Source organism: Micromonospora parva (assembly GCF_040649675.1).
In the GTDB taxonomy this organism is placed as follows: domain Bacteria; phylum Actinomycetota; class Actinomycetes; order Mycobacteriales; family Micromonosporaceae; genus Micromonospora; species Micromonospora parva.
This window is the reverse complement of sequence record NZ_JBEZFX010000018.1, coordinates 1-96,728: the sequence shown is the minus strand read 5'-3', so window position 1 is coordinate 96,728 and position 96,728 is coordinate 1. Positions and strand designations below refer to the sequence as shown.

Below are 96,728 nucleotides of genomic sequence, written 5' to 3'. Positions count from 1 at the left end.
TGTGTTTTCTCGCCCTGGTCGTGGGGGGGGGGGGCCGCCCCGGGGGGGCGGGGGGGGGGGGGGGGGCCCCCCCCCCCCCCGGGGGGGGGGGGGGGGGGGCGCCCCCCCCCCCCGCCCGCGGTGTCAGTGCCGGTCAGACGGGCAGGCCGCCGACCTGAGTGGAGATCCACGAGCGGATGGACGGCAGGTCCACATAGATGGACGGGCCGGTGGCGCAGGTGGAGTTGTTGTTGCCGGCCCGACTCGTCGCGCCGATCAGGTTCCACACCCCGTTGACCTTGCGCACCTGCGGACCACCCGAGTCGCCGTAGCAGGCGCCGGAATTGCCGTTGGTGTTGTTGGTGCAGATCTCGTACGGGCCGTTGATGCCGGAGCACCGGCTGTCGGCCACGATGGAGGTGTCCAGTTCGTTGGCCACCGTCGGCGCGGACCCGCAGCCCCGGGGGGCGCAGGTCTGACCCCAGCCGATGATCCGGGTGGCGGTGCCGACCGCGCCGGAGGTGCTCGGGATCGGTGCCGGGGCGTACGTCACCGAGCTGGCCAGTTGCAGCAGCTTGACGTCGACGCTCGGGTGGTTGACCGCCCGGGTCACCCGCACGACGGTCCCGCCGCTGGTGCGGTTGATGCTGCCCACCCGCACCGAGGACGGCGTCGAACAGTGCTTGGCGGTGACCGCCCAGTTGCCCTTGATCAGGGTGCCGGTGCAGCCGGAGACGTACACCATGAACGGGTAGTTCTCCGACGCCGGCCGGCCGCCGACCACCAACGGCGCGATGTCCGAGTCGCCGCTCCAGGTGTACGTCGTGCTGGCGGGCGCGGCCAGGCTGCCGGCGAACAGCGAGTTCACCCGGCTCGCCTCGGTGGAGCTGGGGTTCGCGTTGCGGCAGGACACCGGGGCGCTGCTGCCGGACATCAGGTCGGTGCACAGCCCGGTCCGCCGGTCCGGCAGGCCCAGGATGTGGCCGATCTCGTGGGCGGCGATGCGGTTGCGGTCGTAGCCCTGGTTGACGGCCGTGCGGCCCATCCAGATCCGGCCCGAGCCGAGGCCGGTCGGTTGCGCCCGGGGCCAGCCGTCGTCGACGTAGATGGTGATGCTGGCCGGGGTGCCGGCCAGCAGCCGGACGTTGCTGACCCGGCTGTTCCAGATCTGCGCCGCCTGGTCGAAGTTGGTCCGGAACTCACCGGTCCGGCTCGCGTCGTAGTAGACGGTCCGGACGGCGACGGCCGGAGCGCCGGTGGCGAGCTGCATCCCGGCCGCCGCCAGGATCGCCACCAGCATGGCCAGCGCCGCACGTCTCAGTTGTCGTCGAAGCATCACGCACTCCCCTGCGGTCGTCCGGCGACCACCAGCCACCGGGTCATCGATGCACGTAGATGTTACTGTGACGGCGATCGATGTCAGGCATAGCGGAAGCGTCATACCGTGGCCGCGTCCAGCACCCCGGCCGGCGGCGGTCGCCCGTCGCGCGGACCGGCGTCAGGTGGCACCCGCACCGCTGGCGGCGATCAACACCTCAGCCGCGGTGGTGCGGGCGTAGAGCACGAAGCGCCCGACGCGGTGCGCGCCCACCAGGCCGGCTTCGCGCAGCGCACCGAGGTGCTGCGACACGGTGCCCGTCGCGAGGCCACACCGACCGGCCAGTTCCAGCGTCGAGGTCGGGACCGCCAGCTCGTGCAGCAGCGCCGCCCGGGTTCGACCCAGCACCCGCGCCAACCCTCGCCCGTGCGGGGTCGGATCCCGTTCCCAGAGCGTGCCCACCGCCCGCGCCGGGAACCGCAGCACCGGCTGCCCCGGAGAGTCGAAGTTCGACCACACCCGAGCGCCGATGAACACCGACGGTACGAGCAGTAGACCCCGCCCGTCGAGTTGCACCGAGCCGGCCAGGGTGACGTGCTCCACGGTCAGCGTCTCGGCCTCCAGCCGGACGAACTGGTTGAGGTGATTGAGCAGGCCGTGCACCCCGTCGGTGGCCATCCGCTGCGCGCCGAGCAGCACCTCCCGCTCCAGCAGGGCTCGCATCCGGGGCCAGTAGGGCGCGATGACCGCGTCGGCGTACCCCCGGATCGCCGTGGCCAGCCGGGGCAGCTCGGTCGCCGGGTCGGCATGCAGCGCCGCCAGGCGCGACGAGCGTGGCCCGGGCAACGCTTCGACACCGGCCCGAACCGCCTCCGCAGAGGTGGCGACGAGGGTCGCCAACTCGACGTCGAGGGTGGGCTGTGACATGGCCGGGGGCGGGCAGAGGAAGGCGGGGATGACCGGCGTCGGCATCCGCACCAGGTCGGCGAAGAGCCGCCAGTCCACCCCGGCCAGCCGGGGCCGGACCCGCTCGTACCAGGCCAGGTGCTCCGGGAACTGCTGCGGCCGCTTGACGACCCGCACGCTGGCCACCGCCTCCCACAGCGGTGACACCGCGAAGCGGGTCATCGCCAGGTCCCGCGCGGCCAGGCCGACCAGCATCATTGGCGCTCCCGGTGGATTCGGCGAGAGTCGAATCTATCGGTTCGACGCGCCACTGCCGGCACCGTGGACGGTGTGACCACCGCCCCGACGACAACCACACCGACGCACCGGACCAGTGCCTGGCCGCCCTCCTTCCGACTGCTCTACGCCGCGTCCCTCATCGACGGCATCGGCTTCCACATCGGCCAGATGGCCGTACCGGTGATGGCGGTGTCCCTGCTCGCGGCAACCCCCGCCGAGGTGGGCCTGCTCGGTGCGCTGAGCACCGCCGCGTTCCTGCTGATCGGTCTGCCGGCCGGAGTCTGGGTGGACCGGCTGCCACGACGCGCCGTCCTGGTCACCGCCGACCTCACCCGGGCCGCGCTGGTGGCGTCCGTGCCGCTGGCGTGGTGGGCCGGCGTGCTGAGCATCCCCCAGCTGTACCTGGTGGTGCTGCTGACCGGGGTCGGCACCGTCTTCGCCGACGTCGCCGCGCAGAGCTGTCTGCCGCAGGTGGTCGGCCGGGACCGACTGGTCGCGGCGAACGCACTGATGATGAGCACGAACGCCACCATGCAGATCGCCGGACGAGGGCTCGGCGGGATCGTCGTGCAGGCGCTGACCGCGCCGGTCGCGATCGTGCTGGACGCGGCGGCCTACGTGGTCTCCGGGGTGATCCTGACCCGGATCCGCCCCGAGGCGCCCCGCCCGCGCCAGCCCCGGGCACCAGGCGGCTTCGCCCACCAGCTCGGCGCCGGTGTCCGGCACGTGACCGGCAGCCCCCTGCTGCGTCCGCTCGCCCTGTCGACCGCGAGCATCAACCTGACCATGCAGCTGACCACCGCCATGCTGCCGGTGGTGTTCCTGCGCGAGCTCGGCCTGGGCGCCGCCGCGCTCGGCCTCTTCCTCGGTACGGGCGGAATCGGCGCTCTCCTCGGCGCGGTGACCGCCCGCCCGCTCGCCGAGCGAATCGGTCACGGTCGCGCGCTGTGGCTACCCGGCCTGCTCGTCGCGCCCCTCGGTGGACTGGTCACGCTGATCGACACCGGGCCGATGCTCTGGGTGGCGGCGAGCGGCTGGCTGGCACTGGCCTGGCGGACGGGGGTGGGCAACGTGATCGGGATCAGCCTGCGCCAAGGCGCCACCCCGGACGAGTTGCTCGGCCGGATGAACGCCACCTTCCGGTTCCTGCTCACCGGGGCGCTCGCCATCGGCGCGGTGCTCGCCGGGGTGCTCGGCCAGTACGCGAACGTCCATACCGCACTGGTGGTGGGCGCGGCCGCGAACGCGTTGACCTGGCTTCCGGTGTTCTTCTCACCGTTGCGCACCCTGGACCGGCCGCCCTCGGTCGACTGACCCCGTCCGCTGTTACCCAGCGGTTACGCCACGGCGAAGCCCCTGTGGCAGGGCGGGACGACGGTGGCGGCAGAGGGTCACCGGCAGCGCCGCCGCGACGTGGCCCCGACACCGAACGGAGAAACCACAATGAGGATCAGGAGCGCACTGACCGCGCTGGCGGTCGTCCTCGCCGGCCTGGTCGCCAGCGCCGGCAGCAGCACCGCGGCGGGCGGCACGACGGCCGCGTACTGCGGGATCACCTGGGGCAGCGCGGAGAAGTCGGCCGGCGCGTTGAGTGACGCGCCGCTGGTCGAGGTCCGGACCGGCCGGCACGACTGCTACGACCGGGTGGTGTTCGAGTTCGCCGGCCCGGTCGACGGTTACGCGATCGGCTACGGCGAGACGTGGACCGAGGGCGAAGGGTTGGCCCTGTCGCCGTACACCGCCGGGGGCGCGCTGCTGCGGGTCTCGCTGCGGGCCCCCGCGTACGACGACGACCACCTGGGCACCGTGCCGTACGCGGTCGGCGAGCACGTGAGCAACCTGTTGCGCTATCCGACGCTGCGCGACGTGGTCTTCGGCGGCAGCTTCGAGGGCTACAGCACCTTCGCCGTCGGCGTACGGGCGCGGTTGCCGTTCCGCGTGCTCGTACTGGCCGGACCGGGCACCCACAGCCGGGTGGTGCTCGACGTCGCCCACCAGTGGTGATCGGATCCGGCCGAGCCGCGTGGCCGTCCGCCCGTACCCGGCGGGCGGCCACGCGCAGAACACCTAGCCCACCTGGCTGCGGCGCGCCGAACTGAACCGCCGTTGGTAGGCGGCGGGGCTGATCGACAACTTCCGGGCGAAGACCCGTCGCAGGCTCTCGTAGCTGGGGAACCCCGCCAGGGTCGCGGCCCGCGTCGCGGTGTGACCCTGGTCGAGCAGCGCCCGCGCCAGGTCGAATCGGATGTTCTCCACGTAGCGGGCCGGTGTCGTGGACAGCTCGTCGTGAAAGAGCCGGGTGAGTTGCCGGGTGCTCACGTTCAGGTGCCTGGCGAGTTCGGCGAGCGAGAAGTCGCCGCGAGGGTTCGCCGTCACCACGTCGGTGACGGTCCGCAGCGCCGCCGAGCGCGGGGGCGGCCCCTGCAACGGCGCGGAGAACTGGGACTGGCCGCCCGCGCGCTGCATGTACACCACCAGGGCGCGGGCGACGTCGCGCGCCAGGTCGGGTCCGTGGTCCTCTTCGACGAGAGCGAGCGCCAGGTCGATCCCGGCGGTCACCCCCGCCGAGGTGTACGTGCTGCCGTCGCGGACGTAGATCGCGTCCGGCTCGACGCGGCACGCGGGATACCGGGCGGCGAGCTGGTGCGCGACCTGCCAGTGCGTTGTCGCACGCTTGCCGTCGAGGACACCGGCGGCGGCGAGAACGAACGCCCCGGTGCAGATCGACGCGACCCTTCCCGCCGCAGCCGCCGGCACCCGCACGGCGTCCACCAGGCCGGCGGGCACCGTGGCGCTCGGATAGTGGTCGGACCCGGCCACCAGCAGGGTGTCGAACGCCGGCTCGGCGGCGATCGCACCGTCCACCGCCATCCGGACCCCGAGACTGGAGGTGACCTCCGCACCGGTCGGCGACAGCAGCACGATCCGGTAGTCGGCACCGAAGCGGTTCGCCTCCTTGAACACCTCCGCCGGACCGGCGACGTCCAACAATGTCACCCCGTCGTAGACGAGGATCGCGACCCGATGCGGACCGGTGTTCGGCACCGCTCATTGGTAGCACGCCCTCCACCAGCCGCGGACCGCGTCCGGATATGAGGGATTCCTGGCCGGACGAGGGCGGCGCCGTACGACGATCGGTGGGCAGCATGGGGGGCGTCAACACGGCTGCGCACAGTGCCGGGAAGGTCGGAGGACATGTCAGAGGTCATCGCGGGGTTGGAGATTCCGGATACAGCGGCGGTCGCCGAAGCGACCCGGCACATCCAGGAAACCACCAGGCCGGTCATTTACCACCACTCCCGCCGGGTCTTCTTCTTCGGCCTGATCCACGCCCACCGGCTCGGCGTGAAACCGGACCCGGAGCTGCTCTATCTGGCGGCCATGTTCCACGACACCGGCCTGCTGACCCCGTTCTCCGACGTCGAGCAGCGCTTCGAGATCGACAGCGCCGACCACGCGCGCGCGTTCCTGATGGGCCGGGGTTTCTCGACCGCCGCCGCCGAGACCGTGTGGACGGCGGTCGCGCTGCACACCTCGCCCGGCATTCCCGACCGGATGGGCCCGGAGATCGCGACCACGTACCTCGGTGTGCTGACCGATGTCCTCGGCCTCGGTCTGGACGGGCTGGAACACGATCAGCTCGGCGACATCCTCGCCGCCCATCCACGCGGGGACTTCAAGAACGAGTTCCTGCGCGCCCACGTCGACGGGCTGAAGAACCGCCCCGAGACCACGAACGGCACCGTGAACTCGGACATCCTCGAACACTTCATCCCCGGCTTCCAGCGCGTGACGACTGTCGAGCGCATCGTCGGGTCGCCCTGGCCGAGTTGATTGGACACCGATGCGAGCGATCACCGTACGCGACCGTGACGCGGGGATCAGCGGGCTCACGCTGACCGACATGCCGCACCCTCATGCCGCGGAGAACGACGTCATCGTGCGCGTTCACGCCGCGGGCTTCACCCCCGGAGAGCTCGACTGGCCGGCGACGTGGTCCGATCGTGCCGGCCGCGACCGGACACCCAGCATCCCCGGGCACGAGTTGTCCGGAGTCGTGGTCGAACTCGGCTACGGCACCACCGGCCTCACAGTGGGTCAGCGGGTGTTCGGACTGACCGACTGGGCGCGCAACGGGTCGCTGGCCGAATTCACGGCGGTGGAGGCTCGCAACCTCGCCCCGCTCGCGGCCGACATCGACCACACCGTGGCCGCGGCGCTGCCCATTTCCGGACTGACCGCATGGCAGGGGCTGTTCGACCACGCTCACCTCGCGACCGGTCAGACCGTCCTCATTCACGGCGCCGCGGGAGGCGTCGGCTCGATCGCCGTTCAACTCGCGCGGGAGGTGGGCGCGCACGTGATCGGCACCGGCCGGGCCGACGACCGGGACCTCGCGCTCAGCCTCGGCGCGCAGACGTTCCTCGACCTGGACGCCGACGATCTGCGCCGGGTCGGCGAGGTGGACGTGGTGCTCGACGTCATCGGCGGCGACATCCTCCGGCGGTCGACCGAACTCGTACGCCCCGGCGGCACCGTCGTCACCATCGCCACGCCGCCCACCGTCCAGCCGAAGGACGGGCGAGCCGTCTTCTTCGTCGTCGAGCCTGATCGCGCCCGGTTGATCGACCTCGCCCAGCGCCTGCGGGCCGGACGGCTCAAACCCATCGTCGGCGCCGTGCGACCGCTGCACGAGACGGCCTCGGCGTTCGCTCGTCACCGCCGCGCACCGGGCAAGACGATCATCCGGGTCGCGGACGATGAGGCACCGCGGCACCAGAGCGCGGACAGCTGACCGGCGCGTAGGCGGCTCAGGCGTGCAGGGTGGGCCGGTAGCTGAGTTCCAGGGAGCGGCCGTCGAGGGTCCGGCTCCCGATCAGCTCCAGGTCGAAAATCGGCCGCGCCCTGGAAGATCGGCTCAGTTCCGGTCTGGCCCGGTGATCACCGGGCCAGTCGAGGGAGCCTGCCAGCGTGTTCGACACCACCGTCGCCGGGGGGCTCCTCATCCGGGTCACCCCGGCGTCGCGGACCTCGGGCTCTCCATTCACGTGCCAGTTGGCGGCGACGGGCCCGCAGGTAGGCCCGCTCGGTCTCGTTGGTGGCCAGCGCCACGGCCTGGTCGTAGGCGGCTCGGGCCTCGTCGTCCCGTCCGAGCCGGGCCAGCAACTCGGCACGGGTGGCGGGCAGCCGGTGAAAGCCCGGAAGGTCGACACCCTCCAACGCGGCGAGGGCCACCGTCGGTCCGTGCACCTCGGCCACGGCGACCGCACGGTTCAGCGCGACGACAGGGGTTGGCGCGAGCGCGAGGAGCTGGTCGTAGAGCGCCAGGACCTGCTGCCAGTCGGTGGCGGCGCCGTCGGTGTGCACCGCGCTGATCGCGGCCTGGATCTGGTACGGGCCGGGCTGGTTGCGGCGCAGGCATCGACGGACCAGGTCGTGGCCCTCGGCGATGAGGGCCACGTTCCACAGCGACCGGTCCTGGTCGGCCAGCAGCACCACTTCGCCGGCCGGGTCGAGCCGGGCCGGGCGGCGCGCCTCGGTCAGCAGCAGCAGCGCGAGCAGACCCAGGACCTCGGGCTCGTCGGGCATCAACGCGGCGAGTTCGCGGGCGAGCCGGATCGCCTCGGTGCACAGGTCCGTTCTGATCAACGGTCCGGCGGTGGACGCGTAGCCCTCGTTGAACATCAGATAAAGCACGGTGAGTACGGGCGGCAACCGGTCCGGCAGCTCATGTGCGGCGGGCACCCGGTACGGGATGGCGGCGTCGCGGATCTTCTTCTTGGCGCGCACGATCCGCTGAGCGACCGTCGCCTCCTGAATCAGGTAGGCCCGGGCGATCTCCGGCACGTCGAGGCCACCGAGCAGACGCAGTGTGAGGGCCGTCCGCGCCTCCGGAGCGAGTGCCGGGTGGCAGCAGGTGAACATGAGTCGAAGCTGGTCGTCCTGCACCGGTCCCACCTCCCTGGGCTCGTCCTGTTGGTGCAGCAGCAGGGCCTGGGCGTGCCGGGCCTCCCGGGTCGACTCCCGGCGAAGCCGGTCGACGGCCCGGTTGCGTGCGGTGGTCACGATCCAGGCGCCGGGGTTCGGCGGCGGGGTCTGCCACTTCTGCAGCGCTGTGGTGAACGCGTCCTGCACCGCCTCCTCGGCGAGGTTGATGTCGCCGAGGAGGCGGGCAAGGGTGGCGACGCAGCGGCCGTACTCCGCGCGGTAGATGCTCGCCAGGTCAGTGTCGAAAGACAGATCCATGTCGGGAGACCGGTCCACGTCGGGAGGCCGGCTACCGGTCAGGCCTGGGACAGGTCGTCGAAGGGACGTACCTCGATCGGGCCGCAGGCCGCCGCGCACCTCTGCGCCCAGGCCAGCGCCTGGTCCAGGTCGGCGCATTTGATGACCCAGAACCCGGCGATGTGCTCCTTGGTCTCGGCGAACGGCCCGTCGCTCATGATGGTGGCGCCGTTGTCGACCCGGACGACGGTGGCGCTCTCGGGCGACGTGAGTCCTCCGCCGAAGACCCAGGCTCCCGCGGCCTGCATGTCGTCGTTGATCCGGCCGGTCTCCCGGAACATGGTCTGCACCTCCTCGTCGGACGGCGTCGGCGCGCCCTCGACGAAGTGCACGGACAGCAGGTACTGCTTCATGACGATCCTCCAGTAGGTCGAACGGGCAGGTCAGGCGGCCAGGCGGCGGGCGATCGCGGGGATCACGATCGCGGCCGCGACCAGGTGGGTGAGCATCAGCAGCGCCTTGGTGGCCGCCCCGGCGTCGGCGACCACGTCCGGCACCAGCGACAGGACCGTCAGCGCCACCGTCGTGCGGACGAACGTGTGTCGCGGGCGCCGGGCGAAACGCGCGAGCAGCGCCGCGATGGCGACCCCGATCAGCGAGAAGACGGCGGTCAACACACCGAACCCCGACACCGGGATCGGGGTGCCGCTCAGATCGAGGCTGACGCCGGCCAGGTCGCCGGCGGCGGCGACGGCCATGGTGGCGGTGCTCGCGACGACGGCGGCGATGACACCGGTCCGGATCAGCGCGCCGACGGTCGACGTGGTGGTGCGGGTCGGGTTCACAGTGGCGGTCATCGTGCCCTCCGGTGGCTGGGTGCCCGGCTCGTTGCCGGGCTCTCACCAGGGCTACGAACGGAACCGGTCCCAATCGACAGCACGCCCAGAAATTTTTGGCGACGGCGCGAGGCGAGGCAGCCCCTTTGTCGCCGGACGCCTCGCCCCGCAACCGCCCGAGGGAGCTAGGCCTCGTCGGCGAGGTGCCAGACCTCGCGCATCGGAGCCCACCAGTCCCCCGACCCCGGCTCGGCGATCGACTCCTGGCACGGGTCGGTCAGTTTCCACCACTCCTGCGTGTGCGGGTCCGCGGCGATCAGCCGCTGATCGGCCTCGTAGTCGTCGCCGACGTACTCGTAGTAGCCGAACAACAGGTCGTCGTGGAGGAAGATGGTGTAGTTGCGGAAGTTCGCCTCGCGCAGCGTCTTCTCGACGCTCGGCCACACCTCGGCGTGTAGCCGCAGATAGTTTTCCCGCTGCTCGGGGCGGAGTCGGATCACGCAGCCATGACGTTGCACGTCGTGCCCTTTCGAGTGAGCTGATTCACTGGTGCCGAAGGCACCTGACCGTAGCGGTTGGACGGTGCCGGTGAGGGGCCAGCCGGGCACCGATGCCGACCGTTCCGCCAGGACTACGGACGGTCGCAGCGGGTCTACCCTCGGGTGATGGAGGGCCGCGTGCTGGTCGTCGAGGACGACTTCTCGATCCGGGAGGTCACCGCCCTCGGTCTGCGCCGCGCCGGCTTCCGGGTCGACACCGCTGTCGACGGGCGGCAGGCCCTGGCCGCGTTCCGCGCGCACCCGGTCGACCTCATCGTCCTCGACATCATGCTGCCGGGGCTGGACGGTCTGGAGGTCTGCCGGGAGATCCGGCGCGGCAGTCAGGTGCCGATCCTGATGTTGACCGCGCGCACCGACACGATCGACGTGGTGGTCGGGCTGGAGTGCGGCGCGGACGACTACCTGCGCAAGCCCTTCGACCTGCCCGAGTTGGTGGCCCGGGTCCGTTCGGTACTGCGTCGGGTGAACGTGCCGGCGGCGTCGACAGTCATCGAGGTCGGCGGCCTGGAGATCGACCCGGGCGGCTTCGTGGTCCGCCAGCACGGTCGGGAGGTGACGCTGACCGCCACCGAGTTCCGCCTGCTGCTGGAGCTGGCCCGGCGACCCGGCCAGGTCTTCACCCGGGAGCTGCTGCTGGACCTGGTGTGGAACCACGACTTCCTCGGCGACTCCCGACTGGTCGACGTGGCCGTGCAGCGACTACGCGCCAAGATCGAGGACGACCCGGCGCAGCCCCGGCTGATCCGGACCGTGCGCGGCGCCGGCTACAAACTGTCGACGGGCTGACGGGGGGGGTGGGGCGATGGCCGGACGCGCGGTGCTCCCCGGCCGCCTGCGACGCCGGCTGACGATCGCGTTCGTCCTGGTCGCCGGCGTCTCGGCCGGGCTGCTCGCCGGCGGGACCGGGCTGCTGCTGCGGCAGTCCTGGTTGGACGCGTCGCTGCACGAGGCAGCCGCCGACGCCCGCTACCAACTCGTGCTCGCTGGGCAGTTCCTGCCGCTGACCGAGCAGCGCAGCACCGAACTGCTGACCAGCTTCGAGGCCAGCGGTCGGCACGTCGTGCTCGTCGACGGCCCGGCCCGCGCCTCGCACCCCGCGTACGCCCCGGTGCTGGGCACCCGGTTGCGGACCGTCGTCGCGGACGGGCGGCTCGGCTACCAACGCTCCGCGCCGGCGGAGCGTCCCCGGCTGCTGATCATCGGCGGGCGCATTCCCGGCTCGACCGCCGAGCTGTACGTCCTCACCGTCGAGGACGACGTCGCCACCGACCTGGGTCAGCTGCGCACCGCGCTGCTGGCCGGCTGGGCGCTCGTGGTGCTGCTCGCCGCGGCGGTGGGTCACGCGCTGGCCCGCCGCACGTTGGAGCCGGTGGGTCGGGCCAGCCGGGCCGCCCGAGCGCTCACCGAGGGCCTGCTCGCCACCCGCCTGCCGGTACGCGGGCGCGACGAGTTCAGCGTGTGGGCGGCGACGTTCAACGAGATGGCCGAGGCGCTGGAGGCGAAGATCGCGGCGTTGTCGGCCGCGCAGGCCCGCGAGCGACGGTTCACCGCCGACGTCGCGCACGAGCTGCGTACCCCGGTGACCGCGTTGGTGGCCGCGGCGTCGCTGCTGCGCGAGCACCTCGACCAGTTGCCCGAGGACGCCCAGCCGTCCGCCCGGCTGTTGATCGGCGACGTGGTCCGGTTGCGCCGGCTGGTCGACGATCTGATGGAGATCTCCCGGTTGGACGCCGGGCGGGAGCGGTTGACGGTGCGGCCGGTCGACGCGGTGGCGCTGCTGCACGGCATCGTCTCGGCACGCGGCTGGTCGGCGCGGGTGCGGGTCACCGGTGACCCGGTGGCGTTGCGCACCGACCCGCGCCGGCTGGAGCGCGTGCTGGCCAACCTGGTCGCCAACGCTGTCGAACACGGCGGTGGCGAGATCACGGCCAGCGTGGCGGGCGCGGGCCCGCTGGTCGTCTTCGAGGTCACCGACCAGGGGCCCGGCATCCCGGCCGAGCATCTGCCCCGGGTGTTCGACAGGTTCCACCAGGTCGACGCGTCCCGCTCGGCGCCGGGCAGTGGGCTCGGGCTGGCCATCGCGCGCGAGCACACCGATCTGCTCGGCGGCGCGCTGGGCGTGCACAGCGAACCGGGCGAGGGCACCCGGTTCCGGCTGGAGTTGCCCGCCGACGGCCCCGCCGGCCCGCAGGGTGACGTGCCGCGCCAGGACCAGCGCGCCGACCCGGGCCCGAGCGGGCGTGCCGCTGACCCGGTGGGCGGTGTGGGATGAGCCGCCGCGGCACGGTCCGGCTGGGCGTACCGGTGCTCGTCGCGGCGCTCCTGCTCGGCGGCTGCGGCACGTCCCGCTCCGGTGACCTGGGCCCGGCGCCCACCGCGCCGCCGACGAGCGCCGCACCCGGCAGCCGCCCGGCACCCGTCCCGACCGTGGCCGCGCAGCCGACGCCACCACGACCACCAACCGACCGCCCACCGAGTCCGTCGGCGGCGGCGTCCTCCGGCACGCGCCGGCCCGACCCGGTGACCATCGAGCTGTGGTACGTCCGCGCCGGGCTGTTGGTGCCGACCCGGCGCACCCGACCGGGCACTGTCGCGACGTCCCGGCTGGCGCTGACCGAACTGGCCGCCGGGCCGAGCCCGGCCGAGGCCGCCACCGGGATGACCACACTGCTTCCGGCCGGCGTCGAGGTCACCCGCATCACCGACGGCGTCGCGACACTGCGGGTGCCGTCCGTCGGCGACCCGGCCACGCGACGACTGCGTGAGGCCCAGGTGGTGTGGACGTTGACCCAGTTCCCCACCGTGCGGCAGGTCCGCCTCGACGGCGCGGCTGCGGTCGATCGGGCGGACTACGCGGATCTGCTGCCGCCGATAGTGGTCGCCGGCCCGGTCCCCGGCGAGCACGTCTCCGCGCCGCTCGTCGTCACCGGCACCGCCGTCGTCTTCGAGGCCACTGTGAGCGTCCGGGTGCTGGACGCCGCCGGCCGGGAGGTGGCCACCGGCTTCGGCACCGCCAGTTGCGGCAGCGGCTGCCGGGGTGGCTACCGGGTGGTGGTCGGCTGGCGCGCGGTCCGCGAACAGCAGGGCACTGTCGAGGTGTACGAGGTGTCCGCGGTGGACGGCGCACGGATCAACACGATGGCCGTGCCGGTGGTCCTCGCCGGTGGCGACTGACCACCCGAGAGCCGCGGCTCAGCGGCTTTCCGGGTCGGTCGATTGTGATCAGGTGGGCGATACTTGCCGGCGGGTCGTCCACCTGGCACAGACCTGTCACCGGCGCCGCGAAACGGGGATCCCGCATGCCGACCACGTCACCTGCCGCGTCGACGGGCGGGCCTCGCCGGCCGGTCCGCTGGCTGTCGACCACAGTGCTCGCCCTGCTCCTGCTGGCGGGCCTGGTCACACCGGCCGGCCTGGTCACACCGGCGGCGACCGTCGGTCGGCTGCCGGCCACCGTGCCGGCCGCCAGCACCTACGGCCCGTTCGACGTCGGCTTCGCCGAGGGCAGCGGTCTGCTCGACACCGATCTGACCCGCCGGCTGGACGACCTGGTCGCCTACGTTCCCGGCCGCTCCCCGATGATCCGCATCGACCTCGACTGGTGGTACGTGCAGCAGTGCCGCACCTGCGCGTTGCGCTGGGACCGACTCGACCCGGTGGTGGATGCCGCCCGCGCCCGGGGCATCCGGGTGCTGATGGTGCTCGCCTACGCGCCGCCCTGGGCCAACGGCGGCAACAGCACCGACAAGTGGTTCCCCACCGACGACGCCGACTGGACCGCTATCGTCAGCGCCACAGTGCGGCACTTCGCCGGCCGGGTGCACGCGTACGAGGTCTGGAACGAGCCGAACAACGGGCGGTCCGGCAGCTATGAAGGTTTCGGCAACTACGCCACCGACCGGAAGACCCGCTACTGGCAACTGGTCCGGCTCGCCCACCCCCTGATCCACGCCGAGTGCGCGGACTGCGTGGTCCTCGCCGGCGGCTCGGGGGGCGGCACTCCGGTCACCAGCACCGGCAACGTGAACGAGGCGGCGCTCTGGTTGGACTGGGCCTATCGCAACGGGTACGGCCCGTACTTCGACGCGGTGGCGCTGCACCCCTATCCGGCCTGGAACTCCGGTCTGGGCCCGGCCGCGCCGGAGTGCGTCAACCGCTGGTGGAACCTCTTCGGCCCGCCCGGGGAGAACCCGCCCTGCGGTGAACTGGCCTACCTGCGCTCGGTCATGGTCAACCACGGCGACGGGGCGAAGAAGATCTGGGGCACCGAGTTCGGCTACCCCACGTCCGGGGCGACCGGCCTGGGTCGGGAGACCCTGCGGGATCACCTGGTCCAGGGCGTGTCCATGTGGCGCTCACTCAGTTACACCGGGCCGCTGTTCCTCTACTCGTACCGGGACGCCTGCACCGATCCGACCAATCCGGAGTGCAACTTCGGAGTGGTGACGAGAGATTTCACCCCGAAAGAGCCGATCTTTACCGATTTGTCGGTTCAACTTTCGGACACCGCGCCGGCCAACCTGCGTACCGGGCAGACCCTGCGCCGGTGGGCCAAGCTGCGCTCCCTCGACGGCCGTTTCGAGTTCTGGTTGCAGGACGACGGCAACCTGGTGCTCTACCGGCGCAGCTCCGCCACCGCGCTCTGGGCCAGCAACACCCGCGACGGCGTGCGGCTGGTCAACGGCCCCGACGGGAACCTCGCCCTGTACCGCGCCAACGGCACGATCGCCTGGTCGACCCAGACCGGCGGTCACGGCCCCGCCAGTCTCTGGCTCCAGGAGGACGGCAACCTCGTCCTGTACCGCGACAGCGACGCGAAACCCGTCTGGGCGAGCAACACCATGGTGAGCTGACCAGACCCCCGATCCCCCGCTGAAACGCCATCGTTTCGCCGGCCAGATGCGAGGCAACTCACGAAAGCCTGCACGATCAGCGAACCGCGAACTAGGGTCAGTACGACATCGTTTCGCGGGGGGTCGAGATGCTGGGTGGTCAGCAGGTGGACGCGGGCGCCGGGGTGCCGGCTGCCCGGGCTCCGCGCTGCACCGACAGCGACCTGTTCACCGTCGTCATCGACACCCTGCGCGAGGTCGGCTACGACCGGATGACCATCGACGCCGTGGCCGCCCGCGCCCACGTCAGCAAGGCCACCATCTACCGGCGCTGGGACGGCAAGGCGGAGCTGGTCGTCGCCGCCCTGCGCGACCAGCGCGTGGGTGTGCACAACCCGCCCGACACCGGCTCCCTTCGCGGTGACCTGATCGAGTTGCTGCGGGCCACGGCCGCGATCTGCACTGCCGACTGCGACCTGATGCAGGCGTTGACCTTCGCCATGCGGACCAACCCCGAGCTGGAACGTCTGGTCCGTCACCAGGTGCTGCCGGCCGGGCGGGTGGCCAGCACCGCCATCCTGGTCCGGGCCGCCGCCCGCGGGGAGATCCCGCCGGAGGCCGGCGAGCGGGAGATGTTCCACGATCTGGCGCCCGCGCTCACCATGTCCCGCATCGTCGCGCACGGCCTACCCGCCGATGACGCGTTCCTCACCCAGGTCGTCGACCAGGTGCTGATCCCGGTGCTCCGCTATCAGCACGACGGTCCGTCGCCGGCCTGATTCACCGATATCCGTAACACGGAAGGCTTCACCATGCCCGGAACCACCTCGACCGCCCCCGGCGCGCCCAACGCCGGGGTGTCGACCGGCGCCCCGCATCCGCGGCGCTGGATCGCGCTGGCGGTCATCGCGGTCTCACAGCTGATGGTCGTCCTGGACGCCACCATCGTGAACATCGCACTGCCGCAGGCCCAGGCCGACCTGGGGATCACCGACGCGAACCGGCAGTGGGTGATCACCGCCTACACGCTGGCCTTCGGCGGTCTGCTGCTGCTCGGCGGTCGCATCGCCGACTACTGGGGGCGCAAGCGCACCTTCATCGTCGGCATGACCGGTTTCGCGCTCGCCTCGGCCCTGGGCGGTCTGGCCACCACCGGTGAGATGCTCTTCGCCGCCCGCGCGTTGCAGGGCGCCTTCGGCGCGCTGCTCGCCCCGGCCGCGCTGGCGCTGCTCACCGTTCTCTTCACCGAGACCACCGAGCGGGCCAAGGCCTTCGCGGTGTACGGCGCGATCGCCGGCGGTGGATCGGCTGTCGGTCTGCTGCTCGGCGGGGTGCTCACCGAGTACGCCGACTGGCGCTGGTGCCTGCTGGTCAACATCCCGGTCGCCGCGATCGCCATCGCCCTCGCCCTCCCGCTGGTGCCGGAGAGTCGGGCCCACGGCAACACCCGCTACGACGTACCCGGTGCGATCGTGGTGACCGCCGGCCTGGTCTCCCTGGTGTACGGCTTCACCAAGGCCGCCGAGGACGGCTGGGACGCCACCGCGACGCTCGGTTTCATCGCCGCGGGCGTGCTGCTGCTCGCCGCGTTCGTGGTGATCGAGCTGCGCTCCAGCCACCCGCTGCTGCCGCTGCGGATCCTGCTGGACCGCAACCGGGGCGGGGCGTTCCTCACGTCGACGCTGATCGGCGCGGGCCTGTTCGGGGCGTTCCTCTTCCTGACCTTCTACTTCCAGGTGGTGTTGCAGTACAAGCCCCTGGAGGCCGGTCTCGCGTCCCTGCCGGTCACCGCCGGTGTGCTGATCGCCGCGGGTGGCGCCAGCCAGCTGATGCCCCGGTTGGGGGCCAAGCCGCTGATGGTCGCCGGTTCGGCGCTCGCCGCCCTGGGCATGCTGGTGCTGACCCAGATCGACGTGGACACCCCGTTCCTCACCCACCTGCTGCCCGCGCAGGTCGTCCTGGGCCTCGGGTTGGGCTTCACCTTCGTCCCGCTGTCCAGCCTCGCCCTGGTCGGGGTGCCGGAGCACGACGCCGGCGCGGCCAGCGCGACGCTCAACGCCACCCAGCAGATCGGCGGCTCGCTCGGCACCGCGCTGCTGAACACCTTCTACACCAGCGCGGTCGCCGCCTACCTGGTCGGCCGGGCGCCGAACCCGGTCAACCAGGTCGAGGCGCTGGTGCACGGCTACCGGGTGGCCTTCGCCTGGGGCGCGGCGCTGATCGTGCTCGCCGGGCTGGCCACACTGGTCCTGGTGAAGGTCCGCAAGGAGGACGTCCCGACCGGCAACACCGTGCACATGGGTTGAGCTGACCGCCGTGGCCGCCGGCCGGAGCGCCCCGAGCCTGGGGCGGGCCGGCCGGTGGCCACGTCCGGTAACGTCCCGATCATCGTCGAAAATCCGTTGAGGAGACCCATGTCGACCCCTGCTGACCAGATCATCACCGCTCTGCGCGCGGGCCACGAGGAGCTCGCCGCGCTCGTCCGGGACCTCAAGGAAGACGACCTGCTCCGCCCGTCCGGGGCCAGTGAGTGGCAGGTGTCGCAGGTGCTGAGCCACCTGGGCAGCGGCGCCGAGATCAACCTGGCGACGCTGGAGGCGGCCCGCACCGGCACGCCCGGCCCGGACGGGGACTTCAACCGTGGCGTCTGGGCCCGCTGGGACGCGATGTCCCCGGCCGAGCACGCCGCCGGCTTCCTCGCCAGCAACGAACGACTGGTCGAGGCGTACGAGGCGTTGGACGCCGAGAGCCGGGCCTCGATGCGGGTCGACCTCGGCTTCCTGCCGGAGCCGGTCGACGTGGCCACCGCGGCCCGGTTCCGGCTCAGTGAGTTCGCCCTGCACCAGTGGGACGCCGAGGTGGCGTTCAACAGGTTCGCGGCGGTGACGCCGGGGGCGGTGGCGCTGCTGCTCGACCAGATCGGCGGCATGCTGGCCTGGACCAGCCGACCGCATGAGTTGGACGGTCGGGGGGCCACCCTGCTGGTCCGGCTGCACGCGCCCGAGCGGACGTTCGGGCTGCGGCTGGGTGAGCAGGTCGAGATCGTCGACGCGCCGGAGCATCCCGACGGCGAGCTGGTGGCGCCGGCCGAGGCGTGGCTGCGGCTGGCCACCGGACGGCTGGGTCCCCAGCACACCCCCGACGGGGTGCTGGTGACCGGTTCGGTGACCCTCGACGACCTGCGCCGGGTCTTCGTCGGCTTCTGAGACGGTGCCGCGCGGGCCGGTGATCCGGCCCGCGCGGCGTCTCAGCCCTTCACGCAGACCACCTGCTTGAGGTGCGCGACCACCTCGACCAGATCCTCCTGCTGGGCCATCACCTCGGTGATGTCCTTGTACGCGCCGGGGATCTCGTCGACCACCCCGGCGTCCTTGCGGCACTCCACCCCGGCGGTCTGCGCGGCCAGGTCCGCGGTGCTGAACGTCCGCTTGGCCTGCGCCCGGGACATCCGACGCCCCGCGCCGTGCGACGCCGAGCAGTACGCGTCCGGGTTCCCCCGCCCCCGCACGATGTACGACCCGGTGCCCATCGACCCGGGGATGATGCCCAGGTCACCCCGGCCGGCCCGGATCGCACCCTTGCGGGTCACCAGCACGTCCACCCCGTCGTAGCTCTCCTCCGAGACGTAGTTGTGGTGGCAGCTGATCGGCTCGTCGTAGCCGACCTGCGGGAAGTGCTCACGCACCACGCCGCAGAGCAGGGCCAGCATGACCGCCCGGTTGCGCCGCGCGTACTCCTGCGCCCAGAACAGGTCCCGCCGGTACGCGTCCATCTCGGGCGTCCCGGCGAGGAACACCGCCAGGTCCCGGTCCGGAAGGTCGGCGTTGTGCGGCAGCCCCCGGGCCACGGCGATGTGCCGCTCAGCCAGTTCCTTGCCGATGTTGCGGGACCCGGAGTGCAGCATCAGCCAGACCCGGCCCTCGTCGGCGCCGCCCTGCTCCAGGCAGACCTCGATGAAGTGGTTGCCCCCGCCGAGGGTGCCGATCTGCCGCTGCGCCCGCGTCTGCAGCTGCGCCACCCGCCGGTCCAGGCCGGCGAACCGGCCCCAGAAGTCGGCCCAGCCGGCCTGCTCCAGGCCCCGGATCCGGCGCGGGTCGACCGGGTCCGTGCGCTGGGCGAAGCCGACCGGGATGGTGGCCTCGATCGCGGAGCGCAGCCCGGCCAGGTCGTCCGGCAGGTCGGCGGCGGTCAGCGAGGTCCGCACCGCCGACATCCCGCAGCCGATGTCGACGCCCACCGCGGCCGGCGAGACGGCCTGCCGCATCGCGATCACCGAGCCGACCGTGGCGCCCTTGCCGAAGTGCACGTCGGGCATGACGGCGACGCCCTGCACCCACGGCAGCGCGCCGATGTTGCGCAGCTGCTTGGCGGCCTGCGGCTCGATGGCGTACGGGTCGGTCCAGACCCGGACCGGTGCCCGGGTACCAGCGAGCGGGGTGAATCCCATCGTGGTCTCCTTGTGTCGTGCCGGCACCAACGTCGCATGGTGACCGGAAATGATCGCGTACCGGAAGGCCGGGCGCGGAAGTTCGTCGGATACGAAAAGGCCGCCCGACCCGCAGGGGTGGGCGGCGACACCGGACGCGTTGGCGTCAGCGGTGGCGTCGCCCTGGTCGCCGGCCCTCAGCGAGCTGACCGAGACAAGTGGGCTGACCGAGATACCGGCACCGTGCGCCCGAGGGCAACCCGGCACCCGCACCTGGCGTGCGCCAGATGATCGTGGTGCGGTCGCGCTGCGACACGGCGTACTCCCCGGGGTCTGATCGGTTGACCTTGCTTCGATGACGGTAGGCGGGCCGCGGCCTGTCCGCAAAGGATATTGCGCGCCGGTCGCCCTGGGCTCGGACGTCGGCCCGAGCGGCTCAAGATCGTGCTCGATCCAGGAAAGAGGGCCCTCAGGATGCGACGAGGCCACCACATCATTGTTCGAGCGCGATCAGACGAGTTTCGCCGACGCGGACACCCGTAGCCCGGAGCACGGCCTCGTGGCGGTGGCCGTCGGGTGGCGGGCCGCTTCGGCTCCGGCACCGTCGGTGAGGGTGGCGGTGACGGAGCCGAAGAACTGGCCCTTGTCGTAGTGGCCGATGGTGCTGGCGCGGTAGTCGGGCTCGTGCGCGATGGGCACCAGGTCGGGAATCGCCATGGCCGCGAAGCTACCGCCGGGCTACGACACGGGCACCACCCGGAAGGACTGCGCGGCGGTGCCGTTGCAGGCGTACTGGATGAGCTGGACGCTGTCCGCCGTCGACGCTCCCGGCACGTCGAGGCACTTGCCGCTGCCGCGGTTGACCAGGCGGTAGTAGCCGCCGCCCTCGGGCTCGGCCCGCCACTGCTGGTTGTTGCCGCCGCTGTAGGACCAGAGCTGGATGGGCGCCGAGTCGGCTGTCGACCTGTTGGTCACGTCGAGCACCTGGGCGCCGTTGTTGCGGTTGTTGACCCGCAGGTACCCGTCGCTGGTCGGCACGAACTGGTACTGCTGGGCGGCGCTGCCGTTGCACGCGTACTGCTGGATGGCGGTGCCGTTCGCGCTGGCCGCGGCCCGCGCGTCCACGCACTTGCCGTTGCCCCGGTTGACCACCGTGTGCCAGGCGGTCGGCGAGATCGTGCCGTCGGACGGCGGGGGCGTCGTCGGCGGGACGGTGCCGGCACCGGCGAGCCAGTGCAGCCCGTCGATCAGCAGCTGGTTCTGCTGCGGGCTGTCGAAGGTGGAGGACAGCCCGGTGTTGGTGCTGTAGTTCATCGCGTTGTGCCCGAAATTGGCGTAGAGCATCTTGTACTGCCGGTTGCTCCAGACCAGCGGGTAGTAGCCGCCGTACCAGGACTGGTTGGGGTCGGTGCCGACCGGGAAGCTGGACGGGTCGACCGAGGCCAGGATGTCGATGTTGGGGTTCTGCCGCAGGTCGTTGCTCCAGGAGTACCACTCGCTGATCGAGGACGGGAAGGTCGCCGGGAGGTTCCGGGTGGCGGGGTGGGTGCGGTTGTCGGCGCGCATGGTGACCCGGGTGGGCCCCCAGGTGTTGGTCTGGAACGCCCCGGTTCCGAGGAAGGTGTTGTAGTACCAGCTCCAGCTCGACGGGTTGTCGGTCCACGCGCTGACGTGGAAGCCCAACCACGCTCCGCCGTTCTGCATGTACTGCTGGAACGCGGCGCGTTGCCCGGTGGGCGGCGCGTCGTCAAGGAACATGACGACCTTGTACTGGGCCAGGTTGGCGGTGTTCAGCAGGCTCCAGTTGTTGGTGGCCTCCCAGGAGAAGCCGTACTGGGCGGCGGCCTGCGGGAACCAGGCCCGGGCGTCCTTGACGAAGTCGATGTGCGCGGCGTCCCAGGTGCCGTTGTAGAAGGCCAGGACCTTGAACGTCGGCGCGGCCTGCGCACTGGGCGAGGCGCTGACAGCGACACCGGCGGTCAAGGCGACGACCAGGGCGACGAACAACGACAGGATCCTTCTGGTACGGGAGGAGAGTTCTGCGATCACCTGATCGTCCCTTCGGTGGGGACGCGCGCCGCCGCGTCGAGGTACATCTGTTCACAAGGTTTACAGATAGACGAAAGGTTATTCCTCTGACCTGATCGCGTCAATCGCCGATCGCCCGAACGGGTGGGATTCCTCCGGCAACGGGTACCACCGCCGGATGACCAGCCCGGACGCCGTCGACGTCGACACGCCGCTCGCCGTGGACGTGCCCCCCGCGCCGCACGACGCCAGCGGCGAACACGTGCCGATCCGCGACCTGGCCGGCCTCGCGCCGCCGACCCGGTCGGCGCGCCGCTGGACCCCGAGCCGGGTGGTGGCCACCCCCGCCGCGCTCGACCACCCGCACGGCCAACGGATCGTCGAACGGGTGCGGGCACTCGGCATCGAGGTGGAACACCTGCGCGCCAACCGGCTCACCGGGGTACGCGGCCAGACCGACCGGGAAACCTACGCGCGGGCCAAGTCGACAATGGCGATCGTGGTGAGCCCACCCTCGCGGCGTGTCCTGCAACCCATCGCGCCCAGCGCGGACTGGCGGGTCGACCTGGCCGAGGGCTGCCCGGCGCACTGTCAGTACTGCTACCTCGCCGGATCCCTGTCCGGCCCACCGGTGACCCGGGTGTACGCCGACCTCGACGACATCCTCGCCGGGTTGGCCGCGTACGCCGGGCGCGGTACGGTGACCAGCCGCAACGCGCGGCGCGCCGACGAGGGCACCACCTTCGAGGCGTCCTGCTACACCGACCCGCTCGCCCTTGAGCACCTGACCGGCAGTTGGCGGCGCGCGGTGCAGCACTTCGCCGACTGGGACGCCCCCGTGCAGTTGCGCTGGACCACCAAGTACGCCGACGTGGACACCTTCGTCGGCCTGCCGCACGCCGGCCGGACCCGGGTCCGCTTCAGCGTCAACTGCGCCCCGGTCAGCCAACGGTTCGAGGGCGGCACCGCCCGGGTGCCGGACCGGCTGGCCGCGCTGCGCCGGCTCGCCCTCGACGGCTACCCGGTCGGGCTGACCATCGCGCCGATCATCGCGCTGCCGGACTGGCGGGAGCACTACGGCGACCTGCTCGACCAGGTCCGCGCGGCGGTCGACGGGGTGCCCGATGTGGACCTGACCGCCGAGCTGATCACCCACCGGTTCACGCCCGGCAGCAAGGAGGTGCTGCTCGGCTGGTACCCGCGTACCCGACTGGAGATGGACGAGGAGTCCCGCAGCCGCAAGCACGGCAAGTTCGGCGCGGTGAAGTACGTCTACCCCCGCGAGCAGATGACCGAGCTGCGCGACTGGTTCACCACCGAGCTGACCGCCCGCGTCCCGGCCTGCCGGATCCTCTACTGGACCTGACCCCGGGCTAGACGCCGACGGCGCCGTCGATGCCCTCGCGGAGAAAATCGGCGTGGCCGTTGTGTCGGGCGTACTCGTGGATCAGGTGCAGCATCACCAGCCGCAGTGACACGATCTCGCCGGAGCGGGCGTTGCGGCCGGTCACGTCGAGCGACGCGGCGGACCGCTCGATCCGGCGGGCGTGCGCGACCTCACGCTCCCAGGCGTCGAACGCCTCGGCCCGGGTGGCCGAGCTGGCGTCGTACGCCTGCTGGAAGTCGCCGGTCTCCGACCACACCAGCGGGATGTCCTCGCCGTCGATGACCCGCCGGAACCAGGCGCGCTCCACCTCGGCCATGTGTCGCACCAGGCCGAGCAGGGACAGGGTGGAGGGCGGCATCGACTGCCGGCGCAGGTCCCCGTCGGAGAGACCCTCGCACTTGAGGGCCAGCGTGGCGCGGTGGAAGTCGAGGAACGCGCGCAGCGTCTCCCGCTCGTCGCCGGTAACCGGGGGGCCGATCCGTTCGGTGGTCATTGAAACGATCATGCCGGACGGCGGCTGCGGGGTCCGGCCTGGGTCAGCCGACCGAGGATCGGGCGACCGGGGCGGCGAAGAACGTGTCCGGGTACGGCTCGTCGCGCAGGCTGTAGTGCCACCACTCCCGGTCGTAGTTGACGAACCCGGCGTCGGTCATCAGCCGCCGCAACAACTGCCGGTTGTCCCGCGCCGTCGCGGTGACTGAGGGGTCGGCGGTGTGCGCCCGGGGGTCGAAACAGTCGAAGCCGGTGCCCATGTCGATGCTGTTGTCGGCGAAGCGCTGGGCGCGCGGCGCGGTGCAGGCGACCAGCGGTTGCCCGACCCGGTACGGGGGTTGGCTGGCGGCGGGATCGTCGACAAGGGTCAGGTCCAGGGTGCTGCCGCGGCTGTGCGCGGTGGGCGCCCCGATGTAGCCGTCGGCGAAGAGCCGGTTCTTGGCGAGGTCCGGGTAGAACTCGGCCTTGGTCTGCTGCTCATCGGGGCGCTTCGACCAGGCCACGAAGTCGTCCACCGCCGGTTGCGGGCGGTAGCAGTCGTACACCTTGATGCTGTGTCCGCTGGCCAGCGCGGCGTCCTGTACGCGGCGCAACGCCTGGGCCGCCTGCCGGGTGAGCAGGCACAGCGGCTCCCGGTAGCCGGTGATCGGCCGGCCGACGAAGTTGTGCGCCGTGGCGTAGCGGATGTCGGCGTGGATGCGCGGGTCGACGTCGGTCACCACCACGAACCCCGGCAGCGGGGGTGCCCCGGACGGGGTCGGCGCGGGGGTGGGGCTCGCCGACGTGGGCTGCGGCCCGGTCGGCGCGGGTCGGGGCTCCGCCCGCGAGCAGCCGGCGAGCAGCGCGACGAGCGCGACGACGACGGCCAGGCGGTGACGCACCAGTCCTGTCTATCAGCCCAGCCAGGGCCGCTGTCCCAGGATCCGCTCGCGGTGCGCGAAGTCGCCCTGCCCCCGGCCGCCGGACACTGCGAATCCACGAAAGTCGATTCCACCTGGAGCCATTTGTCGACGCAATCAACGAAAGTTGGCGAAAAAGCTCCGGAAGTTTTCCGCAACTCCAGCCAAGCTTCGGTCGACCTGGCATGTCGTCAAACCCCATCGGTGAGGCAAGATGACCCGTGGAACGGGCACGCCGTTTCGGGACACACGGTGGACGACGACTTCTGGTCGTTCCTCCGGCTCGGTGAAGGAGACGCGGGTGGGCGCGGACGACGGACGCAGGGTGACCATCACCGCGATCGCACGGGAGGCCGGGGTGTCGGTGCCGACCGTGTCACGGGTGCTCAACGGACGCTCCGATGTGGCCCCGGACACCCGCGAGCGGGTCGAGGAGTTGTTGCGCCACCACGGCTACCGGCGTCGGACCAGCCGCAGCGTCCGCCGCGCCGGCCTGGTCGACCTGGTCTTCAACGACCTGGACAGCCCCTGGGCCGTGGAGATCATCCGCGGTGTGGAGGACGTCGGGCACGGGGCGGGTGTCGGCACCGTGGTCTCCGCGATCCACCGGCAGCCCACCGCGGCCCGGCAGTGGTTGCAGAACCTGCGCACCCGGGCCACCGACGGCGTCATCTTCGTGACCTCGCACCTCAGCGCGCCGCTGCACGCGCAGCTGCGTCGCCTCAACGTGCCGGTGGTGGTCGTCGACCCGGCCGGCGTGCCGGCCATGGACGTGCCGACGATCGGCGCGACCAACTGGGCCGGCGGGCTCGCCGCCACCGAACACCTGCTCGCCGTCGGGCACCGGCGCATCGGTTTCGTGGCCGGGCCGACGCATCTGCTGTGCAGCCGGGCGCGACTCGACGGTTACCGGGCCGGGCTGGAGGCCGCCGGCGTGCCGGTCGACGACGCGCTGATCTACCCGGGCGACTTCTACCACGCCTCCGGGTTCGCGGGCGGGACCGCGCTGCTCGACCTCGCCGACCCGCCGACCGGCATCTTCGCCGCCAGCGACCAGATGGCCTTCGGCGTCTACGAGGCGATCCGCCGCCGCGGGCTGCGCGTCCCGGACGACGTGAGCGTGGTGGGTTTCGACGACCTGCCGGAGGCCCGCTGGGCGTCCCCGCCGCTGACCACCGTTCGCCAGCCGTTGGTCGAGATGGGACGGTTGGCAGCCCGGACGGTGCTCCGCCTCGCCCAGGGCGAGGGCATCGACTCGCCCCGGGTGGAACTGGCCACCGAACTTGTCGTGCGCGACAGCACCACCGCCCCGCCGACCGGGTCACCCGCCTCGGCGTGACGGCCGGACCTGCCGCAGAAACCGGTTGGACCGGTTCCGGTCCGTTCCGGAAAGTTCCGGCCAGGTCGTGGCCGGCCCGGGCGCGGTGAGCGACCGACGGTCACCCACCGCGCCGTACGGTCAGTGGTGGTGGTGCCAGCGGACCGCCTTGCGGATGGTCACCGGCAGTGCCGGCGCACCGTCGACCGGTGCCGGGTCCTCGGCGGTCGGCGCCACTCCCCCGGCGGCGATCCGGTCGAGGGTGGCCAGGCCGGCCGCGTCGACCTCGCCGAAGACCGTGTAGTTCGGGCGCAGCGCGGAGTTGGCGTAGACCAGGAAGAACTGGCTGCCGTTGGTGTCCGGCCCGGCGTTCGCCATCGCGAGGACGCCCCGGGCGTACACCCGGCGTTCCCCGGTCGGGTCGGTGGGCGCGGGAGGCAGGTCGGTCGGCAGTTCGTCGCGGTACCGGTAGCCCGGGCCGCCCTCGCCGGTTCCGGACGGGTCACCGCACTGCAACACGCTCAGCGTGGGGTACGCGGTGAGGCGGTGACACGGGGTGCGGTCGTAGAAACGCTTGCTGACCAGGTGCAGGAAGCTCTGCACCGTGCACGGCGCGGCGGCCCGGTCCAGTGTCAACCCGATCGGCCCGTGGTTGGTCGCCAGGGTCACCCGGACGCTGCCCCGGGCCGGGGTGCGGCGCGGGTCGGGCGGCAACGGCACCGGTCGGGCCGCGGGCTCGTCCGGGGTCTCGGTGTACGCGCACGGGCCGTGGGTGGTGCGCGGCGGTCTGGCGGCGGCGTCGGCGGCGGTGGGCGGCGCTGCGGACACGCGCACCGCGTCGGCCGCCGGGGCCGGCGCGGCGAGCGCGGTGGCGGACGCTCCGACGACCAGCGCCCCGGCGAGCACTGTCACCCCCGCGAGGCGGGTCAGGGCGCGCACCGACCGGCGGGGTGCCGCCACTGCGGGGCGCGGTTCGGGTTCACTCGGCACAGGGATCCTCCTGGACTGGTGGTGCCAGAAAGACCGGAGTCTATGGACGGCAACGCCCGATGTCGATCCGTCAGGGCAACCGGCGGCGACGCCGCCACAGCAGACCGCCCATCAACGCCACCACCGTCGCGCCGCTGAGCGCGGTCACCGACCAGAGCCACCCCGCGTCGCTACGCGCCGGTCCGCTGGCCGCCGCCGGCCGGGGCGCGCCGGGTGCCGCCAGCGCGGACGGCGCCGCCGACGGGGTGGCGGTCAGCTCGCCGGGCTCGACCAACCGGCCCACCGCGGCGTCGCGGGGCAGCGTGAAGCCCCAGTCCAGCAGGGCGGCACCCTGCTCCCAGCCGCGAGCCGGCGCCGACTCGGCGCCCAGCAGGGTCACCACCAGCCGCCGCCCGCCGCGTTCCGCCGCCCCCACATAGGTGTGCCGGGCCAGGTCGGTGAAGCCGGTCTTGCCGCCGAGCGCCCCCGGGTACCGGTAGATGAGCTGGTTCTCGTTCTGGATCTCGAAGCCCTTGGTACGTTGCGCCGGCTGGGCCGGAATCGACGTCTGCTCGGTCAACGCGTACCGGCGGAAGGTCGGCTGGGCGAAGCAGGCCCTTGCGATCAACGCCAGGTCGTACGCGCTGGTGAACTGCCCCCTGCCGTCCAGCCCGGACGGGGTGACCGCGTGCGTCTGCAACGCGCCGAGGTGGTGCGCCTGCTCGTTCATGGCGCGGACACCGGCGGCGCTGTCCGTCCCGCTGCCCAGTCGGGCCAGCGCGTTGGCGGCCTCGTTGCCGGAGTTCAGCAGCAACCCGAGCCAGATGGTCTCGACGGTGTACCGGCCGCCCGCGACCAGGCCCACGGCCGAGGAGCCGGGTTCGATGTCCATGTCCGCCTCGGTGACGGTGACCAGCTGCTTCGGGTCGAGCTTCGGCAGCATGGTGGCCGCCAGCAGCAGCTTCTGCACGCTCGCCGGCGTGCCGTACTCGTGCGGGCCGCAGCCGCCGAGCACCTGGCCGCTGTCCAGGTCGGCGACCAGCCACGACGTGGCGGTGATCTTCGGCGGTGCGGCGACGCCGGCCGGCACGACCAGGCCGGTCGTGTCGAGCGCCGCGCCGCCGACCATCCGCTGGCCGGGGACGGCAGGCGGCGGCGACGGCCGGGGTGGGCGCGACGCCGCCGGCGCCGGGACCCGGGGGCAGCGCACCGTCGGCGCGGCGGACGCTCCCGCCGTACCGACCGGCACGGGAGCGAGCAGGACGGCGGACGTCGTGGCCGCCAGCAGCGCAGCTCTCATGAGCCGACCCTAGTCACGACGATCGCTGCGCGGGACGGGATGCGGGTCAACCCGCGTCGCCGCGACCGCTCAGATAGTCGTGCAACGCGGCACTGCCGCGCAGCCTGCGCAGGCTGCGGGCGTGCAGCTCCTGCTCACGGCGCGCCAGCTCGGCACGGACCCGCTGCGGGCTTCCGGTGGTCCGCAGCTCACCCAGCACCGCCTCGATGATCTCGAACGGGTACGCGCCTCGGCGCAGCAACGCGATGACCTGCGCGGCGCGTAGCTCCGCCTCGTCGTACACCCGGTAGTTGGTGCCCGGGGTGCGGCCCGGCCGCAGCAGCCCGCGCTCCTCCCAGAGCCGCAGCTGCGCGGTGCGGACCCCGACCAGGGCGGCGACCTCGCCGATGCGCGCGCCGTGGCGAGGCGCGGGCCGGGCCGCCGGTGGGCTCGCCAGCACGGTCTCGAAGGCGCCGAGCACGCGGCGGATCTCGGCGCGTTCCCGGTCCAGCTCGGCGTGACCGCCGTCGAGCGCCGCCAGGACCGCCGGCAGGTCACCGGAGTGCACCGCCGCCATGATCTCCCGGGTACGGGACCAGCCGTGCCCCTCGGCCAACCGCCGCGCCACTGTCAACGCCCGGGCGTGCTCACCGGTGAAGATCCGGTAGCCGCTCGCGGTGCGGCGCACCGGCGGCAGCACCCCCGCCTCGACGTAGTTGCGCACCTGCTGCACCGAGATCCCGACGGTGGCCGCCAGGTCCACGGCGCGCAGCCGATCCTTCGGAGCGACGTCCACGCGAGCCACCGTACCGCTTACGACGTGATTTGAGACTTTCCCGGACGTCCTGCGGCAGCGCCCGCTCAATTGTCGGCGAAAGTCTCCACGTGCGGATGAATGAGACAATTGAACCTGCCAGTGCCCGGCGGGAGAAGTCCCGCCACGATTCCGTGAAGGGTTCGAATGTCGCAGCCAGCATGGTCCGCCGCCGACAGCCACGACATGATCGAAGTACGCGGGGCGCGGGAGAACAATCTCGCCGACGTCTCGGTGGACATCCCCAAGCGCCGGTTGACCGTCTTCACCGGCGTCTCCGGATCGGGCAAGTCGTCGCTGGTCTTCGGCACCATCGCCGCCGAGTCCCAGCGCATGATCAACGAGACGTACAGCGCGTTCCTCCAGTCGTTCATGCCGAACCTCAACCGGCCGGACGTCGACTCGCTACGCAACCTCAGCGCGGCCATCGTCGTCGACCAGGAACGGATGGGCGTCAACTCCCGCTCCACCGTCGGCACCGCCACCGACGCGTACGCCATGCTGCGGATCCTCTTCAGCCGGCTCGGCCAGCCGTCCATCGGCGGCGCCGGGGCGTTCAGCTTCAACCTCCCCGAGGGCATGTGCCCCACCTGCGAAGGGTTGGGCCGCGTCTCCGACCTCGACATCAACGAGTTGGTGGACGTCGAGCGCTCCCTCAACGACGGCGCCATCACCGTGCCGAACTTCGCTGTCGACTCCTGGTACTGGCAGACCATCGTCGGCTCCGGCCTGTTCGACCCGGACGTCAAACTGCAGGACTTCACCCCACAACAGTGGGAGGACTTCCTGCACAAGCCGGCCACGAAGATCAAGGTGGGCAGCAACAACTGGACGTACGAGGGCCTCGCGGTCAAGGTCAAACGGCTCCTGCTCGCCAAGGACCGCGAATCCATGCAACCGCACATCCGCGCCTTCGTCGACCGGGCGGTCACCTTCACCAGCTGCGCCGACTGCGGCGGCACCCGGCTCAACGCGGCGGCCCTGTCGTCGCTGATCGCCGGGCACACCATCGCCGACTGCTCCGCCATGCAGATCAGCGACCTGGTCGCGTTCGTCCGCACCATCGACGACCCGGGCGCCGCGCCGCTCGTCGCCAACCTCCGCGACCTGCTGGACTCCCTCGTCGAGATCGGCCTGGGCTACCTCAGCTTGGACCGTGAGTCGGCGACCCTCTCCGGCGGAGAGGCGCAACGGGTGAAGATGGTCCGCCATCTCGGCTCCAGCCTCTCCGACGTCACGTACGTCTTCGACGAACCGACAGTCGGCCTGCACCCGCACGACATCGCCCGGATGAACGACCTGCTGCTACGGCTGCGCGACAAGGGCAACACCGTGCTGGTGGTCGAACACAAACCGGAAACCATCGCCATCGCCGATCACGTCGTCGACCTCGGGCCGGGCGCCGGCACCGACGGTGGCCGAATCTGCTTCACCGGCGACGTCCCCGGCCTGCGCCGCTCCGGCACCCTCACCGGGCGGCACCTGGACCACCGGGTACGGGTGCGCGAGACGGTACGCCAACCGACCGGGCGCCTCGCCATCCGAAAGGCCGACCTGCACAACCTGCGCGACGTCGACGTGGACATCCCGCTCGGGGTGCTCACCGTGGTCACCGGCGTTGCCGGCTCCGGCAAGAGCTCACTGATCCACGGGTCGCTACGCGGCCGGTCCGAGGTCGTCATCGTCGACCAGTCCCCGATCCGTGGCTCACGACGCAGCAACCCGGCCACCTACAGCGGGCTGCTCGATCCGATCCGCACCGCCTTCGCCAAGGCCAACGGGGTCAAGGCCGCACTGTTCAGCGCCAACTCCGCGGGCGCCTGCCCGGCCTGCAAAGGCATCGGGCTCATCTACACCGACCTGGCGATGATGGCCGGCGTCGCCAGCATCTGCGAACGCTGCGAGGGGCGACGCTTCACCGACGAGGTGCTCACGTACACGCTGCGCGGCAAGAACATCAGCGAGGTGCTGGCCATGTCCGTCACCGAGGCGTACGCGTTCTTCCCGCACCCCATCCTCAGTCGACTGGTCGACGTCGGGCTGGGCTACCTCAGCCTCGGCCAACCACTGACCACCCTGTCGGGCGGGGAGCGGCAACGCCTCAAGCTCGCCATCCACCTCGCCGAGAAGACCACCACGTACGTCCTGGACGAGCCGACCACCGGTCTGCACCTGGCCGACGTGGACCAACTGCTGGCCCTGCTCGACCGCATGGTCGACGCCGGCAACACGGTGATCGTCATCGAGCATCACCAGGCGGTCATGGCCCACGCCGACTGGCTCATCGACCTCGGCCCCGGCGCCGGCCACGACGGTGGCCGCATCGTCTTCACCGGCACACCAGCCGAACTGGTCGCCACCGGCGACACCCTCACCGCCAGACACCTCCGCGAGTACGTCACCGACCCGGCGGTCAGCTGACGCGGCGCAGCCAGCGCCGCTGCCAGGGGGTCTCCACCGCCTTCGGGTGGTAGCCAGCCCGAACCCACGGCACGGCCCGCTCGACCGGCAAACCGTCGAGGATCGCCAGCGCGGCCAGGGCCGTTCCGGTGCGGCCCACCCCACCGCGGCAGGCCACCTCGACGCGTTCACCATCGTGCGCCCGCCGCAGCGCCTCCCGCAGGGCGTCGAGGGCATCGGCGCTGTCGAGCGGTACCCAGAAGTCGGGCCACCGGATCCGCCGGTGCGGCCAGGCCGGCTCCGGACCAGGGGCCAGCAGCACGGCGAAGTCGGCGGGCGAGGTCGCGGCAACGATGCGGCGTCCGCGCACCAACGCCCCACTGGGGAGTACGAGTACGCCCGACTGCTCAGACCACGGCAGCGTCTCAGTCACCCGGACATTGTGCCGCGACGCTCTGACGAATGAGCACAGACAGTGCCGCCCCCGGCCGGTGAGCCGGGGGCGGCACTGGTGTCGGTGTGCAGGTCGCCTCTCGGCGAGTGGCACGACGCGGCTCCAGCCGAACGGTATTCCGCGAAGGCGATATTAGGTGAGGCCCGGGGACACTGAGTCACACCGACACTGTCCTCAACCTGCCGGACCCTCACCTTGTTCCCGCACCCGCCGCGTCCATGCACGCACCACCCGACCGTCCCGCGGACCCCGTCCGACGCCCCCGCCGATCGCCCCGCCGCACGGGCGGCCAGCGGCCAGCGGCCAGCGGCCAGCGGCCAGCGGCCAGCGGCCAGCGGATCGTGCGGCCAGCGGATCGTGCGGCCAGCGGCCAGCGGCCAGCGGATCGTGCGGTCAGCGGATCGTGCGGTCAGCGGATCGTGCGGTCAGCGGAGCACGCCGCGAGATCTTGGACAGTTTCCGTTCCGCGCTAACGGAAACTGTCCAAGATCTGGAAACGAGCGCCGCTTGATGACGCCATCCGCCTCCGCCGAGGATCCCTTCAGCGCGGCATCTCCCGTTGCGGCCCGCTGCGGCGGTCGGTGGTCGGCGTCCCTGCGGGCCGGCGGGCCGGCGGGCCGGCGGTCGATGGCAACGCAAAGGCCGCTGACCGGCACCCCGGGTTGCGGGTGCCGGCCAGCGGTCGGTGTTCACACGGTCCTACCGTCCGGTGGTCTTGCTGTTCGGTCGTGCGAATCCGGGTCAGCTGTTCCAGTACTGGGCGACCAGGTCGGTGGCCTGCTGCTCCCACTGGGCGTAGGCGTCCGGGTAGGCCGACACCTGCACGGTCTGCGCGGCCACGGTCAGCGGCATGTCCTGCCACCCGTCAACCTGCTTCAGGCCCTTGAGGAACGCGGTCGTCGAGTACTCGGGGTCGGTGATCTGCTCCGGCGTACCCCAACCCGAGCTCGGGCGCTGCTGGAACAGGCCCAGCGAGTCGTGGTCGTTCTTGTCGCCGAGGTGGCCCAGGTTTTCCAGCTTGGACTCCTGCAGGCTCGTCGCGATGGAGATGACCGCGGCGCGCTCGGGCAGGCCGGCCTTCTTCGTCGCGGCGATGATCGCCTTGACGTTGGCCGTCTGCTCGTCGTTGAGGGTGATGTGCGACTGCTCGCCCTGCGGCTTCGCCGCCTGCACGGCCACCGCTGCGGCGGTGGGCTTGGCGTCCACTACCGGGTTGGCGTGGGCGGCGATCGGGCCGGCGAACACACCACCGGCGAACGCGAGACCAGCAACAGACAGCATGCTCTTACGGAAGATCGTGTTCATGGGGGTAGCTCCTTCGGGGGTAGGAACACCCGAACCGCCAAAGGGGGGAACGGCGGCGGGGTGTGAGCACCTCGTCCGGCGCTGCACATAACAAGGGGAAAGTTTGGGGGGTGACGCCTTTAGGGGCGTCGGTCGGCGACTTCACGGGCGCGGGGCTCGTGGCGCCGGGGTCCAGGTGTAACGACCGGGGGGCCGGGGTCATTCCGGGGGTGGCCCAACCCGTCGGCACCCACGGGGAGGCGATGCCTGCGGTCGATCGCGGGGGTCACAACGACCGGGTGGCGGCGGGCATTCCACCCTGCCGGACCTCGGATCCCGCGCCCGTGAAGACCGGGCGGCGGGAGGTGGTGCTGCGATCGTCAGGGTGTGTAACGACCCCGGCCCGGCCACGATTCCCGCCTGCGGGTGCGCCCGGCCACCACCCCCAACCCCCCATAACCCGACACACCGCCCACACGACAACGGCCCCACGGCGCCGAACCGGCCCGCATGCCCGTGATCCACTCGGGTTCACGGAAACCGGGGTATCCGGGACGCCGGGACACCCCGACTTCATGAAACCCGAGTCGATCATGGCGGCCCGGCCCACCCACGCCCGGCCTGGCTCCGTATGCCGGCACGGACCGGCGCACCGGCCCCGCCAGCCGGCCATGGCCCGGCGCAAAGAGCGCTGGCCACGGGGCTCGGTCCCGTGGCGGGCGGCGTTCGGTGCGGGGTGGGTCAGGTGTCCAGGTAGCGCAGGATGGCGAGGATCCGCCGGCTGTAGCCGGTTGTGTGGGCCAGGTCGAGTTTGTCGAAGATGGCGTTGACGTGCTTCTCGACCGCGCTCTGCGACACGTGCAGCCGTTGGGCGATGGCGAGGTTGGTGTGCCCCTGGGCCATCTCGTGCAGCACATCCCGTTCCCGCGGGGTGAGCCGACCGAGCGGTTCGGGCCGCTCCGAGCCGGCCACCACCTGGCGGACCACCTCCGGGTCGAGGGCGGTGCCGCCGGCGGCGACCCGGTCGAGTGCGTCGAGGAAGTCGTCCACCTGGGCGACCCGGTCCTTGAGCAGGTAGCCGACCCCCTCGGGGCGATCCGCGAGCAGCCGCCCGGCGTACCGCCGCTCCACGTACTGGGAGAGCACGAGGACGCCGGTGTCGGGCCACCGGTGACGGATCTCCAGTGCGGCCCGCAGCCCGTCATCGGTGTGGGTGGGTGGCATCCGGACATCGGTGACGACCACGTCGGGACGGGACCGTTCGACCGCCTCGACCAGGTGGGCGGCCGTCCCGACCGCCGCGAGCACCTCGTGGTCCTCGTCGGCGAGCAGCCGGGTCAGACCCTCCCGGAGCAGCGTCGAGTCTTCGGCGAGGACTAGTCGCACGGCAACTCCGTCAGCACCGTCGTCGGACCGCCGGCCGGGCTGGTGACCGTCAGCCGGCCGTCCAGCGCGGCGACCCGCCGCACCAGCCCAGACAGTCCGCGCCCGGTCGGGTCGGCGCCGCCGACGCCATCGTCGTGCACGCGCATCCGGATCCACCCATCCTGTACGCCGATCTCGACGGTGACCAGGTTAGCGGCGGCGTGTTTCGCGGCGTTGGTGAGCGCCTCGCAGGCCACGAAGTACAGCACCGTCTCAGTCTGCCGCTGGGGGCGGACGGGTAGCTCGTACCGGATCCGCACCGGCACCTCTGAGCCGCGGGTGACGATGGTCAGCACCTCGCCCAGATCGCCGCCGTCGAGCGCCGACGGGTAGACCCGCCACGCCACCTGGCGCAACTCCTCGATGGCGCGCTGCACGTCCTCGTGCGCTTGGAGGAGCAGTGCGTGTGTGCGGTCGGTGTCGCGGGTACGCCGGGCGCGGCCGAGCAGCATGCCGAGGGCGACCAGCCGCTGTTGGAGGCCGTCGTGCAGGTCGCGTTCGATGCGCTGCCGTTCGGCGTCGACGGCGGAGATGACCCCGGCCCGGCTGGTGGTCAGCTCGTGGACCCGCCGGGTCAGCTCCGCTCGGCTTCCCGGGCCGAGCAGTCGGTGGGCCAGCCGGACGTCCAGTGCGGCGATGCTGGCGACGGCCTGACCGTTGAGCAGTAGCAACACCGCCCCGACGGCGATCTGGGACACGGCGTCGAGGACTGTCAACTCTCCGCGCACCGCCGCGGTCAGCACGATCCCGGCGAGCACCACGCCGACGCCGAGCACTGCGTACGCCAGCAGGCCGAGCGTGCCGGGAAGCAGTCGGGCGGCCAGGTAGCCGACCTGGCGACGGGTCGCCACGGCGTTCGGCGCGGGCAGATCCGCCGCGGCGAGCAGTCCGACGAGGCGGCGATGTTCCATCCGCACCAGCCATCCCGCGTACCTGCTGGTCAGGCCGGTGATCCGACGGCCGGCGGCCGGCGCGAACGCGCACCCGGTGAACGCGACGGCCGCGACGACGAGGAAGACGAACTCGACGGCGGCCGTCGCGGTTCCGGCGGCGACGCCGACCGGCAGTCGAAGCCACCACCTGCCGGTTCGCTGTTGCGCCGCCATCTCATCCGCCTTTCGGGCCGAGCCGGTTCCGCACGGTCCGCGTCACCTGCCGCGCCCGCGAAGTGCCCCGGCTGGCGCATCAGGGCAGCCGAGCGAAGGCAAGGAGCAGAGCACACCAGTGGCGCTGACTAGCGCTCGTCGGAGGCCCACGATCCGCTGCGGTAGAGCGTGCCGCGACCACCCGGGTCGGGCACCCCGTTCAGTGCACTCTGCTCGGGTTCGGTCGACTCGGGATTGCGGGCGGCGCGGCGGGCGCGCAGCACGCGGGACCCGACGAACCAGGCCGCCGCCGCCACGCAGACCACGATCACCACTTTCTGGAGCGTGCCGACGTAGCCCTCGACGAGGTGCCAGTTGTCGCCGAGCAGGTAGCCGGCGAGCACGAAGGTGGTGTTCCAGATCAGGCTGCCCAGGGTGGTGTAGAGCAGGAATGTGCTCACCGGCATCCGCTCCACGCCGGCCGGAATGGAGATCAGGCTCCGGAAGATCGGGATCATCCGGCCGAAGAAGACGGCCTTCACGCCGTGCCGCAGGAACCACGCCTCGGTCCGGTCCACGTCGCTGAGCTTCACCAGGGGAAGCCGGGCCACGATGGCGCGCATGCGATCGCGTCCCAGCGCCGCGCCGATCAGGTAGAGCGCGAGCGCGCCCAGCACCGAGCCCAGCGTGGTCCAGAAAATCGCACCGAAGAGGCTCATCCGGCCCTGCGCGGCGACGAACCCGGCCAGCGGCAGGATCACCTCACTGGGGATCGGCGGGAAGAGGTTCTCCAACGCCACCGCCAGGCCGGCACCGGGCCCGCCGAGTCGTTCCACCAGGTCAGTGACGTAGCCGACGATCCCGTCCTGCGGTGGTTCCGCTGCGGCGGCGGGGGTTCCGGTGGCGAACACGGCGTGGGACGTTCGAATCATGCGCCCACGTTACGAAGTCATCCTGAGAACCGACCATGAGGCCGACCGCCCGGCTGCGCGGGGCGACCACACCGGTGGGGGTGTGGAAAGCCGCACCCCGTTACGGCTCGCGGTGGTGCAGCCGCTGTGCGTACCCCTGGATGTCGCGGCAAACGCGCGGGCGCACGCCGCCGCGGTCCGCGCGGCGGGTGCCCGGTTGGTGGTCTTTCCGGAGCTGTCGCTGACCGGGTACGAGTTGGACGCGCCGGTCGTGTCGGTCGACGACCCGCTGTTGACGCCACTGGTCGAGGCGTGCGCCGAGACGAACGCGCTGGCCCTGGTCGGTGCGCCGGTCGCGGGCGAGCACATCGCGATGCTGGCGGTGACCGGCGGCGGTGCGACGGTGGCGTACCGGAAGATGTGGCTGGGGGACGCGGAAGCCCGCCGGTTCCGGCCCGGCGGTGCGCCGGCCGTGCTCGATGTGGACGGTTGGCGGGTGGGGTTGGCGATCTGCAAGGACACCGGCGTGGTCGCGCACGCGGCGCGGACCGCGGCGCTCGGGATCGACGTGTACGCGGGGGGCGTCCTGGAGTCCGCCCGCGACGCCGCCGTGACGGACCAGCGGGCGCACCGGATCGCCACCGCGCACCGGGTCTGGGTGGCGGTGGCGAGCTTCGCCGGGTCGACCGGCGGCGGTTTCCGTGAGGCGGCCGGGCGCTCGGGCGTCTGGACGCCGGACGGCAGGGTCTTCGCCCGCGCGGGCACCGACCCGGGCGGGTCGGTCAGCGTCAGCATCGGCTGACCAATGTGTTTGCGCACCGGCGATGACCTTGTAATGCTTCGGGAATGACCGCCTTCCCGGGTACCTTCGCCGATGATGTCGTCGGCCAGTCAGCGCAGACGCAGTTCGAGGCGTTCATCGACGAGCACCGCAGGGCGCTCAACGGCTGTCTGGACGGGCTGACCGAGGAGCAGGCGCGCCGCTCGTTGGTGGCGTCCCGGACCACGTTGCTGGGTCTGGTGAAGCACGCCGCGTTCGTGGAGAAGGTCTGGTTCGACGAGGCCGTCACGTGTCGACCCCGCTCGGAGATCGGCATCCCCGCCACGCCGGACGAGTCGTTCATCCTCGATGACGGTGACACGATCGCCAGCATCCAGCGCGCGCACCGGGAAGCCTGTGAAGCCTCCCGCCGGGCCACGTCCGGCCTGGGCCTCGACGATGTGCTTCGCGGCAACCGCCGTGGCCCGTTGCCGCTGCGCTGGGTGTACCTGCACGTGCTGCGGGAGCTGGCGCAGCACTGCGGGCACGCGGAGATCCTGCGTGAGCAGATCGTGAACGCCGAATAGCCTCGACGCATGCCCGAGTTGGTCGCACCGACCGTCCGCCTGCACGCCCCCTGGTTGGCGGCCCACGACGAGTGGGGTCCTGGCCCGCACGAGGACGGGTTCGGGCTGCGGTCGACAGATGAGGTGCGCTCGCCGGAGGGTTTCGCGGCCTGGGTGACCCGGCTGGCCGACCAGTCCGACCCGGGGAAACGGCCGGACGCCGGCCCGGTGTGCACGTACCGGTGGATCGTCGAGGACGACCGGGTGCTCGGCGGGATCGCGCTTCGCCACCGGCCCGACGACCGCCTGTTGCGGGTCGCGGGCCACATCGGTTACGGCATCCGGCCGTCCGCGCGTCGGCGTGGGCTGGCGACGTGGGCACTGGGCCGGATGCTCGGTACGGCCCGGGCCCTCGGGCTGAGCCGGGTGCTGCTGGTCTGCGCGGCGGACAACGTCGCGTCGGCGGCGACGATCGAGCACCACGGCGGCGTCCCCGAGGAGATCCGGGACACCGAACCCGGTTCCGCACGGCGGTACTGGATCACGCTCTAGCCCACCGGCCGTTGTCGCCGAAACGACGCAGCGTCCAGCGGGCCGGTGGCCACCCGCCGGGGTCGTGGTCGGTGGTCCACTCGGTGATCGAGGCCGGGGGCACGTCCAGGTCGAACGCCCGGAAGACCGGCTGCGCGCCGAGCGCGTGGAACGCGCTCTCGACGGTCTCGCTGTGGCCGACCAGAACCACTGTGGAGCCCCGGTGCCGGTGGGCGATCTCCATGATCGCGCGGCTGACGCGGACCACCAGTTCGGCCCAGCTCTCGTTGCCCTCCTCGAACGGACGGAACACGCCGCCGCCCGCCACCGCGTGGTCGGTGCGGAAGAGGGCGGTCGGCAGGCCGTCGGCGTACGGGGGTGTGTGCCAGGTGCAGAGACCACAGTCGGCCACGGGGCGGACGCCGAACGCCGCACCGATCGGCTGCGCGGTCTCGACGGCCCTGCGCAGCACCGACGAGTAGACCGCCACCGGCCCGTCGGCGGCGACCTCACCGGTGAGCCGGTTGGCCAGGTGGTGTGCCTGCTCGTGGCCGAGGGCGGTGAGGCCCCGACAACCACGCGGCCCACCGACGATTCCTTCGAGCTGGTGGACCGACTCGCCGTGTCGCACGAAGATCAGACGTGTCCGCATCGGGACATCATGCCAGCGGTATCGACGGAGGTATCAGTCGTCCGTACGGCCGAAGGAGGAGCCGCCCGCCTGGGTGAGCAGAGCGTCCAGCTTCGCGCCCGTCTGCGCTGGTAGGCGGTCTCGTCGTACCAACTCGGCGATGCGGTCCCGCAGGTCGTCGACGCGCTTGGCGCGGTCCCTGCTATTGCGGCGGTTGAGGTCGGCCAGGTCGTCGCGCAGGTCTTCGGCGGTCTTCGGGTCGACGTCGCCGCGGGCGACGGCGGTGGCGAGGACGGCGGCGAACTCGCTTGTCACCTCCCGGAAGCTGACCGGTATCTGCTGCCCGCCCGTCGGCGGCGCGGTGCTGGCGGGGGGCACGGACGGCGTGGACGGTGCGGCCGGCGTCGGCGACTGCGTCGTGGGCGCGGGGGCCGGCGCGGAGGTCGAGGGCGCCTCGGCGATCTCTGCCGGGTCGGGTGTGCCCGGGTTGTCGAACGGATTCTGCGCGAACAGGGCGCCGACGCCGACCAGCACGGCCAGCACGGCCGCGACGAGCGCGGCGAGGGGCCGACGCTGTCGACGTCGGGCCGGCACGGCGGGAGCCGGGACGGGGCGCGCCAGAACCGACCGGTCGATCAGGGTGGGCGGGTGGGCGGCCGGCCGGACGCGCAGCAGCTCGGTGGGCGGCTCGACCGGCTGACCGGCGCCGAAGCGGCGGGCCAGCTGCGCGGCGCTCGGCCGGTCGGCCGGGTTGGCGGCCAGGCAGGCGACGGTCAGCTGGGCGATGTCGGCGGGGAGGCCGGGCACCCGCAGCGGCGGCACCGGGGTGCCCCGCCGGTGCACCTCCAGGGCGTCTTCCCAGCTCTGCACGGGCAGTGGCGCCTGCCCGGTGAGGGTGCGGTAGAGCAGCGCGCCGACGGCGTACACGTCGCTCGCCGGGTCGGGTGGGCCGGCGGTGAGCCGTTCCGGGGCGAAGTAGGCGGGGGTGCCCATCACCGGTTCGCCGGACTGGCTGTCGAGGCCGCCGAGCGCGGCGATGCCGAAGTCGAGCACCTTGGCGCCGGTGTCGGTGAGCATGACGTTGCCGGGCTTGACGTCGCGGTGCACGACGCCGATGCGGTGCGCGGCGGCCAGCGCGGCGGCGATCTGCCCGGCCATCCGGACGGCCTCCGGCCAGGGCATCGGCCCGGACCGTAGCCGGTCAGCCAGGTTGTGACCGTCGACCAGCTCCATCACCAGGTACGGCACGACGACGCCGTCGGCCAGGGTCGCCTCGGCGTAGTCGTACACCTGGGTGACGTGGGGGTGGGTCAGCCGGGCGGCCGCGCGGGCCTCGCGTTGGATGGTGGCCCGCAGCTGCGGGTCGGTGGCGAACTGCCCGGCGAGCACCTTGATCGCCACCGGCCGCCCGAGCACCTCGTCGTCGCCACGCCACACCTCGGACATGCCACCGAGACCGATCCGCTCGTGCAGCACGTAGCGGTCGTGGAGGCGGAGGGTGGGCCGGAGCGGAGACATGGCTTCCCCAGTCTGCCTGGCAACGCCGCTGTCGACCACTCTGCGTGCCCGAACCCGTACTGATCGTCCCGTGCGTACCGGAATGGGATTGGTTTGGGTCAGGAGCAGCGCGGGGTGCCGGGCAGTGGTCGCGGTTGGATGCGGTCGGCGAGCCGGCGCAGGGCGAGGGCGGTGGCCACCCGGGTCGGCGCGAGCAGGGCCCGGCGGGGGTGTTCGACCTGGACCGGGGCGTCCGGTCGGGCCGAGTTGACGTGCCGGTTCATGGCGTCGAGCGCGGTGACGTATCCGGTGGGCAGTTCCATGGTCAGCTCCTCGGGGCAGGTCCGGTGGACTCCCGGACGACGAGTGCGGTGGGCAGCAACACGTGACCGGCCGCGGCGTCCGCGGGCGGGTCGAGCAGGAGTTCGGCGGCGATCCGGCCCTTCTCCTCGGCCGGTTGCCGGACGGTGGTGAGACCGGCCGCAGCGGCCTCGGGGACGTCGTCGAAGCCAGTCACCGAGACGGTTGGACGATCATGGGCCGGCCGCGCGGCCAGGGCGTCCAGCACACCGAGCGCGAGGACGTCGGAGCCGGCCAGCACGGCGGTCGGCGGTGCGGGTTGGTCGAAGAGTTCGGCGATGGCCGCCGCCGCCGCTGGGCGGCTGTTGCCGGGCGCGTTGACGACTGTCAGCTCGGCCCAGCCGACACCGACCTCGGCGAAGGCGTCGGCGAACCCGGCGAGCCGGCCCCGGGTGGTCGGATGCGGCACCTGGTCGACCCCGGCCACGGTGAGCGGGCCGGCCGGCGCGTCGGGCAGCACGGAGTCGGCGAGCAACGCCACCCGACGGTGCCCGAGCCCGGCGACGTGCGCGGCGGCACTGCGCGCGGCGGCCCGCTCGTCGATGCCGACGTACCGTTCGTCGGCGCCGGCGTTGTCGCGGGGCGCCGTGCTGACGTACGGCAGCCCGCGGTGACGGATGACGTCCAACGCCCATTCCTCGTCGGCGACGCAGTAGACGCAGAACCCGTCGACGGCGGCGTTCTCCACCGCCCGCCGGGCGTCGGTCACCGCTGGCGGCAGCGGCACCAGCAGCATGCTCGTGCCGTGCCGCTCGGCCGCCGCGCCGACACCGGCGAGGAAGCGGACCGCGAACGGGTCGGTGAAGGCGTATGACAGTTGCGAGGTGAACAGCACCCCGATCGACCCGACGAAGCCTCGGCGCAGGGAGCGCGCGGTGGGGTTGGGGCCGGGGTAGCCGAGTTGCCGGGCGGCGTCCAGGATCCGCTCGCGCAGGGCGGCGGAGAGCTGGTCGGGGCGGCTGTAGGCGTTGGACACGGTGCTGCGGGAGACGCCGACGGCGTCGGCCACGGCTTGCAGTGTTGGCTTCACCGGCACCTCTCTGTATCGATCCAGTCTGTATCGATACAGAGACTAGCCCGACCGGTCGGCGTCGGTCAATACGTGAACTGAGGGACCCCGCCCGCGGGGCCGGCGCGGCGGAGGATCAGACGGGGTACGTGTCGTCCAGCAGCCGGTCGAGGATCTCCGCCGTACGCTCCGGCGGCTCGGCCTCGACACAGAGCCGTTCCATCGCCACCGCGTAGTAATCCAGGTCGTCGCGCTTGTCGAGGTAGATGGCGCTGGTGAGCTGTTCGATGTAGACGATGTCGGGCAGCTCCTGGTCGCCGAAGCGCAGGATGGTGAAGGCGCCCCCGGCGGCGGCGTGACCGCCGGCGGCGAACGGGATCACCTGGAGTCGGATGTGGGGCGACTTGGTCGCCTCGATGAGCGCGGTGAGCTGACCGCGCATGACCTCGGTGCCGCCGATGGGCCGGCGCAGCGCGGCCTCGTCCACCACGGCCCAGAGCTGCGGCGGATTCTCCCGGTGCAGCAGCTGCTGACGCTGCATCCGCAACGCGACGCGCCTGTCGATCTCGCCGGGACCGGCCGTCCCGTGCCCCAGCAGCACCACCGCCCGGGCGTATTCCGGGGTCTGCAACAGGCCGGGCACGAACTGCACCTCGTAGCTACGGATCAGCGCTGCGGCGGCCTCCAGGCCCAGGTACGACTGGAACCAGGACGGCAACACGTCGCCGTAGCGGTGCCACCAGCCGGGGCTGTTCGCGTCCCGCGCGAGCTTGAGCAGCGCGTCGCGCTCGTGCTCGTCGGTGACGCCATAGAGCGTCAACAGGTCGGCGACGTCGCGCTCCTTGAAGCCGACCCGGCCCAGCTCCATCCGGCTGATCTTGGATTCGGAGGAGCGGATCTCCCAACCGGCGCCCTCCCGGGTCACCCCGCTGGACTCCCGGAGGCGGCGCAGTTGGGCGCCGAGCAGCATGCGCAGCACGGTCGGCCCGGTTGTCGGGCCACCCTCGGCGGGAACCATCGTCACGTGCGGACCTCCGGACACCGACCCACGGCGGCCGGGCGCCCCGGCCCGGCCGACGTGTAAGCATGCCATGGACCGACAGTGAGATGAACTCCTCCACGTCGGTGAATAAGTCCCGTCGCCGGGACAACCGACGGTCAGTTGATCAGGTGGTCGAAGTCACCGTCCCGCGCGCCGAGAACGAAGGCAGCGATCTCGTCCACTGTGTAGATCAGGGCCGGCCCCTCCGGGTGTCGTGAGTTGCGGACCGCTATGCCCGCTCCCCCGGGCAGCTCGGCGAGTTCGACGCAGTTGCCGCTGGGATTGCTGCGGCGGCTCTTCTGCCAGCTCAGCGGGGGCAACTGCGGGATCGGTACGCCATTGGGTGGCTGATGCATGGAGGCGTCTTTCTGTTACGAGCCCGCCGGTGGCCGTGGGAGGAGCGGTAACGGCGAGGGGGTGCGGTATCGACATTGGACGGTTCTGCACGTGCATCTGCTATTGCATCTGCATCCGACGGCGAGCATGATAACGCACATGATCGGTGCCCATCCGTTCACTTTGTGTTACCCCCACACGGGCAACGATCAGGCAAAACTGGGCCCGACGCGGCGCGCCGCGTCAACCGAAGGCTGGAGGCGGTCGCGGCGATGGGAGGGTTCGTGCCGGATCCGATGAGTGTCGCCTCCGGCGTCTGCGCGGCCGGCGCGCTGCTCTCCTCCTGGCAACTACGCCGCCGCGCGGTGCGCGCCGAGGCCGAGATCAGCCACCTCCAGGCCGAGTTGGCCGCCGAGCGGCACGCCGCCAGCCACGACCCGCTCACCGGACTGCCCAACCGACGCGCCTTCTACCGCCTGGCGGCCGCCCTGCTCACCGACGCCGCCGGCCAGCCGCTGATCGCCGTGGTGCTCGACCTGGACGACTTCAAGCAGATCAACGACCGGTACGGGCACGCCGCCGGCGACCAGGTGCTGATCAGTGTGGCCGAGCGGCTCGCCGGCTTCGCCGGGGACAACCTCGTGGCCCGCCTCGGCGGCGACGAGTTCGCCGGTCTGCTCTCCAGCCCCACCGTCGACCGCCGCTGGATCGAGCACTCGACCCGCCGGCTCAGCGAGACCGTCGCCGCGCCGATCCGGCTGAGCGGGTGCAGCGTCCGGGTCACCGCCTCCGTCGGGCTGGCCCCGGTGACCGGCCCGGCCCAGCTCACCGACGCGCTCAGCCGCGCCGACGCGGCCATGTACCAGGCCAAGAGCCTCGGGGGCGCCCGGTCGCCCCGCCAACTGGTCGACAGCGCGTTCCTCACCGAGCGCTGACCGTTCAGGCGACCGGCGCGCCGAACCACCTGGACAGCTGGCCGAGCAGGTCGCTCTGATCGTCGCCGGCCCACGCCACGTGGCCGTCCGGCCGTAGCAGCACCGCGGGCACGTCCAACTCCTCGCTGACATCGACGACGTGGTCGACCCGCTCCGCCCAACCGGCGACCGAGAGCTGACCGGTCTGGTCGAGCAGCAGGCCGCGGCCCCGGTGCATCAGCTCGTAGAGACGCCCGCGCTTCAGCCGTACGTCACGCAGGTGACGACCGAGCATGTCGTGGCCCTCGCCGAAGTCGTAGCGGACCCCGATCGCGGTGACCTTCTCAATCAGGTACCGGTTGACGTCGTCGAAGTCCATCAGCTCGGACAACAGTCGGCGCACCGAGCGGGGCCCCGGCTCCGGTGAGAGCAGCAGCATCTGCGCCCGGGTGTTGGTCAGGACGTCCTCGGCCACCGGATGACGTTCGCTGTGGTAGCTGTCCAGCAGCCCCTGCGGCGCCCAGCCGGCGATCTCGGCGGCCAGCTTCCAACCGAGGTTGAACGCGTCCTGGATGCCGAGGTTGAGCCCCTGCCCACCGGTCGGCGGGTGGATGTGCGCCGCGTCGCCGGCCAGCAGCACCCGGCCGACCCGGTACCGCTCGGCCAGCCGGGTGGCGTCACCGAAGCGGGAGAGCCAGCGCGGTGAGTGCACGCCGAAGTCGGTGCCCGCGTACACCAGCAGTTGGCGTTTGAAGTCCTCGATGCTCGGCGGCACCGTGCGGTCCTCGACCACCCCCTCGGCCGGGACGACGACGCGGTACACCCCCTCCCCGAGGGGCCCGAGACCGAATCGGAGATGGGTCCTGCGGACCTCGGCCACCACCTCGGCCACCACCTCCGGCGGCACCCCCACCTCCATCTCACCGAGCAGGGTCTCGACGCTGCTGGGCTCGCCGGGAAAGCCGACGCCGAGCAGCCCGCGTACGGTGCTGCGACCGCCGTCGCAGCCGACGAGGTAGCGGGCACGCAGCTGGGTGCCATCGGCCAGCCGCACCGTCACCCCGCTGTCGTCCTGGCTCAGCCCGACCAGTTCGCTGCCGCGCCGGATCTCGGCGCCGACCTCGTTGGCGTGCTCGCTCAGCAGGCGGTCGGTGACGGTCTGCGGGATGCCGAGGACGTACCCGTGCGCGGTGTCCAGCCCGCCCGGCGACGGCTTGGAGATCGCGGCGAAGAAGCCCCCGACCGGGTGCTGCTGCCCGACCGCGAGGAACCGCTCCAGTAAACCTCGCTGGTCCAGCACCTCGATGCTGCGTGCGTGCAGGCCGAGCGCGCGCACGTGGCTCGTCGGCTCGGTCTCCTTCTCCAGCACCAGCACGTGCAACCCGTGCAGTCGCAACTCGCTGGACAGCATCAAGCCGGTCGGCCCACCGCCAGCAATGATCACATCGATCATGGAATCCCCCGATTTTCCCAGATTTGGGCGTCGGCTGGAGATTCTGCTGCACCACCCGGGTCTTGCCGCAAGGCCAGGGGTGCGATATATGTTGGAGGTGGCAGGGAGCGTGTTCGCTCTTTGCCTTCCTTTTTGCCCGCGTAGCCGACGGGCCCGCCGTAGCCGGCCTGCCGCCGCTCAGCGCTGTCGGTCGAGGTCGCGCAACGCCGTGTCGGCGAGGCTGACCAGACCCACCGGTGACACCAGCCCACGCACGATCCGCGCCGCGCGGCTCCGGTCGGCCGCCTCGGCGTCGAGGTCCAACGCCTGCCGGGTCCAGTCGCTGAGGTCGTCGAGCGCGCGGACCGCGAGGAACCAGGCCAGGCGCGCCCTGTCGACCTCGGTCGTGCCGTAGCCGGCGAGCACGGCCCGCTGCTGGTCGGGAGTGATCGGCGCGAAGGCGAGCACCCCGCCGAGCACGAACATCAGGTCGCACTCGGGCGGGGCGAGCACCGCGTCGTCCCAGTCGATCAGCCAGACCTGCCCGTCCGCGCCGAGCAGCAGGTTGCCCAGGTGCGGGTCACCGTGGCAGACGACGTGCGAGCCGGGCCGGTCGCGCTGCTCGGCCGCGCGGCGCTCGACCTCGCGGATCAGGAACCGCAGCCGGTCCGCCACCGCTGACCACACCCCCACCAGGTCCGCGACCAGCGGGTCCGCGAGATCCCCCGGGTCCGGGTCGCGCAGCCGCTCGGCCACCGCCCGGGTCGCGGTCACGATCGAGGGGTACGCCGCCCCGCCCGTCCGCAGCAACCGGCTGAGCTCCTCGGTCACCGGCACCGCGTGCACGGCGGCCAGCACCTCGCCGTACGCCCGCCAGTGCGCGTCGGTCATCGGGCCGTCGAGCGCCCGCTGGTCGGAGACCCACGGCACCACCGAGAGGCGGCGGCCGTCGTGGTCGATGGACAGCCGTCCGCCGACGGACCGCAGCGGCGCGGCGATGCCCGGCACCCCCTGTCCGGCCAGGTACGCCGTCACGACCAGGCCGGCCGGGGTGCCGCCACCGCTCAGCTTGACCGCGTACCGACAGCCGTCGGCGGCCTGAGCCAGCCACAGTCGGGCATGCTGGTCAGCGCCGGAGGTGACCCGCTCCATCGTGGACAGGTGCAGGCCGAAGCCCGTTCGTACCTGTTCGGCCACCTGCCGCGCGTCGTCCTGCTCCATGCGGACACCATGCCAGCGCTCCGGCCACCGACCCAGCGGTTTTGCCGGTCGCCTGGGTGTTCTGAGACGTCCTATCCGGGTATGGGATACCGGCACCAGCTACGACCGCCGAGAGGAACCGACGTGGCGACCATCAGCGCCCTCGTACTCAACTGCACCCTCAAACCGTCGCCCGCGCCGTCGAGCGCCGAGCAGCTCGGTCGGGAAGTGCTCGCCGAGTTGGCCACGCAGGGCGTGGAGGGCGAAATGATCCGGGTAGTCGATCACGATGTACGTTTCGGGGTGTCCACGGACGAGGGCGACGGCGACGGTTGGCCGGCCATCCGCGCCAAACTGATGGCAGCCCAGGTGCTGATCATCGCCACGCCGATCTGGCTCGGTCAGCCCTCCAGCGTCTGCAAGATGGTCCTCGAACGCCTCGACGCCGAACTCTCCGAGACCGACGCCAAGGGCCGACTCCGCACCTACGGCAAGGTGGCCGGCGTCGCCGTGGTCGGCAACGAGGACGGCGCCCACCACACCATCGGCGAGGTGCAGCAGGCACTCAACGAGGTCGGGTTCACCATCGCCGCCGCCGCCGCGACCTACTGGGTCGGCGAGGCGCTGCACACAGTGGACTACCGCGACGCCGGCCCCAAGCCCGACACCACCGGCCGCACCACCAAGGCTCTGGCGCTCAACACCGCACACCTGGCCCGGCTCCTCGCCGACCAGCCCTACCCGCCGCCGGACGCGAAGGGTGCCGGGGTCGGCCCGAGCCGCGAATAGACCTCACCGCCAGGTGCCCCACCGCTGGGGAAGCCCGGCGCGCGGCTCGCTACCGATCCGCCCCGGCCGGACGCGGCGCGGTCAGCGCCAGCCGTAGCCAGCGCGCAACGCCTGCCCGACCCGGTCGAACCGGGGCCGGTCCAACACGGCGCCCTCCCGGCGGATGCTGTCCTCGCGCATGGTGAGCACCCGGTCCAGCCGGACCCAGCTCGGCCGGTTGTCGCGGTCCCACTCCCCCGGCCCGAGCGCGAACCAGTGCCGCTGCCCGTCGCGCTCGCTCTGGCTGGACAGCATCAGCCCGAACAGGGTCCGGCTGTGGCGCCCGACGACCAGCACCGGCCGGTCCTTGCCCTGCCGGGGGTCGTCCTCGTACGGCACCCACGTCCAGACGATCTCGCCCGGGTCGGCCTGACCGTCGCGCTCCGGGGCGTAGGTCAGCTCCCGACGCTGCAACGCGCTCACCTGACGACGGCGAGCCACCTGCGCGGGCGCCGGCCCGGTACGCCGGGGCGACGGGATCACCGCACCCACCCGGGAGATACGCGCCGCGACATTCCTCAACAGACCAGCCACGGCGGGCAGCCTACCCGCCGCCGTGGCGGGCGGGTGCGACAGACTGGCCCGATGGACGAGCTCCCCCGCGACCTGCCGATCCTTGAGCGACGTGCGGTGCGGCTGGTGGTCACCGACGGCACCGAACGGGTCCTGCTGTTCCACACCCGGGACCCGGACCACCCCCGGTTGGGCACCTGGTGGGAGCTGCCGGGCGGCGGCATGGATCCCGGTGAGACCCATCGCGACACGGCGGTGCGGGAGCTGCGGGAGGAGACCGGCATCGTGATCAGCGCCGACCAGGCGGGCGCGCCGACCTGGCGGCGCCGGGCCAGCTTCCTGCACCGCCAGGTACGGCACCTGCAGGACGAGGTTGTCGTCGCCGTCCGACTGGCCGGCCCCGGCCCGGACGTGGACGAGACGCACCGGCTCGACTACGAGCGGGAGGACTACTTCGGCTTCCGCTGGTGGCCGTTGCCCGAGGTGGTGGCCAGCCGGGAACGGTTCTACCCCGGGCAGCTCCCTCGGCTGATCACCCCGTTCCTCGCCGGCACGGAGATCGACGAGCCGTTCGAGCTGTGGTCGTGAGCCAGGCCGGCGGGCAGAGTAGGGGCATGACGACAGCGCTGCACGGGCCCCTCTCCGCGTACGCCGCACGGCTGCACGCGACGATCGGCGACCGGCATCACGTCGCGTCCCCGCTCGGAGCCTGGTTGTTGCTCGCGGTCTGCGCCGCTGCGGCGGGCACCTCCGACCCGGCCACCAGGGACCTGACGCACGCCCTGGGCACCGACCCGGCGGACGCCGCCGAGGTCGCCCGAACCCTGCTGGACGCGCCGCACCCGCTGGTCGGGGCCGCCACCGCGCTCTGGCACCGGCCGGGGCAGGTCAACGGGCCGGCCGCGTGGCGGGCCGCGCTGCCCACCACCACCGCCGTCGGCGTCCTGCCCGACCAGGCCGGGTTGGACGCCTGGGCGCGTGAGCACACCCTCGGCCTGATCGAGGCGTTCCCCCTGCGGGTCGGGCCGGACGTGGTGCTGGCCCTGGCCAGCGCGTTGGCCACCCGGGTGTCCTGGGCCACCCCGTTCGACGTCGCCGACGCCCGCGCACTCGGCGCCGGCAGCCCGTGGGCCGGCCAGTTGCGGCGGGCGCTGCGCAGCCCGAGCCAGGGCCACCGGTGTGCCATCGTCACCACCGCGCGGGCCGGTGACGTGATCGTGCACGCCGCGCCGGCCCGGACAACCGACGGCGCGGGGCTGGTGGTGGTCTCGGTGGCCGCCGCGCCGCAGGTGCCGCCGGCCGACGTGCTGGCCGTCGCGTACGACCTCAGCGCCGGCGCGGCCGACGGCGCGCAACCGGCCGACAGCCGATCCCTGTTCGACCTGCCGCTCGGCGATGCTCCCCTGTGGACGGTCACCGAGCAGCGGGTACGCACCCGGGCCGCCGGCGGCCGCGAGGAGCGACACCACGCCGTACTCCCCTGCTGGTCGGCCCACAGCGAGCACGACCTGACCGCCCCGGCGCTCGGCTTCCCGGCCGCGTCGGCAACAGTGGCGAAGACGATGGCGCTGCCGATCGAGAACGTCGAGGCGCGACAGACGGCGATGGCCCGGTTCGGCCGGTACGGCTTCGAGGCGGCGGCGGTGACCGGGATGTTCGGGCTGACCAGTCTGCCGCCGGAGGGCGTCGCCCGCACCGCCGAGCTGCGCTTCGGTCACCCGTACGCCGTCGTGGCGGTCGCCACCGACACCCGGGGCGACGGTGGCACCGGACCGTGGCACGCGGTGCCGGTCTTCTCCGCCTGGATCAGCGAGCCGGAGGAGCTGCCCGAGGCTGACGCCGCCGACCGGTGACCCCGGAGCGGCGAGCCGTGGCCCGAGTCCTCGTCACTGCTCGCCGAGGAGATCGGCGATCGGCAACCGTCGGATCAGGATCGCCGGCACGAGCGCGGTGAGCACGGTGAGCAACAGCGCCGCCCCCGTGACGGCCAGCGCCACCAGCGCCAGCCGTCCGTCCACCCGGCCGACCAGCAGGGCGACCGAGCCGAGACCGGCGGCGACCCCGAGGACGCAGCCGAGCGCGCCGACGCCGAGCGCCTCGTAGACCACGAGGCGGTTGAGCGTGAGGTCGGGCCAGCCCACGGCCTGGAGCGTGGCGAACTCCGCCGAGCGTTCCCGCACGTTGAGGTACAGCACGTCGGCCACGCCGAGCACCCCGAACAGCAGCACCCCGCCGACCGCCACCAGATCCACGTCGCGCACCTGCACGGAGACCGCCTCACCGAGCAGCGAACCCACCATGCCGTCGTTGAACGCCCAGAGCGCCGCCAGGATCAGCGTCACCGCGCCGACGCCCGCCGCCAGGCTCGTCGCGCCGGCGATCGTACGCGCGGGTGCCCGTCGGAGATTGGCCACCGCGAGCCCGGCGAGGCTTCCCGCCGCGGCTCGTCGGGCCGGTGTCACGCTCGGGTGTAGCGCCTCCGCCGACCGGGTCCGGGCGGCCCGCAGTGCGGGCAGGGCGCTGGCCGCCGCGGTCAGCAGCACCGCGAGCGGCACGCACAGCAGTGTCACCGCACCGGAGACCTGCACCCCGGCAAACCGACCGAGCAGCACCGACAGGCCGGCGCCGAGCACGCCCGCCGTCAGCCCGAGCGCCGTGGTCTCGGCGAGGATCAGCATGCTCAGCCGCCAGCCCGGCCAACCGATGCAGGCCAGGACGGCCAGTTCGCGTCTGCGGACCCGAACCGCCGTGGAGACCGCGTTGCCGACGAGCAGAACGCAGACCACCAGCAGCAGCCCCAGCAGCAGGATGTTCTTCCGATCGACGGCGCTGACGATCTCGGTCGCCACACCCTTGCGGGTACGCGCTTCCGCCAGGTTCAGGTCGGGGCGACCGAACTCGCCAGCGGGTAGCAGCACCGGACTGCGTACCGTCGATCCACCCAGGACCACCTCGACGGTGAGGCCGGTCTGCCGTACGACCTCGTCCGCCACCATCCGGACCCGCTCCCGGGCCACCGCGTCGAACCGGTCGATCCCGGCGACCCGGATCCGCACGGAACTCAGCGGGGCGGCGGCCAACGCCGGCGCGACGCTCGCGTACAGCTCGCCGGCGGCGGTCAGGCTGGTCACCAGGCTGGGCGGGTGGCGCGGGTAACCGAGCGGGTCGTCTGTGGCAAGCAGTGGACGGTCGCCGAGCAGATCACGCGAGCGCGCGTCGGCACCCACCGGCGGGGTCGGACGGTAGAGGTCGAGTGCCTGCTGCGCGGCGCCGGCGGCGGATTCGAGGGCGTCGGGCGTGAAACTGCCCACCGGGGCGACCGACCACCCCGACCGGTCGACCAGGCTGACCGGATCCCCGGTGGCGACACCGCCGGTAGCGAGCCACGAGTCCCGCCACGCGTCGTCGATCGTCGGGTCGGCCGCGTCGGGCCCGTCGGATCGGGGCAGCAGCTGGTCGCTCCCGTCCGGCTGCGGCGCGTAGGTCGGCGGTCCAGGCCGGAGCAGGGTCATCATGGCGGAGAGTGGAGCGCGCTCGGCCACTGCGGCATCGAGCCGGGCGCGGTAGAGCCGCGCCAGGTCGTGCTGGGCCGCCTGCGACGGCCCCTTTGCCGAGGCGTTCAGCAACGGCCAGAGCGCCTGCGTCGCGGTGCCGGGCACCTGGTCGGCGACCCGGCCGGTCAGCCGGGACACGGAGATGTCCATCCGCTCGTCCACGGCGAGGGTGTCGGCGGCGAGCACCGGCAGCGTCCGGCCGGCCGGGCCGCTCGGCGGCAGGGCGGAAGTCCCCGCGACGCGGCCCGCCGAGGCGACGGCGTCGACACCGGTCAGGTAGCGGCCCTGACGCACCGCCTGATCGAGGCCGACCAGGCGCGCCTCAGCCGCCGGATCGATCGCGGCGATCACCGCCGGTGCCACCGACGGCAGCTGGATCTCCAGCCGGGCGGTCGCCGGCACCACTGACGCCGGTCGGCCGGAGGTGAACACGGAGGCACGCCGGAAGGTGCCGTCGGGGAGCAACTGGTACGCCTCGATGGTGCTGACCTGGGTGCGCCGGGCGTCCGGGTCGAAGCTGCCCGCCGCGATGTCGCACACCTGCCGACGCCGGCCGTCCGGCTGCACCTCCAGCGGGCCGCCGCCACCGGTGCCGGGGCACTCGGCGGCGGACGTGGGCTGGCGAACCCGGGTGCCGTCGGCGTAGATGAACGCCTGACTGTTCAGGTCGGCCAGCGGCACCAGGGGCCGCCGGGACACGTAGATGTAGGCCGGCGCGGCCGTCACCGTGCTCAGTCCGCGGTCCCCGCTGATCCGGCGGGCGATCTCGATGACCTGCCGCTCGGCCGCCCGGTCGACCTGCTCTGTCACGTCCACCCGCAGGTCGGGTTGGATGTCGGCGATTCCGAGGATCGCCAGCGGTGCGGCCACCTCGACGCCGGGGACCTGTTCGATCTGCCGCCACTGCTCCAGCGCGATGCCGCCGTAGGCCGCGGTGGGTCGGTCCTGATGCAGCAGGCCGGTGACCGGTGCCGCAGGGTGCACCAGAATGTCGTACGACGGCCGGAACTGCCCGTCGACGGAACCGCTCGCGACCAGCCGGGAGGTGCTCGCGGCACCGGTCAGCACCGTGAAACCGGTGGTCGCCATCAGGACAGCGGCGAACATCGCCAGCGATCGGCCGGGAGTGTTCCGCAGCTGCGACCGGACCATTCGCCACACGGCGTCAGCGGATCTGGTCGTCGTGGGTGCGGGCGGACCAGTCGTGATCGGTCGGCCACCCGGTGGTGCTCTGCCCGCTCGGACCAGACAGCTCTGCCATCGCGTTGCCCCCGCACTGCTCGGCATGAGAGGCGAAAGTACCGAACGCGGCGCTGACCCATCAACCCCGTGCAACGCGAGCGGACCTCGCCGCAGGGGCCGGTCAGGGCGGGTACGGGCCGGACTACGGGAACTTGGGGCTGCCGCCGCCGTCGCGCGGCAGTCGCGCCACCATCTCCCGGAACTCCCGTACCGTCATCGCCGACCGCAGGGTGGCGAAGACGGCCCCGGTTCCGGCCTGGGCGGTGGCCGGGTCCACCCCGGCGCGCTCTCCCACCAGCCGCAGGAACTCGGCGGGGCCGGCGTCCGGCGGTGGAAGGGCGGTGGCGCCGCCGACATCCAGACCCACGCCGGTGTCGATCGCGTCCATGCCGGGGTCCGAGCCGACGGGCACCACCGGATCCGGGGTCGGTCCGCCGGTCCCGGCCGCATCCGGGGCTGGGCCGCTCAGGTAGCCGCCGACCTCGTCCGGTAGGTGCCCCACCGGGTCGCCGGGCGCGCTGCCGATCACCCGTTCGGCAATGGTCTGGAGTACGACCCGGGCGAGCACCGCGGCCTGCTCGGCCGGCAGGCCGGACCGGTTGGACACCGCGTCGATGAAGTACGGGAACCCGTCGCCGTCGGTCACGCTCGGGCGGTTACCCCTGGCCGGGCGCGACAAACTGGCGCTAGGTCAGCAGCCCCTCGGCCAGCAGGTGGTCAAAGATGATCTGGTCGACCGCCGAGGTGCGGTGCCGGTCGGCGTACCCGAGCCAGGCCATCTCGGCGATCTCGCTCGCCGGCCGAAGCCGGCCCTGGTAGCCGGCTCGGTAGCAGGTCATCCGCACCGTGGTGCCGGTCGCGTGGCCGTGTGCCTGAGCGGTGAAGGTGCCCAGGCGCACGGCGCCGGACACGTCGACCTCGACGCTCAACTCCTCGTCGATCTCCCGGCGCAGGGTCTCCAGGTCGGTCTCGCCGGGCTCGCGTTTTCCACCCGGTAGGTACCAGACGTCCTTCCCCTGGGACCTGGTGCTCAGCACCCTGCCGTCCTCGATGAGGATCCAGGCCACCTTGTCGATCTCGCGCACGACGCTCCTTCCGGCCGGTGGGATCGGGCACGCTACCACCCGGATCCCGCGCTCAGTCGGCCAGCAGGTCGAGCAGCAGCGCGGCGGTCCAGCTGAACGCCGGTGAGCCCAGCCCGGCGCCGGTGTCCGGGTGGAAGTACTCGTGGCAGCCGGCCCCGGCCACCAGGCCGACCATCGAGCGGCGCAGCCCGGCGGCCAACTCCGGGTGTCCGTGCGTGAGCAGCCCCCGCCGGATCAGCCAGCCGATGTTGAGCCAGCTCGGCCCGCGCCAGTAGCGCAGCGGCTCGAAGTCGGGCGCGGTGCGGTCGTAGGTGGGCAACGGCCGGTCCATCCGCCGGGCCACCCCGAAACGCGCCGAGCGGGCCTCGACGACCAGCGCGTCGACCTGCCGGGTCGGCAGGTCGGGCAGGATCAGCGGTGCCAGCCCGAGCACGGTCCGGGCGCCCACCAGCCGGTCGGTGCGCAGGTCGCGGGGTTGGAACGTGCCGGTGTCCGGGTCGTACAGCCGGCGTACCAGGGCTTCGGTGATCTGGGCCGCGCGGTCCCGGTGCGGCCCGGGGTCGCCGCCGACGAGCGCGGCGACCTCGGCGAGGGCGTGTTCGGCGGCCCCGAAGGCCGCGTTGAACAGCGGGCACTCCACCAGGAACGGGTGACCGGCGGCCAGGTCGCGGTCGGCGTAACGGTGGTCGCGGTAGGCGGCGACGATCGCCAGGTAACGCGCGTAGTCCAGGTCCGTGGGGCGGTGCGCGGCGTCGGCGTGCGCGGTGTCGTGCCGACGGTACGCGGACATGACAGCCGCCTCGGCCGGCACCGCCGCCATCGGCTCGTCCCAGGCCGGGCTGTTGTCCAACCCGGACTCCCACGGGTGCACGACGCAGACCAGCCCGTCGCCGGCCACGTCCCGCCGGTCGGCCAGGTAGCGCTGCTGGGCGACCAGCGCGGGATAGAGCCGGCGCAGCGCGGCCAGGCCGGCGGGGTCGGGTGCCCGCCGGTACGCCAGCAACGCGGCGAGCGCGTGCACCGGGGGTTGGACCAGGCCGGAGGTGGCCACCGCCGGTGCTCCGGGCACGTCGGCCGAGCGCCACATCTCCGGTCCGGGGAAGTACGCGCCGACCCGCAGCGCCGGGTTGAACACGATGTGCGGCACCCGGCCGTCGGCCCACTGTGCCCGGAACAGGCTCGCCAGCTCCCGCCAGGCGCGCTCGGGGCGGACGTGGGCCAGCCCGATCGCGATGAACGCGGAGTCCCAGCTCCACTGGTGCGGGTAGAGGGTGCGCGACGGCACCGTGTGGTCGTGTTCCCAGTTGGCGTCGAGCGTGTCGACCGCGAGCTGACGCAGCCCGCTCGGGTCGGCCGGGCCACCGGTGCGGGCGGCGTCGGCGCGCGTCGCTGGGGAGTCGGCGGGCACGCCGTTGCGGGCCGATTCGGCGGCGGGCGCGCCGACACCTGTCTGCCCAGCACCGGCGGTCATGCGGCGGCCCGCCGGGGCAGCGCGTGGCGCAGCACGGTGGCGGCCTGTTGCAGGGCGCGGACCGGGTCGCCGCGCAGCCGGCACTCCAGGGACAGCCACCCCCGGTAGTCCAGCTCCAGCAGGGTACGCACCAGCGCCGTCCAGTCCAGGTGCCCGGCGCCGGGCTGGTACCGGTTGGAGTCGCTGACCTGCACGTGCCCGAGGTACGGCGCGGCGGCACGCAGTGCGCGGTGCACGTCGTCCTCCTCGATGTTCATGTGGAAGGTGTCGGCGACCACCCGGACCGACGGCAGCCCGAGGGTGGCGCAGAGCGCCACGGCCTCGTCGAGCCGGTTGACCATGTGGTCCTCGTACCTGTTGAGGGGTTCCAGGAAGAGGGTGACCCCCTCGGCCCGGGCGTGCTCGCCCAGTTCGCCGAGGGCGTCGAGGAGCACCTGCCGGTCGCCGTCCGGCGGGCGGGGCGGCTCGAACGGTGGCAGCCGCCGGGAGAACATCCCCCAGGCGGCCGGGGTCATCACCCCGACGCCGCCCAGCTCGGCGATCACCGAGAGCTGGGAGCGCAGGTTGCGGATGGCGTCGGCGGACCGGGCGGCGTCGAAGTCGCCGATGAAGTGGTCCATCTCGACGCAGACGGTGGGCATCACCACCCCGGCGGCGCGGGCGCGGCGCAGCTCGGGCAGCCGGCGGGCGAACGCCAGGTCGCCGCGCCCGCGTAGCTCGATGCCCTGGTAGCCGAGGGCGGCCGCGAGGGCGAACTTCTGGATCAGGTTGGCGCCCGGCAGGAGTTGTTCCTGACAGGCCAGCGCGATGGTGGTCATCTAGAACCTCAGCACGACTTGGAGGACGTCACCGGCGCCGCGGTCGAGCAGCGCGAGGGCGTCGGCGACCGCGCTGGCGTCGACGATGTGGCTGACCAGTGGCAGCGGGTCGACGCTGCGGTCGGCCACCAGGTCCATGAAGGTCTGCGCGACCCGGTCTCCGCTCCACCGGCCGGCCATGCTCGGCGCGGGGGTGGGCCCGGAGACCTGGGCGGCGACCAACTGGATGCGGTTGTGGTGGAACTCCTCGCCGAGGCCGAGCGCGTCGGCCTGGCCCTGGTAGAAGCCGGCGGCCACGACCCGGCCGGCGTGGGTGGTGGAGCGGATCGCCTCGTGCAGCGCCGGGTACGCGCCGGACAACTCCAGGCAGACGTCGGCTCCCCGGCCGTCGGTGGCCTGGCGCAGCACGGCGGCGGCGGATGTGGTCGTGGCATCCACTGTGGAGTACGCGCCGTACCGTGCGGCGTGCTCCAACCGGGTGGGCACCGGGTCGACGGCCACCACCCGGGCCCCGGAGAGCACGGCGAGCCGGGTGGCGAGCAGCCCGATGACGCCCTGCCCGAAGACGCCGACCCAGTCGCCGAGGTGCAGGTCACCGGCGAGCACGGCGGTCAGCGCGATGGCGCCGGGGCGGGCGAAGACCGCGGCGAGCGGATCCAGCCCGGTGGGGAGCGCACGGACCGCGTCGGCGGCGAGCACCGCCTCGGCCCGGTGCCCCCAGATGCCCCAGACGAGCTGCCCCGGATGCCGGTCGGTGACCTCCGGGGCGACCTCGATGACCTCGCCGACCTCTTCGTAGCCGAAACCGATCAGCGGGTAGGGCACCGGGGTCTGTCGGGGGACGAACATCCGGGCGGCGTCGTCCCAGTCCTTGCTGAGCCGGGGATTGCTGCCCCGGTAGAGGGTCAGCTCGGTGCCGGCGGAGATGCCCGAGTAGCAGGTGCGGACTCGGACCTGGCCGGGGCCGAGCGGATCCGGCGGGCAGGGCTCGAGGCTGATGCGTCGAGGCCCGGCGAGAGAGACCACCCAGTTGCCCATGTGTCACATCCCGGTAGCACTGGGCTCCAGGATAGCAAAAAATGGCCATATGTCTTGCTATTGATCAATCGAAGGTGTTGGATCCGTCATGTACCCTTCGAGAGGAGTGCCACCGATGTCAGCACCTCCGAGGCGGATACTCGCCACCACAGTGATCCTGGCACTGACCGCGTCCACCCTGCTGGCCTGCGGCGACGACGAACCGGACAGCAACAGCAAGAAGATCACCGTCTGGAGTCTGGAGGACGTGGCCGACCGGGTCACCGCCACCAAGGCGATCATCGCCGACTTCACCGCGAAGACCGGGATCCAGGTCGACCTGGTGACCGTCAACGAGGACCAGTTCCCCTCGTTGATCGCTGCAAACGCCGCCGCCGGCGACCTGCCCGACGTGGTCGGGTCGGTCTCCCTCGCCGGCATCCGTACGCTCGCCGGCAACGAGCTGCTGCACGCATCGGCGAACGCGGAGGTCGTCGACAAGCTGGGCAAGCAGACGTTCTCCCCGCGCGCGCTGGAGTTGACCTCCGACGACGGCGGACAACTCTCCGTGCCCAGCGACGGGTGGGGGCAACTGCTGGTCTACCGCAAGGACCTGTTCGCCGCGGCCGGCCTGCCCGCCCCCGACACGTACGAGCGGATCACCGCCGCCGCGGCGAGGCTGAACACCGGCGGCGTCGCCGGGATCACCGCGGCCACCGCCCCCAGCGACGTGTTCACCCAGCAGACCTTCGAGCACCTGGCGCTGGCCAACGGCTGCCAGCTCACCGACGACTCCGGCGCGGTCACCCTGGACTCACCCCAGTGCGTCGAGGCGTTCCGCTTCTACGGCGACCTGATCCGCACCAGCTCGGTGAAGGGCGCGCAGGACGTGGACACCACCCGGGCCACCTACTTCGCCGGCAAGGCGGCCATGGTCGTCTGGTCCCCGTTCATCCTCGACGAGCTGGCCGGGCTGCGTAACGACGCCAAGCCGACCTGCCCGCAGTGCCAGGCCGACCCGGGGTTCCTGGCGAAGAACAGCGGGTTCGTCACCGCGATCAAGGGACCGAACGGCACCGAACCCGCCCAGTACGGCGAGATCAGCTCCTGGGCGGTGCTGGACGGCGCGGTGACCGATCCGGCGAAGTCCTTCGTGGAGTACATGCTCAGTGACGGCTACCCGCGCTGGTTCGGCATGTCACCCGAGGGCCGTTTCCCGGTCCGCAAGGGCACCCCGGCCGAGCCGGAGGCGTACCTGACCGCCTGGAGCACCAGCCAGGCGGGCGTGGACGCGAAGAAGCCCCTCGCCGACGTGTACGGCGACGAGGTGCTTGCCACGTTGCGCCGCAGCCCGGACACCTTCGGACGGTGGGGACTCAGTCAGGGGCAGGGCAAGCTGGTCGGCGCGATGCTCGGCGAGCTGCCGGTGCCCAAGGTGCTGAGCGACCTCATCGCGGGCAAGGCCGACGCGGCGGCCACCGCCAACCGCGCCAAGAAGGACGTCGACGCCATCAAGGCGGGCGTCAATTGACCACCACCGCGCCCGGCCCCGGCCGCTCCCCCACCCGGGAGCGGCTGGCGCCACCCCGGCGCCGACCCCTGACCCTGCGCCGCCGCGAGTCCCGGGCCGGCCTCGCGCTGGTCGCGCCGACACTGCTCGTCACCATCGCGGTGATCGGCATCCCGATCGTGTGGACAGTGGTGCTCGCCTTCCAGCGGGTCCGGCTCGCCACGCTGCGCAAGACCGGCCTGTTCGGCGACTTCACCATGGACAACATCGACCGGGTGCTGCACACCCCCGGCTTCGCCGAGACGCTGTGGGTCACGCTGATCTACAGCATCGGTGGCACCGTCGGGTCGATAGTGCTCGGCCTGGTGGCCGCCCTGGTGGTCCGCCGGCCGTTCCGGGGCCGCACCCTGGTCCGGGCGTCCATGCTGCTGCCGTACGTGGCACCGGTCGTCGCGGCGACGTTCGTCTGGCAGGTGATGCTCGACCCACAGCTCGGCGTCGTCAACGCGTGGGGGCAACGCCTGCTCGGCTGGGACGCCCCGGTCCCGTTCCTCACCCAGGAGTCGACAGCGCTGGCCACGGTGATCATCTTCGAGGCGTGGCGCTACTTCCCGTTCGCGTTCCTGTTCCTGCTGGCCCGGCTCCAGGCGGTGCCCGGCGAGTTGGAGGAGGCCGCCCGCGTCGACGGGGCCACCCCCACCCAGCGGTTCCGGCACATCCTGCTGCCGCAGCTGCTGCCGGTGATCGCCCTGCTGGGCGTGCTGCGCTTCATCATGACGTTCAACAAGTTCGACGACGTCTACCTGCTCACCGGCGGTGCGGCCGGCACCGAGGTGGTCAGCGTGCGGGTGTACGAGTTCCTCACCGCCCGTACCGACATCGGGGCCGCCGCCGCGCAGGCTGTCGTGCTGGCCGTGGTGCTCATCGTGTTCGTGCTGATCTATCTGCGCTTCTTCGGACGGAGGGTGAGCTGATGGACCGGGACGTGGTCGAGACGGTGAGCCTGCGATGGCTGCGCCGCCTGGTGATCGCCGTGTTCCTGGTGATCACCGTCTTCCCCTTCTACTACATGCTGCTGCTCTCGGTGCGCCCCATCGAGCGGCTGCTGCTCGACCCCGGCGCGCTGGTGGTCGGCTTCGGTGAGCTGACAGTGGCCACGTACGCCGAGGTGTTGAAGGCCACCGACGACGGCGGCCAGGGTTTCCTCACCTTCATCCGCAACAGCGGGCTGGTCGCCGTCGCGGCGACAGTGCTCACCCTGCTGGTAGCGATCCCCGGCGCGTACGCGGTGGCCCGGCTGCGGTTCTTCGGCCGGCGGCAGGTGGACTTCCTGTTCCTGGCGGTCTACCTGTTCCCGTCGATCGTCATCGCGATCCCGCTGTTCGTGGTCTTCACCCGGGCCGGGCTGCGCGGCTCGCTGTTCGGTCTGGTGCTGGTCTACATCTCGCAGACGTTGCCGGTGTCGGTCTACATGCTGAAGAACTACTTCGAGACCATCCCGGTCAGCCTGGAGGAGTCCGCAGCCATCGACGGTGCCGGTCGGCTCGGCATCATCCGGCGCGTCAGCCTGCCCCTCGCGATGCCGTCGATCATGGCGGTGGCGCTCTACGACTTCATGATCGCCTGGAACGAGTTCCTCTTCGCGCTGCTGTTCCTGGTCGACAAGCCCAACCGGTGGACGGTGTCGCTGGGGCTGTCCCTGCTCGCCGACGGGGTGGAGGTGCCCAAGACGGTGCTGATGGCCGGGTCGGTGGTGCTCACAGTGCCCATCGTGATCCTCTTCTTCGCCAGCGAACGACTGCTCACCGAAGGGCTGACCAGCGGCGCGGAGAAGGGATGATCGTCTCGTCCGGGTCGTCCGCCCGGCCCCCACCGGCCCGGATACGGTGGCCTCATGGCCAACCCGACCCGCTGGGCGACCGACACCGGTCCCGAGCACTCACAGTGGTACATCGACCGGTTCCGCAAGCTCGCGGCCGAGGGTGAGGACCTGGCCGGCGAGGCCCGCCTGGTGGACGCCCTCGTCGCGCCCGGCTCACGGATTCTCGACGCCGGCAGCGGCACCGGCCGGGTCGGCGCCGCGCTGGCCGAGCGGGGGCACACGGTGGTCGGGGTGGACGCCGACCCCGCGTTGGTGGACGCCGCCCGCGCCGACTATCCCGGCCCGACGTGGCTGGTCGCCGACCTCGCCGAGCTGGACCTGTCGGCACTGGGTGAGGCGGAGCCGTTCGACGCGGCGGTGCTGGCCGGCAACGTGCTCGCCTTCGTCGCTGTCGGCACCGAACCGCAGGTGCTGCGCCGGGTGGCCGCGCACCTGCGACCCGACGGCGTGTTGGCGGTGGGCTTCGGCACCGAGCGCGGCTACCCGCTGACCGCGTTCGACGCCGACGCGGTGGCCGCCGGGCTGCGCGTGGAGCACCGCTTCGCCACCTGGGACCTGCGCCCGTGGCGCGACGACGCCGCGTTCGCGGTCACCGTGCTGCGCCGCCCAGCAGACTGAGCGCCTCCCCGCCTCCCCGCCTCCCCGCCTCCCCGGTGATCAAGAGGTTTGCGTCAAATTCGCGCCACATCCTGACGCAAACCTCTTGATCACCGCAGCTGTGACGGAAGGCTGCGGTGGGGGTGGGGCTGGGGGTTAGTTGGGGGTGGGGGCGGCTCGGGCGGCCGTTGGGTCGAGGGTGGCGCCGGCGGGCACCAGGCTGACCAGCCCGGCCGGCAGCCGCACCGGTCGCACGTCGCGGTAGCCGAGCATCGGCAGCACCTCCCGGTCTGCCAGCACGTACCGCCGGCCCAGGTCGGTGACCACGGAGACCGCGCCCCCGGTCGCGCCGGGCGCCGCTGCGGCCTCGACCACCGCGCCGCGGCCCGGCTCCACCACCACATGGTCGGCCAGCACCGCGCCGCCGGTCGGCGCGGTGCGCGGCACGGCCGTCAGGTCCCGCAGCGGTACGCCCCAGCGCACCTCACCCACCCCGCCGTCGTCGCCGACGCGGGTGCAGAGCGCGCCGCCGTCGGCGCTCGCGAGCCGGGGCGGGACCGGCGGCGGGGCGTTCGGACCGGTCGGGGCGAGATCGGGCACCGTGGGCAGCGCGGCGAACCGGCCCAACGTCATCGGCACCGGCGCGACCTGCCCGGTGCGGGCCAGCAACAGCCCCGCCTGCAACTCGGTGATGCCGGCCAGGCCGGCGTCGAGCGCCACCGCGTACTGCCGACCGCCACCGGAGTTGCTCACCAGGTAGACGGTGCCGATCGCGGCGCCCGGCACCCGAGAAGCCGGCCGGCCCAGCGCGGGCAGGTCGAGCGGGGCGAGGTCGACGCCGGCGGGCAGCGAGTTGAGCAGTGCCGGCGCCGCCGCAACCGCCTGCGCCCGGGTGGTGGCGAGCGCCGCCAGCACCCGGCTGGGATCGCGGACGAGGTAACGCCGCTGATGCCAGACCAGGTGCAGCCCGCCGTCGGGGTGGCGCAGCAGCAGTGCGTCGTCGCCCAGCGGCCGGCCACCGTCGGGTTCGGTGCCGATCAGCAACGCGGAGCGGGGCCCTTGGGCGCCCGCACCGGCCGGGATCGTCGAGCAGACCGTCCACGCCGTGGCGGCCAGCCGGCCGGGGGCGGGCAACGAGTCGGGGGCGTCGGCGATGCCCAACGGCAGCCCGCGCGGCACCCCGTCGATCGTGCGCCGGGACACCAGCACGGTCTTCGACCGGTCCGCGCCGACGATGAGCAGCGCCGAGGCGTAGTTGAGCACCGGGTGCAGCTTCTGCTCGCGGTAGACGAACCGGGCGCCGGACTCCTTCTCCACGATCACCGCGCCCGGGTCACGCCACCCCTTGCCGCCGCCGGCGAACAGCCCGTAGAGGGCGAAACCGCCGAGCCCGATCGCCGCCACCAGGACGCTGGCCAGGCCGGCACCGGCCAGCCGCCGAAACGGCGACTGCGCGGGATCGGTCTCCCGCATGACCAGGGCGGCGACCGCCCGCTGGACGCTGAACTGGTAGGAGTGCAGCTGGTCCTGCCGCGACGGCATGAGTCCCCTCCGGTGGATCGGCCGGGCACAGGATATGCGCTGCGTCGATGTCCCGTGGACCCTGCGTGGCCGTCGGTGGCGGGGCAACCGGTACCATCCGGGGACGAATCCGGCGGCGAGAGGGCACCCGTGGGCGCGCGTTTCGAAGAGCTGGCCTGGCGGGAGACTCCGATCGGCGCGATCAGCCTGCGCCGACGCCGGGACCCGGCACTCCAGGTCGAGGTGTACGAGGTCAAGCTCGACGACGAGTATCTGATGTCCAGCCTCTTCCCGGTCGCGGAGATCGAGCTGGCCCGGCTCGGCCTCGCCGAGGTGACCGGTGACTCGCTCGACGTGGTGGTGGGCGGTCTCGGGTTGGGCTACACCGCCTGCGCGGCGCTGGGCGACCCCCGGGTGCGCTCACTGCTCGTGGTGGAGGCGATCGAGGACGTGATCGACTGGCACCGGCGCGGGCTGCTGCCGTTCGCGGCGGGGCTCGCCGAGGACCCCCGGACCCGCTTCGTGCAGGCCGACTTCTTCGCGGCGGTCGCCGGTGACACCGGTTTCGACAGCGAGGTGCCCGGTCGACGCTTCGACGCCGTGCTGCTCGACGTCGACCACTCCCCCCGCAACGTCCTGCACCCGAGCCACGCGGCGTTCTACCCGCCGGCCGGTTTACGCCGCCTGGCCGCCCTGCTGCGGCCCGGGGGTGTCTTCGCGCTCTGGTCGGACGACCCGCCGGACGCCGAGTTCACCGCGTCGCTCACCGAGGTGTTCGTGGACGTGCGGGCGCACGTCGTGCCGTTCGCCAACCCGCTGACCGGTGGCGAGTCGGCCAACACCGTCTACGTGGCGCGCGCCGACGGCTGAGCGCCCCGGATCGACCCGCGCATCAGGACCTCAAGGTGTCGCGGCGCGCCGGGCCCACCACCGCGGGGAACCCGAGTCGATCAATCGGCATGGTGCCGTCCGGACGGGGAACGTGTACCCGGGTCGGCCGCACCAGGCGCGGCCGGTTACGGGAGGTCGACATGCGTGCACTGCTCTGGGTCGTCGGCGTGGTCGCCGGTATCCTGATCCTGCTCGGGTTGTTTCTCGAAGCGGTCCGCTGGTTGGTCATCATCGGTGTGATCGCACTGGTGATCGTGATCGTCTGGGGCGTCGTCAAGGGGCGGCAGGCCATGAACCACCAGTCCCGACGACGTTGACCGGTCAGAACCAGTCCGGCCGCATGTCGAGCGTCGTCCGGTCCCGGCTCTCCAGCAGGTCGAACTGCGGCCCCGTGCGGGGCAGCTCGACGGTGAAGAAGTAGCGGGCGGCCTGCCGCTTGCCGGCGTGGAACGCGTCGCCGGCCCCCTCCGGCGGCAGCGCCAGCACCTGCTCCAACCACATCCACGCGATCACCACGTGCCCGACGGCCTCCAGGTAGGCGCTGGCGTTGGCCAGCGCCAGCACCGGATCACCGTCGGCCCACAGTCGACCGGTGACAGCGGTGACCCGGTCCACCGCCGCCGCCAGCCGGCCCGCCAGCGCGGCGGCCTCGCCCCCGGCCTGCCGGGCCCGCTCGACCGTGTCGCCGATCGTCGCGGTCAGCAGGACGAGACCAGCGCCGCCCTGCATGGTCATCTTGCGCCCCAACAGATCCAGCGCCTGGATGCCGTGGGTGCCCTCGTGGATCGGGTTGAGCCGGTTGTCCCGGTAGTGCTGCTCCACGTCGTGGTCACGGGTGTAGCCAGCGCCGCCGAGCACCTGGATCGCCAGGTCGTTGGCGGCCAGGCACCACTGCGACGGCCAACTCTTGGTGATCGGGGTGAGCACGTCCAGCAGCAGGTGGGCACGCTCGCGGTCGGCCTCGGAAGGTGCGGTCTTCTGCTCGTCGAGCAGCCGCGCGCAGTAGAGCACCAGTGCCAGCGCCCCCTCCACGTAGCTCTTCTGGGCCAGCAGCATCCGTCGTACGTCGGGGTGGTCGATGATCGGCACCTGTGCGGTGGCCGGGTCCTTCGCGCCGACCGGCCGGCCCTGTGGCCTCTCCTTCGCGTACGCCAGGCTCTTGAGGTAGCCGGTGTAACCCAACGCGGTCGCGCCGGCCCCGACCCCGATCCGGGCCTCGTTCATCATGTGGAACATCTGCGCGAGACCCTGATGGGGCGCGCCCACCAGATGCCCGACCGCTCCGGGGCGACCGGCCGGGGTGTGCGCGCCGTCGCCGAAGCTGAGCAAAGTGTTGGTGGTGCCCCGGAACCCCATCTTGTGGTTGAGCCCCGCCAACACCACGTCGTTACGGTCGCCGAGCGACCCGTCCGGGCCGACCAGCACCTTGGGCACGATGAACAGCGAGATGCCCTTGACCCCGGGCGGCGCGCCCGGAATGCGGGCCAGCACCAGGTGGACGATGTTCTCCGCCAACTCGTGATCACCACCGGAGATCCACATCTTGGTGCCGAAGAGCCGGTACGTGCCGTCCGCCTGCGGCTCGGCGCGGGTGGTGATGTCGGCCAGTGAGCTGCCGGCGTGCGGCTCGGACAGGCACATGGTGCCGAAGAACCGACCGTCCAACATGGGTCGCACGTACGTGTCCACCTGCTCGGGACTGCCGTGCGCCAGCAGCAGGTTGGCGTTGCCCAGGGTGAGGAACGGGTACGCGGAGGTGGCCACGTTGGCGGCCTGGAACCAGGTGAAGCAGGCCGCGGCGACCGCGTGCGGCAGTTGCAGGCCACCGACGGTGGCGTCCAGCCCGGCGGTGAGCAGGCCCGTCTCGGCGAAGCTGTCCAACGCTGCCCGGACCTGCGGGATCAGCCGCACCCGCTGCCCGTCGAAGGTGGGCTCGGCGAGGTCGGCGGCCCGGTTGTGCGGGGCGAACTGCTCGGTGGCCACCCGCTCGGCGAGGTCCAGGGCGTCGTCGAAGGTCTCCCGGGAGTGCTCGGCGTAGCGGGGGCGCTCGACGAGGTCGGCCACCCGCAGCCACTCGTGCAGCAGGAAGTCGAGGTCACGGCGGGAGAGCAGGGTGGACGGCACGGCACTCCTCGGCGGGCACGGGGGGGCGGGCGGGGCGACGGCCCAGTGTCGCCCCGCCCATCCTGGCCGATCGGCAGGGCCCGCACCACCGGCCCGGCCCGGGTTCGACGGGCGGGACTTGTCACACCCACCGGTTAGCGTCGTTGCCCGTGACCGCACCTGGAGACGTCCCACCCGAGGTCCTCGACCGGCTGCGGCCGATCTGCCTCGGGCTGCCGGAGACCTACGAAGAGCCCGCCTGGGTGGGCATCCGCTGGCGCATCCGCAAGCGGACCTTCGCCCACGTGCTCACCGTCGACCCCGACCGTCAGCCGGTCCACGCCCGGGCCGCCGCCCTCGACCGGCCCGCCTGCCTGCTGACCTTCCGGTCACCCCTCGACGAGATCGCCGGGCTCCTCGGCGTGGGCCACCCGTTCTACAAACCGGACTGGGCTGCGAACGTGCTGGGCATGATCGTGGACAGGGACACCGACTGGGAGGAGGTGGGTGAGTTGCTCACCGAGAGCTACTGCGTGATGGCCCCGAAGCGGCTCGCGGGCCGGGTCGGCCCGCCAGCACCGCCGACCGGCTGAGCGCCGGGCGCTGCCTGCGGGCGGCTGACCGTCGGCGGTGGTGCCCCGCAACCGGCGTGCCGTGCGATCAGCGGTGCCCTGCGACCGGCGGTTTCGGCCGGCAGGCGCCGGGGATACCGCGCCGAACGGCCGGAGCCGTCGGCACCGGCGTGAGCCGAGGACGCCGGCGGGCGGGTGAGGAGCGGGTCGATGTCGTCGCTGCCCACCGAGGAGGCTCCCCGGTTGACGTCGGTGCTGCACGAGAGCCGGGTGTGCACCGGTGTGACAACAGTGCGCGGGCGGGTGTTTCTCAGCTACCCGTCAGCGGACCGGCCCGGCGTGCAGGTGGTCGAGGCGCTGCCGGACGGCCGGCGTGAGCCGTACCCCGACGCCGCGTGGAATCGCGCCGACCAGCCGCCGGACGGGGCGTTCGTGCACGTCAACGGCTTGCGCGTCGGCCCGGACGGCCGGTTGTGGATCGTCGACTCGGGCACGCCCCAGCTCGGCTCCGCGCAGGTGCCGGGCGGCGCTCGGCTGATCGTGGTGAACCTCGACGGCGACCAGGTGGATCGGGTCTACCACCTCGACGAGGCGGTCCACCCGGACAGTTACGTCGACGATGTCCGGTTCAACGGCCCGGTGGCGTACCTCAGCGACGCCGGGGCCGCCGGCATCATCGTGCTGGACCTCGACTCGGGTCGGTCCCGGCGGGTGCTGGACGGGCACCCGAGCACGGTGGGCGGGCCGTTAATCGCCGACGGTCGCGTGCTGCGTGACCCGGACGGTGCCGAGGTACGCCTGCACGTCGACCAGCTGGAGGTGTCGCCGGACGGTCGCTGGCTCTACTACCAGCCGGCCTCCGGCGGGATGTCCCGGATCGCCACCCGCTGGTTGGACGACCCGTCGGTGTCCGCCGACGAGCTGGCCCGGCGGGTCGAACGGTGGTGCGAGACACCCAGCACCGGTGGCACTGCCATCGACGCCACCGGCACCATCTACCTCAGCGACGTGGAACGACGACGTGTCCTCGCCCTCGCACCCGACCGCAGCGTCCGGACGCTGGTCGCCGATCCCCGGCTGGCGTGGGTGGACGCGATGTGGATCGACGCCGAGGCCCGGCTCTGGATGCCGGCGGCCCAGCTGCACCTGACCGCCGGGCTCGACGGCGGGCGGTCGGCCGTCGACTACCCGGTGCACATCTACCGGATGCCCGTCGAGGCCGGGCCGCCCCCGCGCGACCACGTCTGACTGTTCGGCGGCCCCCGGTGGCCAGCTGCGGTGGGTGCCGCCGGCGGCGGGTTCCGCCGCAGGTGTCCGCCGACCGAGGCCGGCAGAAGTCGTGAGCCGCCGACCTGTCGCAGGTCGCCGTTAGGCTCCGCGCCATGGCTGATTTCGTGTTGGTGGCGGGGGCGTGGTTGGGGTCGTGGGCGTGGGACGAGGTGGTCCCGCCGCTGCGGGCGGCCGGCCACGGCACCCACCCGCTGACCCTCTCCGGTCTCGCCGAGCGGCGGGAGGTGCCCGCCGGGCAGCAGACCCACGTGCGGGACATCGTCGACGAGATCGAGCGCCGCGACCTGCGCGACGTGGTGTTGGTCGGGCACAGTTACTCGGGCATCCCGGTGGGTCAGGCCGCCGAGCGGATCGGTGACCGGTTGACCCGGGTGGTCTTCGTCGACTCCGAGGTGCCTGTCGACGGCGGGTCGTTCGCCTCCGGTTGGTGGCAGGGCCAGGCGGCCTTCGAGGCGCAGCTCGCCGACAACGGCGGGCACTGGGCTCCGCTCGGCGCTGCCGATCTCGACGGTCAGGGTCTCACCGACGGGCAGATCGCGCGCCTGGTGGAGGGGTCCACTCCACACCCGGGCGGCACGCTGACCGAGCCGGCCGTGTTGAGCCGACCACTGGGTGAGCTGCCGGCGACGTACGTGAAGTGCCTGCTCGACGGGCCTGAGCCCAACGACACGGTGGCCTCGCTGCTGACCAGCGACCACTGGCGACTAGTCACGATGGACACCGGCCACTGGCCGATGTTCTCCCAGCCCGCCGAGCTGGCCCGGGTGCTGCTGGCGGAGGTCGCCTGACCCGGTGGTGACGGGTGGCGCGATCCGCGCACAGGCATCGCCCGTTCGGGGCGCGGGCCCGGTGAGCGGCGGCGCGACCGGGCGGCGCCCCTGTGGTCAGGCCGCCGGTTCGTCGAGGGTTCTGATCTGGCGCACCGGTGACGCGAGCAACCACAGCACGGCGAGCACGCCACCCAGTCCGGCGATGACCAGGGTGGGCCGTAGCCCGATGGTGGTGCCCAACGCGCCACCGACCAGCGCGCCGAGCGGTCGGATGCCGTAGTTGACGGCGCTGTAGGCGCCGGCCCGGCGTCCTCGCGCGTCGTCGGGTGTCACGGCGGTGAGGAGGGCGTTGAGGTTCACGTCCATCAGCATCACGCCGACGCTGGAGACCAGCTCGATGGCCGCCAGCATGGCCACCTTCCCCCAGGTGGGTCCGGACACCAGAGCGGTCAGTGCCAGCGGTGCGGGAAAGAGCACCGCGCCGATCATGGCGGTGCGGCCCAGGCCGATCGCGCGCGAGATCCGTGGGGCGAGCGCCGCGCCCGCGAAGCCGCCAAGCGCGCCGAACCCGAAGGCGATGCCGATCGCGCCGGCCGACAGGCCGAGGTCACGGCTGGCGTAGAGCACCAGCAACGCGCTGGCGATGAAGGTGAAGAAGTTGACGGTGCTGGTGCAGCCGAGGGCGGCCCGCAGCACCGGGTGCCGCAGCACCAGCACCAGCCCTTCGCGGACCAGGCCGAACGTCGACGTCCGACGGGGCGGGGGCGGTGGCTCGGTCACCGGGATGCGGCTGAGCAGCATCGCGGAGCCGAGGAAGGACACCGCGTCGACGACGATCGCGACCGGGCCGCTGAGCGCCTGGACCAGCCCACCGCCGACTGCCGGGCCGGCGATGAAGGACAGCGACCGGCTCATGCTGAGCTTGCTGGTCGCGTCGACGTACGCCGAGCGCGGCACCAGGGCGACGAAGAACGCCTGACGCGCCATGGCGAAGAGCACCGCCCCGACGCCGGTGAGCAGTGCCACCAGGTAGAGATGGGTGAGGGTGATCGCGTCGAACAGGTAGGCCACCGGCAGGCTGAGCAGCACCGCGGCGCGGATCAGGTCCGCGATGATCAGGAGTCGGCGTTTGTGGGTGCGCTGGTCCACCCAGGCACCCAGGATCAGGCCCAGCAGGTTGGGTAGCCAGATCAACGCGGTGAGGACGCTGACCTGCACGGGTGTCGCGGTGAGCAGGGTGACGGCGATCAGCGGTAGGGCCAGTTCGCTGATCCGGTCGCCGAACTGGGAGATCGTCTCGCTGATCCAGAAGGTGCGGAACCGCCGGTCGCGGTGCAGGGGCGGCGCGGTGGCGGTGGCGGTGGCGGTCATGACGCGGCCGGGTCGTCGCCGGGTTCGGGCAGCAGGTAGCGCAGCATCCGCACGGTTCGCGCGTCGGCCGGCGACGTGTCGTCGTCCTTGCGCCGCACGTACGGGGCGAGCAGCTCCTCGATGGCGGCCTCCAACTGCTGAAGCTCCTCGGGGCTGGCCACGAACCGGGTGTCGGCCACGCCGGCCACGCCGCGCCACTGCGCGTCCAGCCGGGGCTCGTCGTGCAGCAGCCACTGTTGTGGCGCCTCGGCGGCCCTGGCGAACATCTCGCCGCGGAGTTGCCGGCCGGCGGCCTGCCCCTCGGCGTCGTCGGGCAGCTCGAAGCGGAAGCCCCGGGCCGCGGCCTGCCACCAGCGCTCACGCTTGCTGGCGGTCCCCTCCGCGTCGACGACCAGGCCGAACGTGGCGAGGTGTCGCAGGTGCCAGCTGACCACCGACGGGGTGGCCCCGACGTGCGGCGAGAGCCCGGTGGCGGTGGCCGGGCCGTGCCGCTGGAGGCGGTCGAGGATGGCCAACCGGACCGGATGGGCCAGCGCCCGGAGCGCCTGCGGTTCGGTGATCTCGAAATCCCCGTACGGATTCTTGAGAGACATGTTTCGAGATTAGCCTCTCAGATCAGATCGGGGAACCCCCGCCGCTGCGGCGCCCCGCCGATCAGGCGATGCCCAACCGCGCCAACGGCTCGACCAGCTCCCGCTCCTCGTAGCTGAGGTGCGACAGGAGAGCGTCGGTCAGCAGGTCCACCGCCGCCCGCAGCTCGGCGAGGCCGTCCGGGGACCCGACGTACGCGACCAGCGCCCGGTCGACGCCCTCCAGCACGTCGTGGATGACGTGGTGCTCCTGCTCCAACCGGTCGACCACCGGGCCGAGTCGAGGGTCGCGCGCCCGCAACCGGGGGAAGAACGACTGGTCCTCGATGGTGTGGTGGGTGGTGACGATGCGGCAGTACGACTCGCAGTAGACGCCGAGCGTCCACCTGTTCTGCCGCATGGTCATGGTGTTGATGTGGGAGCGGGCCGCGCCGGCGTCGATCTCGCCGGCCGCCACCTGGTCGATCAGGTCGTGAATCTGGGCCAGCTCGGCACGCAGACCGTCGTGGATCTGCACGAGGTGCGCACCGGTGGCCTGCTCCTGCGCGGTGTAGGTGCGCTCCGGGTCGGGCGCGGGCCCGCTCGGCCGGGTCGACTCGTCCCACACCCGCTGCTCGCTTCGCCGTACACCGTCGTCGGGGGTCGGCACCACGGCGAACGCGCCGCCGGTCGCGGTGGCGCGGCTCTCCCCCACCGGCGCCGCGACGACCGGCTCCGGCTCCGGCTGTGCTGGCGTACGCCCCGGTGCCGCGCCCTGCTCCCGTTCGGCCGCGACCAGCTCGCGGACGGCGGGGGCGACCTCGCCGGCGAAGCGGCGCAGGTCGTCGGGGTCGTCGCTGGCCAGGATGAAGGTGCCGACGCCGTCCTCCACCGCCAGCTCGGCCAGCTCCTCGGCCCACTGCTCGGCGGGCCCGTCCAACGGGCCGCGTCCGACGGCCGAGAACTGTCCGGCGATGTTGAGCAGCCGGCGCACGTCCCGCGGTGACCGGCCGGCCTCCCGCGCGGCGTCATCGATGATCGCGTTGCCCTTGGCCAGGTCGCCGGGCTGGAGGTAGCCCAGCGAGGGCAGCCAGCCGTCGGCCCGACGGCCGGTGAGCTGGAGCATCCGGGGCTTGTACGCGCCCAGCCAGATCGGCGTGTGGTGGGCTGGGGCGGGTCCGCGCTTGGCGCCCACCACCCGGTAGAACTCGCCGTCGACCCGCACTCCGCCGCGTGTCTCGACGTCCCAGAGCTGACGGATGACCTCGATGGCCTCCGTCAGCGCTCGCACACCCTCGCCGGGGGTCAACCGCCGGCCGCCCATCGCCTCGATGGCGTCCCAGAACGCCCCCGCCCCGAGGCCGAGGCTGACCCGGCCACCGCTGAGCAGGTCCAGGCTGGCCACGCTGCGGGCGAGCACCGCGGGCGGGCGCAGTGGCAGGTTCGTCACGTTCGCCGCGAGGTGCACCCGGTGAGTGCGGGCCGCGACGAAACTCAGCAGGGTCCAGGTGTCGAGGAACGCCGGTTGGTACGGGTGGTCCTGGAAGGTGACCAGGTCCAGCCCGACCTGCTCGGCCAGGACGGCGACGCCGACCGTACGGTCCGGATCGCCTGCGCTGGGCGTGACGAAGGATCCGAAGACCAGGTCGTGGCCGTAGTCGCTCATCTGCGAGCCTCCCGATTCGCCCGACGCGTCGGCTGATGCGTCGCGACCTTAACCTTATGTCACACAGAACTTCTGCTGCCATCAAGGTCTGACTCACTGCGCTATTGTCGGGGGATGACGGGTGCCACTCACCGGCCGGGCCGGCCCGATCCGCTCGACGACGACCTGGGCTGGATGCTCGGGATCGTCTTCCGCGGCTACGTCCGCGCGGCCGAGCACGCGCTCACCGACTTCCCCGGCGGCCCTCGTGGCTACCAGCTGCTCACCGCGGCGATCAACGGGCCGGCCCGGAACCAGGGCGCGATCGCCGAGGAGATCGGCATCGACCGCACCGTCCTCACGTACCTGATCGATGACCTGGAGGGGCCCGGCTTCGTGGCCCGTCGCGCGGACCCGGCCGACCGACGCAACCGGCTGATCGAGGTCACCGACGCCGGCCGTGCCGCGTGGGAGCAGCGGCGAGCGGCACTGCGGCAGGTCGAGTCGCATCTGCTGGGGGCCCTCACGCCGCCCGAGTCGGCGACGCTGCGGTCCCTGTTGCAGAAGGTCGCCTGCTCGGCCCAGGCGGCGGACCCGCTGCGTGACCTCTGTGAGGTGGTGACCGAGGTGCACCCCGAGCCGGCGTCGCCCACTGCCCGCCGGACCGGTGCCGCGGCGGCGCGAAGCGGACGAGCCGCCTCCCCCCGAACCCGCCGAAGCACCGGCTCGGACAGCTGACCGACGGGCCGCCCGGCACCGCCCGACGTCCTTTGTCGAGCGGTGCCGAGTGACCCGCGGTGTCGTCAACCCGCCCGGTCAGCGCACGTGCACGAACACCGGGTTCGAGTAGAACCACAGGTCGTCCCACGGGCTCTCCAGGCCGTCGGCGAGCGGCTCGGCCTCGTCCGTGCTGGTGCCACGCACCCGCGCGTAGGTGTCCGCCTCGACGTTGCGCAGGGTGTGCCGGATGACGTAGCTGTCGCCCTGCCGACGCCAGTCGCGCGGGCCGAACCGGGCCACCACCTTGGTGGTGGGGTTGGTGTCGGCGTCCAGGCTGGCGCTCGGGCCGGTGATCTGGCCGACGATCAGGTCGACCCGGCGGACCTCGGGCCGGTCGCCGTTCGCGTTCACCCCACCCAGCGGGCGGAAGGTGATCTCGATATCGACGTCGGTACGGCTCCGACGGCTCACCGTGATCGTCTCGCCCACCTCGGCGGTCTTGCCCTGGGACGTGGCGGTGACGTCGAGGCTGCGGATCAGGTCACCGGTGGTGACCCAGATCCGGCCGTTGCGCAGGCCGTCCATGATGTCGCCGTAGTCCTGGCGGGCGTGCACGTAGGTCTTGCTGTACTCCCCCGGCCAGAAGTCGGACCCACCACGGGTCCAGTGCACGTGCGAGTCCGAGGTGGCGGTGATCCACCAGCGCCGGCCCTCGCCGAGCAGTGAGTCCCACAGCCCACCGACCCGGGCGGTCATCTGGTCGAAGCCGCCGTAGGTGGGGTGGTTGCCGTACCCGCCGCGCGCCCCGCCATTGAGCGGGCCGGCCTGGTGCCCGGGTGCGCCCTCGAAGCCGATGTAGACGTCCGGCGCGGCGTTGTTGCCGTTGCGGAACTCGCGCGGGGTGTCCTGGCCGTAGACGCCGAGGCCCGGCGCCGAACGGGACGCGTGGTGGGCGATCACCAGCGGCTTGTGCGGCATGCCCCGGGCGACCTTGAGGAACTCCACCATCTTCGCCTCGGTGTCCCGGGTCGGGTCGGTGGGGAACGCGTCGTACTTGGCGAACCGGCTCTCCAACTCGAAGAGCTGCTTCGCCTCGTCGTCGTGGCGCGGGATCATCAGCGTGTGGTGGTCCAGCGAGGGCGCGTCGAACTCCATGCCCCAGAACTGGAGCACCTCGGGGACGAGCTTGCGGGAACGCAGCAGGTCGGGATACGCCTGCTCGATGTTCACCTTTGAGTGGGTCGGTCCACCGTGGTCGGTGCACATCGCCCAGGTCAGGCCGAAGTTCTTCGCCATGATGGCGTTGGTGACGATCGGGTAGACCGCGTCCGCGCCCTTGTGGAAGACGATCGGGGACTTCGTGGTGTCGAACTCGCCGCTGTACTCGGAGTGGATGTGGTGGTCCCCCGCGCGCCACACCCGGTTCCTGGAGTTGCCCCGGTCGGCCTTGTCGTCGTTGCCCGGCCGGCGGTCCTCCTCGGCCCACGCCGCGCTGGCACCGACCAGGGGGCTGGCCGCGGCCAGCGTCGCGCCGACGCCCGCGTACTTGACCAGCTTGCGCCGGGACAGCTGCGGGTGCTCGGTCTCTTCGGAATGCCTGTCTGACACGTGTTGCCTCTCCTCGATCAAGAGAATGCTCTTTCGATCAAGGAGCCTTGAAGAGGCCGGTGAACACCCGCCGTACGCAGCCGGTGCTCACGATGAACACCCTGCTCCGACCGGTGGGGAGCCGGGCGGTGGCAGCGGGCCGGTCAGATCCGGGCGCGCGGCAACCAGCCGAGGAACCGGTGCCGGACCCGAGGCAGCGGCAGCGTGGGCAGGTCCTCGGCGGCGGCGACAAGGCAGGAGCCGAGGTAGACCGCGAGGGAGGCGCGCGCTCCACCGAACTCGGCGAGCAGTTGGCTCTGCTTGGTGGCGCAGGGCCATTCGCGGCCACAGCCGGTGCAGGTCCAGCTCGGCGGGTTGGGGAGGTGCTCCGGCAGCTTGGCGCGGCGGTACCGACCGACGACACTGTTGTCCGAACGCACGTCGCGCCGCCGCATCGCGGGACCCTCGTTGCGGTGGGCTGGCGGACGGGCGCCGGGCAGGTAGCGCCCGACGGTGCCGAAGAGCACGCCGACGCGAATCAGGGCGTCCGGTCCGACCTGCTGGGTCAGCAACGCGGTCATCAGGTAGTGCCCCAGCAGGTCGAAGGCGTCACGGTTCAGGCCCAGGTCGCGGCAGAGGTCGACGAAGTCCGGCGTGGTCAGCGGCACCCGGTCGTCGAGTGCGCGGCGCAGCACCGCGCGCAGCCCACCCCCGAGCCGCTCCAGCGCGTCCCCCTCGCGCAGGCCCAGGCTGTCCTCGTCCGCCACCCGGGCCAGCGCCTCGCCCACGGCCAGCCGAACGACGCGGTCAGGATCAGTACTGTCCAACGCTTCCCCCCTTCGTGGGCCGGTCTCCCGGCGGTGCCACGATCATCCTCCGACGAATCATGAACAAGATTTCGCTGTCGGCCGCGAGGGTGGCTAGGACAGCAGACGTAGAACCGTTCGACGGGCTAGCCGGAAAACGAAGTCGAGCTGCCGACACACCGAGGTGATTGGCGGGACGGCGAGCGAGTGATTGTCGTATGGTGACATTCCCATCCACGGATATTGCATCCCAGCGTCACGAATCGTCAGACCAGATCCGACGCCCTCAACCGGTCGCTGCCGTCCCGCTCGCGACGTTCCACCGCACCGCCGGCCACCGACGTGCCGGGTCACCGCCGCGCACCCCGGCACGTCCCGATCCTGCCGTCGACACGCGTTCCACCACCCGGCGGCACCTTCACCGGACGGAGACAGCGGATGACGTCATCGCCAGTGCAGACCCACCGGTTCGACAGCAGTGACCCGTCGGCCATCCAGGAATTCCTGTCCGCCACCTACGACCCGAAGCTGCGCATTCAGAGCCGGAACGGATACCGGCTCACCCACCAGCGCGTCGACACCGCTCCCTTCGCCCTCGCGACCACCCGACAGACCGGGCACCTCGAAATCGATGCCAGCGCCCTCGGCGGGCTGGTCATCGGTCGCGCCAACACCGCGCGCGGCAGTCGCTCCTGCGCGGGATCGACCCACCGGTTCGGCCCCGGCGAGGTCTTCCTCGTCACCAGGCCGGACGAGCCGTGCACAGTCCAGTGGCATCCCGGTGAGGTGGAGCTGTGCGTACTGGATCTGTCGGTGCTGGCGCAGGTGGCCACCACCGCGCCGGCCCGCCGGCCCGGTCGGATCGAGTTCACCGAGCTGGGTGCCGCCGGTACGGCCCTCGCCCGGCAGTGGCGCAACACCACGAGCTTCGTCCGCGACGTCGTGTTGAACAGCCCAGCCGACGGGGCGCAATCGCTGGTGATCGGCAACGCCGCCCGGATGCTGGCGGCGGCGGCGCTCGCGGTCTTCCCCAACACCGCGTTCACCGAGCCGACCGCCGCGGACCGGAACGACGCCACCACCGCCACGCTGCGCCGGGCCATCGCGTTTCTGGAGGAGCACGCCGATCGGGACATCAGCGCGGTCGACATCGCCGGTGCGGCCGGCGTCTCCCTGCGGGCGGTGCAACTCGCCTTCCGCCGTCATCTCGGCACCACCCCCATGGCCTACCTGCGTCGGATCCGGCTCGTTCGGGCACACCACGACCTGGTACGCGCCGACCCGCGCCAGGAGACGGTCTCGGCGATCGCCAGCCGGTGGGGGTTCGCCAGCCACAGCAGGTTCACCGCGCGGTACCACGCCAGCTACGGCGTGCCGCCGCGCGAGACGCTGAACACGTGAGAGTCAGCCTCGGTCGCGGTCGTTTCTGTCGCGGGCGGTCTGCAACTCGGGCACCGAGGCCTCCAGCAGGTCGGCGAGGCCACGAAGTTGCTCGGCGACCCGGGCACCGAGGGGGGTCAACGAGTATTCGACCCGCGGTGGGATCGCGGTGAGCACCTCGCGGGTGAGCATTCCGTCGCGTTCGAGGGTCTGCAGGGTCTGGGAGAGCATCCGCTCGCTGACCCCGTCGATGCGTCGCCGCAGCGCGTTGAACCGGTAGCGGCCCTCGCCGAGCGCCAACAGGGCCAGCGAGGCCCACTTCGAGGTGACGTCCTCGAAGGCGGCACGGGAGGTGCAGCCCCGCGCGAAGACATCGCTGACGAATTCCTGGGTAGGCCCCGCCGGGTCCTGGGCCGGCCTGTCGCTCACCTCACCAGCCTAACCTACGCTTACCTATGATAAGTGCTATAGATTAGTAAGTGCTTGCAGGTAAGCCACCAGCCTCGGAGGTTCGCATGCCCACCTACGCCGTCACCGGCGCCACCGGCCGACTGGGCCGCCTGGTGATCGAGCAACTGCTCGACAGCCGCGTACCCGCCGCCGAGATCGCCGCCATCGTCCGCAGCCCGGAGAAGGCCGCCGCTCTGGCCGCGCGGGGCGTCGAGATCCGCACTGCCAACTACGACGACCCGTCGACGCTGCCCGGCGCCGTGGCCGGCGTACGCCGTCTGCTGCTCATCTCCGGCGACGCTCCCGGTCAGCGCGTCGCGCAGCACACGGCGGTCATCGACGCGGCCAAGCTCGCCGGTGTGGAGCGTCTCGTCTACACCAGCATCCTGAAGGCCGACACCACAGCGAACCCGCTCGCCCCGGAGCACAAGGCCACCGAGGAGGTCCTCGCCGCGTCCGGGCTGACCTACACAGTGCTGCGCAACGGCTGGTACACCGAGAACTACACCGACCAGCTGCCGCAGTACCTGGGCTCCGGCACGATCCTCGGCGCCAGCGGCGGCAGCAAGATCTCCGCCGCGACCCGGGCCGACTACGCGGGGGCCGCCGTGGCGGCGCTGACCGGGGAGCAGGACGGCAACGCCGTCTACGAACTGGGCGGTGCCGCGTTCACGTTCGACGAACTGGCCGACGCCGTCACCGAGGTGACCGGCACCACCGTCGTGCACCAGGACATGTCCGCGGCCGAGCTGGCCTCGGCCCTGGAGAACGTCGGCCTGGACGCCGGCACCGCCGGGTTCGTCGCCGCGCTCGACCAGTCGATCGCCGACGGCGAGTTGGCGACCGACAGCGACGACCTCAGCCGGCTACTCGGCCGGCCGAGCACTCCGCTGCGCGACGCCATCCGGGCCGCGCGGGGCTGACGGGGTTCAGCAGCGAGGAGGGCGGCGGGGCCCGGTCGCCGTCGCCACCCGGGCAGCTGCTGCCCGGGTATCCTCGGCGGCATGCTCAGGCACGTCAATGACCGGGTCCGCCGACACGCCGGGTCGCCACGCCGGGATCCCGCGCTGTCCAACCTGGACCGTTGTGGGTCGGTCCGGTGAGCGGCGACGTCGTCGTCCGCGCCGCCGTCGAGCAGGACGACCCCGAGCGGGTCTTCGACGTGCTGTGGCAGCTCGCCCCCGGCGACCCGCGGCCGGACTCCTCCCGGCTGGCCAGCGCCTGGCGCGACCTGCACGCGCAGGCTGGCCGCCGCCTCCTGCTGGCCGTCGCCGGGGACACCTTCGTGGGGACCCTGGACACCCTCGTCGCCCCCAACCTCACCCACGGCGCGCGACCGTACATGGTGGTGGAGAACGTGGTGGTCGCGCCCGGATGGCGCCGTCGTGGCGTCGCCCGGGCCCTCGTGCTGGCGGCGCTCGACGACGCGACGGCGGCCGGCTGCTACAAGGTCCAACTGGTGTCGAACGCCGCGCGCACCGACGCCCACCAGTTCTACGCGTCAGTCGGTTTCACGCAGTCCGCCCTCGGCTACCGCCGGTACCTCACCACCGCTGCGTGACCCGGTCACCCCGCCTCGGTCGGCTCGGCGAGCAGCAGGCCGGTCAGCAGACCGCGCAGGGTCCGCTCGACGAGGTCCGCCCGGGGCGTCGGCCCGGAGGGCTGACCGAACGCCGCGACCAGGTGCGGGTACGCCGCCAGGTCCACCCCGGCGAAGCTGAACGCCCCGGCGGCGGACTCCTGACGGGCGAAGAGGCTGGCCACGCCGGTCATCATCGCGATGGCCTCGAACTTGGCGGCCACCGGGCAGCGCACGGGTTCCAGGACTTCGATGCAGTTGTCGAACCAGGCCAGGGTCTCCGGGCCGATGCCGGACGGCCGGTGGAACACGTCGAGCAACCACGGGTGGGCGCCGAACAGCGCCAACTGCCGGCGTCCCAACAGCACCATCGTCGCCAACCAGTCGCCCTCCACCCGCGGGTACGGGCGCAACTCCCGCACCGCCCGGTCGGTCATCAGGTCCAGCAGGTCGTCGCGGGACGACAGGTAGCGGTAGAGGGAGCCGGCGCCGGTGCCGAGCGCGGCGGCCACGGCGCGCATCGACACCGCGGCCAGCCCTTCGGCGTCGGCCAGCGCGATGGCGGCGGCGACGATGCTGTCCCGGCTGCGCGCCGGAGCGGGGCCACGGCTGCCCCGTTCGGGCCTGCTCCAGATCGGCTGCCGGTCGGGGTCGCCGTCGCCGACGCGCGGCGGTACGTCACTCACCGATCCACACTAAACGGCAACCGCCGTTCGCCAGTCGGGTCGTCGCCGCGAGGCGGCGTGGTCGACCACTGTCATTGATCTTGGCTAGGCTGGTGGGCATGCCCGCACACCATCGGCACCGCCATGACGACGGCCGGAGGTGGGCCACCTGCTCGGCGCGCCCGATCGAGCCGGCCACCTGGTGAGCGACGCACCCGTGCCCGCCCCACGGGGTGGACCGGCCACCCCACAGCGGCACCAGCCGGGTTGGGCCGACCGTTGCGACCGACTCGCCCGGTCCCGCCCCTTCGAGATCGCCATCGTCGTGGTCATCCTCGCCAACGGCATCGTTCTCGGCCTGGAGACCTACGACAACCTGAGCCCGGCGGGCGCCGCGCTGCACTGGCTGGAGGTGCTCTTCCGGGCCGTCTTCGTCGTCGAGATCGCCATCCGGCTGGCCGCGTACGGCAAGCGCCCGCAGGACTTCTTCCGGCACGGCTGGAACGTCTTCGACTTCGTGGTGATCGCCGCGATCTTCATCCCGGGCCTGCACGGCGACCCGGCGCTGCTGCGGGTCGTGCGGGTCGCCCGCATGGTCCGCCTGGTGCGGTTCTCGCCGGGCCTGCGGACCATCGTCTCCGCGCTGTGGCGCAGCCTGCCGGGTGTCACCGGGTTCCTCGCCCTGGCCGTGGTGACGCTCTACGTGTACGGCATGGCCGGCTGGCTGATCTTCGGCAACCGGTATCCGGAGGAGTACGGCGACATCGGCCGATCGCTGCTGACGTTGTTCGTGCTGTTGTCGCTGGAGACGCTTCCGGACCTCATCGAGCAGGGCATGGCGATCTCACCATGGACGCTGCTCTACTACGTCAGCTACGTGGTCATCACCGTCAACCTGCTGCTCAACATCCTCATCGCGGTCATCGTCAACTCGATGGAGGAGGCCCGCCGGTTGGAGATGACCGAGCGACTGGCGCCCGGGTACGACGAGGACGGCGACGGCGTACCGGATGAGGTGGACCGGATCGCGCTCACCCAACGGCTGGACGACCTACGGGCGGTCATCACCGAATTGGAACGTGAGCTGCGCATCGACCGGGACGACGGGCACAGCCGACCGCACCGGGACAACGCCCGCACCGGACGGTGATCCGACGCTCGCGGCGGGTGGGTGGCATCCGGACGACGTGTCCGCCGGCTTCGACCGGGTGCGGGGTCTGCAACACGCCATGGACCAGGGCCGCCAGCGCCGCCTCGTCCGGCTGGGTTTCCGGCCCGACGAGGCGGCGGCGCTCTCCGCGCTGCACACCCGCAACGTCATGTAGCAGTACCGTGGAACGGCGATGACCAGTGACCCGCGTGAGGAACTGCAACGGCTGCGCGCGCAGACCGAGGCTCAGGCCACCGCCCTGGAGGGCGACCTGCGGAGCCTCTTCGAGGCGTCCCGGTCGTCCAACGCCGACGACGAACACGACCCCGAGGGCACCACGATCGCCTTCGAACGCGCGCAGCTCATCGCCGTCCTGGACGCCACCCGCCGACGCCTGGCCGAGCTGGACGTCGCGCTGCGACGGGTGGACGACGGCAGCTACGGGGTGTGCGAACGGTGTCTGCGTCCCATTCCCGCCGAGCGTCTCGCCGCCCGCCCGTCAGCGCGTACCTGTGTGGTGTGCGCCAGTCGACGGTAGTCGCACCGCCGTCAGCGGCCGCCGGCGTAGCGGGCGCGGTCGCCGAGCTCCTCCTCGATGCGGATGAGCTGGTTGTACTTGGCGGTGCGGTCCGAGCGCGACAGGGAACCGGTCTTGATCTGCCCGCAACCGACGCCGACGGCCAGGTCGGCGATGGTGGTGTCCTCGGTCTCGCCGGAGCGGTGCGACATCACCACCCGGTACCCGGCCTTGTGGGCGGCGTCCACCGTCGCCAGGGTCTCGGTGAGCGTGCCGATCTGGTTGACCTTGACCAGGATCGCGTTGGCGTAACCGCCGTCGATCCCGTCGCGCAGCCGGTCGACGTCGGTGCAGAACACGTCGTCGCCGACCAACTGCACGCGCTCCCCCGCCGCCGCCGTCAGCCGCTGCCAGCCGGCGATGTCGTCCTCGGCCATCGGGTCCTCGACCGAGCTGATCGGGTACCGGGAGATCAGGTCCAGCAGGTAGTCGATGTGCTCGTCGACGGTGCGCTGACGTCCCTCGCCGACGTAGTCGTAGACGCCGTCGTGGAAGAACTCCGAGCTGGCCGGGTCGAGGCAGATCAGCACGTCGGATCCGGGCTGGTAACCGGTGTCCTCGATGGCGCGTAGCACGAACCGCAGTGCCTCGTCGGCGTCCGTGACGTTCGGCGCGAAGCCACCCTCGTCGCCGACGTTGGTGTTGTGCCCGGCCGCGGCCAGGGACGCCCTGAGGGTGTGGAAGACCTCCGATCCCATCCGCACCGCCTCGGCGAAGGTCCGCGCACCGACCGGGGCGATCATGAACTCCTGGAAGTCGAGCGGATTGTCGGCGTGCGCGCCACCGTTGATGATGTTCATCATCGGCACCGGCAGCAGGCGGGCGCCGACCCCACCGACGTAGCGGTAGAGCGGCTGCCGGTGGGCCGACGCCGCCGCCTTCGCGGTCGCCAGGGACACCGCCAGGATCGCGTTGGCGCCCAGTCGGCCCTTGTCCTTGGAACCGTCGAGGTCGATCATCGTCTCGTCGATCAGGGCCTGGTCCTCCGCGTCGAACCCGCGCACCGCGTCGGCGATCTCCCCGTTGACAGCGGCGACGGCCGCGCTGACCCCCTTGCCGTGAAAACGCGTCAGGTCCCCGTCGCGCCGCTCGACCGCCTCGTTGGCCCCCGTCGACGCGCCGGACGGCACGGCGGCCCGGCCGGTCGACCCGTCGGCGAGGACCACGTCGGCCTCCACCGTCGGGTTGCCCCTGCTGTCGAGGATCTGCCGACCCCGCACCCGACTGATTGCCGTCATCACACACTCCCTGCTCAAGCTGCTGTTTCACCGCCAGACTGGCAGGAAACGGCGGCCCTGACACCGCGACGATGGACACGTTGACCCGTACCCCGGGGTGCGGGTTTAGGGTCGCGGGATGCGGGTGGGTGAGTTGGCACGACGGACCGGAACCACGGTCCGGGCACTGCGGTACTACGAGTCGGCCGGGCTGGTCGTGCCCCGGCGGTTGAGCAACGGCTACCGGGAGTACGACCCGATCGCGGTGCGGCTGGTCGCCCAGATCCGCGAGCTGATGGCGCTCGGCCTGACCGTCGAGGAGACCCGCCCGTTCGTCGAGTCGATCGCCGGGGGTGCCGACGACACCGACGTGTGCGCGGCGGCGGTGGCCACGTACCGCAGCACCATCACCAACCTGCAGGAACGGATCGGCAGGTTGACCGCCCAGCGCGACGCGTTGGACGCGCGCCTCGACGCCGCCGCGACCCAGGTCGTACCCGGCAGTCAGGTGGAGGGCGCCGACCCCACCGGGCTGGTCGGCGCCACGATGCCACAGCTGTCCTTCTACGGCACCGACGGCCGCCCGGTCGACCTTGGCGCGCTCGGCGCCGGACGCACCGTCATCTTCGTCTACCCGCTGACCGGGCGACCGGGCGTCGACCTGCCCAACGGGCTGTTGGAGATCCACGGCGCCCGGGGCAGCACCGAGCAGGCCGCCTGGTTCCGCGACCACCACGCGGAGCTGCGCGCCGCCGGCGCCGCCCGGGTGTACGGACTGTCCGCCCAGTCGACCGGCTACCAGCGGGAACTCGCGCACCGGCTGCGGCTGCCCTACCCGCTGATCCCCGACCCGAGGCTGACCCTGGCCGCCGCGCTGCGCCTGCCGACCCGTACCGCTGGCGACATGACACTCTACGAGCGGCTGACGTTGATCATTGCCGACGGCGTTGTCGAACACGTCTTCCACCCGATCCAGGACCCGGCGTCGCACCCCCTGCACGTGATGCGGTGGCTCACCAAGCGACGCCAGGCCCCCGGATCGGTTGCCGCCTAGAAATCGTCGTCGAAGGCGACGGTGCCGCTCACCCCGACCTGGTACGCCGACACCCGCCGCTCGAAGAAGTTGGACAGCTCCTGGACGTCCTGCAACTCCATGAACCCGAACGGGTTGCTCGACCCGTAGTGCGCCGGGATGCCGAGCTGGGCGAGGCGGCGGTCGGCGACGTGCTGGAGATACTCCCGCATGTCGGCCAGGGTCAGACCGGGCACGCCGCGACCCAACAGGTCCTCGGCGAACTGCACCTCACACTCGACGGCCTCGGTGAGCATCTGCCGGACCTGGTCGGCGAGGTCGTCGTCGAACAGGTCCGGCTCCTCGGCACGGACGGTGTCGACGACGTCGAACGCGAACGCCATGTGCATGGACTCGTCGCGGAACACCCAGTTGGTGCCGGAGGCGAGGCCGTGCAACAGGCCGCGCGAGCGCAGGAAGTAGACGTAGGCGAACGCGCCGTAGAAGAACAACCCTTCGATGCAGGCGGCGAAGCAGATCAGGTTCAGCAGGAACGTCCGCCGGTCGTCGCGGGTCCGCAGCTCCCGCAGGTCGCCCAGCGAGTCGATCCAGCGGAAGCAGAACTCGGCCTTGCGCCGGATCGAGGGGATGTTCTCGATCGCCGCGAAGGCCTCGAAACGTTCGGTCTCGTCGGGCACGTACGTGTCGAGCAGGTTGAGGTAGAACTGGACGTGCACCGCCTCCTCGAACAGCTGCCGGGACAGGTAGAGGCGGCCCTCGGGGCTGTTGACGTGCTGGTAGAGGTTGAGCACCAGGTTGTTGGCGACGATCGTGTCGCCGGTGGCGAAGAACGCCACCAGGCGGCTGACCAGGTGCCGTTCGGCCGGCGACAGTTTGTCCAGGTCGGCGAGGTCGGCGTGCAGGTCGACCTCCTCCACGGTCCAGGTGTTGCGGATGGCGTCGCGGAACCGGTCGAAGAAGTGCGGGTAGCGCATCGGGCGCAGGGTGAGGTCCATCCCGGGGTCGAGCAGCATGTGCGTGGTCCTCGTGTCGGTGGTGGTGGCGTCGGCGGGGTTCACTGGCAGGCCTCGCACGACTCGGGGTTCTCCAGCGAGCAGGCCAACGCCTCCGCGTCGACGGCGACGGGCGAGACAGCGCCGACGGTGGCCTGCTGGATCCGGGTGGCGGGGCGCGAGCGCAGGTAGTACGTGGTCTTCAGGCCGGCCTTCCAGGCGTACAGGTACATCGAGGAGAGCTTGCCGATGGTCGGTGCGGCCAGGAACAGGTTCAGCGACTGGGACTGGTCGATGAACGGGGCGCGGGCGGCGGCCAGGTCGATCAACGCCCGCTGCGGCAGCTCCCACGCGGTGCGGAACAACTCCCGTACGCCGGCCGGCAGCTCGGCGATGTCCTGCACCGACCCCTCGGCCCGCTTGATCGCCGAACGGATCCGCTCGGTCCACAGACCGCGGGCCTTCAGCTCGCGTACCAGAGCGGTGTTGACCTGAAGGAACTCCCCCGACAGGGTTTCGCGCTTGAACAGGTTGGACACCTGCGGCTCGATGCACTCGTAGCACCCGGCGATCGAGGCGATGGTCGCGGTCGGCGCGACCGCCACCAGCAGCGAGTTACGCAGCCCGTGCGCCTCGACCCGCTCGCGCAGGGCATCCCAGCGGGCCGTCTGCGTACCCTCGACACCCCACAGGTCGGGCTGGAGCTGGCCCCGCGCGGCCCGGGTCTGCGGGTACGCCGGGTGCGCGCCGAAGTCGCGGGCCAGGTCGGCGGAGGTCTCCAGCGCGGTCAGGTACAGCTCCTCGCTGATCCGGGTGGACAGCTCCCGGGCGGCCGGCGAGTCGAAGGGCAGCCGCAGTGCGAAGAAGACGTCCTGCAGGCCCATCAGCCCGAGCCCGACCGGCCGCCAGCGGGGGTTGCTCGCCGCCGCCTGCGCGGTCGGGTAGTAGTTGATGTCGATGACCCGGTCGAGGAAGGTCACCGCGGTCCGCACCGTGGCGCGCAGCCGCTCCCAGTCGATGCCGCCGTCGCCGAGGTGGGCGGCGAGGTTCACCGAGCCCAGGTTGCACACGGCGGTCTCGGCGTCGCTGGACACCTCGACGATCTCGGTGCAGAGGTTGGACAGGTGCACCACGTTGCCCGGCTCGGCGGTCTGGTTGCACAGCCGGTTCGACGCGTCCTTGAAGGTCATCCAGCCGTTGCCGGTCTGGGCCAGGGTGCGCATCATCGTGCCGTACAGCTCCCGCGCCGGGACCTGCCGCACGTACCGGCCCTGCGCCTCGGCCTCCCGGTACGCGGCGTCGAACCGCTCCCCCCACAGGTCGGGCAGCTCGGGCACCTCGTGCGGGTCGAACAGCGACCACATCTCGTCGGCCTCGACCCGGCGCATGAACTCGTCCGGGATCCAGTTGGCCAGGTTCAGGTTGTGGGTGCGCCGGGCATCCTCGCCGGTGTTGTCCCGCAGGTGCAGGAACTCCTCGATGTCCGGGTGCCACGGCTCCAGGTAGACGCAGGCCGCGCCCTTGCGCCGGCCGCCCTGGTTGACCGCCGCCACGCTCGCGTCCAGGGTGCGCAGCCACGGCACGATCCCGTTGGACTGCCCGTTGGTGCCCCGGATCAGCGCGCCGCGGGAGCGGACCCGGGAGTACGCGATGCCGATGCCACCGGCGAACTTGGACAGGTTGGCGACCTGGGCGTACCGGGCGTAGATCGAGTCCAACTCGTCGAGCGGGGAGTCGACCAGATAGCAGGAGGACATCTGGGTGTGCCGGGTCCCGGAGTTGAACAGGGTCGGTGAGCTGGGCAGGTAGGCCAGGCTGGACATCAGTCGGTAGAAGCCGACCGCCTCGTCCGCCGTACGGGACAGGCCGCAGGCCACCCGCAGCAGCCAGTACTGCGGGGTCTCCAGCACCAGTCGGCTGGTGGGGTGGCGCAGCAGGTACCTGTCGTACACGGTGCGCAGGCCGAAGTACTCGAACCGGCGGTCGCCGTCCGGGTCGACGGCGGCATCGAGGGTCGTGGCGTGTGCGGCGACGAACGCGGCGGTGTCGTCACCGATCAGACCCTCGGCGTGGCCGACCCGGATCGCCGCGCTGAACGAGGTGATGCCCTGCCGGCGTACCTCCTTGTCGACGTAGCCGGCCAGCAGCCGCGCGGCGAGGCGGGAGTACTGCGGCTCCTCACCGATCATCTCAGCGGCGGTCTGGATGGAGAGCCGGTCCAGTTCGGCGGTGGTGGCGCCGTCGTAGAGGCCGCTGATGGTGCGGGTGGCCACCCGCATCGGGTCGACGTCGGTCAGGTCGTCGGCCCACCGCTCCACCGCCCGGACGATCTTGTTCACGTCCACGGGTTCGGTCGCGCCGTCGCGCTTGCGGACCCGCATGGGCGTCCGCCGCGCGGGCGTGTCGGCGCCGGCCGGGACTACCTGGGTGACTGTCACCACTCGCTCCTCGGAGTTCGAGACCTGGTGGCCCGGACGCGAGGAGACAGACACCGACGGACGCCACGCCGGCGCGGCGTGGGATCAGGTGGCGTCAGCCGTCCCACGCGGCCTCGGACCGCCGCGCACCCGGGTTCGGGTACGCGGCGCGCTGGCAGGTCTTCGGACTCGCGGGCACGACCGGGCTCGCCGGTCTCCTAGTGGCCGTCGCTTCCCAGGCCGATGGGTGGCCCAGTGCTGATGACGGCGGTCGTTCCCACTCACCGCTGCGGGACAGTCCCGGATTTCCACCGGGTTCCCTGTTGCCTCGACCGCGCCGGATGAGCGGCCGAACCAGCTGCGCTCGACACCATATATAGGGACGGAGCCGTTGTCACACCCCACATGTCGGTTTCGGGCGTGTCGGCGGCCAGCGCGGTGACCACCGTCACCACCCGGGCCGCGCGCGCCGCGCCGGAGGGCGCCGGCAACGGAGGCACGATTCTCCGCGCCGGTGTCGACAGTGGCCAGTGGGTCGACAGCCGACACAAACATCATATGTCTGGGTGTCCCTAGTGATCGACAACGTTGACGCGCTCAACGAGCCGTCCGTATACTCCCAGTGATCATCTGATCTTTAGCCTAGCCGGGCGAGGAGCGCATGCCGCAGATCACTGCCGTCACCGTCGAGGACGTCCGCTTCCCCACCTCCCTGACCGCTGACGGGTCAGACGCCATGAACAAGGACGGCGACTACTCGGCGGCCTACGTCGTGCTGCACACCGACGGCGTCGACGGCGCGGGCGCGCCGCTCGCGGGGCACGGGCTGACCTTCACCATCGGCCGTGGCAACGACATCGTCGCGGCGGCGGCGGTCCACCAGGCACAGCGCCTCGTGGGCCTGGACGTGGCGACGATGGCGGCGGACATGGGCGCTGTCTACCGCCTCCTGACCTCCGACTCGCAGCTGCGCTGGCTCGGCCCCGAGAAGGGCGTCGTCCACCTGTCGCTGGCGGCCGTGCTGAACGCGTCGTGGGACCTGGCCGCCCGGGTCGCCGACAAGCCACTGTGGCGACTGCTCGTCGACATGTCCCCCGAGCAACTCGTCGACATCGCGGACCTGCGCTACCTCTCCGACGCCCTGACCCGGGACGAGGCGCTGGCCATCCTGCGCGCCAAGGAGAGCACGAAGGCCGCCCGCCTCGCCGAACTCGACCGGACCGGCTACCCCGCCTACACCACCTCGGCGGGCTGGCTCGGCTACGGCGACGACAAGCTGCGCCGGCTGTGCCAGGAGGCGGTGGACAGCGGCTACGGCTACGTCAAGCTCAAGGTCGGCGCCAACCTCGACGACGACATCCGCCGCTGCGCGATCGCCCGGGAGATCCTCGGCCCGGACCGCAACCTGATGATCGACGCCAACCAGGTGTGGGATGTCGGCCAGGCCATCGAGTGGGTCAGCGCCCTCGCCCGGTTCAAGCCGCTCTGGATCGAGGAGCCGACCAGCCCCGACGACATCCTCGGCCACGCCGCCGTCCGCCGTGCCGTCGCTCCGATCGGCGTGGCCACCGGCGAGCACTGCCACAACCGGGTGATGTTCAAGCAGCTGTTCCAGGCCGAGGCCATCGACTTCTGCCAGCTCGACACCGGCAGGTTGGCCAGCATCAACGAGATCGTCGCCGTGCTGCTGCTCGCCGCGAAGTTCGACATCCCGGTGTGCCCCCACGCCGGCGGAGTCGGGCTGTGCGAGATGGTCCAACACGTCTCGGTGCTCGACTACGTGGCGATCTCGGGGGATCTCACCAACCGGGTCACCGAGTTCGTCGACCACCTGCACGAACACTTCACCGACCCGTGCATCATCCGTGACACCGGCTCGGGAAGCGGATACGTCCTGCCCAGCCAGCCCGGCTACTCCACCCGGATGCGTCAGGAGTCGGTCACGCTCTACCGGTTTCCCGACGGCCACTACTGGGCCGCGGCAGACCCGACTACCGTGTCATCTCCGGAGGCGTACGTGATCGCGGGTGGACAGGCCACCCCCGTCGGCCGCTAGGGGAAGCATGTCTCGCACAGACGAAGTGGTCAACGGCATCAAACGGATGATCCTCGAAGGGCAGTTCAGGCCCGGTGACCGGCTGCCCGTCGAGAAGGACCTCGCCGAGTCGCTCGGCGTCTCACGGGGCTCGCTGCGCGAGGGGATGTCCGCGCTGTCGATCCTCGGCATCGTCAACATCCGCCAGGGCGACGGCACCTACGTCACCAACCTCGACGCCCCGCAACTGCTGGCCCCGATGGGTTTCGTGGTCGACTTCCAGGGCCAGGGCGACCCGCGGCACATCCACACCGTCCGGCGACTGCTGGAGTGCGAGGCCGCCCGGTTGGCGGCCACCAGGATCACCGACGAGGCGTTGGCTCAGGCGGGGGACCTGCTCGACGAGGCGGCCCGGCTGGTCGGCCAGTCGCCGCAGGACCACGAGCGGATCATGGAGATCGACATCGCCTTCCACCGGATCATCGCGGTGCACGCCGAGAATCCGGTGCTCGTCGGCCTGATCGAGGCCTTCGCCGGGCGCACCATCCGCGGCCGGCTCTGGCGCAGCCTGCACGAGGAGGGCGCGGACCTGCGGACCCACGACGAACATGTGGCGATCCTGAAGGCCCTCGTGGCGCGCGACCCGGAGCGGGCCCGCACCCGGATGGCCAACCACCTGATCGGTGTGGAGGAGTCGTTGCAGGGGTTGCCCGACGACGCCGACGCGAACATCGAGACGGCCCGCTCGTGACCGCTCACGACTGCACGTCGAGCAGCCCTTCGTCGTACAGGGCCGCCCAGAGCTGATCGGGGACGTCGACGTCGGCTCGGCGCAGGGTCTCGGTCACCTGGGCCTCGTCACGCATGCCGACCACCGTCGACACCACGGCCGGGTGGCGACGGACGAACGCCAACGCCGCCTGGGGCAACGTGACGCCGTACGCCTGGCAGACCCGCGCTATCCGGCGGGCCTGGTCGATCACCTCCGCCGGCGCCTGCCGGTAGTCGTAGACGGCGTCGGTCGGCGGCATGTCCCGGGCCAGCAACCCGGAGTTGTAGACCCCGGCGACCACCACAGCGACGTGGCGTTCCTGCGCGGCGGGCAGCAGGTCGGTCAACGCGCCCTGCTCCAGCAGCGTGTACCGGCCGGCGCACATCACCACGTCCACGTCGGTCTCCGCCACGAACCGGGCCAGCATCGCGGACTGGTTCATGCCGGCACCGACGGCACCGATCACGCCCTGCTCGCGCAGCTCCACCAACGCCGGAACCGCCTCGTACGCGGCCTGCTTCCAGTGCTCGTCCGGATCATGCAGGTACACCACGTCGATCCGGTCCAGGCCGGTGCGCCGAAGGCTCGCCTCCAACGAACGGCGCACGCCGTCGCGGCTGAAGTCCCAGACCCGGCGATGATCGGCGGGAACGTCGAAACCCTCCGGGTCCGGTCGGTGTGCCGCCTCCGGTGACGGCACGAGCAGCCGGCCGACCTTCGTCGACACCACGTACTCGTCGCGCGGGCGGGAGCGCAGGGCGGCACCCAACCGCCGCTCCGACAGGCCCAGCCCGTAGTGCGGCGCGGTGTCGAAGTACCGGATGCCGCCCGCCCAGGCGGTGTCCACTGCGGCGGCGAACTGCTCATCCGACGTCGCCCGGTACAGGTTGCCGCCCTGCGCGGCACCGAAGCCCAGCGGGCTCAGCCGCGGCGGCGACCCGCCGGCGGCCCAGCCCGCCCAACGGGTGCGACCGCGCGCACCCCGGCGCACGGCCGCCGTCACCGCTCACGCCGATCCACACTGGTGCTGCCGGTCATCGCCGCGACCAGGTCGTCGGTGGTGACCTCGTCGGCGCGCAGCTGGGCGGCCCGCTGACCGAGGCGCAGCACCTCGACACGGTCGGCGATGTCGAGCACCTGCGGCATGTTGTGGCTCACCAGCACCACCGACATGCCGGCGTCGCGGGCCCGCCGGACCACGTCGAGCACCCGCCCGGTCTGGACCACGCCCAGCGCCGCGGTGGGCTCGTCGAGGATGACCACGTTGGTCGCCCAGATGATGGCGCGGGCGACCGCCACGCACTGCCGCTGCCCACCGGAGAGCATGGCGATCGGGGTGGTCACCCGGGGAATCCGTACGCCCAGTTCGTCGAGGGCGGCGGCGGCACCCTGCCGCATGGCGCGCTTGTCCAGCAGGCCGAGCCGACCGAGCGGCCCGGAGCGCAGGATCTCCCGGCCGAGATACAGGTTGGCGGCCACGCTCAGGTCGTCGGCGACGGCGAGATCCTGGTAGACGGTCTCCACCCCGGCCCGGCGGGCATCGACCGGGGTGGAGAACCGGACCGGACGGCCGCCGATCAGGATCTCGCCCTCGTCCGGCGGATGCACACCGGACAGGGTCTTGATCAGGGTGCTCTTTCCGGCACCGTTGTCACCGATCAACGCGACGACCTCGCCCCGGCGGACGGTGAAGTCGGCCCCCCGCAACGCCTCGACGTGCCCGAACCGCTTGACGATGCCGCGGGCCTCGAGGACCGGCGGTTCCTCGTCGGTGGGTTGCTGGGCGTTGTCGGCGGTGGCCGTGGGAATGCCTCCCATCACTGCACCGGCGGGTTGGCGCAGCTGGGCTCGAGCACCGCCTTGATCTCCGCCGAGTCGATGTTCTCCTTGGTGACGAACGTGACGCCGGTGTCGGCCGACGCCAGCGGCGCCTTGTCCCGGAGGTGCTTGACCATCTTGTCGACGCCGAAGTAGCCCATCTTGAACGGGTTCTGCACGACCAGCGCCGAGATCTGGCCGTTGCGCACCCCGGCGATCTCGTCCGGGGCCGCGTCCCAGCCGATGATGACCACCTTGCCGGACTTGCCGGCCGCCTGGATGGCCTGCGCGGCGCCGAGCACGCTCGGCTCGTTGGCGGCGAAGACGCCAGCCAGTTTGGGGTTGGCGGTGAGGATGTTCTCGGTGACCCGGCGGGCCTCGTTGACGTCGCTCTTGCTCGGCTGCTGGCCGACCAGCTTCAGGTTGGGGTACTGGGCCAGGCCGGCCTTGAAGCCGTCGACCCGCTCGGTGTTGGTCTGCGACCCGGGCTGGAACTCGACGAGCGCCACCTCGTGGTTGCCGGGGCCGAGTTCGGTGGCGAGCAGCTTCGCCGCCTCGGTGGCCGACGCCCGGTTGTCGGTGGCGAAGAGGGGCACACTCGGCGGTTGCGGGCTGGTGCCGGAGTCGATCATGGTGACCGGGATGTTGGCGGCGAGCGCCTTGTCGGTCACCGGTGCCAGCGCGCTGGAGTCGGTCGCCGCGTAGACGATGCCGTCGACCTTCTTGGTGACGAAGTTCTGGATCAGGTTGACCTGGCCCTCAACGTCGGTCTCGGTGGTCACCCCGTCCCACTGGACGGTGACGTCCCCCGCGCGCTGCGCGGCGCACTCCGCGCCCGCCTTGACGGTGTTCCAGTAGTCGGCCCCGACCGCCTTGGGTACGACGGCGAGCTTCAAGGGGCCGCTCGCGTCAGTGGTCGCGCCGTCACCGCCGTCGCGGACCTCGACCCCGCCGCAGGCGCTGAGCAGAGCGGTCGCCGCGGCCACGGCCAGGATCGCCTGCGCGCGCAGGAGTGGTCCTCGCGTCCGCCGGCTGGTGGTGGTGTGTGCCATGGTGTGTGTCCTTCCTCGTTCGGACTCTCGGAATGGCATGTCAACCCCGTGATTCCAGCCGCCGGCGGCGGTACTGGTCGAAGTAGACGGCGGCCCAGATGATCAGACCGACGATCACCTGCTGGTAGTGGATGCTGATGTCGAGCAGGACGGCGCCGTTGCGGACCAGGGCGATGAGGAACGCGCCGATGATGGTCCCGACGATCCGGCCCTGCCCGCCGAACAGGCTGGCTCCGCCGATGACCGCGGCGGCGATGACGTCGAGCTCCAGCGAGATGCCGTAGTTGGGCTGGCCGGAGTTGACCCGGGACGCGGCGATCATGCCGCCCAGCCCGACCAGCACACCCGCCAGCACGTACACCCCGGTCAGCTGCCGCCCCACCCGGATGCCGGAGCGGCGGGCCGCCTCCAGATTGGAGCCCATCGCGTACGTGTACTGACCGAAGCGGGTCTGGGAGAGCAGGAAGGCGACCCCGACCGCGACCAGGATGGTGATCACCACGGCGAACGGAATCCCGAGGATCTCCCCGTTGCCGAGCAGTTGGAAGGATCGGGGCAGGCCGTAGACGCCGACCGCTCCGGTGATGATGAAGACGAGGCCGCGGCCCACGGACATCGTTCCCAACGTCGCGATGAACGGCGGGATCCGGGCCACCGTCACCAGCAGCCCGTTCAACAGCCCGGCCAGCGCGCCGACGCCGATCGCGACCGCCGTGGCCGCCCAGATCGAGAAGCCGAGGTCACGCACGACCATCGCGCCCACCACGCCGGCGAGCGCGGCGACCGACCCGACGGACAGGTCGATGCCCTTCGTGATGATGACCATCGTCTGGGCCGTGGCGATGATGGCGATCACCGCCGTCTGCGCCCCGATGTTGAAGAGGTTGTCAGCAGTCAGGAAGTAGGGGCTCGCGAAGGTCAGGGCGATGAACAGGACGACCAACGCGGTGGCGGCGGTGAACTCGGAGACGGCGTGGGAAATGCGTTCGCGAAACCAGTCGCTGAGCTCGCCGCGCTGCGTGCCGGCGGTTGCCTCGACGCTACTCATCGTCGGACCTGACCTCCCCAAGCGTGGCGCCAGCACCCGACGAGGACCCCGCCGACGAGCCGAACGCCTGTGAGCGACCAACCCGCTCAGCTGTCAGTGCGGCCAGGCGCCCGCACGACCTCAGAGATAGGTCGGATGTTTCCCACGATCAGGCGTTACCTTGCCACGCATTCACGTATGTTGCCAAGGTCTTACGGGCATGTTTTGCCATCGTTACCTGCACCACCGGAGGCATACATCAGACCACCGGATATCGGCCGCCGCCGTTAGCATGTTATCGATAACACACTATGTCGCCAGCTCGGCGGCCACTGCCCGCTCAGGACGGGGGCAACCGGTACACCCGGGAGGCGGTCCACTGCCAGATCGCCGCCCGCTCGTCGTCGGACAGCGGGGCCAACAGGTCGCCGAGGACCGCGACCCAGCGGACGTACGAGGTGACGAGCAGGCACACCGGCCAGTCCGAGCCGAACATCAGCCGGTCCGGCCCGAACACGTCGAGAGCGTGCTCGACGGCGGGCCGCAGGTCGGCGGCCGTCCAGGAACCACCCTCCACCTCGGTCACCAGGCCGGAGAGCTTCGCCGTCGTGTTGGGCTCGGCCGCCAGCGACCGCAGGTCGCGGCGCCAGTCACCGAGGTCGGCCCGCCCGAGCGAGGGCTTGCCGAGGTGGTCGAGGACGAACCGCACCTGCGGCAGGTCGCGGACGAGCCGGGTGGCCGCCGGCAGCTGGTGCGGACGCACCAGGAGGTCGAACGCGAGACCGGCGGCACCGACCGCGGCGACACCCCGCCGCACCTCGGGACGGTCGAGATAGGTCGGGTCGGGTTCGGACTGGACCAGGTGGCGGATGCCGACCAGCCGTTCACCGCCGCGCGCCCGGCGTAGCCGGTCGAGGCGACGACCGACGTCGGCAGCGGGAAGGTCGACCCAGCCGACGACCCCGGCGACGAGGGGGTCGTCGGCCGCGATGCCGAGCAGCTCGGGAGTCTCCGACCGGACGGCGACGGACTGCACGACCACTGTCTGCGTCACCCCGGCGGCCCGGGCCGCCGGGGCGAGTTCGACCGGCGTGAAGTCGCCGTCGATAGCGGCCATGGTGTGCGGATCGATCCACTGCTGCGGGTGCCGCGCCCGGACCCAGAGGTGGTGGTGCGCGTCGACGATGCCGGGTTGTCGCGCGAGCCCGCCCGTCGTCATCGGACCCGTCCCGGCGCCGTCACGTCCACCCCACACCCCGCCCCAGCCACTGATCGAACCCCACCGGGTCAACCCGGAGACACCACCGATCTGGCAGGTTGACCATGTTAGCGGTAACAGACTGTTCATAGATGGCGGAACGCGCGGCGCGGCCGGCTCCCGACACTGTCGTCTTTTGGTCTGACGAATCCCGCTGCCCGCCGCTACCTCTCGGACCCACCGACACCACGGTGTGCGGACGTCGTCGGTGCCCGGGGTCCGGGTTGACCGTCCGAGGCCGCACCGATACCGTCGAGCCACTATCTGCGGCGACGCGAGGGAAGCCGGTGTGAATCCGGCGCGGTCGCGCCACTGTGAGCGGTTCCCCGACGGGGGCCGCGAGCCAGGACGCTCGGTCGTCCGCAGCCTTGCGATGGGGACGCGTCATCCCCGGGGAGGTTCGTGTATTCATGTCCAGCTCCGCGTCCAGCCAGCCGGTGGTGCACCCCGCCGGCAGTACCCGTCTGCTGTGGACGGCCCTGGCAACCGTTGTCGTGCTCGCCCTGCTGACCTACCTCGTCGCCTTCGACCAGGGAGCGGTGTCGCGCAGCGGGACGTACCTGCACGAGCTGATGCACGACGGCCGGCACCTGCTGGGCGTCCCGTGCCACTGACCCCCACCACCACTCCCCCGTTCCTCGCCGTCCTCGTCCGCGGGCTGCTCGCCGGTCTGATCGCCGGCCTGCTCGCCGGGGGGTTCGCGTACGTGGCCGGCGAGCCACACGTCGAGGCGGCCATCGCGATCGAGGAGGCCGCGACGCACGCCGAGCCCGCGGCGGGTGCCCACGATCACGGGGAAGCCCTGGTCAGCCGGACGGGTCAGCGCGGCGGTCTGTTCCTGGCCACCGGCCTGTTCGGGGCCGCGATGGGTGGCCTGCTGGCCACGGCGTACGTTCTGCTGTCCCGTCGGCGGCGCGCCGAGGACGACGGGCGGTCGGGTCTGCTGCTGGCCAGCGCGGCGCTGCTCGGTGTGGTGATCGTGCCGTTCCTCAAGTACCCGGCGAACCCACCGGCGGTCGGCGACCCGGCCACCATCAACCAACGGACCGTCACCTACCTGTTGATGGTGGTGCTCGGCCTGGTGGCCGTGTGGGCCGGCTCGCTGGGCTACCGGTCGGTCGGCGCGCAGGCCCCGCCGTGGCTGCGCGCCGCTGCGGCAGTGGGTGGATTCCTGCTGGTCACGGCAGTGGCGTACGTGGTGATGCCGTCCTTCGAGGAGGTTCCGTCGACCTTCCCCGCGACCCTGCTGTGGAACTTCCGGTTGGCCTCGCTCGGCACCCAGGTCGTGCTCTGGACCGGCATCGGCCTGCTCTTCGCGGCCCTGATGCACCACGAGCGGCGTCGCCGGGCCGCCACCGCGCTGCCGGGCACGTGAGGGCGACCAGCCTTCGGCTGGTCGCCCACGGTCACACCGCCGCGCTGCGCCGCGCCCGCTTCGGCGGCGCCGACGAAGGCCTGGACGAGGGCGGCCTGCGGGCCGCTCTCGCCCAGGTCGGCCCGGAGCGGCGTGGGCACCTCGGCGTGACCGACACCTGCCTGTCCAGCCCGGCGGCGGCGGCCCGGCAGACCGCCGACGCCCTCGGTCTGCTGCCGACGATCGAGGCGGCGTTGGCCGACTGTGACTACGGCGACTGGTCCGGCCGTTCGCTCGAGGAGATCGCCGGCACGCGGCAGCGGGCGCTGCGCGACTGGCTGTCCGCACCGGACAGCGCGCCGCACGGCGGCGAGTCCGTCACGGCGGTGCGGGACCGGGTCGGTCGTTGGCTGGACGGGCAGCGCGACGTCGGTCGACGCATCGTCGCCGTCACCCACCCGCTGGTGATCCGGGTCGCGGTGGTGCACGCCCTCGGCCTGCCGACGGCCGCCTACCGGCAGGTGGACGTGGAGCCGCTGGCGATCGTCCGGCTCACCAGCCAGGGCACCCGCTGGCAACTCCGACTGGCCGCGCCGGCAGCGTGAGCCGACGGCAACCGCGCGGGCCGTGCCCACCAGAAGGTGGACACGGCCTGCGGGGGTCAGTCGACTGTCAGCCAACTGTTTACTGGTGCCGGCGCGGCAGGTGCAGTTCGACCGGCTCGGGCGGAAGATCGTCGACACCGGCGGCGACGGCCTGTTCGTGGCGGCGACGCGCCGACGGCAGAGCGAGTGCCGCGAAGACGCCCAGGACGGCGACGCCCGCGCACACCCAGAAGCGTTGGACATCGCGGCGAACGCCAGGCCGATGCCCGCGCCGGTGAGCACCATGGAGAGCAGCACCTGCCAGCCAAGGGCACCGGGTAACCGGCCGTCGCGACGTACGCCATCACCTCCGCCTCCGGGGCGGTCTCCCCGCCCCGGCGGTAGCGGCGCAGCACCCGCGACTCGTCGAGCCCGAAGACATCGGCGTCGCGTTCCGAGGCGAGCAGCGCGTGATCGACCATGACAGACGACGCTGACAGTGGGGTGGGGGGGGGGGGGGGGGGGGGGCGCCCCCCCCCCGGGCCCCCGGGGGGGGGGGGGGGGGGGCGCCCCCCCCCGCCCCGGCGAGCGCTCAGGCCGGACGGTCCGGTGGGGGGACCAC

The 96,728-nt window shown here is 72.0% G+C and carries 96 protein-coding genes and 2 riboswitches; of the genes, 43 read left to right on the top strand and 53 right to left on the bottom strand.

Translation table 11 applies throughout. From position 1 onward, the window contains the following. Positions 1-133: 133 nt before the first annotated feature. Together AB0C03_RS31265 and AB0C03_RS31260 are read right to left on the bottom strand one after the other, a co-directional pair. Positions 134-1,249 (bottom strand): snapalysin family zinc-dependent metalloprotease, encoded by a 1,116-nt coding sequence (locus tag AB0C03_RS31265; RefSeq protein WP_400446860.1) that lies wholly within the window; start codon positions 1,247-1,249, stop codon positions 134-136. A gap of 228 nt (positions 1,250-1,477) precedes the next feature. Further along, positions 1,478-2,461, bottom strand: a complete 984-nt coding sequence (locus tag AB0C03_RS31260; protein WP_210866312.1) for an ArsR/SmtB family transcription factor — start codon at positions 2,459-2,461, stop codon at positions 1,478-1,480. Positions 2,462-2,533: 72 nt separating this feature from the next. Between AB0C03_RS31260 and AB0C03_RS31255 the strand changes: the two genes are divergently transcribed. Together AB0C03_RS31255 and AB0C03_RS31250 are read left to right on the top strand one after the other, a co-directional pair. Then, positions 2,534-3,796, top strand: coding sequence for an MFS transporter (locus AB0C03_RS31255; RefSeq protein WP_210866313.1), 1,263 nt, complete (start codon positions 2,534-2,536; stop codon positions 3,794-3,796). A 129-nt stretch (positions 3,797-3,925) separates the two neighbouring features. Beyond that, a complete protein-coding gene (locus AB0C03_RS31250; protein ID WP_210866314.1) occupies positions 3,926-4,486 on the top strand; it encodes an AMIN-like domain-containing (lipo)protein in 561 nt (186 codons plus the stop codon). Positions 4,487-4,549: 63 nt separating this feature from the next. On the opposite strand, the gene AB0C03_RS31245 is transcribed toward AB0C03_RS31250, so the two are convergent. Next, complete coding sequence (locus tag AB0C03_RS31245; RefSeq protein ID WP_210866315.1) at positions 4,550-5,527, bottom strand: GlxA family transcriptional regulator; 978 nt, start codon at positions 5,525-5,527, stop codon at positions 4,550-4,552. A gap of 150 nt (positions 5,528-5,677) precedes the next feature. Here AB0C03_RS31245 and AB0C03_RS31240 point away from each other — a divergent pair, with 150 nt between their 5' ends. Both AB0C03_RS31240 and AB0C03_RS31235 read left to right on the top strand, forming a co-directional pair. Further along, positions 5,678-6,316 (top strand): HD domain-containing protein, encoded by a 639-nt coding sequence (locus tag AB0C03_RS31240; RefSeq protein WP_030332438.1) that lies wholly within the window; start codon positions 5,678-5,680, stop codon positions 6,314-6,316. A gap of 10 nt (positions 6,317-6,326) precedes the next feature. Continuing rightward, on the top strand, positions 6,327-7,277 hold the full coding sequence (locus AB0C03_RS31235) for an NADP-dependent oxidoreductase (protein WP_030332436.1): 951 nt from the start codon (positions 6,327-6,329) through the stop codon (positions 7,275-7,277). A 146-nt stretch (positions 7,278-7,423) separates the two neighbouring features. On the opposite strand, the gene AB0C03_RS31230 is transcribed toward AB0C03_RS31235, so the two are convergent. From AB0C03_RS31230 to AB0C03_RS31215, 4 genes are all read right to left on the bottom strand, one after another. Further along, complete coding sequence (locus AB0C03_RS31230; RefSeq protein WP_247680936.1) at positions 7,424-8,728, bottom strand: RNA polymerase sigma factor; 1,305 nt, start codon at positions 8,726-8,728, stop codon at positions 7,424-7,426. Between the two features lie 38 nt (positions 8,729-8,766). Beyond that, on the bottom strand, positions 8,767-9,120 hold the full coding sequence (locus AB0C03_RS31225) for a YciI family protein (protein WP_210866316.1): 354 nt from the start codon (positions 9,118-9,120) through the stop codon (positions 8,767-8,769). Between the two features lie 30 nt (positions 9,121-9,150). Beyond that, positions 9,151-9,564 carry a DUF6069 family protein gene (locus tag AB0C03_RS31220; RefSeq protein WP_210866317.1) on the bottom strand — a complete coding sequence of 138 codons (414 nt, stop codon included), beginning with the start codon at positions 9,562-9,564 and terminating at the stop codon, positions 9,151-9,153. Between the two features lie 164 nt (positions 9,565-9,728). Further along, positions 9,729-10,043: an L-rhamnose mutarotase gene (locus AB0C03_RS31215; RefSeq protein ID WP_245233636.1), complete on the bottom strand. Its 315-nt coding sequence runs from the start codon at positions 10,041-10,043 to the stop codon at positions 9,729-9,731. A 165-nt stretch (positions 10,044-10,208) separates the two neighbouring features. Between AB0C03_RS31215 and AB0C03_RS31210 the strand changes: the two genes are divergently transcribed. From AB0C03_RS31210 to AB0C03_RS31180, 7 genes are all read left to right on the top strand, one after another. Further along, positions 10,209-10,889 (top strand): response regulator, encoded by a 681-nt coding sequence (locus AB0C03_RS31210; RefSeq protein WP_210866318.1) that lies wholly within the window; start codon positions 10,209-10,211, stop codon positions 10,887-10,889. Between the two features lie 16 nt (positions 10,890-10,905). Then, a complete protein-coding gene (locus tag AB0C03_RS31205) occupies positions 10,906-12,375 on the top strand; it encodes a sensor histidine kinase (RefSeq protein ID WP_210866319.1) in 1,470 nt (489 codons plus the stop codon). Beyond that, on the top strand, positions 12,372-13,277 hold the full coding sequence (locus tag AB0C03_RS31200) for a Gmad2 immunoglobulin-like domain-containing protein (protein ID WP_247680937.1): 906 nt from the start codon (positions 12,372-12,374) through the stop codon (positions 13,275-13,277). The genes AB0C03_RS31205 and AB0C03_RS31200 overlap by 4 nt, the downstream gene beginning before the upstream one ends. Before the next feature lie 125 nt (positions 13,278-13,402). Further along, positions 13,403-14,956, top strand: a complete 1,554-nt coding sequence (locus AB0C03_RS31195) for a hypothetical protein (protein ID WP_210866320.1) — start codon at positions 13,403-13,405, stop codon at positions 14,954-14,956. 128 nt (positions 14,957-15,084) lie between these two features. Next, on the top strand, positions 15,085-15,714 hold the full coding sequence (locus AB0C03_RS31190) for a TetR/AcrR family transcriptional regulator (RefSeq protein ID WP_051708495.1): 630 nt from the start codon (positions 15,085-15,087) through the stop codon (positions 15,712-15,714). Positions 15,715-15,747: 33 nt separating this feature from the next. Then, positions 15,748-17,241, top strand: coding sequence for an MFS transporter (locus AB0C03_RS31185; protein ID WP_210866321.1), 1,494 nt, complete (start codon positions 15,748-15,750; stop codon positions 17,239-17,241). Positions 17,242-17,349: 108 nt separating this feature from the next. Next, positions 17,350-18,141, top strand: a complete 792-nt coding sequence (locus AB0C03_RS31180) for a maleylpyruvate isomerase family mycothiol-dependent enzyme (protein ID WP_210858865.1) — start codon at positions 17,350-17,352, stop codon at positions 18,139-18,141. 41 nt (positions 18,142-18,182) lie between these two features. Here AB0C03_RS31180 and AB0C03_RS31175 read toward each other — a convergent pair whose 3' ends face one another. From AB0C03_RS31175 to AB0C03_RS31165, 3 genes are all read right to left on the bottom strand, one after another. After that, positions 18,183-19,382: an RtcB family protein gene (locus AB0C03_RS31175; protein ID WP_357640812.1), complete on the bottom strand. Its 1,200-nt coding sequence runs from the start codon at positions 19,380-19,382 to the stop codon at positions 18,183-18,185. A gap of 489 nt (positions 19,383-19,871) precedes the next feature. Beyond that, positions 19,872-20,078, bottom strand: coding sequence for a hypothetical protein (locus AB0C03_RS31170; RefSeq protein WP_357640810.1), 207 nt, complete (start codon positions 20,076-20,078; stop codon positions 19,872-19,874). A gap of 21 nt (positions 20,079-20,099) precedes the next feature. Beyond that, the gene (locus AB0C03_RS31165; RefSeq protein ID WP_357640807.1) at positions 20,100-21,410 is read right to left on the bottom strand and encodes an RICIN domain-containing protein; all 1,311 of its coding nucleotides are present in this window, start codon (positions 21,408-21,410) and stop codon (positions 20,100-20,102) included. A 157-nt stretch (positions 21,411-21,567) separates the two neighbouring features. On the opposite strand from AB0C03_RS31165, the gene AB0C03_RS31160 reads away from it, so the two are divergent. After that, positions 21,568-22,755 carry a spore photoproduct lyase family protein gene (locus AB0C03_RS31160; protein ID WP_357640804.1) on the top strand — a complete coding sequence of 396 codons (1,188 nt, stop codon included), beginning with the start codon at positions 21,568-21,570 and terminating at the stop codon, positions 22,753-22,755. Between the two features lie 7 nt (positions 22,756-22,762). Here the strand turns inward: AB0C03_RS31160 and AB0C03_RS31155 are convergent, their stop codons facing one another. Both AB0C03_RS31155 and AB0C03_RS31150 read right to left on the bottom strand, forming a co-directional pair. Then, on the bottom strand, positions 22,763-23,269 hold the full coding sequence (locus tag AB0C03_RS31155) for a DinB family protein (RefSeq protein ID WP_030332414.1): 507 nt from the start codon (positions 23,267-23,269) through the stop codon (positions 22,763-22,765). 43 nt (positions 23,270-23,312) lie between these two features. Continuing rightward, positions 23,313-24,149: a M15 family metallopeptidase gene (locus AB0C03_RS31150; protein WP_245233633.1), complete on the bottom strand. Its 837-nt coding sequence runs from the start codon at positions 24,147-24,149 to the stop codon at positions 23,313-23,315. Positions 24,150-24,468: 319 nt separating this feature from the next. Between AB0C03_RS31150 and AB0C03_RS31145 the strand changes: the two genes are divergently transcribed. Continuing rightward, positions 24,469-25,506 (top strand): LacI family DNA-binding transcriptional regulator, encoded by a 1,038-nt coding sequence (locus AB0C03_RS31145; RefSeq protein WP_030332410.1) that lies wholly within the window; start codon positions 24,469-24,471, stop codon positions 25,504-25,506. A 120-nt stretch (positions 25,507-25,626) separates the two neighbouring features. Here AB0C03_RS31145 and AB0C03_RS31140 read toward each other — a convergent pair whose 3' ends face one another. The 3 genes from AB0C03_RS31140 to AB0C03_RS31130 form a co-directional block, all read right to left on the bottom strand. Then, positions 25,627-26,475 (bottom strand): peptidylprolyl isomerase, encoded by an 849-nt coding sequence (locus AB0C03_RS31140; RefSeq protein ID WP_357640800.1) that lies wholly within the window; start codon positions 26,473-26,475, stop codon positions 25,627-25,629. A 70-nt stretch (positions 26,476-26,545) separates the two neighbouring features. Next, positions 26,546-27,754 (bottom strand): D-alanyl-D-alanine carboxypeptidase family protein, encoded by a 1,209-nt coding sequence (locus AB0C03_RS31135; protein ID WP_030332405.1) that lies wholly within the window; start codon positions 27,752-27,754, stop codon positions 26,546-26,548. A 46-nt stretch (positions 27,755-27,800) separates the two neighbouring features. Next, on the bottom strand, positions 27,801-28,529 hold the full coding sequence (locus AB0C03_RS31130; RefSeq protein WP_357640797.1) for a MerR family transcriptional regulator: 729 nt from the start codon (positions 28,527-28,529) through the stop codon (positions 27,801-27,803). Positions 28,530-28,694: 165 nt separating this feature from the next. Here AB0C03_RS31130 and AB0C03_RS31125 point away from each other — a divergent pair, with 165 nt between their 5' ends. Beyond that, a complete protein-coding gene (locus AB0C03_RS31125; RefSeq protein WP_357640794.1) occupies positions 28,695-30,968 on the top strand; it encodes an ATP-binding cassette domain-containing protein in 2,274 nt (757 codons plus the stop codon). Here AB0C03_RS31125 and AB0C03_RS31120 read toward each other — a convergent pair. The 5 genes from AB0C03_RS31120 to AB0C03_RS31100 all read right to left on the bottom strand — a co-directional run bounded on the left by AB0C03_RS31120 (position 30,961) and on the right by AB0C03_RS31100 (position 36,127). Continuing rightward, on the bottom strand, positions 30,961-31,380 hold the full coding sequence (locus AB0C03_RS31120) for a protein-tyrosine phosphatase family protein (protein WP_307857882.1): 420 nt from the start codon (positions 31,378-31,380) through the stop codon (positions 30,961-30,963). The two genes, AB0C03_RS31125 and AB0C03_RS31120, sit on opposite strands and share 8 nt — an antisense overlap. A gap of 762 nt (positions 31,381-32,142) precedes the next feature. Beyond that, positions 32,143-32,706 carry a hypothetical protein gene (locus AB0C03_RS31115; RefSeq protein ID WP_357640791.1) on the bottom strand — a complete coding sequence of 188 codons (564 nt, stop codon included), beginning with the start codon at positions 32,704-32,706 and terminating at the stop codon, positions 32,143-32,145. Positions 32,707-33,426: 720 nt separating this feature from the next. Continuing rightward, positions 33,427-34,071, bottom strand: a complete 645-nt coding sequence (locus tag AB0C03_RS31110) for a response regulator (RefSeq protein ID WP_357640788.1) — start codon at positions 34,069-34,071, stop codon at positions 33,427-33,429. Next, on the bottom strand, positions 34,062-35,216 hold the full coding sequence (locus tag AB0C03_RS31105; protein WP_030336422.1) for a sensor histidine kinase: 1,155 nt from the start codon (positions 35,214-35,216) through the stop codon (positions 34,062-34,064). Before AB0C03_RS31105 ends, AB0C03_RS31110 begins: the two co-directional genes overlap by 10 nt. Before the next feature lie 128 nt (positions 35,217-35,344). Further along, a complete protein-coding gene (locus AB0C03_RS31100) occupies positions 35,345-36,127 on the bottom strand; it encodes a DedA family protein (RefSeq protein WP_357640785.1) in 783 nt (260 codons plus the stop codon). 82 nt (positions 36,128-36,209) lie between these two features. On the opposite strand from AB0C03_RS31100, the gene AB0C03_RS31095 reads away from it, so the two are divergent. From AB0C03_RS31095 to AB0C03_RS31085, 3 genes are read left to right on the top strand one after another with little or no spacing between them, the layout of a single operon-like run. Then, on the top strand, positions 36,210-36,908 hold the full coding sequence (locus AB0C03_RS31095) for a carbon-nitrogen hydrolase family protein (protein ID WP_030336419.1): 699 nt from the start codon (positions 36,210-36,212) through the stop codon (positions 36,906-36,908). A 44-nt stretch (positions 36,909-36,952) separates the two neighbouring features. Next, positions 36,953-37,453 carry a DinB family protein gene (locus tag AB0C03_RS31090; RefSeq protein ID WP_030336417.1) on the top strand — a complete coding sequence of 167 codons (501 nt, stop codon included), beginning with the start codon at positions 36,953-36,955 and terminating at the stop codon, positions 37,451-37,453. 9 nt (positions 37,454-37,462) lie between these two features. Next, a complete protein-coding gene (locus tag AB0C03_RS31085) occupies positions 37,463-37,984 on the top strand; it encodes a GNAT family N-acetyltransferase (RefSeq protein ID WP_357640780.1) in 522 nt (173 codons plus the stop codon). Here AB0C03_RS31085 and AB0C03_RS31080 read toward each other — a convergent pair. From AB0C03_RS31080 to AB0C03_RS31055, 6 genes are all read right to left on the bottom strand, one after another. After that, complete coding sequence (locus AB0C03_RS31080) at positions 37,974-38,615, bottom strand: histidine phosphatase family protein (protein ID WP_357640778.1); 642 nt, start codon at positions 38,613-38,615, stop codon at positions 37,974-37,976. The genes AB0C03_RS31085 and AB0C03_RS31080 overlap by 11 nt on opposite strands. A gap of 33 nt (positions 38,616-38,648) precedes the next feature. Continuing rightward, complete coding sequence (locus tag AB0C03_RS31075; RefSeq protein ID WP_210866331.1) at positions 38,649-40,112, bottom strand: serine/threonine-protein kinase; 1,464 nt, start codon at positions 40,110-40,112, stop codon at positions 38,649-38,651. Positions 40,113-40,210: 98 nt separating this feature from the next. Then, positions 40,211-40,414 (bottom strand): hypothetical protein, encoded by a 204-nt coding sequence (locus AB0C03_RS31070; RefSeq protein ID WP_030336406.1) that lies wholly within the window; start codon positions 40,412-40,414, stop codon positions 40,211-40,213. Between the two features lie 2 nt (positions 40,415-40,416). Next, positions 40,417-41,460, bottom strand: a complete 1,044-nt coding sequence (locus AB0C03_RS31065; protein ID WP_357640774.1) for a LacI family DNA-binding transcriptional regulator — start codon at positions 41,458-41,460, stop codon at positions 40,417-40,419. Positions 41,461-41,596: 136 nt separating this feature from the next. Further along, positions 41,597-42,484: a Sco1979 family transcriptional regulator gene (locus tag AB0C03_RS31060; protein WP_156057894.1), complete on the bottom strand. Its 888-nt coding sequence runs from the start codon at positions 42,482-42,484 to the stop codon at positions 41,597-41,599. A 134-nt stretch (positions 42,485-42,618) separates the two neighbouring features. Next, complete coding sequence (locus AB0C03_RS31055) at positions 42,619-42,858, bottom strand: DUF397 domain-containing protein (protein ID WP_030336398.1); 240 nt, start codon at positions 42,856-42,858, stop codon at positions 42,619-42,621. A gap of 264 nt (positions 42,859-43,122) precedes the next feature. Between AB0C03_RS31055 and AB0C03_RS31050 the strand changes: the two genes are divergently transcribed. Then, on the top strand, positions 43,123-43,773 hold the full coding sequence (locus AB0C03_RS31050) for a GGDEF domain-containing protein (RefSeq protein ID WP_030336395.1): 651 nt from the start codon (positions 43,123-43,125) through the stop codon (positions 43,771-43,773). A gap of 4 nt (positions 43,774-43,777) precedes the next feature. Here AB0C03_RS31050 and rox read toward each other — a convergent pair whose 3' ends face one another. Then, positions 43,778-45,205, bottom strand: coding sequence for a rifampin monooxygenase (gene rox, locus AB0C03_RS31045; protein ID WP_357640769.1), 1,428 nt, complete (start codon positions 45,203-45,205; stop codon positions 43,778-43,780). A gap of 177 nt (positions 45,206-45,382) precedes the next feature. Then, complete coding sequence (locus tag AB0C03_RS31040) at positions 45,383-46,405, bottom strand: phosphotransferase enzyme family protein (RefSeq protein ID WP_357640766.1); 1,023 nt, start codon at positions 46,403-46,405, stop codon at positions 45,383-45,385. A 123-nt stretch (positions 46,406-46,528) separates the two neighbouring features. On the opposite strand from AB0C03_RS31040, the gene AB0C03_RS31035 reads away from it, so the two are divergent. Further along, on the top strand, positions 46,529-47,173 hold the full coding sequence (locus AB0C03_RS31035) for a flavodoxin family protein (protein WP_357640763.1): 645 nt from the start codon (positions 46,529-46,531) through the stop codon (positions 47,171-47,173). Positions 47,174-47,254: 81 nt separating this feature from the next. On the opposite strand, the gene AB0C03_RS31030 is transcribed toward AB0C03_RS31035, so the two are convergent. Further along, positions 47,255-47,746: a type II toxin-antitoxin system PemK/MazF family toxin gene (locus AB0C03_RS31030; RefSeq protein WP_030336385.1), complete on the bottom strand. Its 492-nt coding sequence runs from the start codon at positions 47,744-47,746 to the stop codon at positions 47,255-47,257. 51 nt (positions 47,747-47,797) lie between these two features. Here AB0C03_RS31030 and AB0C03_RS31025 point away from each other — a divergent pair, with 51 nt between their 5' ends. Next, positions 47,798-48,313: an NUDIX hydrolase gene (locus AB0C03_RS31025; protein WP_357640760.1), complete on the top strand. Its 516-nt coding sequence runs from the start codon at positions 47,798-47,800 to the stop codon at positions 48,311-48,313. A gap of 26 nt (positions 48,314-48,339) precedes the next feature. Next, positions 48,340-49,578: a serine/threonine-protein kinase gene (locus AB0C03_RS31020; RefSeq protein ID WP_357640757.1), complete on the top strand. Its 1,239-nt coding sequence runs from the start codon at positions 48,340-48,342 to the stop codon at positions 49,576-49,578. Positions 49,579-49,611: 33 nt separating this feature from the next. Here AB0C03_RS31020 and AB0C03_RS31015 read toward each other — a convergent pair whose 3' ends face one another. The 6 genes from AB0C03_RS31015 to AB0C03_RS30990 form a co-directional block, all read right to left on the bottom strand. Further along, positions 49,612-52,386, bottom strand: coding sequence for an FtsX-like permease family protein (locus AB0C03_RS31015; RefSeq protein ID WP_357640755.1), 2,775 nt, complete (start codon positions 52,384-52,386; stop codon positions 49,612-49,614). 277 nt (positions 52,387-52,663) lie between these two features. Beyond that, on the bottom strand, positions 52,664-53,167 hold the full coding sequence (locus tag AB0C03_RS31010; RefSeq protein WP_357640752.1) for a DUF2267 domain-containing protein: 504 nt from the start codon (positions 53,165-53,167) through the stop codon (positions 52,664-52,666). A gap of 40 nt (positions 53,168-53,207) precedes the next feature. Further along, positions 53,208-53,606, bottom strand: a complete 399-nt coding sequence (locus AB0C03_RS31005; protein ID WP_030336378.1) for an NUDIX hydrolase — start codon at positions 53,604-53,606, stop codon at positions 53,208-53,210. A gap of 52 nt (positions 53,607-53,658) precedes the next feature. Further along, a complete protein-coding gene (locus tag AB0C03_RS31000; RefSeq protein ID WP_245233738.1) occupies positions 53,659-55,077 on the bottom strand; it encodes an MGH1-like glycoside hydrolase domain-containing protein in 1,419 nt (472 codons plus the stop codon). Next, the gene (locus AB0C03_RS30995) at positions 55,074-55,895 is read right to left on the bottom strand and encodes a sugar phosphate isomerase/epimerase family protein (RefSeq protein ID WP_030336376.1); all 822 of its coding nucleotides are present in this window, start codon (positions 55,893-55,895) and stop codon (positions 55,074-55,076) included. Before AB0C03_RS30995 ends, AB0C03_RS31000 begins: the two co-directional genes overlap by 4 nt. Continuing rightward, entirely contained in the window at positions 55,896-56,933 is a 1,038-nt protein-coding gene (locus AB0C03_RS30990; RefSeq protein ID WP_030336374.1) for a zinc-dependent alcohol dehydrogenase, read from the bottom strand. 115 nt (positions 56,934-57,048) lie between these two features. On the opposite strand from AB0C03_RS30990, the gene AB0C03_RS30985 reads away from it, so the two are divergent. Genes AB0C03_RS30985 through AB0C03_RS30970 form a run of 4 tightly spaced genes read left to right on the top strand, consistent with a single transcriptional unit; the run spans position 57,049 to position 60,922 of the window. Continuing rightward, entirely contained in the window at positions 57,049-58,443 is a 1,395-nt protein-coding gene (locus tag AB0C03_RS30985; RefSeq protein ID WP_030336372.1) for an ABC transporter substrate-binding protein, read from the top strand. Further along, positions 58,440-59,396, top strand: a complete 957-nt coding sequence (locus AB0C03_RS30980) for a carbohydrate ABC transporter permease (RefSeq protein ID WP_030336370.1) — start codon at positions 58,440-58,442, stop codon at positions 59,394-59,396. Before AB0C03_RS30985 ends, AB0C03_RS30980 begins: the two co-directional genes overlap by 4 nt. Then, positions 59,396-60,262: a carbohydrate ABC transporter permease gene (locus AB0C03_RS30975; RefSeq protein ID WP_030336367.1), complete on the top strand. Its 867-nt coding sequence runs from the start codon at positions 59,396-59,398 to the stop codon at positions 60,260-60,262. Before AB0C03_RS30980 ends, AB0C03_RS30975 begins: the two co-directional genes overlap by 1 nt. Positions 60,263-60,316: 54 nt before the next feature. Continuing rightward, entirely contained in the window at positions 60,317-60,922 is a 606-nt protein-coding gene (locus AB0C03_RS30970) for a class I SAM-dependent methyltransferase (protein WP_030336364.1), read from the top strand. Between the two features lie 135 nt (positions 60,923-61,057). Here AB0C03_RS30970 and eccB read toward each other — a convergent pair whose 3' ends face one another. Next, on the bottom strand, positions 61,058-62,443 hold the full coding sequence (eccB, locus tag AB0C03_RS30965) for a type VII secretion protein EccB (RefSeq protein WP_357640744.1): 1,386 nt from the start codon (positions 62,441-62,443) through the stop codon (positions 61,058-61,060). Between the two features lie 129 nt (positions 62,444-62,572). Here eccB and AB0C03_RS30960 point away from each other — a divergent pair, with 129 nt between their 5' ends. Together AB0C03_RS30960 and AB0C03_RS30955 are read left to right on the top strand one after the other, a co-directional pair. Continuing rightward, positions 62,573-63,292 (top strand): polyamine aminopropyltransferase, encoded by a 720-nt coding sequence (locus tag AB0C03_RS30960; RefSeq protein WP_030336355.1) that lies wholly within the window; start codon positions 62,573-62,575, stop codon positions 63,290-63,292. A 161-nt stretch (positions 63,293-63,453) separates the two neighbouring features. Then, positions 63,454-63,630 carry a hypothetical protein gene (locus tag AB0C03_RS30955; protein WP_167337342.1) on the top strand — a complete coding sequence of 59 codons (177 nt, stop codon included), beginning with the start codon at positions 63,454-63,456 and terminating at the stop codon, positions 63,628-63,630. 4 nt (positions 63,631-63,634) lie between these two features. On the opposite strand, the gene AB0C03_RS30950 is transcribed toward AB0C03_RS30955, so the two are convergent. Continuing rightward, the gene (locus AB0C03_RS30950; protein WP_030336352.1) at positions 63,635-65,437 is read right to left on the bottom strand and encodes an acyl-CoA dehydrogenase; all 1,803 of its coding nucleotides are present in this window, start codon (positions 65,435-65,437) and stop codon (positions 63,635-63,637) included. A gap of 149 nt (positions 65,438-65,586) precedes the next feature. Here AB0C03_RS30950 and AB0C03_RS30945 point away from each other — a divergent pair, with 149 nt between their 5' ends. The 3 genes from AB0C03_RS30945 (at position 65,587) to AB0C03_RS30935 (ending at position 68,066) form a co-directional block, all read left to right on the top strand. Beyond that, entirely contained in the window at positions 65,587-66,009 is a 423-nt protein-coding gene (locus AB0C03_RS30945) for an MmcQ/YjbR family DNA-binding protein (RefSeq protein ID WP_210857542.1), read from the top strand. Positions 66,010-66,198: 189 nt separating this feature from the next. Beyond that, positions 66,199-67,236, top strand: a complete 1,038-nt coding sequence (locus AB0C03_RS30940) for an L-dopachrome tautomerase-related protein (RefSeq protein WP_357640739.1) — start codon at positions 66,199-66,201, stop codon at positions 67,234-67,236. A gap of 134 nt (positions 67,237-67,370) precedes the next feature. Next, complete coding sequence (locus tag AB0C03_RS30935) at positions 67,371-68,066, top strand: alpha/beta fold hydrolase (RefSeq protein WP_357640736.1); 696 nt, start codon at positions 67,371-67,373, stop codon at positions 68,064-68,066. Between the two features lie 96 nt (positions 68,067-68,162). Here AB0C03_RS30935 and AB0C03_RS30930 read toward each other — a convergent pair whose 3' ends face one another. The 3 genes from AB0C03_RS30930 to AB0C03_RS30920 form a co-directional block, all read right to left on the bottom strand. Next, entirely contained in the window at positions 68,163-69,419 is a 1,257-nt protein-coding gene (locus AB0C03_RS30930; protein WP_357640733.1) for an MFS transporter, read from the bottom strand. After that, positions 69,416-70,012, bottom strand: a complete 597-nt coding sequence (locus AB0C03_RS30925; protein WP_357640730.1) for an ArsR/SmtB family transcription factor — start codon at positions 70,010-70,012, stop codon at positions 69,416-69,418. The genes AB0C03_RS30930 and AB0C03_RS30925 overlap by 4 nt, the downstream gene beginning before the upstream one ends. 61 nt (positions 70,013-70,073) lie before the next feature. Then, complete coding sequence (locus AB0C03_RS30920) at positions 70,074-71,654, bottom strand: LLM class flavin-dependent oxidoreductase (protein WP_357640727.1); 1,581 nt, start codon at positions 71,652-71,654, stop codon at positions 70,074-70,076. Between the two features lie 114 nt (positions 71,655-71,768). Between AB0C03_RS30920 and AB0C03_RS30915 the strand changes: the two genes are divergently transcribed. Beyond that, positions 71,769-72,371: a MarR family winged helix-turn-helix transcriptional regulator gene (locus AB0C03_RS30915; protein WP_030336334.1), complete on the top strand. Its 603-nt coding sequence runs from the start codon at positions 71,769-71,771 to the stop codon at positions 72,369-72,371. Between the two features lie 78 nt (positions 72,372-72,449). Here AB0C03_RS30915 and AB0C03_RS30910 read toward each other — a convergent pair whose 3' ends face one another. Together AB0C03_RS30910 and AB0C03_RS30905 are read right to left on the bottom strand one after the other, a co-directional pair. Continuing rightward, positions 72,450-73,961, bottom strand: a complete 1,512-nt coding sequence (locus AB0C03_RS30910) for a CehA/McbA family metallohydrolase domain-containing protein (RefSeq protein WP_210857548.1) — start codon at positions 73,959-73,961, stop codon at positions 72,450-72,452. Between the two features lie 143 nt (positions 73,962-74,104). After that, positions 74,105-74,767 carry a hypothetical protein gene (locus AB0C03_RS30905; protein ID WP_357640723.1) on the bottom strand — a complete coding sequence of 221 codons (663 nt, stop codon included), beginning with the start codon at positions 74,765-74,767 and terminating at the stop codon, positions 74,105-74,107. Between the two features lie 417 nt (positions 74,768-75,184). Here AB0C03_RS30905 and AB0C03_RS30900 point away from each other — a divergent pair, with 417 nt between their 5' ends. Further along, positions 75,185-76,147 (top strand): helix-turn-helix transcriptional regulator, encoded by a 963-nt coding sequence (locus AB0C03_RS30900; protein WP_081884010.1) that lies wholly within the window; start codon positions 75,185-75,187, stop codon positions 76,145-76,147. A 3-nt stretch (positions 76,148-76,150) separates the two neighbouring features. On the opposite strand, the gene AB0C03_RS30895 is transcribed toward AB0C03_RS30900, so the two are convergent. After that, positions 76,151-76,555, bottom strand: coding sequence for a winged helix-turn-helix transcriptional regulator (locus AB0C03_RS30895; RefSeq protein WP_030336326.1), 405 nt, complete (start codon positions 76,553-76,555; stop codon positions 76,151-76,153). Between the two features lie 86 nt (positions 76,556-76,641). Between AB0C03_RS30895 and AB0C03_RS30890 the strand changes: the two genes are divergently transcribed. Both AB0C03_RS30890 and AB0C03_RS30885 read left to right on the top strand, forming a co-directional pair. Continuing rightward, on the top strand, positions 76,642-77,499 hold the full coding sequence (locus AB0C03_RS30890) for an SDR family oxidoreductase (RefSeq protein WP_030336324.1): 858 nt from the start codon (positions 76,642-76,644) through the stop codon (positions 77,497-77,499). Between the two features lie 176 nt (positions 77,500-77,675). Beyond that, the gene (locus AB0C03_RS30885) at positions 77,676-78,137 is read left to right on the top strand and encodes a GNAT family N-acetyltransferase (protein WP_030336323.1); all 462 of its coding nucleotides are present in this window, start codon (positions 77,676-77,678) and stop codon (positions 78,135-78,137) included. 5 nt (positions 78,138-78,142) lie between these two features. Here the strand turns inward: AB0C03_RS30885 and AB0C03_RS30880 are convergent, their stop codons facing one another. Continuing rightward, positions 78,143-78,841 (bottom strand): TetR/AcrR family transcriptional regulator, encoded by a 699-nt coding sequence (locus AB0C03_RS30880; protein WP_030336321.1) that lies wholly within the window; start codon positions 78,839-78,841, stop codon positions 78,143-78,145. A gap of 181 nt (positions 78,842-79,022) precedes the next feature. On the opposite strand from AB0C03_RS30880, the gene AB0C03_RS30875 reads away from it, so the two are divergent. The 3 genes from AB0C03_RS30875 to AB0C03_RS30865 are packed head-to-tail and all read left to right on the top strand — an operon-like array spanning position 79,023 to position 80,508. Beyond that, positions 79,023-79,970, top strand: coding sequence for an ion transporter (locus AB0C03_RS30875; RefSeq protein WP_030336319.1), 948 nt, complete (start codon positions 79,023-79,025; stop codon positions 79,968-79,970). 37 nt (positions 79,971-80,007) lie between these two features. After that, entirely contained in the window at positions 80,008-80,145 is a 138-nt protein-coding gene (locus AB0C03_RS30870) for a hypothetical protein (RefSeq protein WP_167337341.1), read from the top strand. Between the two features lie 18 nt (positions 80,146-80,163). Beyond that, the gene (locus AB0C03_RS30865) at positions 80,164-80,508 is read left to right on the top strand and encodes a TraR/DksA family transcriptional regulator (protein ID WP_030336317.1); all 345 of its coding nucleotides are present in this window, start codon (positions 80,164-80,166) and stop codon (positions 80,506-80,508) included. 11 nt (positions 80,509-80,519) lie between these two features. Here the strand turns inward: AB0C03_RS30865 and eno are convergent, their stop codons facing one another. Further along, on the bottom strand, positions 80,520-81,785 hold the full coding sequence (gene eno, locus AB0C03_RS30860; RefSeq protein ID WP_210857554.1) for a phosphopyruvate hydratase: 1,266 nt from the start codon (positions 81,783-81,785) through the stop codon (positions 80,520-80,522). Between the two features lie 118 nt (positions 81,786-81,903). Between eno and AB0C03_RS30855 the strand changes: the two genes are divergently transcribed. Further along, a complete protein-coding gene (locus tag AB0C03_RS30855; RefSeq protein WP_210857555.1) occupies positions 81,904-82,818 on the top strand; it encodes a MerR family transcriptional regulator in 915 nt (304 codons plus the stop codon). Here AB0C03_RS30855 and AB0C03_RS30850 read toward each other — a convergent pair. Both AB0C03_RS30850 and AB0C03_RS30845 read right to left on the bottom strand, forming a co-directional pair. Next, a complete protein-coding gene (locus AB0C03_RS30850; RefSeq protein ID WP_357640829.1) occupies positions 82,815-83,810 on the bottom strand; it encodes a ribonucleotide-diphosphate reductase subunit beta in 996 nt (331 codons plus the stop codon). The two genes, AB0C03_RS30855 and AB0C03_RS30850, sit on opposite strands and share 4 nt — an antisense overlap. Positions 83,811-83,851: 41 nt before the next feature. Continuing rightward, a complete protein-coding gene (locus AB0C03_RS30845) occupies positions 83,852-86,170 on the bottom strand; it encodes a ribonucleoside-diphosphate reductase subunit alpha (RefSeq protein WP_357640827.1) in 2,319 nt (772 codons plus the stop codon). A gap of 193 nt (positions 86,171-86,363) precedes the next feature. Beyond that, a riboswitch (cobalamin riboswitch) is annotated at positions 86,364-86,580 on the bottom strand. Between the two features lie 287 nt (positions 86,581-86,867). On the opposite strand from AB0C03_RS30845, the gene AB0C03_RS30840 reads away from it, so the two are divergent. Continuing rightward, positions 86,868-88,262, top strand: a complete 1,395-nt coding sequence (locus AB0C03_RS30840) for an enolase C-terminal domain-like protein (RefSeq protein ID WP_030336307.1) — start codon at positions 86,868-86,870, stop codon at positions 88,260-88,262. 7 nt (positions 88,263-88,269) lie between these two features. Further along, positions 88,270-88,992 (top strand): FadR/GntR family transcriptional regulator, encoded by a 723-nt coding sequence (locus AB0C03_RS30835; protein ID WP_030336306.1) that lies wholly within the window; start codon positions 88,270-88,272, stop codon positions 88,990-88,992. A gap of 4 nt (positions 88,993-88,996) precedes the next feature. On the opposite strand, the gene AB0C03_RS30830 is transcribed toward AB0C03_RS30835, so the two are convergent. From AB0C03_RS30830 to AB0C03_RS30810, 5 genes are all read right to left on the bottom strand, one after another. Next, entirely contained in the window at positions 88,997-90,016 is a 1,020-nt protein-coding gene (locus AB0C03_RS30830; protein WP_309140690.1) for an aldo/keto reductase, read from the bottom strand. Beyond that, positions 90,013-90,831, bottom strand: a complete 819-nt coding sequence (locus AB0C03_RS30825) for an ATP-binding cassette domain-containing protein (protein ID WP_247681274.1) — start codon at positions 90,829-90,831, stop codon at positions 90,013-90,015. The genes AB0C03_RS30830 and AB0C03_RS30825 overlap by 4 nt, the downstream gene beginning before the upstream one ends. Continuing rightward, positions 90,831-91,883 carry an ABC transporter substrate-binding protein gene (locus AB0C03_RS30820; RefSeq protein ID WP_210861238.1) on the bottom strand — a complete coding sequence of 351 codons (1,053 nt, stop codon included), beginning with the start codon at positions 91,881-91,883 and terminating at the stop codon, positions 90,831-90,833. Before AB0C03_RS30820 ends, AB0C03_RS30825 begins: the two co-directional genes overlap by 1 nt. Positions 91,884-91,923: 40 nt before the next feature. After that, entirely contained in the window at positions 91,924-92,931 is a 1,008-nt protein-coding gene (locus AB0C03_RS30815) for an ABC transporter permease (protein ID WP_030336298.1), read from the bottom strand. A gap of 319 nt (positions 92,932-93,250) precedes the next feature. Beyond that, on the bottom strand, positions 93,251-94,129 hold the full coding sequence (locus AB0C03_RS30810) for an amidohydrolase family protein (protein WP_357640710.1): 879 nt from the start codon (positions 94,127-94,129) through the stop codon (positions 93,251-93,253). Between the two features lie 318 nt (positions 94,130-94,447). Beyond that, a riboswitch (cobalamin riboswitch) is annotated at positions 94,448-94,520 on the top strand. A 58-nt stretch (positions 94,521-94,578) separates the two neighbouring features. On the opposite strand from AB0C03_RS30810, the gene AB0C03_RS30805 reads away from it, so the two are divergent. The 3 genes from AB0C03_RS30805 to AB0C03_RS30795 are packed head-to-tail and all read left to right on the top strand — an operon-like array spanning position 94,579 to position 96,127. Next, complete coding sequence (locus AB0C03_RS30805; protein WP_030336294.1) at positions 94,579-94,782, top strand: CbtB domain-containing protein; 204 nt, start codon at positions 94,579-94,581, stop codon at positions 94,780-94,782. Continuing rightward, positions 94,773-95,543, top strand: coding sequence for a CbtA family protein (locus AB0C03_RS30800; protein ID WP_357640707.1), 771 nt, complete (start codon positions 94,773-94,775; stop codon positions 95,541-95,543). The genes AB0C03_RS30805 and AB0C03_RS30800 overlap by 10 nt, the downstream gene beginning before the upstream one ends. Continuing rightward, positions 95,540-96,127, top strand: a complete 588-nt coding sequence (locus AB0C03_RS30795) for a histidine phosphatase family protein (RefSeq protein ID WP_357640705.1) — start codon at positions 95,540-95,542, stop codon at positions 96,125-96,127. Before AB0C03_RS30800 ends, AB0C03_RS30795 begins: the two co-directional genes overlap by 4 nt. 79 nt (positions 96,128-96,206) lie before the next feature. Here AB0C03_RS30795 and AB0C03_RS30790 read toward each other — a convergent pair whose 3' ends face one another. Then, positions 96,207-96,353, bottom strand: a complete 147-nt coding sequence (locus AB0C03_RS30790; protein ID WP_357640701.1) for a hypothetical protein — start codon at positions 96,351-96,353, stop codon at positions 96,207-96,209. Between the last annotated feature and the right edge of the window lie 375 nt (positions 96,354-96,728).

What these genes read in the sequence shown, in the direction of transcription:
- AB0C03_RS31265 (WP_400446860.1), bottom strand. Translation starts at nt 1,249, where the DNA reads ATGCAGCTCGCCACCGGCGCTCCGGCCGTCGCCGTCCGGACCGTCTAC.
- AB0C03_RS31260 (WP_210866312.1), bottom strand. Translation starts at nt 2,461, where the DNA reads ATGATGCTGGTCGGCCTGGCCGCGCGGGACCTGGCGATGACCCGCTTC.
- AB0C03_RS31250 (WP_210866314.1), top strand. Translation starts at nt 3,926, where the DNA reads ATGAGGATCAGGAGCGCACTGACCGCGCTGGCGGTCGTCCTCGCCGGC.
- AB0C03_RS31240 (WP_030332438.1), top strand. Translation starts at nt 5,678, where the DNA reads ATGTCAGAGGTCATCGCGGGGTTGGAGATTCCGGATACAGCGGCGGTC.
- AB0C03_RS31235 (WP_030332436.1), top strand. Translation starts at nt 6,327, where the DNA reads ATGCGAGCGATCACCGTACGCGACCGTGACGCGGGGATCAGCGGGCTC.
- AB0C03_RS31230 (WP_247680936.1), bottom strand. Translation starts at nt 8,728, where the DNA reads ATGGATCTGTCTTTCGACACTGACCTGGCGAGCATCTACCGCGCGGAG.
- AB0C03_RS31225 (WP_210866316.1), bottom strand. Translation starts at nt 9,120, where the DNA reads ATGAAGCAGTACCTGCTGTCCGTGCACTTCGTCGAGGGCGCGCCGACG.
- AB0C03_RS31220 (WP_210866317.1), bottom strand. Translation starts at nt 9,564, where the DNA reads ATGACCGCCACTGTGAACCCGACCCGCACCACCACGTCGACCGTCGGC.
- AB0C03_RS31210 (WP_210866318.1), top strand. Translation starts at nt 10,209, where the DNA reads ATGGAGGGCCGCGTGCTGGTCGTCGAGGACGACTTCTCGATCCGGGAG.
- AB0C03_RS31205 (WP_210866319.1), top strand. Translation starts at nt 10,906, where the DNA reads ATGGCCGGACGCGCGGTGCTCCCCGGCCGCCTGCGACGCCGGCTGACG.
- AB0C03_RS31200 (WP_247680937.1), top strand. Translation starts at nt 12,372, where the DNA reads ATGAGCCGCCGCGGCACGGTCCGGCTGGGCGTACCGGTGCTCGTCGCG.
- AB0C03_RS31195 (WP_210866320.1), top strand. Translation starts at nt 13,403, where the DNA reads ATGCCGACCACGTCACCTGCCGCGTCGACGGGCGGGCCTCGCCGGCCG.
- AB0C03_RS31190 (WP_051708495.1), top strand. Translation starts at nt 15,085, where the DNA reads ATGCTGGGTGGTCAGCAGGTGGACGCGGGCGCCGGGGTGCCGGCTGCC.
- AB0C03_RS31185 (WP_210866321.1), top strand. Translation starts at nt 15,748, where the DNA reads ATGCCCGGAACCACCTCGACCGCCCCCGGCGCGCCCAACGCCGGGGTG.
- AB0C03_RS31180 (WP_210858865.1), top strand. Translation starts at nt 17,350, where the DNA reads ATGTCGACCCCTGCTGACCAGATCATCACCGCTCTGCGCGCGGGCCAC.
- AB0C03_RS31175 (WP_357640812.1), bottom strand. Translation starts at nt 19,382, where the DNA reads ATGGGATTCACCCCGCTCGCTGGTACCCGGGCACCGGTCCGGGTCTGG.
- AB0C03_RS31170 (WP_357640810.1), bottom strand. Translation starts at nt 20,078, where the DNA reads ATGGCGATTCCCGACCTGGTGCCCATCGCGCACGAGCCCGACTACCGC.
- AB0C03_RS31160 (WP_357640804.1), top strand. Translation starts at nt 21,568, where the DNA reads ATGACCAGCCCGGACGCCGTCGACGTCGACACGCCGCTCGCCGTGGAC.
- AB0C03_RS31155 (WP_030332414.1), bottom strand. Translation starts at nt 23,269, where the DNA reads ATGACCACCGAACGGATCGGCCCCCCGGTTACCGGCGACGAGCGGGAG.
- AB0C03_RS31135 (WP_030332405.1), bottom strand. Translation starts at nt 27,754, where the DNA reads ATGAGAGCTGCGCTGCTGGCGGCCACGACGTCCGCCGTCCTGCTCGCT.
- AB0C03_RS31125 (WP_357640794.1), top strand. Translation starts at nt 28,695, where the DNA reads ATGTCGCAGCCAGCATGGTCCGCCGCCGACAGCCACGACATGATCGAA.
- AB0C03_RS31115 (WP_357640791.1), bottom strand. Translation starts at nt 32,706, where the DNA reads ATGAACACGATCTTCCGTAAGAGCATGCTGTCTGTTGCTGGTCTCGCG.
- AB0C03_RS31105 (WP_030336422.1), bottom strand. Translation starts at nt 35,216, where the DNA reads ATGGCGGCGCAACAGCGAACCGGCAGGTGGTGGCTTCGACTGCCGGTC.
- AB0C03_RS31100 (WP_357640785.1), bottom strand. Translation starts at nt 36,127, where the DNA reads ATGATTCGAACGTCCCACGCCGTGTTCGCCACCGGAACCCCCGCCGCC.
- AB0C03_RS31090 (WP_030336417.1), top strand. Translation starts at nt 36,953, where the DNA reads ATGACCGCCTTCCCGGGTACCTTCGCCGATGATGTCGTCGGCCAGTCA.
- AB0C03_RS31085 (WP_357640780.1), top strand. Translation starts at nt 37,463, where the DNA reads ATGCCCGAGTTGGTCGCACCGACCGTCCGCCTGCACGCCCCCTGGTTG.
- AB0C03_RS31080 (WP_357640778.1), bottom strand. Translation starts at nt 38,615, where the DNA reads ATGCGGACACGTCTGATCTTCGTGCGACACGGCGAGTCGGTCCACCAG.
- AB0C03_RS31075 (WP_210866331.1), bottom strand. Translation starts at nt 40,112, where the DNA reads ATGTCTCCGCTCCGGCCCACCCTCCGCCTCCACGACCGCTACGTGCTG.
- AB0C03_RS31070 (WP_030336406.1), bottom strand. Translation starts at nt 40,414, where the DNA reads ATGGAACTGCCCACCGGATACGTCACCGCGCTCGACGCCATGAACCGG.
- AB0C03_RS31055 (WP_030336398.1), bottom strand. Translation starts at nt 42,858, where the DNA reads ATGCATCAGCCACCCAATGGCGTACCGATCCCGCAGTTGCCCCCGCTG.
- rox (WP_357640769.1), bottom strand. Translation starts at nt 45,205, where the DNA reads ATGATCGATGTGATCATTGCTGGCGGTGGGCCGACCGGCTTGATGCTG.
- AB0C03_RS31040 (WP_357640766.1), bottom strand. Translation starts at nt 46,405, where the DNA reads ATGGAGCAGGACGACGCGCGGCAGGTGGCCGAACAGGTACGAACGGGC.
- AB0C03_RS31025 (WP_357640760.1), top strand. Translation starts at nt 47,798, where the DNA reads ATGGACGAGCTCCCCCGCGACCTGCCGATCCTTGAGCGACGTGCGGTG.
- AB0C03_RS31020 (WP_357640757.1), top strand. Translation starts at nt 48,340, where the DNA reads ATGACGACAGCGCTGCACGGGCCCCTCTCCGCGTACGCCGCACGGCTG.
- AB0C03_RS31015 (WP_357640755.1), bottom strand. Translation starts at nt 52,386, where the DNA reads ATGTTCGCCGCTGTCCTGATGGCGACCACCGGTTTCACGGTGCTGACC.
- AB0C03_RS31000 (WP_245233738.1), bottom strand. Translation starts at nt 55,077, where the DNA reads ATGACCGCCGGTGCTGGGCAGACAGGTGTCGGCGCGCCCGCCGCCGAA.
- AB0C03_RS30995 (WP_030336376.1), bottom strand. Translation starts at nt 55,895, where the DNA reads ATGACCACCATCGCGCTGGCCTGTCAGGAACAACTCCTGCCGGGCGCC.
- AB0C03_RS30990 (WP_030336374.1), bottom strand. Translation starts at nt 56,933, where the DNA reads ATGGGCAACTGGGTGGTCTCTCTCGCCGGGCCTCGACGCATCAGCCTC.
- AB0C03_RS30985 (WP_030336372.1), top strand. Translation starts at nt 57,049, where the DNA reads ATGTCAGCACCTCCGAGGCGGATACTCGCCACCACAGTGATCCTGGCA.
- AB0C03_RS30975 (WP_030336367.1), top strand. Translation starts at nt 59,396, where the DNA reads ATGGACCGGGACGTGGTCGAGACGGTGAGCCTGCGATGGCTGCGCCGC.
- AB0C03_RS30970 (WP_030336364.1), top strand. Translation starts at nt 60,317, where the DNA reads ATGGCCAACCCGACCCGCTGGGCGACCGACACCGGTCCCGAGCACTCA.
- eccB (WP_357640744.1), bottom strand. Translation starts at nt 62,443, where the DNA reads ATGCCGTCGCGGCAGGACCAGCTGCACTCCTACCAGTTCAGCGTCCAG.
- AB0C03_RS30955 (WP_167337342.1), top strand. Translation starts at nt 63,454, where the DNA reads ATGCGTGCACTGCTCTGGGTCGTCGGCGTGGTCGCCGGTATCCTGATC.
- AB0C03_RS30940 (WP_357640739.1), top strand. Translation starts at nt 66,199, where the DNA reads ATGTCGTCGCTGCCCACCGAGGAGGCTCCCCGGTTGACGTCGGTGCTG.
- AB0C03_RS30935 (WP_357640736.1), top strand. Translation starts at nt 67,371, where the DNA reads ATGGCTGATTTCGTGTTGGTGGCGGGGGCGTGGTTGGGGTCGTGGGCG.
- AB0C03_RS30930 (WP_357640733.1), bottom strand. Translation starts at nt 69,419, where the DNA reads ATGACCGCCACCGCCACCGCCACCGCGCCGCCCCTGCACCGCGACCGG.
- AB0C03_RS30925 (WP_357640730.1), bottom strand. Translation starts at nt 70,012, where the DNA reads ATGTCTCTCAAGAATCCGTACGGGGATTTCGAGATCACCGAACCGCAG.
- AB0C03_RS30920 (WP_357640727.1), bottom strand. Translation starts at nt 71,654, where the DNA reads ATGAGCGACTACGGCCACGACCTGGTCTTCGGATCCTTCGTCACGCCC.
- AB0C03_RS30915 (WP_030336334.1), top strand. Translation starts at nt 71,769, where the DNA reads ATGACGGGTGCCACTCACCGGCCGGGCCGGCCCGATCCGCTCGACGAC.
- AB0C03_RS30900 (WP_081884010.1), top strand. Translation starts at nt 75,185, where the DNA reads ATGACGTCATCGCCAGTGCAGACCCACCGGTTCGACAGCAGTGACCCG.
- AB0C03_RS30890 (WP_030336324.1), top strand. Translation starts at nt 76,642, where the DNA reads ATGCCCACCTACGCCGTCACCGGCGCCACCGGCCGACTGGGCCGCCTG.
- AB0C03_RS30865 (WP_030336317.1), top strand. Translation starts at nt 80,164, where the DNA reads ATGACCAGTGACCCGCGTGAGGAACTGCAACGGCTGCGCGCGCAGACC.
- eno (WP_210857554.1), bottom strand. Translation starts at nt 81,785, where the DNA reads ATGACGGCAATCAGTCGGGTGCGGGGTCGGCAGATCCTCGACAGCAGG.
- AB0C03_RS30855 (WP_210857555.1), top strand. Translation starts at nt 81,904, where the DNA reads ATGCGGGTGGGTGAGTTGGCACGACGGACCGGAACCACGGTCCGGGCA.
- AB0C03_RS30850 (WP_357640829.1), bottom strand. Translation starts at nt 83,810, where the DNA reads ATGCTGCTCGACCCCGGGATGGACCTCACCCTGCGCCCGATGCGCTAC.
- AB0C03_RS30845 (WP_357640827.1), bottom strand. Translation starts at nt 86,170, where the DNA reads ATGCGGGTCCGCAAGCGCGACGGCGCGACCGAACCCGTGGACGTGAAC.
- AB0C03_RS30840 (WP_030336307.1), top strand. Translation starts at nt 86,868, where the DNA reads ATGCCGCAGATCACTGCCGTCACCGTCGAGGACGTCCGCTTCCCCACC.
- AB0C03_RS30835 (WP_030336306.1), top strand. Translation starts at nt 88,270, where the DNA reads ATGTCTCGCACAGACGAAGTGGTCAACGGCATCAAACGGATGATCCTC.
- AB0C03_RS30825 (WP_247681274.1), bottom strand. Translation starts at nt 90,831, where the DNA reads ATGGGAGGCATTCCCACGGCCACCGCCGACAACGCCCAGCAACCCACC.
- AB0C03_RS30820 (WP_210861238.1), bottom strand. Translation starts at nt 91,883, where the DNA reads ATGGCACACACCACCACCAGCCGGCGGACGCGAGGACCACTCCTGCGC.
- AB0C03_RS30815 (WP_030336298.1), bottom strand. Translation starts at nt 92,931, where the DNA reads ATGAGTAGCGTCGAGGCAACCGCCGGCACGCAGCGCGGCGAGCTCAGC.
- AB0C03_RS30810 (WP_357640710.1), bottom strand. Translation starts at nt 94,129, where the DNA reads ATGACGACGGGCGGGCTCGCGCGACAACCCGGCATCGTCGACGCGCAC.
- AB0C03_RS30805 (WP_030336294.1), top strand. Translation starts at nt 94,579, where the DNA reads ATGTCCAGCTCCGCGTCCAGCCAGCCGGTGGTGCACCCCGCCGGCAGT.